Raw genomic sequence first — 114970 nt, 5'->3', positions numbered from 1 at the left:
CCGACGCCAGTCCGCATCTACCGCCGCCGAACGCATAGGCTGTCTGCTGTGCCAGGCAAGAAGCGTTCGAAACCATCGCAGCCGCCCGCAAAGCTGATGGCCGCGCTCGGCCGTCGGGGACCACACCGGGTCCTGCGCGGCGACCTCGGGATCGTCGGTACACGCGGTGAGGTGTTCACCCCCGCCGGCGGGGAGAGGCTGCCCGCCATCGCCTTCGGGCACGGCTGGCTGTCCCCGCCGAGTCGCTACCGCGACCTGTGCAAGCATCTGGCGTCCTGGGGCATCGTGGTCGCTGTCCCGGCCGACCAGCAGGGCGTTCTGGTCTCCGACGATGCGATGGCCGCGCAGCTGCGCTCGGCGCTGTCGATCGTGACCCGGGTCCGGCTGGGCTTCGGCGAGATCACCGTCGACCCGGCCAAGGTGGGTTTCGCCGGTCACGGATTCGGGGCGTCGGCCGCCGTCATCGCCGCGTCAGGGGGCGTCCTGCACGGTCAGCCGCAGCCCGAGGTCCGGGGAGTGGCCGCGCTGTTCCCGGCGCCGACCACCGCCGGACTCCTGCCCGCTGCGCGCAGCGTCCGTGCGCCCGGTCTGATCGTCTCCTCGATCGGCGAACTCGACACCATCGACGGCAACGCACTCCCGCTCGCGCAGGCGTACGGCGCCGACCACGCCTCCGACGATGAACATCGTGCGGTCCTCCGTACCCCGCCCGGCGCGACGTCGCGCGGCCTCCTCGAACACCGGACGATCGGGGCGCTGTGGGGGAGCAACGGCGCGGACAAGAAGACGCACACCGCCGTGCGCGCCCTGGCCACCGGTTTCCTGCTGCACACGCTTACGCAGGACGCCGAGTACCAGGCGTTCTCCGATCCCGACACCGTTCTCGGCAAGGTGCCGGCCGTCGACCTCGACGACCCGCCGGAGGTGCAGGACCGCATCGCCAAACTGCTCGGCACCAAGGAGCGCAAGCGTCGCCGGGCGGCGTCTCCGGTACCTGCCGCGGCACCGAACGTCGTGGTCCCCAAGACCCTGGAGTGACGCCCCGCACGGTGGCGCGTCGTTCTCCCCGCGCGGGCGCGTTGTTCTCACCGCACGCAGGTACGCTGACTAGCTATGTGTGGAATCGTCGGATACGTGGGGCGGCGCGATGCCCTGGACATCGTCGTCGAGGCTTTGCGACGGATGGAGTACCGCGGGTACGACTCGGCGGGCGTCGCCATCCTCGACGGCGCCGGTAACACCGCGATCCAGAAAAAGGCCCTCCGGATGGAGAACCTGGAGAAGCAGATCGCGACCGTCGGCCGTGAGTCGTTGTCGGGAACCACGGGCATCGGCCACACGCGGTGGGCCACCCACGGCAAGCCGACCGACCGCAATGCGCACCCGCATGCCAGCGACGACGGCAAGATCGCGGTCGTCCACAACGGCATCATCGAGAACTACGCCGAGCTGCGGGCCGAGCTCGAAGAGGACGGCGTCGAGTTCGGGTCGGAGACAGACACCGAGACCGCCGTCCACCTGGTCTCCAAGTACTACGCCTTCGGACCCACCGCCGGTGACTTCGTCTCCAGTGCATATGCGGCACTGCAGCGCCTCGAGGGCGCGTTCACCCTCGTGTTCACCCACGCCGATCACCCGGACACCATCGTCGCCGCCCGCCGGTCGACCCCGCTCGTGGTCGGCGTCGGCCAGGGCGAGATGTTCGTCGGTTCCGACGTGACCGCGTTCATCGAGCACACGCGCGAGGCCGTCGAGCTGGGGCAGGACGAGGTCGTCGTCATCACCGCCGACACCTACACGATCACCGACTTCGACCGGAACGAGCGCGCGGGCAAGCCCTTCCACATCGACTGGGATCTCGCCGCGGCCGAGAAGGGCGGCTACGACTTCTTCATGCTGAAGGAGATCGCCGAGCAGCCCCGTGCGATCGCCGACACCCTCCTCGGTCATCTGCAGAACGGGCGCATCGTGCTCGACGAGCAGCGGCTGACCGACGACGACCTGCGCGATGTCGACAAGGTCTTCGTCGTCGCCTGTGGCACGGCCTACCACGCCGGTCTGCTGGCGAAGTACGCAATCGAGCACTGGACGCGTCTGCCCGTCGAGATCGAGCTGGCCAGCGAGTTCCGGTACCGCGACCCGGTCCTCGACCGGTCGACGCTGGTCGTGGCGATCTCCCAGTCGGGTGAGACCGCCGACACCCTCGAGGCCGTCCGGCACGCCAAGGACCAGAAGGCCCGCGTGCTGGCGATCTGCAACACCAACGGTGCGCAGATCCCGCGCGAATCCGATGCCGTGCTCTACACCCACGCCGGTCCGGAGATCGGTGTCGCGTCCACCAAGTGCTTCCTCGCGCAGATCGTGGCGGCCTACCTGGTCGGACTGGCGCTGGCACAGGCGCGAGGCACCAAGTACGCCGACGAGGTGGCCCGCGAGTTCGCCGCGATCGAGGCCATGGCCGATTCGGTCGCCGAGGTCCTCGGGACCATGGAGCCGGTCCGCGACCTCGCCCGGTCGCTGTCCCACCACAACACTGTGCTGTTCATCGGTCGTCATGTCGGCTACCCGGTGGCGCTCGAAGGTGCGTTGAAGCTCAAGGAGCTCGCCTACATGCACGCCGAGGGCTTCGCCGCCGGTGAGCTCAAGCACGGCCCCATCGCCCTCATCGAGGACGGCCTGCCGGTCATCACCGTGATGCCGTCCCCGGACGGTCGCGCGGTGCTGCACTCGAAGATGGTCAGCAATATCCGGGAGATCCAGGCCCGCGGTGCGCGCACCATCGTCATCGCCGAAGCCGACGACGTCGCCGCCCGCGCCGTCGCCGACGAGTTCATCCCGATCCCGAAGACGCCGACGCTGCTGCAGCCGCTGGTCTCCACGGTGCCGCTGCAGGTGTTCGCCGCCAGCGTCGCCCAGGCCCGCGGTTACGACGTCGACAAGCCGCGCAACCTGGCCAAGTCGGTGACCGTCGAATAGACCGGCACCCATGCCGACCCGGTACCTGACCGCCGACGAGGTCCGCGACGCCGAGCGGGCGTCGGGAGACCTGCTCGCCGACGGGACGCTGATGCGCCGCGCCGCGCACGGCGTCGCGCAGGCCGTCGTCGGCGCGCTGAAGCGGACCGGCGGCTGCTACGGCCGGTCGGTGGGTGTCGTCGTCGGTGCCGGTGACAACGGTGGCGACGCGCTCTTCGCCGCCGCCGAACTCGCCCGCCGCGGAGTCGCCGCGCATGCAGTGTTACTCGCCCCCGACAAGGCGCACCCGGCCGGACTGCGGGCGTTCCGGACGGCCGGCGGCCGGGTCGACGACGCTCTGCCCGCCGGGCTCGACGCCGTCATCGACGGGGTCGTGGGCATCGGCGGCAGGGGACCGTTGCGCCCCGCGGCCGCGGCGGTCTTCGCCGGTCTCGATCCCGAAACCGTCGTCGTCGCAGTCGATCTGCCGTCGGGTGTCGACGCCGACACCGGCGAGGTGCACACCCCGTCGGTCCGGGCCGACGTCACCGTCACCTTCGGTTTCCCGCGTCGTGCGCATCTTCTGGCGGCGCCACGGTGCGGCCGGGTGATCGTCGTCGACATCGGCATCGGTGATCCCGTCGAACCCGATGCGCGGCAAGTCATCTCGTACTCGGATGCCGAGATCGACTGGCCCGTACCGGGTCCCGCGGACGACAAGTACACCCAGGGCGTGGTCGGGGTCATCGCCGGCTCACACCGCTACCCGGGTGCGGCCATCCTGGCCGCCGGGGCCGCGGTCACCGCGACCTCGGGTATGACGCGATACGTCGGTTCGGCGCACGCCGAGGTGGTGTCGCACTTCCCCGAGGTGGTCGCCGCGCCGGACCTCGCCGACGCCGGCCGGGTCCAGGCCTGGGTCGTGGGCCCCGGCATGGGCACCGACGCCGCTGCGACGGCGCTGCTGCGTACCGTCCTCGACTCCGATCTGCCGGTGCTCGTCGACGCCGACGCGCTCACCATCGTGTCGAACGAACCCGGGCTCGTCGCCGGTCGTGCGGCACCGACGCTCCTGACCCCGCACGCCGGTGAATTCGCGCGGTTGACCGGGTCCGAGGTGGGAGCCGATCGGGTGTCCGCGGTCGCCGACCTCGCCGCCCGATGGGGCGTCACAGTTCTCTTGAAGGGCCGGATCACGCTGGTCGCCGATTCGTCGGGGAGAGTCGTCGGCAATGACGCCGGATCGTCGTGGGCCGCGACCGCCGGCGCCGGTGACGTCCTGGCCGGCATCGCCGGCTCACTGCTCGCCGCCGGCCGGTCGCCGCAGGAGGCGGGGGCCTGGGCGGCCCGCGTCCACGCCCGCGCCGCACTGCTGGCGAGCCGGGGAGCCCCGATCGGTGCGTCCGCGCTGCTCGCGGCGCTACGCCCGGCGATCCGGGAATTCGCTACAGGAAGAACAGCAGCGGAGACGCACACCCCGCCGCGCTGATCAGCGTCACGACCGTGAGCATCACCAGATCCGCGATCGGTCCCGGCCGGCTCAGCTCGCCGGCGCCGAGACGTCTCACGAACGACGCGATCAGCCCGACCGCCGCGCCGACGGTCGCGACCACACCCACCACGTACACGACGATCGCCGCGACCACCCATCCGTCCGCGTCGTTCTCGCCCAGCGCCTCGAGGATCGCGACGAAGAACAGGACCCCGCACGCGAACAGGGAGACCCAGGCCAGGCCGTTCGACACCCATGCGATCACCGATTCGCGCAGGCCAGGGGTCCGCCCGGCGGGGACGGCACGGGCGGGGCCGTACACGACCGGGTCCACGGGGACGAAGTCGTCAGGGAACCGGGGATCGGGGAACCGGGGATCGGGGAAACCGGGGCTGGGATGACCGGACACGGGGTTCATGGTGGCGTACATGGTCGCTTTCTGGGGAGGTGAGCAGCACGTGTCACCCAGTCAACTGCGTCCCAGCCGCTGCCACATCGGTGTGATTACTCATAGACGGTCCGGTGAAACCGCTGGTCACGGTGCTCCGCAGATCGCCGCGCACAAATCGGTGGTGCCGATCTGGGAGAATGGTCGGCGATGACTTCCGCTGCCCTGACCGCGACCGTCGACCTCGGCGCCATCGCGCACAACCTCGACGTCTTGCGTACCGCCTCGAATGCTGCCGTGATGGCGGTCGTGAAGGCCGACGCGTACGGCCACGGCGCCGTACCTGTCGCCAAGGCCGTGCTGGCCGCGGGGGCCGCCGAGCTGGGCGTCGCGCACATCGCCGAGGCCCGCGCACTGCGCGCCGCCGGCCTCGACGCCCCGATCACCGCATGGCTGCACGCCCCGGGTGCGGACTTCGCGGGCGCGGTCGCCGACCACATCGACATCGCCCTGTCCTCGGCCAGGCAGCTCGACGCGGTGGTCGCCGCCGCCCGGGCCGCCGGAGTCACTGCGCGCGTCACGGCCAAGGTCGACACCGGCCTCAACCGCAGCGGGGTCGCCGCCGACGAATGGGACGACTTCGCCGAGAAGATCGCGAAGGCGCACGCCGAGGGCGCGGTCACCGTCCGCGCGGTGATGTGCCACCTCGCCCGCGGCGACGAACCCGAGCATCCGCTCAACAGCGAACAGGCCGCCCGGCTCGACGCCGCGGCCGCCGACCTCGCCCGCCTCGGCGCGGCGCCCGAGATCATGCACATGGCGAACTCGCCTGCGGCACTGACCCGTCCGGACCTGGCGCGCGACATGGTCCGGCCCGGGATCGCCCTCTACGGCCGCACGCCGGTCCCCGAACTCGGTGACTTCGGACTCATCCCGGCCATGACGCTGACGGCTCGGGTCGCGCTGGTGAAGAACGTCGCCGCCGGCACCGGCGTCTCCTACAGCCACACCTGGATCGCACCGCACGACACCGTCGTCGCGGTCGTCCCCGCCGGCTACGCCGACGGGGTGCCGCGACTGCTGTCGGGTCGAATCCGGGTTCGCATCGGCGACCGACTGTTCGACGGCATCGGCCGTATCTGCATGGACCAGTTCGTCATCGACCTCGGACCCGACGGGTCCGGGGTGCGGGAGGGCGACGAGGTCGAACTCTTCGGCACCGGTGCCCGTGGTGGCATCACGGCCAAGGACTGGGCCGACGCCATCGGCACCATCGACTACGAGATCGTCTCCCAGGTCGGCAGCCGTGCGGTTCGACGCTACGTGAACGCGGTCGGCGATGAGGCGGTGGCCGACGAGTGAGCGGGGTGAGTGTGGTGGACGATTCCGAACGCGTCGGGCTGCTGGCCGGGGTGGCCGGTGTCGCCGCACTGGGCGGAATGGCGGCGATCGGTGCGGCGCGCAACCTCGCGCGCAAGAGCGTGGTCGGCAAGACCGACCCGCACGCCGACATCGACCTCACCACGATGTACGACGAGAACGCGCGAACCGTGACCACCGACGACGGCCTCGATCTCGCGGTCCGGACCATCGACCTCGGTGACGTCCCGAACGGCACGCCGCCCGAGCTCACCATCGTCTTCGTGCACGGGTTCAGCCTGCGGCTCGCGAGCTGGCACTTCCAATGCGAACAGCTTGCCGAGGAGTGGGCGGACCGCAACTACCGCTTCGTGTTCTACGACCACCGCGGCCACGGCGAGAGCGATCCCGCGCCGGCGGAGACCTGCACGATCGCGCAGCTCGCCGACGACGCCGCGGCCGTCATCCGCTCGACGGTGACCAGCGGACCCGTTGTGGTGGTGGGACATTCGATGGGCGGCATGACGGTGATGGGTCTGGCGCGCCGACACCCGGCGCTGTTCTCGTCCACCGGACCGGTTGCCGGGGTCGGTCTCGTCGCGACCGCCTCTCGGGGGTTGACCGAAGCGGGCCTCGGTGAGGGCCTCGGCAATCCGGTGGTCGACGCCTTCCGGCTGAGTGTTCGTCGAGCACCGCGCCTGGTCCAGGCCGGCCGCGGATTGACCCGCCAGGCCCTCGAACCGGTGCTCGTCGCGGCCAGCTTCGGTCCGGCGTTCTTCAGTCCGGCGCTCGGTAGCGCCGTGGAGAAGATGATCCAGTCCACGCCGATCGAGACCATCGTGAACTTCCTGCACGCCTTGGAGATCCACGACGAGTCGACGGCTCTGCCGGTGCTGGCGCAAGTGCCCACGACCGTCGTCTGCGGCGACAAGGACCGGCTGACACCCCTGCCGAACTCGGTGCGCATGTTCGCCCAGCTCGGTCCGGACTCCCGTCTCGTGGTGGTCAAGGGCGCCGGACACATGGTCCAGATGGAGGAACCACGATTGGTCAGCGACGCGATCGTCGACCTGGTGGACCGCGCCCGGGTCGCCCTGCCGGCCCCTCGTCGACGCTGGTGGAAGAGGCGGGCGAAGGCATGAGCCCCGAGGGAACGCACCCAGACCGAACACGCACCGACGGAATGCACACCGACGACATGCACACAGGCGACACGCACCCGACGCCGGTCACCGACCGCACCGGGACCCGCGAGTTGCCGGAGGTCGCCGACACCGAGGCGTTCGGCGCCGAACTCGCGACCGTGCTGTCCCCGGGCGACCTGGTGATCCTCGACGGTCCGCTCGGTGCGGGCAAGACCGCTCTGGCGCGTGGGATCGGCGCAGGTCTGGGGATCGAGGGCCGCGTCACGTCGCCGACCTTCATCATCGCGCGCGAGCACCGGCCGGGCCGTCCCGGCGGTCCGGCGATGGTCCACGTCGACGCCTACCGGCTCGGGCTGGCCGGTGACGACGGGGAAGGCGGCCTGGCGCGCGGCGGTCTCGACGAACTCGACGCCCTGGATCTCGACACCGAGCTGACCGACGCGGTCGTCGTGGTCGAATGGGGTGAGGGTGTTGCCGAGCGGCTGGCCCAGCGCTATCTCGTGGTGCGGTTGCGGCGCGACGTCGACACCGATGTGCGACATGTGGAATGGGAGTGGGTGACCGAGGAATGAGTTCCGCGGAACGAGGTCTCGACGCGGCGCGGACGGTGCTCGCGATCGACACCGCGACCGACTCGGTGGTCACCGGGATCGTCGAACTGAACGGCGAGACGGGCTCCGACGTGCGGGTGCTCGCCGAGCGCGTGATCACCGATCACCGCCGGCATGCGGAACTACTCACCACCCTGATCGCCGAATGCCTTGCCGAGTCCGGGATCTCCCGCGATGCGCTGGCCGCGGTGGTCGTCGGATGCGGCCCCGGGCCGTTCACCGGACTCCGTGTGGGCATGGCCACCGGTGCGGCCTTCGCCGACGCACTCGGCATCCCGGCGCACGGCGTGTGTTCGCTGGATGCGCTCGCCCTCGACACGACCCCGCCGGACGGCCGCACCGACCTCCTCGTCGTCACCGACGCCCGGCGCCGAGAGGTGTACTGGGCGTTGTACCGCGACGGTGCGCGGGTGCGCGGACCCGAGGTCACCGCCCCGGCGACGGTCGCCGAGGAGTTGTCCCCGGTCTTCACCGCCGGCGAGGTCGGCGCGGCATCGGGTTCGGCGTCACATCTGGAACTGGTCGGCTGGACGGGAGCGCCACCGCAGGCCACCGTGCCGTCGGCTCGCGGACTCGTCGCGGCGGCCGCCCCCGCGATCATCGCCGGCGAGATCCCCGAACCCCTTGTGCCGCTGTATCTCCGACGCCCCGACGCGGTCGAGCAGAAGGCCCGGAAACTGGGAGCCCCGCGGTGACGGCACCGAATTTGATCATCGACGCACTGACCTACGGCGACATCCCGCAGTGCGCGGCGCTCGAGAAGCAGATGTTCGCCGAGGACTCGCCGTGGCCGGCATCGGCGTTCCGGGCCGAACTGAACGCGCCCTACAACACCTACTTCGCGGCGCGGGAACGTGCGGGCGGGGAGGTCATCGGCTACGCCGGGATCTCCACGCTCGGTCAGCCCGACGCCTCCGAGTGTGAGATCCACACGATCGCAGTCGATCCCGCCCATCGCGGGCGGGGGATCGGCAAGGCCCTGCTCGAGGCGATGCTGACGGTGGCCGACGCCGTCGACGCGCCGGTCTTCCTCGAGGTCCGCACCGACAACGACGTCGCGATCACCCTGTACTCCCGGCACGGCTTCAGCACCGCCGGAATCCGCCGGAACTACTATCAGCCGTCCGGCGCGGATGCCTACACGATGTTGCGGGTCCCGAGCTCGGGGCGGCCGCTCGATCCCGAGGAGGGCCCGGCGTGATCGTCATGGGCATCGAGAGTTCCTGCGACGAGACCGGGGTCGGGATCGTGCGCTGGACGCCGGCCGACGGTGACACCCCCGGTTATGTGACGCTGCTCGCCGACGAGGTCGCCTCTAGCGTCGACGAACACGCCCGCTTCGGCGGTGTCGTCCCCGAGATCGCCTCGCGCGCACACCTCGAGGCCATCGTGCCGACGATGCGTCGCGCCCGTGAGGCCGCCGGCATCGACCGGCCCGACGCCATCGCCGTCACCATCGGTCCCGGGCTCGCCGGTGCGCTGCTGGTCGGTGTCGCCGCGGCCAAGGCCTATGCGCTCGCCTGGGACGTGCCGCTGTACGCGATGAACCACCTCGGCGGCCACGTCGCGGTGGACACCCTCGAGCACGGCCCGATGCCCGAGTGCGTGGCCCTGCTCGTGTCGGGCGGACACACCCATCTGCTGCACGTCACCGATCTCGCCGAGCCGATCGTCGAACTCGGCACCACGGTCGACGACGCGGCGGGGGAGGCCTTCGACAAGGTCGCCCGACTCCTCGACCTCGGTTTCCCCGGTGGTCCGGCCCTCGACCGTGCCGCGCGCGAGGGGGACCCGAAGGCCATCGCGTTCCCCCGTGGGATGACCGGACCGCGCGACGCCCGCAACGACTTCTCGTTCAGCGGTCTCAAGACGGCGGTGGCGCGGTATGTGGAGAAGTGTGTGCGCGACGGGGTGACGGTCCCGGTGGCAGACGTCGCGGCGTCGTTCCAGGAGGCCGTCGCCGACGTGCTCACCATGAAGGCGGTCCGTGCGTGCGGCGATCTGGGGGTCGACACCCTGGTCCTCGGCGGCGGAGCCACCGCCAACTCGCGCATCCGGTCGCTCGCCGAGGAACGCTGCGCGGCCGCCGGGATCACGCTGCGCGTGCCCAAGCCGCGACTCTGCACCGACAACGGGGTCATGATCGCAACCCTGGGTGCACATGTGATCGCCGGAGGGGCGGCGCCGTCGCCGCTCACGGTGGCCTCCGACCCGGCGATGTCGGTGCGCGTGAGTCAGCTCTGAGCCGACTCCGGTGGTCCCCACGTCCCTGAGCTGTGATCGCGGCGAGCGAAACTCCGGCATTTTGCACCCTCCACCCTTGAGTGCTGGCACTCGCACGTATAGAGTGCTAGTCGGCGCTGAGTGAAGCCTCGGACACCCGCGACGACGAGGTTTTGTCCCAGGGCCATGAACGTGCAGATTCTTTCTCAGTACGAAAGTTGAGGACTCACATCGTGGCGAGCGTGAACATCAAGCCGCTTGAGGACAAGATCCTGGTGCAGGCCGTCGAGGCCGAGACGACCACCGCCTCGGGCCTGGTCATCCCGGACTCCGCCAAGGAGAAGCCGCAGGAAGGCACCGTCATCGCCGTCGGCGAGGGTCGGGTCACCGAGCAGGGCAACCGCGTCCCCGTGGACGTCAAGGAAGGTGACACCGTCATCTACAGCAAGTACGGCGGCACCGAGATCAAGTACGCCGGCGAGGAGTACCTGATCCTGTCGGCGCGCGACGTCCTCGCCGTCATCGGCAAGTAGGACTCGGGCCACACAGACCCCGCGAGTCGTCTCGTGACTCGACGCACCGCCCCGGCTCCCCGTGCAGGGGTACCGGGGCGGTGTGCGTTGTGCCGGACGACTCCCGCGAAGAAAGAGATTCATGGCCAAGCAGATTGAATTCAACGAAGTAGCGCGCAAGGCGCTCGAGCGAGGCATCGATCAACTCGCCGACACCGTGAAGGTCACCCTCGGCCCCCGCGGCCGGCACGTGGTGCTCGCCAAGGCCTTCGGCGGCCCGAGCGTCACCAACGACGGCGTCACCATCGCCCGGGACATCGACCTCGAGGATCCTTTCGAGGACCTCGGTGCCCAGCTGGTGAAGTCGGTCGCCACCAAGACCAACGACGTCGCAGGCGACGGCACCACCACCGCAACCGTGCTGGCGCAGGCGATGGTCAAGGCCGGTCTGCGCAACGTCGCCGCCGGTGCCAACCCGATCGCACTCGGTCAGGGCATCAGCAAGGCCGCCGACGCACTGAGCGAGGCCCTCCTGGCCGCGGCGACCCCGGTCGACGGCGAGCAGTCCATCGCCCAGATCGCCACCGTCTCCTCGCGTGACGAGGAGATCGGCCAGATGGTCGGCAAGGCGATGAGCGTGGTCGGTGCCGACGGCGTCGTCACCGTCGAAGAGGGCTCGGGCCTGCAGACCGAACTCGACATCACCGAGGGCGTGCAGTTCGACAAGGGCTTCCTCTCGCCGTACTTCGTCACCGACGTCGACAGCCAGGAAGCGGTCCTCGAGGACGCGCTCGTGCTGCTGTACCGCGACAAGATCAGCTCGCTGCCGGAGTTCCTGCCGCTGCTGGAGAAGGTCGTCGAGGCGGGCAAGTCGCTGCTGATCGTCGCCGAGGACGTCGAGGGCGAGCCACTGTCGACCCTCGTGGTCAACTCCATCCGCAAGACCATCCGCGCCGTCGCGGTGAAGTCGCCCTTCTTCGGTGACCGTCGCAAGGCGTTCATGGAGGATCTGGCGGTCGTCACCGGCGGCACCGTGGTCACCTCGGACGTGGGCCTCTCCCTGTCGACCGTGGGTCTGGAGGTCCTCGGCTCGGCGCGTCGTGTCGTCGTCACCAAGGACGCCACCACGATCGTCGAGGGTGCGGGCACCAAGGAGGCCATCGCCGGTCGCGCCGCGCAGCTGCGTCGCGAGATCGAGGAGTCGGACTCCGACTGGGACAAGGAGAAGCTCGCCGAGCGTCTGGCCAAGCTGGCCGGCGGCGTCGCCGTCATCCGCGTCGGTGCGGCCACCGAGACCTCGCTCAAGGAGCGCAAGCACCGCGTCGAGGACGCCGTCGCCGCGGCCAAGGCCGCGGTCGAGGAAGGCATCATCCCCGGCGGCGGTTCGGCCATCGTCCAGGCATCGAAGGTGCTCGACGAGCTCGCCGCCTCGCTCACCGACGACGAGGCGCTCGGCGTCCGCGTGGTCCGGGACGCCGCCAAGGCCCCGCTGTACTGGATCGCCTCCAACGCAGGTCTCGACGGTGCCGTGGTGGTCTCCAAGGTCGCCGACCTCGGCAAGAACGAGGGCTTCAACGCCGCGAGCCTCACCTACGGTGACCTCGTCGGCGAGGGCATCATCGACCCGGTGAAGGTGACCCGTTCCGCGGTCGTCAACGCCGCGTCGGTCGCCCGGATGGTGCTCACCACCGAGACCGCGATCGTCGATCAGCCCGCGGAGGAGCCGGCCGGCCACGCCGGACACGGTCACGCCCACTGATCTGAGCGCGTCGCTTCGGTAGACACAACACAGGAGCCGGGCATCCTCTGCGGATGCCCGGCTCCTGCGTCGTTCGCGGTGTGCCGAGGTGGCCCTATCGCCGGCGGCTACGGACGGCTCAGCTCGCCATGCGGCGGCCCACGCCGCGCTTCATCAGGATGCTGCGCTCGGACTCGGAGAGCCCGCCCCAGATACCGTAGGGCTCGGCCACGGCGAGTGCGTGCTCGCGGCACTGCGCGATGACGGGGCACTGGTGGCACATCTCCTTGGCCCGGCGCTCACGCTGGGCGCGCGCACGGCCGCGTTCACCGTCAGGATGGAAGAACATCGCAGAGTCGACGCCGCGGCAGAGGCCGGACATCTGCCAGTCCCAGATGTCTGCATTGGGGCCGGGAAGATGGTTGGGCTGAGGCATGGCAGCTGCTCCTTGTCTAGGGCCGCACCGAGGTGCGCGGTGGAGAAACGTCGATTTCCTGCAACGCTGTGGCTCACATTAAGCGGGCCTGAGAAATGGCGTCAATACCGCCGGAATCGGCCATCCGCCGGGTGAAAGTCTCGGAAATGTTAACGGCGCGTTAGATGAACCGAAGGTGCTAGCACAATGCCTGACAGCGGTCGCCATGCCCTCTGACCGGACGAAAGGAATGGTCGATGACCTGCAATGATCGATCGAATCGTCATTCGTTCGAAGGGCGCGTGCGCGCCGACCGGCAAACGACGACCATGTCAACGGTTAACACCGAGGAAATCTTCTTCTTATCCGCCGGTGATCTGGTCTCAGGATTAACGTTGGGAATCGTTCGTTAAATTCATGCAAACCAAAAGGGCTGTAGTGATCAAGACCACTTCACCGGGCCTCGACACGGCCTCTGAACTGCGCTGGAAGGCTGCAGTCGAGGCGGGAGGCCGTGGTGAGTACGCCGCGGCGCTCACCGATCTGGCGCGATTGGGCGTGGACGTGAGGTCCGCGCACGGGTCGATGCCGCGCGAACCGGAGGCTGCGGCACTGCTGTCACTGTGCCGCAGCACGACGGCCTCCCTGTTGCGGCAGGGCGGGCGCCACGATCTTGCGCAGGGGCTCGACGGTCTGGCATACGCGACGGTCGCGAAGGTGGGTCCGGCACGGAGCATCGATCCGGGCGTCGACCCGGTACGCGCGGCGCGGGCCGACGCCCTCATCGGACTCGCGGCGGACAACCTCGGTCTCTTCCGTTTCGGAGTATCGGGGCGGTTGCTCGAACGCGCGCGGGAGCTGCTGTCCTCGGAGGGCCGGGCCTCGTCAGGCCGTGTGGACTGGCTCACACACGGACGGTGCCGACTGCGCTGGGAGTGGGTCAGTGCCGAACTCGGCCTCTACTCCGGAGACGCCGCAGCGGGGCTGTCCCACGCGGAGGCCGGCACCGCGCTCGTCCGGCACCTGTCCGGCGACTCCGGTGTGCCGGCGCGACACCGCGTCAAGACCTCACTCATCCACGCGGCGGCGCTCGCCGGTGTGGGGGAGATCGAGGTGTCGACCGCCCGGGCCCGCGAGGTCGTCGTCGACGCAGGTGAACGCGGTCTGCTGCCCCTGGAGTGGGCGGGACTGAGCCTCCTGACCGGCATCGGTGCGGCGTCGGCCTCCGAGGAGAAGAGGTACCGGGACCTTCGCGCCACGCTGATCGGCAAGGGCATGGCACTGAAGCCCGAGGGCTGATGGCTAAGGTGTTTGAGGGTCTGCCTCGGCGTTGACGTGACGTCCAGGGGTGTCGGGGCCCGTAACAGGACCGGCTCACAAGCGGTCAACCGATCTGTAACACGGGGATTCCTACACGCGATGAAGTTGACAGGTGGTGAGTTGGACGACGCCGTCCGGGCCGCGGGCCAGGGCGATCGTTCAGCTCTCACATCAGTCCTCGAAAGCGTGCAGGAACCGATCCTGCGCTATTGCCGAGGACGAATCGGAATCGGAGAACGCCATCTGTTCTCCGCAGATGACATCGCGCAGGAGGCCTTGATGGCGGTGATGACCGCGCTGCCCCGTTATCGGGACCAGGGCAAGCCGTTCATGGCCTTCGTCTATGGCATCACCTCACACAAGGTCGCCGACGCCATGCGGGTCGCCGCCCGGGTCAAGTCCGATCCGGTGGAGGACGTGCCCGAGGTCGGACACGTCACCGGCGGGCCGGAACAGTTCGCCCTCGACGCCGACGGCAACAGGCGGATGCGCGCCCTACTCGACATACTTCCGGAGAAACAGCGCGAGGTGCTGGTACTCCGGCTCGTCGTCGGCATGTCAGCCGAGGAGACGGCCCAGATGATCGGAAGCACCGCAGGAGCGGTTCGCGTCGCCCAGCACCGGGCGTTGGCGAAGTTGAAGGACGAGTTGAAACGGACAGGAGGTCACGATGAGCGAAGGATCTGACTGGCGCCATCGTCGCTCCGTCCACGGGCGTGAGCAGCTCAGCCGTCCCGGTCAGCCGCCGGCCCACGGTCGAGGTTCCGGCCCGAGCGGCCCGTCCACCGGTGGCCCCGCGTCCGCCGGCGACGACCTCGAGCACGACCTGAGCGCGCCCGGCGGGGAATCGCTGGACCTCTCCGAGGTCGGCTTCGACGAGAACTTCCTCGAGGCGCTCGCCCACGACGCCCCCGTCCCCACGCGCGACGACACGGAATACGAACTCGCAGAACTTCTCTCGGGCTGGCGCAACGAGGTCGTGTCGACCCCGGTGCCGGAGCTCGTCTCCGTCGACGACGTCGAGCGGGCCATCGAGAGCACCGAACGCGCGAGTCGTGGCCGCCGTATGGTGCGGCACCTCCGCGTCGTGTCCGGCGCGGCCGCGATCGTCATCGTCGCGGCAGCCGGCCTCACCGTCATGTCCGAGGGCTCGCAGCCGGGTGACCCGCTGTGGGGCGTCAAGCAGGTCGTGTTCGCCGAGGCCGCTTCCGAGACCAAGGCAGCCCACGATGTGCGCGGCAACCTCGAGCGCGCCGAGGCCGCCATCGCCGCCGGCGACACCGCCGCGGCCGCGAGCTTCATCGCCAAGGCCCAGGACAGCATGGGGCCGATGCGTGACAAGGACACCCGCGAGGAGATGTCGGACTGGATGAACCGGCTCCGTGCCGGGGCCGGTCTGCCGTCCACCCGGGAGGCGACGTCGTCGGCTGATCGGTCGGAGCCCGCGGTGACCGAGTCGGGTGAGCCGACCACCAAGCCGGATGTACGTAAGCGGTCCGAGCGGCCGTCGCCCTCCGACATCTCCGTGACCACCACGCCCACGACCGAGGTGCCCGCCCCGGTCGAGGAGCCCGGTCAAAGCGAGCCGACTGTCCCGTCGAGCCCGCCCAGCGAGCCGACCGAGGAGGTGCCGTCGACGAGTTCGTCGATGACGCGGACCCCGGCCGACTTCCCCGCGTTCCCGTGGACACCGCCGCCCGGCGTCGACGCCTCCGAGGGGCATCCCCGCTAGCCCGCACCAACTCCACAGACGACTGCGCCCGTACCGAGATCGGTACGGGCGCAGTCGTATGAGTGGGAGAGGCGGTCCGGACCGCCCCGGGTCAGCGGCCTTCGTCGTAGTGGTTGCGGGCGTCGGCGTAGCCGCGGCAATAGTCCCAGGTGACGTAGGCGTCGGGGCGCGGGTCGACGGCCGGCTCGTGCGGCCGGACGGTGCCGTCGATGAGGAGTTGGATCAGGTTCGCGCGGAGCATGTCCCAGTCGTGGTAATGGTCCTCGTGGCAGTCGTCGCAGACGACGACGAGGCCCCGGACGCCGCGATGGGCGAGCAATGCCTCGTAGACGGCGAGGTCGGCCAGGTCCTCTTCGACCGCCAGCCGCTCGTTCTCGTCCAACGGGATGCCCGGCTCGACGCTGTCCAATGCGGAAGCGGGGTCGCTCGGGTCGTCGGCGAACGGATCCGGCGGGAGGCCGGGTGGGAGGTGGTCACGCACACCACCACCGTAGCGGATTCCCGGCCTGTCTCGCCGCAGGCCTTCGAAGGTATTCAGGCGATATACGGCGGGCGTGGAGGAGGCGGGAACACAGCCCCCGGATACGGTCGTCGGTACCGGAGTGCACGTGTGACGATCGCCGCATCGGGCGAGTCGATACGATGGACCGATGACGCATGTTCGCACCGGTGGAGACGATCCCGGCAAGGTCGCAATGCTCGGCCTGACCTTCGACGACGTCCTGTTGCTGCCCTCGGCCTCGGACGTGATCCCCAGTGAGGTCGACACCTCCTCGCGGGTCACCAAGAACGTGACCCTGCGCGTGCCGCTGGTGAGCTCGGCGATGGACACCGTCACCGAGTCTCGCATGGCCATCGCGATGGCGCGCGCCGGCGGTATGGGCGTGCTGCACCGCAACCTCTCCATCGAGGCACAGGCGGCCCAGGTCGAGACCGTCAAGCGGTCCGAGGCCGGTATGGTGACCGACCCGGTCACCTGTTCGCCGACCCACACCCTCGCCGAGGTCGACGCGATGTGTGCGCGGTACCGCATCTCCGGCCTGCCCGTCGTCGACGACAAGGGCGAGCTGATCGGCATCATCACCAACCGCGACATGCGCTTCGAGGTCGACCAGAACCGGCCGGTCGCCGAGGTCATGACCAAGGCCCCGCTCATCACCGCGCAGGAGGGTGTCTCCGCCGAGGCCGCCCTCGGGCTGCTGCGTCGCAACAAGATCGAGAAGCTGCCGATCGTCGACGGCAACGGTCGCCTCACCGGTCTGATCACCGTCAAGGACTTCGTCAAGACCGAACAGCACCCGAACGCCACCAAGGACTCCGACGGCCGTCTGCTCGTCGGTGCGGCCGTGGGTACCGGCGGACCCCAGTGGGACCGCGCGATGGCGCTGACCGATGCCGGCGTCGACGTGATCATCGTCGACACCGCCCACGCACACAACCGCCTCGTGCTCGACATGGTCGCCAAGCTCAAGGCCGAGGTCGGCGACCGCGTCGACGTGGTCGGCGGCAACGTCGCCACCCGTGAGGCCGCACAGGCCCTCATCGACGCCGGTGCCGATGCGGTGAAGGTCGGCGTCGGACCGGGCTCCATCTGCACCACCCGCGTCGTGGCCGGCGTCGGCGCACCGCAGATCACCGCGATCCTCGAGGCCGTCGCCGTCTGTCAGAAGGCCGACATCCCGGTCATCGCCGACGGCGGTCTGCAGTACTCGGGCGACATCGCCAAGGCCCTCGCGGCCGGCGCGTCGACCGCGATGCTCGGTTCGCTGCTCGCCGGCACCGCCGAGGCGCCCGGCGAGCTCGTGCTCGTCAACGGCAAGCAGTTCAAGAGCTACCGCGGCATGGGTTCGCTCGGCGCGATGCAGGGACGCGGCCAGGCCAAGTCGTACTCCAAGGACCGCTACTTCCAGGACGACGTCCTCAAGGAAGAGAAGCTGGTCCCCGAGGGTATCGAGGGTCGGGTGCCGTTCCGCGGGCCGCTGTCCCAGGTGATCCACCAGCTCGTGGGTGGCCTGCGCGCCGCGATGGGTTACACCGGGTCGTCGTCGATCACCGATCTCCAGACGGCGCGGTTCGTCCAGATCACCGCGGCCGGGCTCAAGGAGTCGCATCCGCACGACATCACCCTGACGACCGAGGCACCCAACTACTATTCCCGCTGACATCCCCCTGGTGTCCCCGGTCCGTTCGGGCCGGGGACACCGTAGGGTCGATGTGCAGCTGAACTCCCCAGAAAGGCGCACTGGTGCGTGACCTCGTCGAAATCGGCATGGGCCGGACGGCCCGACGGACCTACGAACTGGACGACATCAGCATCGTCCCGTCCCGTCGGACCCGTTCCTCCAAGGACGTCTCCACCGCGTGGCAGATCGATGCCTACCGGTTCGAGTCGCCGATCCTGAGCCACCCGACCGACGCGCTGGTGTCGCCGTCGGTGGCCATCGAGCTCGGCAAGCTCGGTGCGCTCGGCGTCATCAACGGCGAGGGACTGTGGGCACGCCATCGCGACGTCGACGCCAAACTCGAGGAGCTGGCCGCCATCGCCGCCGGCGATCCCGATCCCTATGCCGCCGTGCGACATCTGCAGAAACTGCACGCCGCACCCCTCGACAGCGGACTGCTCGCCGAGGCCGTGGCGCAGGTGCGCGACGCCGGCGTGACCACCGCGGTCCGCGTCAGCCCGCAGCACGCACCCGAGCTGACCCCGGCACTGCTCAAGGCCGGTGTCGAGCTGCTCGTCGTGCACGGCACGATCATCTCCGCCGAGCACGTCGCCCAGGTCGACGGCGAGGGTGCCCGCGAGCCGCTGAACCTCAAGACCTTCATCGCCGATCTCGACATCCCGGTGATCGCCGGCGGCGTGCACGACCACCGCACGGCGCTGCACCTGATGCGTACCGGTGCGGCCGGCGTGATCGTCGGTTACGGCTCGGCCGCGGGTGCGACCACCACCGGTGAGGTGCTGGGCATCGGCGTGCCGATGGCCACCGCCATCGCCGATGCGGCCGCCGCCCGCCGCGACTACCTCGACGAGACCGGCGGACGCTACGTCCACGTCATCGCCGACGGCGACATCCACAACTCCGGCGATCTGGTCAAGGCCATCGCCTGCGGTGCCGACGCGGCCGTGCTCGGCACGCCGCTCGCCGCCTCGGCATCGGCTCCCGGCGGTGGTTGGTACTGGCCGTCGGCCGCTGCCCACCCCGACACCCCGCGCGGTGCGCTCCTGCAGGTCGCCGGCAATGCCGACCGTCCCAGCCTCGAGCGTGTCCTCAACGGTCCGTCCGACGACCCGTTCGGCGAGCTGAACCTCGTCGGCGCCCTGCGTCGCGCGATGGCCAAGGCCGGGTACTGCGACCTCAAGGAGTTCCAGCGGGTGGGGCTGTCCGTCCGCGCGTAGTTAGGGTGACCTGGGTCATCCCATGTGACAACGACCATTAGCATGGTCTGCATGGGTGTGAAGAAGCGATCCGACAGCTCTACGGATTTCGACGTCCTCATCGTCGGCTCCGGTTTCGGCGGCAGCGTGAGCGCGCTGCGCCTCGTGGAGAAGGGCTACCGCGTCGGCGTCATCGAGGCGGGTCGCCGCTTCGACGACGACGAGTTCGCGAAGACCAGCTGGCGTCTCAACCGCTGGCTGTGGGCCCCGAAGCTGGGCCTGTACGGAATCCAGCGCATCCACGCTCTCAAGGACGTGATGATCCTGGCCGGTGCGGGTGTGGGCGGCGGTTCGCTGAACTACGCGAACACGCTGTACAAGCCGCCGACGCCGTTCTTCACCGACCCCCAGTGGAACCACATCACCGACTGGGAGGACGAGCTCACGCCGTACTACGACCAGGCACGGCGGATGCTCGGTGTGGTCAAGAACCCGACCATCACCTCCTCGGACCGGATCGTCGCCGAGGTGGCGGAGGAGATGGGCGTCGGCCACACCGTGACCGCCACGCCCGTCGGCGTGTTCTTCGGTGCGAAGACCGGATTCGCCGGCGCACCCGGCGAGACGGTGCCCGACCCGTACTTCGGCGGCGCGGGACCCGATCGCACCGCGTGCACCGAGTGCGGTGCCTGCATGACCGGCTGTCGCGTCGGCGCCAAGAACACGCTGCTGAAGAACTATCTCGGACTCGCAGAACGCAACGGCGCCACCATCATCGACCGGACGACGGTCGACTCGCTCGTCCAGCGCGCCGACGGCTCGTGGGAGGTCGGGACGCACCACTCGTCGTCGTGGGGGCCGCTGGGACAACGCAAGCGCACCTACACCGCCGGACAGGTGATCCTCGCCGCCGGAACATTCAACACCCAGCGTCTGCTGCACCACGCGAAGTATTCGACGCTGCCGCAGATCTCGGATGCGATGGGGCAACTGACGCGCACGAATTCGGAGTCGATCCTGGGCGCGATGGGGTCGCGGATCGATCCGGAGAACGACTACTCGCGCGGCGTCGCGATCACCTCGTCGTTCTATCCGGAGCCGAACACCCACATCGAGCCGGTGCGATACGGCAAGGGCTCCAACGCGATCGCGTATCTGCAGACGTTGCTCACCGACGGTGGCACGCGTCGCAACCGGTTCGGTCAGTTCCTCAAGCAGGTCGCGAAGAACCCGTTCCTCCTGGTTCGGCTGCTCGTCGTGAAGCAGTGGAGCGAGCGCACGGTGATCGCACTGGTCATGCAGAACAACAACAACTCGCTCACGACCTTCGTGCGCAAGCGGGGTCCGCTGCGCTATGTCACCAGCAAGCAGGGGCACGGCGAACCGAATCCGACGTGGATCCCCAAGGGCAACGAGGCGACCCGCCGGATCGCCGCCAAGATGAACAGCGGTATCGCCGGCGGCACCTGGGGCGACATCTTCAACATGCCGCTGACCGCCCACTACCTCGGCGGCTGTGCCATCTCCGACGACCCGTCGACCGGCGTCATCGACCCCTACCAGCGCGTGTGGAACTACCCGACGCTACACATCACCGACGGTGCATCGATCTCGGCGAACCTCGGTGTGAACCCGTCGCTGACGATCTGCGCCCAGGCCGAGCGTGCGATCGCGTTGTGGCCGAACAAGGGTGAGGACGACCGCCGACCGTCGCAAGGGGAGGGCTACCAGCGCATCGATCCCGTGGTGCCCGCCGCTCCGGTGGTCCCGGCGGACGCTCCCGGCGCGCTGCGCCTGCCGATCACGCCGGTCAACCGGCCTGCCTGACGGGATTTCGTAGAAGAAATGCGGACATAGCGCGCATTTCTTCTACGGATCGCGGGGGTCAGTCGAGGCCGCGGGCGGTGAGGGTGTCGGCGAATCCGTCGGCAGTGCGCAACGCGGCCAGCACCACCGGCGCGACGAGGATGCGGGGTCCGGGTCGGAGCCCGCGGGCCTTGCGCGCCTCGTCGACCTCGCGCACCACCTCGACCATCAGCGGGATCGCACGGATGGTCAGCGCCAACGCGATGGCGATGAGGTCGGTGCGGACGCCCACGTGGCGCAGGGGGCTCAGACCGCGGACGATCGCGTCGAGCATGTCGGTGGTGCGGGTCGTCAGCGTGACGACCGTGGCGAGCGCGACCGACAACGCCAGCAACCCGCAGATCACCACGGCGCGCCGCCAGTCGGTGAAGATCACCTGGAAAACGAAGATGAACAACAACATCCAGAGCAGGGGTCGCAGCTGCTTCCAGGCCTCACGGGGACCGATCCCGGCGAGCGCGAAGGTCGCCGCGACCGCGAGCGCCGCGATCCCCAGCGTGGGCAGCGTGCGGACGGTCAGCGACATCACGAGGATCGCCATGGCCATCGCGACGAACTTGACCCCCGGCGAGAGCCGGTGCAGCAGGGTGTTCCCGGGACGGTAGACGCCGAGGACGTTCACGACATCAGTGTGCGGTAGTAGGCGAGCGCCGGCGCGGGCTCGTCGTCGGCGACCACCCGGCCGTCGTCGATCACGATGACGCGGTCGAATCCGTCGAGGATGTCGAGATCGTGACTGACGACGATGAGTTGCTCGTCGAGCGTCGCGAAGACGTCGGTGAGCATGCGGGTGTTGCGGAGGTCGAGAAGCGTCGTCGGCTCGTCGGCGACGATGATCGCCGGGTCGGTCACGAAGATCGACGCCAGCGCGAGGAGTTGCTTCTGCCCGCCGGACAACCGTTGCGCGGGATGGTCGGCGTGCGCGCCCAGCCCGAACCGGTCGAGCACCTCGAGGGCCCGGGCCGCGCGCTGCTTCTTGTCGAGGTCGGTGCGCCGCAACGACAGTTCGATGTCCTCGATGACCGTCGGCATGATGATCTGCCGGTCGGGGTCGGAGAAGATGAACCCGACGCGGCGTCGGACCTCACGTTTGTTGCGGGAGACGTCGAGGCCGTCGACGGTCACCGTGCCCGACCCGGGCACGACGAGCGCATTGATCATCCGCGCCAGCGTCGACTTCCCGCTGCCGTTCGCCCCGACGATGCCGATCCGGTTCTCGGTCAGATCCAACGAGACATCGCGCAGCACGACCCGGTCGTCGTAGGCATGCGAGACGTTCGTGAACTCGATCATCGGAGCGGGGCGATCGCGGAGCGGCTCAGCTGCCGGCGGCGGTGCGCCGGGACAGTCGGAGCGGCTCGATGAGGCCGGGGCGACCGCGATGGATCTGTGCGGCGACCAGCGCGGCGACGACGACCTTGAGAACGTCGCCGATGATGAACGGTCCGTTCGACGTGATCGCCGCCCACACCGTCAGGTCGGTGCGCAGGACCAGTCCGAGCACACCGAAGAGGTAGAGGACGAACATCCCGCCCAGTGCGTTGATCCCGATGCCCCAGAGCACGCGGTAGCGCGGCTTGTCGCCGACGGACATCATCGCCGCGGTGAGCACGCCGATCACGATGACCGCGGGCAGGAAGCCGACGAAGTAACCGGCGGTCGGCGAGGCCAGCGCGGTCAGGCCGCTGCGTCCGCCCGACAGGATCGGTAGTCCGGCGATGGCCAGCACCATGAAGATGACGACCGCGAGGGTGCCCTTCTTGGGCCCCAGGACGGCTCCCGCCAGGATCACACCCAGGGTCTGGAACGTGATCGGCACGCCGCTGGTGCCGATGTTGATGGTCCCGGGCAGGCCGAGCGCGGCGATCAACGCGGCGAAAACGGCGGCCTGGGTGAGATCGCCGATGCTCAGCGACCATGCGGAGGTGCGGGGAGATGCAGTCATGTCGGTGTCGAAGTATTTCACGTCGTGGTCGACCACTAGACTCGACCGGGTGACAGACTCTTCTGCTGAGGATTTCCTCGAGGGCCCGCGGCCCGTACTCGTCCTCGACTTCGGAGCGCAGTACGCGCAGCTGATCGCACGAAGAGTGCGTGAGGCCCGGATCTACTCCGAGGTGATCTCCCACGACGCGCCGCTGGCGAAGATCCAGGAGAAGAACCCGGTCGCGATCATCCTCTCGGGCGGACCGGCGTCGGTGTACGCCGAGGACGCCCCCGAACTCGATCCCGCCGTGTTCGACCTGGACGTCCCGGTCTTCGGCATCTGCTACGGCTTCCAGGCGATGGCCGCGAAGCTGGGTGGCGAGGTCGCCAACACCGGTGGCCGCGAGTTCGGTCGCACCACCCTGACGGTGAACGGTGAGGGCATCCTCCACCAGGGCCTCTCCGACACCCAGCCGGTGTGGATGAGCCACAACGACGCGGTGCAGCAGGCCCCGGAGGGCTTCACCGTCACCGGTTCGACGCCGGGCGCCCCTGTCGCGTCGTTCGAGAACCTCAAGCGCCGCATGGCCGGCGTCCAGTACCACCCCGAGGTGCTGCACACCCCGCACGGCCAGCAGATCCTGACCCGCTTCCTCTACGAGGTCGCCGGTCTGGAGGCCACCTGGACCGCGGCGAACATCGCCGACGCCCTCATCGATGCGGTCGCCGATCAGATCGGCGACGGCCGGGCGATATGCGGTCTGTCCGGCGGCGTCGACTCCGCGGTGGCCGCCGCGCTGGTGCAGCGCGCCATCGGCGACCGCCTCACCTGTGTCTTCGTCGACCACGGACTGCTCCGCGCCGGTGAGCGCGAGCAGGTCCAGCACGACTTCGTCGGTGCGACCGGCGCCAAGCTCGTCACCGTCGACGCCGCCGACAAGTTCCTGAAGGAACTGTCCGGTGTGAGCGACCCGGAGACCAAGCGCAAGATCATCGGCCGCGAGTTCATCCGCTCCTTCGAGGGGGCGGTGAGCGAGGTCCTCGGCGAGGAGGCCGAGGCAGGGGAGAAGGTCGACTTCCTGGTCCAGGGCACCCTGTACCCCGACGTCGTGGAATCCGGTGGCGGCAGCGGCACCGCGAACATCAAGAGCCACCACAATGTCGGCGGCCTGCCCGACGACCTCGAGTTCAGCCTCGTCGAGCCGCTGCGCCTGCTGTTCAAGGACGAGGTCCGCGCCGTCGGCCGTGAGCTCGGCCTGCCCGAGGAGATCGTGGCACGCCAGCCGTTCCCGGGTCCGGGTCTCGCGATCCGCATCGTCGGCGAGGTGACCGCCGATCGTCTGGAGATGCTGCGCAAGGCCGATCTCATCGCCCGTGAGGAGCTGACCGCCGCCGGTCTCGACGCCCAGATCTGGCAGTGCCCGGTGGTGCTGCTCGCCGACGTCCGAAGCGTCGGCGTCCAGGGCGACGGCCGCACCTACGGACATCCGATCGTGCTGCGTCCCGTCTCGAGCGAGGACGCGATGACCGCCGACTGGACCCGCGTGCCCTACGAGGTCCTCGAGGTCATCTCGACGCGCATCACCAACGAGGTCCCCGACGTCAACCGCGTCGTCCTCGACGTGACTAGCAAGCCGCCGGGCACCATCGAGTGGGAATGACCGAACACGATCAGGCCGGCGTGGACTTCACGCCGGCCTGATCGCATTCACCCCTCGTCCCTCATCCCCGGTTTCGTGTTCCGGAGATGATGAGGATCAGGCCGATGAGCAGTCCGATGCCGACGGCCGCCCAGCCGAGGTTCGCCGCGTCGGGGAGTGCCGGTCCGCCGGCGAGCCCCCACCCCGCGACGGCCAGGGCCGCGATGCCCACGACCCCCAATCCCGGTGCGCGGTGGGTCGATTCGGTGTAGTCGTCGGCCACGTTCGGGCCGCTGTCGAGTTGCTCGTTCATCGGATGACCCGAACCTCTCCCATGCCGGTGTGTGCGTCGATCTCGAGGACTGGACCGTCCGTGCCGTCACGGCCACCGTCGAGTCCGTCGGGGCAATCGATGTCGCCGATGCCGGTGTCGCAGGTGACGCGGACGTTCATGTTCTCGGGCAGCGCGACCTCGATGACGCCCATCCCGTTGCGCAGTTCCACCCGTCGGTCGGCGGTGAGGTCGATCTCCCGCAGGTCGAGGGTCATCTCGCCCATCCCGAGGGTGTACTCGGGCTGGATGTCATTCTCGCTCAGCGGCTTCCAGTTCCGGTCGCCGGCCCCGCCGGTGGGCAGGGTGACACCGGAGACCGTGGTGGTCACGATGGTCGCGACACCCAGCAGGATGGCGACCGGCAACAGGCCGGTGCTGTGCTCACCGGTGCGTCGACGCAGCGTCGCGGCCAGCACGAGGCCGGCACCGACGACCGCCAGACACAGGGACAGGATGCGCGGCACGGTGAACCAGTCGACCCCCGCCTGATGCAGGGCGGTCCCGATCGCTCCGACGATGACCGCCAGCCCGAGGACGATCAGCGTCAACGGGGAGCGGCGACGCCGCTGCTCGACCGGCTTCGCCGGTGTGGCGGGTTCGGGTAGGTCCCAGGCGAACGGGGCCACACCCAGCGGATCCCAGGAAGGTGGGGAGGTGTCGACGTCGTCGGAGGCGGGCGCCGGGGTCGGCAGGGGCGACCAGCGCTGCGTCCCGTCCGATGCGGTGTCGACGTCGCTCTTGGTCATGGAGATCTCCTCTGTGCCAGCGGGGTTCGCCGTTGCCTCCGTGGTGGGGTTCTCGCTCGTCGCCGGAGCCGGTTGTGTTCCGGTGTCGGACGCGGGTTTCTGCAGGTCGACGTTCGGTGCACTCGTGGCGGTAGGCGTGTTCGCCGGGCCACCGGTGATCCCGGTGCCGGCCATGGCGCGCGGGACCCAGCGTTCGAACTGTCCCGCCGTCGGCGGGGGCACGACGACGTCGGTGACGGCGACGGTGTCGATGCTGGTACCGGGCGGGGGAGTCGGGGTGCGCAGGTGGAGCAGGTACCACCCGCCGAGCATGAGGATCGCGCCGACCAGGCCGCCCGACCCCCAGGTGCGGTTCGGGCCGACCGAGGTGACGATGACGATCGCGAGGACCGCCAGCACGATGAACTGCGGATTGCCCCACGGCGGTCCGTGGCGTCGGTGACCGCGGTGCCCGGTGGTCGCGGCGCGTACCGCCTCGGCGTGGGCTCGCTGCCGGCCCGGGAACGCGATCCACGCCGCGAGGTACAGGATGAGCCCGCTGCCGCCGAAGAAGGCGGACACCACGAAGGCGATCTTCACGAGCGTGGGATCGACGCGGTAGCGGGCGGCGATGCCGCTGCACACGCCGGCGATGGTCCGGTTCTCCGGACGGTAGGGGCGTGTCGACCACATCTCCCTGATCTGACTCTGGAACTCCTTGGTGTCCATGGCGATCATCGTGCTCTGCCGAGTGCCCGCCGCACATCGGGTGATCCCCTGATTTCCGCCCGGGGTTGATCGGGGATGCGACGCTCGACCCCGAGATCGCGGGCACAGAAACAGGGGTGAACCCCGATGTCCGGATTCGCCGCCCGTGGGAACATCGAGGTGTGAGTGGAACGGAGGTGGAGCCTGCCCCGCGGCTGGTCCGACGGGACGGCGGCCGGGTGGTCGCCGGGGTCGCCGGTGGCATAGCCGACCATCTGGGGGTCGACGTCTTTCGCGTCCGGATCGTGTTCGTGGTGCTCGCCGCGCTGGCCGGGGCCGGGGTCGCGGCCTACGGTCTGCTCTGGTTCTTCTGCCCGCCCGGCAAGGACACCGCACCGCCCGCACCGGGCGAACGCAGGCAGTCCCTCGGACTCGCGGTGATCGGGCTCGTGGCGATGTCGGTCGTCGGCTTCGCCGCATCGGGCACGCCCGCGGAGTATCTGGTTCCGTTCGTCTTCATCGCCATCGGCGCGAGCCTGGTGTGGCGCGAGTTCGACACCTCGCATCGTGCGCCGCGCGCTCCGCTGCTGACCTGGACACGGCTGATCGGCGGTGTGCTGCTGGTGGTCGGCGGGCTCGTGGTGATCGTCCTCGCGGGCGACCGCAGCTTCGGCGGACTCAATTCGACGATCCTCGCGGTGGTGGCGACCCTGATCGGCGTCGTACTCCTCACCGTTCCGCTGTGGATGCGGATGTGGCGGGCCCTCAACGAGGAACGTGCTGCACGCATCCGCAACGCCGAGCGCGAGGAGATCGCCTCGCACCTGCACGATTCGGTGCTGCAGACCCTCGCCCTCATCCAGAAGAAGGCGCATCGCCCGGAGGAGGTCGCGCGCCTCGCCCGAAGTCAGGAGCGTGAGCTGCGTGCGTGGCTGTTCGGCGACCCCGCCCAGGAACGCGGCTCGCTCGCCGCGGCGCTGCGCAGCGTCGGCGCGGAGGTCGAGGACGCGTACGGGGTCGACGTCGAGATCATCACCGTCGGCGATCTTCGCCCCAGCGACGCACGCGATGCCAAGCGCTGGTCGGCGCTGGCGGGTGCGACCCGTGAGGCGCTGGTCAACGCGGCGAAGCATTCCGGTGAGCGCACCGTCGACGTGTACAGCGAGGTGACCGAGGACCAGGTCGAGGTGTTCGTCCGCGACCGCGGCGTCGGCTTCGACCCGGACGTCATCGACGAGGATCGGCAGGGCATCAGCCGGTCGATCCGGGCACGGATGGAACGCATGGGTGGCCGCGTGTCGATCACCTCGAACCCCGGGCGCGGTACCAACGTCGCGCTGACGATGCCGCGCATCGACGGTGTGTCGGTGGTCGAGGAATCCGGCGGCACCGCGGCATCCCCGGTAGAACAGCAGGCAGAGAACGAACCGACGGACGACCGGAAGGTGAGATGACCCCCGAGCAGACCCCGAACCCGACGGACACGACGACCGACGCCCCGGCGTCGACCTACACCGTGTACCTCGTCGACGACCACGCCGTGTTCCGCTCCGGGGTGCGCGCGGAACTGGCCGACGAGTCGGGACTACGCGTGGTCGGGGAGGCGGGCACCGTGCCGGAGGCCATCGCCGGAATCGTGTCCACCGCACCGAATGTGGTGCTCCTCGACGTCCACATGCCCGCCGGCGGCGGGGTCGCGGTGTTGCGGGGCGTCCTCGACCGGCTCGGCGCCGATGCCGAGAACGCGCCGGTCTTCCTCGCCCTGAGCGTCTCCGACGCCGCCGAGGACGTGATCGCGACGATCCGGGCCGGCGCCCGGGGGTATGTCACCAAGACGATCGACGGCGCCGAACTCGCCGATGCGGTGCGCCGGGTCGCGGAGGGTGACGCGGTGTTCAGCCCTCGGCTGGCCGGGTTCGTGCTCGACTCGTTCACCGGGAAGTCGTCGGCCCCCGAACCTCCGCTGGATCCCGAACTCGACTCCCTCACCCGCCGTGAACTCGAGGTGTTGCGGCTGCTGGCCCGCGGTTACACCTACCGGGAGATCGCCGAGGAACTCTTCATCTCGATCAAGACCGTCGAGACGCATGCGTCGAACGTGCTGCGCAAGACCCAGCAGTCCAACCGGAACGCGTTGACCCGCTGGGCGGCCACGCGCCACATCGGCTGATCCCGCGGGAGCGTCTACCTCCCGCGGGCGCTATCCGGTACGCGGGAGGGAATCGGACACGCGGAAGCTGCGGCGGCTTCAACTTCAAGGCCCTAGCGCAGCAGCGCGATCGCCAGGACGACGAGCACAGCCAGCACCGCGAAGAACACGAACACCGACACGGCGAGCGCGGTGCTGGAGGTCGCCGAGTTCCGGGTCGGTTCCCCGAACCCGGGGTTCATCGGCTGACGGTGGGGCGACGACGACTGGGACGTCATCGCATACGGCGGCGGCGTCGACATCAGGGTCGGGGAGTGGTGCTCCTGCCGGGTGTGCGGGATGTCGCGTGAGGCGCGGTCGCCGGCCAGGGTCTGGGCGTAGGGCGGCAGCGTCGCGCCCGCGACCGGGCGGTGAGGTCCCGTGGTCGACGAGCGGTTGTTGCGCTGCGCCCACACCGGCGTACCGGCGCCGGGGCGGGTGATGAGTCCGGTGAGCACCTGGTCCTTGGTGCCGCGCGAACCCGCCGCGAACGCGGTGAGGGCGTCACGTGCCTCGGCCATGGTCGGCCGCTTCGTCGGGCTCGGTTCCAGCAGGCGCAGCAGGACCGGTTCGAGGTCGCCGGCCTTGGTCATCGGGTTGATCCGCGCGCGAGCGACCTTGTGCAGCAGGGCGATCGAGTTGTCGTCGACGCCGAACGGCGGCTGGCCCTCGACCATCGTGTAGATCGTGGCGCCCAGCGAGTAGACGTCGGAGGCCTCCATCGGCTCCGCGCCACGAGCCACCTCGGGGGCGAAATAGGCTGGGGTGCCGGTGATCACGCCGGTCTGGGTGAGGCTGACGTCGTCCTTGGCCCGCGAGATGCCGAAGTCGGTGATCTTGACGAGCCCCGCGTTGCGGCCGCCCTCGGCGATCAGGATGTTGCCCGGCTTGATGTCGCGGTGGACGATACCGGCCGCGTGGGCCTCGACCATCGCATCGGCCACCTGCGCGCCGATCTGGGCCGCCTCCCTCGGCTCGAGTGTCGTTACTGCATGCAGGATCTGGGCGACGCTGCGCGACGGCAGGTACTCCATCACCAGCCACGGCTCGCCGCGGTCGAGGGCTACGTCGTGCATCGCGATGGCATTGCGATGGGACAGCTTCGCCGCGATGCGACCCTCGCGCATCGCCCGCTTGCGGACGTTGTCCGCGGAATCCTCGGTGAGGCCCTCGGTGGAGACGACCTGCTTGACGGCCACGTCGCGATCGAGGAGCTGATCGCGGGCCAGCCACACCGTGCCCATGCCGCCGCCACCGATCCGCGACTTCAGGCGGTATCGGCCGGCCACCAGGTACTGGGGACCTGGGGCATGATGGGTTCCGACGGACGGTGGCATACGGCGATGATAGCCGCGAGGGCTCGTCGGCGGGCACTGCGCTTGACAGTGTGATCGCACATGTGTTCGACTCGCTCCATGCGATGGTCCGAGCAGGCGGTCGAGGTCGACGACGGGGCGCTCCCCGGGCTGAGCCGCTCCGGCCTGGTGCGGTCGGTGCGGACTCCCGACTTCGAGGGTGTCACCTTTCACGAGGTGCTCGCGAAGAGTGCTCTCAATCGTGTCCCGGAAGCGTCTCATCTCCCGTTCCAGTTCACCGTCAACACTTTTCGCGGGTGCACTCACGCGTGCCGCTATTGTTTCGCCCGGCCGACGCACGAATACCTCGACCTCGACGCAGGCAAGGACTTCGACTCCCAGGTGGTCGTGAAGCTGAACGTGGCCGCGGTGCTGCGCAAGGAGCTCAAGCGTCGCTCGTGGACGCGGGAGACCGTCGCACTGGGCACCAACACCGACCCGTATCAGCGCGCGGAAGGCCGGTACAAGCTCATGCCGGGCGTGATCTCTGCGCTCGCAGAGTCCCGGACACCGTTCTCGATCCTCACCAAGGGGACGCTGATCCGGCGCGATCTGCCTCTGCTGCGGCAGGCGGCGGGCCAGGTCCCGGTGAGCATCGGCATCTCGCTGGCCATCATCGACCCGGATCTGCAGAAGAAGATCGAACCCGGCACCCCGTCGCCGCAAGCCAGACTGTCGCTGATCCGCGACCTCGCCGACGCCGGCCTCGCGCCGCACGTGATGGTCGCACCGGTCATCCCGTATCTCACGGATGCGAAATCCCATCTCGACGAGCTGCTCGGGGCTCTCGCCGACGCGGGGGCGTCGGGCGTGACCGCGTTCCCCATGCACCTGCGATCCTCGACCAAGCCGTGGTTCCTGGAGTGGCTGGCCGAGGAACATCCCGCACTGATCCGCAGATACCGCGGACTCTACGGGCGCGGTGCCTACGTGACGCCGGAGTACTCCTCATGGCTGCGTGAGCGGATGCAGCCCCTGGTGCAGCAGCACGGGCTGGCGGGCTCCGGTGGGCTGCGACAGTCCGGCTCGGACGCGGGATCGCCCGGATCGGTGGCCGCACCCGAGCTGCAGCACGCGCTCACTCTGTTCTGACCCTCTGCTGCCTGAGGTGCGAGAGCGAAGCGAGCTGCCCCCGCTGCCTGAGGTGCGAGCGAAGCGAGCCACGAAGGCCTGGTGAGATGACGTCACCAGGCCTTCGTGGCTCGTCGCTTGCGCTCCTCTCACCTCAGGCAGCGGGGTTGGTGCTCGCACCTCGGGGTCTGTGGCGAAAGATACACCAGTGCAACGTGTTACGAGCGTGATACGGGTGCTGACGGGCCTCGGTTGACGCTTGTCGGTGGGTGGTTCTACTCTCTGGTTATCGAAACAATGTTCGAATGATCGGCGGACGAGATCACCCTCTCGGATCATTCCCACGGCGGTTCGAGGACCAGATGGCGCAGCACCTTCCCGGCTCGCTCGAGTACCACCACGCGACTGGAGAGTGTCATGGATGTGTCGTCCCGTACGGATGAATTGGCCGGACTCCGCCGACGCATGGCGGCGATGTCGGGACGCCCCGACCGGCCTGTGGTGGAGACCCGCGATCCGGCCGCCGGCGTGCTGCCGATTCCGGAGCCGTTGTCGGAGATATTGCCGCACAACGGGATTCCGCGCGGTACGGTCGCCCGGTTCGATGGCGCCAACTCGTTGCTGGTCGCGATGATCGCGTCGGTCACCCGTGCGGGCGGCCAGGTCGGGATCGTCGGGATGCCCCGGCTGAGCCTGCTGTCGGCGGTGGAGATGGGCGCGGACCTCTCGCGCATCGCCACCATCCCCGACCCCGGCATCGATCCGGTGGAGGTGGCCGCCGTCCTGCTCGACGGCATGGACCTGGTGGTGCTCGGCCGTGTGGGGCCGGGTACGGCGGATGCGGTGCCCCCGTCGCGGGCACGCGTGGTGATGGGACGCGTCCGTAAGCAGTCGTCGGTCCTGCTGGTCGCCGGGGGCACCTGGCCGGGTGCGCAGCTGAACATCGAGGCGCGGGTGCTCACCTACCGGCACAGTCCGTTGCTGTCCGGCGCCACCGACCTCGACTCCGCGCGCAGCGGTTATGGCCGCATCGGCGGGATGAGACTGCAGGTCACGGCATCGGGACGCGGCCGTCAGACGCAGAGCACCGAGGTCGATCTCCTGGCACGAGGCCAGGGGTCCGATCGATCGGTGGAGATGGTCTCGACGACGAGCACTCGTCCGGTCCTCGCGGTCGCGAACTGATGACACGGCAGGAACCCGCCAGGCGGACCCTTGCGCTCTGGTGCCCGGACTGGCCGGCGATGGCGGCGGCCGCCGAGGCCGATCTGCCGCCGTTGCATCCGGTGGCGGTGTTGTCGGCGAATCGGGTGGTGGCCTGTTCGTCCACCGCCCGGGCCGTCGGCGTCCGACGCGGCATGCGCAAACGTCAGGCGCAGGCACTCTGCCCGGAGATGACCGTCGTCGCGGCCGACGAGGTCCGCGACGGTCGGCTGTTCGATCCGGTGGTGGCCGCGGTGGCCGAGGTGCTCCCGACCCTCGAGGTGCTCCGGCCCGGTCTGCTGGTGATCCCCGGAGATCGGGCGGCGCGCTACTTCGGCGGCATGGAGGCACTTGCCGAAGAACTCGTCGACATCGTGTCGGCCTGCGGCATCGAGTCGCAGGTCGGCATCGCCGACGAGATCTTCACCGCGGTCCTCGCCGCGCGGCGCGGCCATCAGGTCGAGCCGGGCGGAGACCGGGCCTATCTCGCCGACCGGCCCATCGCCGACCTCGCCCTCGAACCGAGCATGAGCGATCCGTCGCGTGCCGAGCTGGTGGACCTGTTGCGGCGCCTGGGGATCGGCACCATCGGCGCATTCGCCGAGATGGACATCGCCGACGTGGCGACCCGTTTCGCCCGGGACGCGGTGCTCGCGCACCGTCTGGCCAACGCGTTGCCGGGTCGAGTGCCGTCGGGCCGACACCTGCCGGCCGAGCTGGACGTCGACCACACCTGCGATCCGCCCGTCGACCGCATCGACGCCGCGGCGTTCATCGGCCGCACCCTCGCCGAGAAGCTCCACCGGCGCCTGCGCGATGCCGCCGTGGCCTGCACCCGACTCACCATCGAGGCGACCACCGAACGCGGACAGCAGCATTCGCGGACGTGGAACTGTGCGCAGCCGCTGACCCCGGAGACCACCGCGGACCGCATCCGATGGCAGCTGGAGGGCTGGCTGACCGGTGGCCGGCGGGGTAACGGACGGGCGAGAGGCCAGGTCAAGGACACCCGCCCCGACTCGCCGATCGTGCGTCTGCGGCTGGAGCCGGTGGAGGTCGTCGAGGCCGGTGCCCTGCACTACCAGCTCTCGGACACCCTCACCGGTGGCTCGGCGGTCGACCCCGACGTCGAAGAACGCGCCCGACGCTCCCTGGTCCGCATCCAAGGTCTGCTGGGAGGCGATGCCGTGCGCATCCCGGTGCTCAGCGGCGGGCGCGGCCCGGCCGAACGGATCACGATGGTGTCCCTCGGTGACGAGCGGACACCGCGCCGCGACCCCTCCGCGCCGTGGCCGGGCCACCTGCCGCAACCCACGCCCACCGTGCTGGTGGAGACGGCGATCAGCGTGCTCGACGCACTCGGTCAGCCGGTGCGGGTGACCGAGCGGGGAGCGTTCACCGCCGAACCGGTGACCGTCCGGTTGTCGGGGTCGTCGGGTCGCGGGAAGGGTCGAAAGGCGAGCTGGGGACTGTGCTGGTGGGCCGGCCCGTGGCCGGTCGGCATGGAACGGGCATCCGCGGCTGGGGCCACGGAGCTGACCGCCCGGGCACAGGTCCTGCTCGACGACTCACGCGCGCTGCTGCTCTGCTATCGCGGCGGTGAGTGGATCGTCGAAGGGGTCTACGAGTGAAGGCCTCAGCTGTTGCGTCCCCGCGCGATCACCGGCCAGCGTGTGTCCGAGCCGTCGATCGCCACCAGTTCGTCGACGAGGTTGACCGCGTTGCACACGTGATTCGGCACCACGCGCACGAAACTCCCGATACCGGGGATGCGCTCGTCGGACGCCCCGGCCGGGAACTCCACCACCGCATGATGTTCCGACAGCATCACGATGCGGGCGTCATGATGATCGAGGAGCCGGCCGTACCCGGTGGCCCAGGGGGCGCGGTCGGCTCCGAGGATCTTGCTGCCCGCGTCGAGGACGATCCGGTGGTTGTCACGGCGTACCACCGTCGCGACCGCGGTCAACGAGACGTCGCCGAAACCGCACGAGCCGATCTCCACCTGCTGCGCGTCGTTGAACGGGTACACGCCGGGCCGGATCTCGGTCAGGACGTTCGCCTGCCCGGCGTCGAGCAGGCCGACCGTCGGGGTCGAGCCGCCGCTGCGTACGCGCGGTTCGATTCCGTTGGCGCGCAAGCCGTCGGCCGCCGTCGCCAGTGCGGCCAGCTCCTGGGCGGCGGCGTCGCGTCGGGTGTCCCCGAGGCCATAGGAGTGGCCCGGGAAGGTGAACACGCCGATCACGTCGAGTCCTTCTGCGACGCCCGCGGCGCCGACCGAACCGGCCAGTTCGGGGGTGACGCCGGTGCGGTGCTGACCGGAGTCGACCTCGACGAGCACCTGTATCGGCGCCGAACCCACCGCCGAGGCGAGATGCCGTGCGCCGGCGAGGGAATCGATCCCCAGTCGCAGGGTGACCCGTTCGGCGAGGGCGCGCAGCCGTGTTGCCTGACCGGCGGTCGGCCACAACGGATACGCGATGAAGATGTCGGTGCACCCGGTGATCTCCGCGGCGTCGGCGAAGGCCTCGGCCTCGCCGATGGTCGCCACGGTCAGTCCGACCGCGCCGTGCTCGATCTGCAGGCGGGCGATCTCGGCGCACTTGTGGGTCTTGGCGTGCGGTCGGACGTCGACCCCGAAGCTCCGGGCTGCTCCGGCGAGGGTGGCGAGGTTGCGGTCCAGGCGGTCGACGTCGACCTCGAGGTACGGGGTGTCGATCACGCGTCGCGCCCACCCGAACGGCGGGCACGCCCCATCGCTGCCGCCGACTCACCGAACAGCAGATACTCCTGATGCAGGATGCGGGTGGTCAGGCCGGGGGTGAAGCGGTGCCCGATCTCGGCGATCGTCCCGACGACCGAGCTGACCCGCTTGGGCCGGTCGACGATCGCGTGCAACACGCGAGCGGCGGCCTTGTCCACATCCCAGGTGCCGGGCTGGTTGTCGTAGGCCTCGGTGGGCGAGATCATCCGCGTCTTCACCAGCGGCAGACGCACATTGGAGAACGTGACGTGGTCGGAGACGGTCTCGGTGCCGGTGACGTCGCTGAACGCCTCCAGCGCCGCCTTCGACGCCGCGTACGCACCGAAGCGCGGCCCGCGGGACTGCACCGCGATCGAGGTCACGTTGACCACATGCCCCGACCTCCGGGCCACCATGTGCGGCAGGAGCCCGAGGATGAGGTTGACCGCGCCGAAGTAGTTGACCGCCATGACCCGGTGGTAGTCGTGCGAGCGCTGCACCGAGTTCACCGTGGCGCGCCGGATGGACCGGCCGGCGTTGTTGACCAGCACGTCCACGTGACCGTGCTCGGCGAGCACCGACTTGACCAGCGCGTTGACCGACTCCTCGTCGGTGATGTCGCACTGGTACGCCACCGCCCGGCCCGGCGGGATGCCCTTCTTGCTGGTCGTCGAGTTCAATTCGTCTGCGGCGGAATCGAGTTCCTCGGCCGACCGGGCCACGATCATCACATTGGCGCCGCGGGCGACGCACATCCGGGCGGTGGCCTTGCCGATACCGCTCGACCCGCCGGTGATCAGGATGTTCTTGCCCACCAGCGGACCCCGGGGATCGCGGCGCCGGTTGCGGGACCGGTCGAGGTGGGTAGACCAGTACTGCCACAGGCCCGGTGCGTACTCGGTGAAGTCCGGAACGCTGATCCCGTGCTCGTGGAGGACGGCGAGGGTGGCGTCGGAGGAGAAGTCCACCGGCAGCGACACCGCGTCGAGCACCGCCGACGGGATACCCTGTTGGGCGGCAAGGAGATTGCGGCCGATGCGAGCGGGTCCCATGGCCGACAGTGCCAGCGCGGGCTCGACCACCGAGTGCGGGATGACGTCGAAACCGCGAGGCGCGCCGAACGCCGGGGCGAGGGCGTTGTACATCTCGGTGGTGGTCAGCGAACGCCGGTCGCCGAGGTGGAACACCAGCCCGCTGCGTTCGGGGTCCACGGCGATGAGTGCGACCATCGCGGCGGCGACGAAGTCGACGGGCACCATGTTGAGTTTGCCGAGGTCGGGCATCGGCAACCGCAGCCTCGACGGCAGGTGGCCGAGCGCGGCGAGGTGGCCGAAGAAGTAGTAGGGACCGTCGATCTTGTCCATCTCGCCGGTTCGCGAGTCGCCGACCACGATCGAGGGCCGGTAGACCCGCCACCGCAGGCCCTCGCGTTCGCGGACGACCCGCTCCGCCTCGAACTTGGTCCGGTGGTACGCCGTCGGAAAGCCCTGGCCGACCTCGAAATCGGTTTCGGTGAACCGGCCGCGGTGATCGCCGGCGACGGCGACCGAGGACACGTGGTGGAACAGGGCGTCGTGGGCGATGGCGAAGTCGGCGACGCGAGAGGTGCCGATGACGTTGGCCGCGCGCTGTGACTCGGCGTCGGCGGCCATGTCGTAGATCGCGGCGAGGTGGACCACGTGGTCGAATTCCGGCAGGTCATGCGCGTCGAGGCCGAGGCCCGGGCTGGTCAGGTCCCCGACGACCGGGGTCACCCGGCCGGTGGCACCGAGCTCGTCGAGCAGGGCGTCGAACGCCGATCGGGAGGATTCGCGCACCAGGGCGTGGATGGTCGCGCCAGGGTCGACGGTCAGAAGTCGATCGATGACGCGTCGGCCGATGAATCCGCTGCCTCCGGTGATGAAGTAGCTGGTCATGTAGGGATCCCATCATGTGAGCGGGCGTGAGGCCCGCTTGATGTCCTCGTCCCCCCGGATGGGAGATGGAATCTGTCTGGTACTCAGAGTTGCACTTACCTGGCCTGAGCGCAATGACTTCCGGGTGTGGAATCGAGATGTTCATTCGAAAATATGTTCGATAGACTGTTCGGGTGGGCTGGGATCAGGGACCACCGACATGGTCGGAGATGGAGCGGGTGCTCTCCGGTCGCGCGCCCGACGGCGGGCGTCCGGGCACCGCCTTCGGTCCCGACGACAGCGACCACGCGATGTTCCCGGGCGACGGCGGCGACAGCCCGGCCTGGTCGCGCAAACGCGGCGCCTACCAGGCGGAGGACATCGCGCGTGGCTCGTCGTCGGTGGCCTATGCCGAGCTCCACGCCCACAGCTCGTACAGCTTCCTCGACGGCGCGTCGATGCCGGAGGAACTGGTAGAGGAGGCCGAACGCCTCGGACTCCAGGCGCTGGCCGTCACCGATCACGACGGCTTCTACGGCATCGTCCGGTTCGCGGAGGCCGCCCGCGAGTTCGCGATGCCGACGGTCTTCGGTGCCGAGCTGTCGCTGGAACCCGACATCGCCCGGACCGGTCTCAACGATCCGCCGGGAGAGCATCTGCTGGTCCTCGCCCGCGACGGAGAGGGTTACCGGCGGTTGTCGCGGACCATCGCCGAGGCGCACATGGTGGCGGGTGAGAAGGGGTTGCTGCGCTACGACCGCGACGCCCTGGCCGGTGCGGGCGACGGGCACTGGCTGGTCCTCACCGGTTGCCGGAAGGGCGCGGTCCGGCGTGCGCTGGACCGCGGCGGCGTCCCGGCCGCGGAGATCGCGCTGCGGGAGATGATCGAGACCTACGGCCACGGCAACGTCGTCCTCGAACTCACCGCCCAGGGCATGCCCGACGACGACGAACGCAATGGTGTGCTCGCCGGTCTCGCCGCCCGCGTCGGAGTGCCGACGGTTGCGACCACGGGTGCGCACTTCGCCGCACCCCGACGCCGCCGGCTGGCGATGGCGATGGCGGCGGTACGGGCACGCACCGACATCGAGACCATCGCCGGATGGATGCCGGGTGTCGCCGGCGCACACCTGCGCAGCGGTGACGAGATGGCCCGGCTGATGCCCGCGCACCTCGACGCGATCGACAACGCGGTCGGCATCGCCGCCGACTGCGCCTTCGAGCTCGGTCTGATCGCACCGGAGTTGCCGCCGTTCGACGTGCCGGAGGGTTACACCGAGGCCAGCTGGCTGCGCGAACTCACCATGACCCGCGCCCGGCGTCGATACGGCACACCCGTCGAACATCCGCAGGCCTACCGGCAGATCGAACACGAACTCGCCATCATCGAAACCCTCACGTTCCCCGGCTATTTCCTCGTCGTCGCCGACATCGTCGACTTCTGCAAGGCCAACGACATCCTGTGTCAGGGCCGGGGGAGTGCCGCCAACTCGGCGGTCTGTTACGCGTTGGGGATCACCAACGTCGACCCGGTCGCCAACAAGCTGCTGTTCGAGCGGTTCCTCGCCCCAGAGCGCGACGGGCCACCCGACATCGACATCGACATCGAGTCCGACCGTCGTGAGGAGGCCATCCAGTACGTCTACCGCCGGTATGGCCGGGATCGCAGCGCCCAGGTGGCCAACGTCATCACCTATCGCGGCCGCTCGGCGATCCGGGACATGGCGCGGGCGCTGGGGTATGCACCCGGGCAGCAGGACGCCTGGGCCAAGTCCCCGGACACCGCGCCTTCCGACGTGACCGATCTGGCCGGTGAGATCCTGGGCATGCCACGGCATCTGGGCATCCACTCCGGGGGCATGGTGATCTGTGACCGGCCCATCGCCGACGTCTGCCCCACGGAGTGGGCACGGATGGAGAACCGCAGCGTGCTGCAGTGGGACAAGGACGACTGCGCGGCCATCGGGCTGGTCAAGTTCGACATGCTCGGTCTCGGGATGCTCTCGGCGCTGCACTACGCGATCGATCTGGTCGCCGAGCACAAGGGCATCGAGGTCGATCTCGCCACCCTCGACCTCGCCGAACCGGCGGTCTACGAGATGCTGTGCCGCGCCGACTCGGTCGGCGTGTTCCAGGTGGAGTCCCGCGCCCAGATGGCGACCCTGCCGCGGCTGAAACCGCGTTGTTTCTACGACCTGGTCGTCGAGGTGGCGCTGATCCGTCCCGGTCCCATCCAGGGTGGTTCGGTGCATCCCTTCATCAAGCGACGCAACGGAGACGAGCCGGTCACCGTCGAACACCCGTCGATGCACAAGGCCCTCGAACGGACGCTGGGGGTGCCACTGTTCCAGGAACAGTTGATGCAGCTGGCCGTCGACGTCGCGGGCTTCGACGCCTCCGAGGCCGACCAGCTGCGTCGGGCGATGGGCTCCAAGCGGTCGCCGGAGAAGATGGAACGCCTGCGCAAACGCTTCTATGCCGGGATGGAAGAGCTCCACGGCATCACCGGGGACGCCGCCGACCGTATCTTCGAGAAGATGGCCGCCTTCGCCAACTTCGGCTTCCCGGAGAGCCATTCGCAGAGTTTCGCCTCGCTGGTCTTCTACTCGTCGTGGTTCAAGCTGCATCACCCGGCCGCGTTCTGCGCGGCGCTGCTACGGGCTCAGCCGATGGGTTTCTACTCGCCGCAGACGCTGGTCGCCGACGCCCGCCGGCACGGGGTGGCGGTCCATCGCCCCGACATCAACGCCTCCCTCGCGCACGCAACCCTGGAGAACGAGGGCCTCGACGTGCGTCTGGGGCTCGACGAGGTGCGCGGGGTCGGGGAGGAGGTGGCCCAGCGGATCGTCGACCGGCGCGCCGACGGACCGTACACCGACATCACCGACGTCTCCCGCCGGGCAGCGTTGAGCGCCAAGGAACTCGAGGGTCTCGCCGGGGCAGGGGCCTTCGACGGTTTCGGTCTCAGCAGGCGCCAGGCGCTCTGGGAGGCCGGGGCGGCCGCGACCGTTCGCGACGACCAGCTGGAACTCCGCTCGTCGGGTGCCACGCCGACGCTGCCCGGGCTGTCCGACATCGAACTGGCGGCCACCGACGCCTGGGCCACCGGCATCACCCCGAAGTCGTATCCGACGCAATTCCTGCGCCCTCGGCTCGACGCGATGGGGGTGGTGGCCGCGGACCGGTTGCTGTCGGTGCCCGACGGCGCGCGCGTACTGATCGGCGGGGCGGTGACACACCGCCAACGACCTGCGACGGCGTCAGGGGTGACCTTCATCAACCTCGAGGACGAGACCGGGATGGTCAACGTGGTGTGTTCCGTCGGCCTGTGGGCGCGGTACTGTGTACTGGCACAGACCGCACCGGCGTTGCTGGTGCGCGGTCGGGTACAGAATGCTGAAGGCGCCGTGACCGTTGTCGCAGATCGTTTGCAGCGCATGGATCTTCGGGTGGGAACCAGATCCAGGGACTGGCAGTGACCCGTCGGGGTCTGCCGGAGTGACAAACTACGAATCGGGGAAATCGATGTCGCAGCAGGTCGTGGTGACCGTCAAGCCGAAGAGCAGCAAGGGTCCGCTGGTGGAGGCCGGACCCGACGGAGCCCTCACCATCTACGTTCGCGAACCCGCCACCGAGGGTCGTGCCAACAAGGCGGTCGCCGAGCTGCTCGCCTCACATCTCGGCGTACCCAAGAGCAAGGTCGCGCTCATCGGCGGGGCCACCGCCCGCACCAAGCGGTACCGCGTCGACTAGACGGCGCCGACGAAGCCGTTCTGCCGCCACGCCTCGTAGACGACGATGCTCGCCGCGTTGGCGAGGTTGTGGGATCGACGGCCGGCGAGCATCGGGATGCGCACCCGGTCGGTGACCTCGGGTTCGGCGAGCACTTCGTCGGGCAGACCGGTGGGTTCCGGACCGAACAGCAGCACGTCGCCGGGCCGGTAGTCGACGTCGGTGTGGTAGCGCTCCGCGTGTGCGGTGAACGCGAACACCCGCTCGGGCTTCAGTGTGGTCCACGCCGTCACCAGGTTGGGATGCACGGTCACGGTGGCCATCTCGTGATAGTCCAACCCCGCCCGCTTGACCTGGGCGTCGGACATCGAGAACCCCAACGGTTCGATGAGGTGCAGTTCGCACCCGGTGTTGGCGGCCAGCCGGATCGCGTTTCCGGTGTTCGGCGGGATGCAGGGTTGATAGAACATGATCCGGAACATGATGTGCTCAGCGTAGTCGCCGGGCTCGGCGCCGATGACAGCGCGCGGAACTCCGCTACAGGTCGAAGCCGGTGTTCGCCCCGCACAGCACGATGCACAGCGTCGAATCCGGTTCCGGGCGAACCGCTCCGGTGGTCACCGCGGCGACGGCGGCGGCGGTGCCGTGTTCGACGAGGATGCGGTGAGAGTCCCACAGCATCCGCCGTGCGTCGATGAGCTGGGCGTCGGTCACCAGCACGCTGTCGACGTCGGGGCGCTGCGCGGCGGTCTCCCAGCAGATGTCGCCGACGCGGGTGGCGCCGAGGGAATCGGCGGCGACGCTCTCGAGTTCGACCGGGACCGGTGATCCCGCCGCCCGTGCCTGGTGGAGACAGGACGCCCCGAGGGGTTCGACACCCACGAGGCGGTCACCGGGACGCAGGGTCGCCGCGAGACCGGCCAGCAGGCCGCCACCGCCGACGCAGACCACGGTGGTAAGCGGATCGGGGACGTCCTCGGTCATCTCGAGACCGATCGTGCCCGCGCCCGCGACGATGTCGGGCAGATCGTATGCGTGCAGTGGGAGCGCACCGGTGGTTGCGGCGAGTTCGCCTGCGGCGTCGGCGGCGTCCTGATAGCGCAGTCCGACGAGATGGACCTGCGCGCCCAGGGTGCGCAACGTCTGGACCTTGACCTCGGGTGCGGTCTCGGGGATCACGACCGTGCACGGCACGCCGGCGATCCGTGCGGCCCACGCCGCGCCGATCGCCGCGTTGCCTCCGGATGCGACGAGAACGCCGGCGTCGGTCAGCGCTCCCCGGGCGCGTGCATGCAGCGTCGTCGACAGGCTGCCCCGCACCTTGAAACAGCCGCCGAGCTGGAGGTATTCGAGTTTGAACACGACGTCCCGGGGGCCGTCGACGGTCTCGATGACAGTGCGCAGTGTCGGTGTCCGTCGCAGGAGAGGGGAGATGGTTGCCGCAGCGAGGTCGACGTCGGCCCGTGTTGCTCTCACGGCTCTGACAGTAGTGGCTCACATCGCAGTCGTCGTGGATGGAAGAATGTCGGGCGTGACCGCGATACGACTGGACGGCAAGACCACGCGCGACGAGATCTTCGCAGATCTCACCGAACGGGTGAACACACTGCGCGAGGCGGGCATCACCCCCGGTCTGGGCACAGTGCTCGTCGGCGACGACCCGGGCTCGCATTCCTATGTGAAGGGCAAGCACTCGGACTGCGCCCGCATCGGGGTCGCCTCCATCCGCAAGGATCTGCCGGCCGACGCCACCACCGAGCAGCTCAACGCGGCGATCGACGAACTGAACGCCGACCCGGCCTGCACCGGGTACATCGTGCAGCTGCCACTGCCCAAGCACCTCGACGAGAACGCGGCGCTCGAGCGGATCGATCCGCTCAAGGACGCCGACGGACTGCACCCGATCAACCTCGGTCGCCTGGTCCTGGGCAAGGAGTCGACACTCCCGTGCACGCCGCGCGGCGTCATCCATCTCCTCCGTCGCTACGACATCCCGATCGCCGGTGCCCGCGTCACCGTCGTGGGGCGCGGCGTCACCATCGGCCGGCCGATCGGCCTGCTGCTGACACGGCGTAGCGAGAACGCCACCGTCACCCTCTGCCACACCGGCACCGCCGATCTCCGGTCCGAGGTCGAGCGCGCCGACATCGTCGTCGCGGCCGCCGGCGTGCCGCATCTGATCACCAAGGACATGGTGAAGCCGGGTGCCGCGGTCATCGACGTGGGCGTCAGCCGGACCGACGACGGCCTGGTCGGCGACGTCCATCCCGACGTGTGGGAGGTCGCCGGACACGTCTCGCCGAACCCCGGCGGGGTCGGACCCCTCACGCGCGCCTTCCTGCTCGTCAACGTCGTCGAACGGGCCGAGCAGCAACTCGCCGCCCAGCAGGCCGCCACCGAAGCCGTCGCCGGCGTTGAGGGCGGCGGCACGGCGTGAGTCCGGACGAGCCGCGGGTCGGTCCGGCCGGGGCGGATCTGCCCTCGTCGGATCCGAATCGGTTGCGTCCGCCGGCCCCTGGTGACGGACATCACGACACCGCACCCGGGCCCGAGCCGGTGCAGGGGGTGCGCGCGGTTCTCGTCCAGATCCCGTACCTGCTGGTCATGCTGGGTGTCCTGGCAGCAGCGCTGCTCGTGATGTTCGATCGCTGGCGCCGAGGATCCTTCGTGTTCGGCACGGCGCTTCTCGTCGGAGCACTGCTCCGTGCGTTCATCCCGGCGTCCCAGGCGGGATTACTGCAGGTCAGAGGGAAATTGTTTGACGTCTCCGTGATGGCGACGGTCGGCGGTGTGATGCTCTGGCTCGCCACGTCGATCGACTCTTTGGGCACGGATTGATTACAATAGATACCTGAGCGTGACCTTCAGACCGAGTGGTCGCGCCTGACCAGGCAACTCTCTCTGCCGAGCACTGAGTACGACGCTGGGGCAGACGCACCGACCGCTGGAGTACGTATCACTGCAACACCGACCGATGACCATGTGAATGAAGTGACGTCGATGGGCGTGTCGGCAGGTGCCGGCATGATCCACTACGTCCTGCTGACGCGTGACGATCTCGGCCGCAGCGTGGTGGATTCCCGCGTCATCGACGTCGACCCCACCGACGGTCTCGACGGCGCGGGTCGCGTCAACGCCGGCATCGACGTCATGCTCGGCGCCGCCCGCGAGGCCGACGCCCGGGTGGGCCCGATCGGCGTGGCCGCCCGTACCGCCGCCCAACGGCGCCATCTGCGATCGCGGGGGAGCGGCCCCCGACGCCAGATCCGTCTGGTCGCCGAGGACGAGGCCGTGGTCGCCTGCCTCGCCGACACCGGCGAGATCGATCGTTTCTCCACCGCCGTCGTTGTCGACTGCGGCGACACCGGTATGTCGATCTACACCGTTGATCCGAGCAGTCGCCGGATCACCGGGCTCGAACGCTCGACGGTCCTCAGCGGACGCCGCCTCGACCGGGCCATCGCCGCGAACCTCACCGCCGACAACCCATCGCTGGGAGAGGCCGCCCGCACGCGCGCCGGACGCAGCGAACTGCTCAGCGCCTGCCGGACCGCGAAAGAAGAGATCGCCTACGGACATTCGGGAGCTGGTTCAGACGGCCCCTCGGTGGCCCTCCCCGGCGGTGCGGGACGGGTCGCGCTGACCGAGTCCCATGTCGCCAACGCGGTGGCACCGATGGTCCGCGAGGCACGCGAGGTGTTCGACCGTTACGTCGCCGAGGCGTCCGCCCGTGGCGTCATCCCGGAGGCGGTGGTCTTCGTCGGCGGTCTGGCCAATCTGCCCGCGGTCCGCGACATGGCCCGCGGCCATGACCTCGACACGGTGTGCCCGTCGACCCCGGAACTGGTCGCGGCGACCGGAGCGGCACTTCTGGCCGGCGAAACCTATTCGGGCACAACCCGGCTCGCCTTCATCGGCGGGCAGCGGCAGCGCGAGTGGTTATCGGCCACGCCGCTTGCGGCCGCGGGCGCGATCATCGCCGCGGTCCTGATCACCTTCTACGCGGTCAGCTCGTCGTTCGCCGACCGCGAGGTCCCCGAGCCGTCGTCGACGGTCGGTAGCGTCCCCGCCGTCGCCACGTCGAGCGAGAAGAGTTCGACGCCGGTGCCGACGACCCAGGCCCCGGTGACGCAGGTTCCGGATCAGCCGGTCGAGCAGACCCATGAGCAGCCCGTCCAGCCGGTGCAGCCGGAGGAGCCGCCGGCGTGGAACGAACAGCCGGGCTGGGCCACCACCGAGTTGCCGCCGACCGAGCCGTCGACCGGGACGACCAGCACGCGCACGCTGTCGCCGTTCCCGTGGCCGACGCTGCCGTTCGTGCCGGGCTCGACGCCGCCCCCGATCCCGCCGACCCTGCTGCCCAAGGAGGTCCGGCCGCGGAACACCACGCCGGCTCCGCCGCCGCTCACCCAGCCGACGCCGAACAAGTCGGCACCCAGTCAGTCGTCGGGGGCATCGCCCAGCGAAGAGACACCGCAATCCGGAGCCGTTCGGACGGCACCGCCGGCGTCGTCGAGCACCCCGGTTCCCGCTCCGCGCTGAGCGCAGGCGGCCGGTTTCCGAACCCGGGAGGGCTGGGGGTCAGGCGTCGCGGCGTGCGAGCTCGACCGTGCGCTTGAGCAGGTCGCTGATGGCGTCGAACTCGGTGAGGAAGCCGTCGTGTCCGGTGTCGGATCGCACGACCTGCAGGCCGCCGACGCAGTTGCCCAGTTCTTCGGCGAGCTCGGCCTGTAACCGCAACGGGTACAGGCGATCCGAGTCGATTCCGCCGACGATGACCGGGACCTTGCACTCGTTGAGCGCCTTCTTGATGCCGCCGCGGTTGCGGCCGACGTCGTGATGGTTGAGGACCTCGGTGAGCACTACGTAGCTGCCCGGGTCGAAGCGCTGCATCAGCTTCGACGCCTGATGTTCGAGGTAGCTCTGCACGGCGTAACGACCGCCGAGTAGCGGCTGCTCGTCGCCCTGCGGTTTGTTCTCGAACCGCTCGTCGAGCTCGGGTTCGCTGCGGTAGGACAGGTGTGCGATCTGGCGGGCGATGCCCATGCCGGTCAGCGGTGTCTGTCCGGTTCCGTGGTAGTTGCCGCCGTGCCAGGCCGGGTCGGACTTGATGGCGGCGATCTGTGTGGTCTGGATGCCGATCTGGTCGGCAGTGGCGCGGGCGCCGACGGCCAGCACCAGTGCGCTGCGGACGCGATCGGGGTACTCGATGGCCCACTCGAGCGCGCGGGCACCACCCATCGATCCGCCGAGAACTGCTCCGACACTGCGGATTCCGAGGCGGTCGAGGAGTGCGACCTCGGCGCGGACCTGGTCGAGCACGGTGATCTGCGGGAAGCGTGAACCCCACGGTCGACCGTCGGAGGCGAGGGAGCCGGGACCGGTCGATCCCTTGCACCCACCGAGCACGTTGGCCGAGATGACGCACCACTCGTCGGTGTCGATCGCCTGGCCCGGGCCGATGAGGCCGTCCCACCAGCCGGGCGTCTCGTGCTCGGCGTCGGCGGGACCGGTGACGTGGGAGTCGCCGGTGAGGGCGTGCAGGGTGAGGATGACGTTGTCGCGGGACGGCGACAACGTCCCCCAGCGCTGGAACGCCAGGGTGACGTTGTCGATCCGTTCACCGCTGTCGAGAGGCAGCGAGCCGATGCTCATGCCGACGAGCTTCCCGTCCGGGACCGATTCCCAGTCGGGCTGATCAGACGCTTGCGCGTTCAGGTCGATACTCACCGACAAAACTGCCTCACCTGTCCTATTTGGCGGCTGCGAAGCCCTGTTCGAGGTCCGCCAGGATGTCGTCGATTCCCTCGATACCCACGGCCAGGCGCACCAGGCCCGGGGTGACACCTGCGGCGAGCTGCTCCTCCGGGGTCAGCTGGCTGTGGGTGGTCGAGGCCGGATGGATGACCAGCGAACGGACGTCGCCGATGTTGGCCACATGGCTGTGCAGGGTCAGGGCGTCGACGAACTTCTTGCCCGCGTCGACACCGCCGGTGATCTCGAAGGCGATGATCGCACCCTGGCCCTTGGGGGCGAGTTCCTGGCCGCGCTGGTACCACGGCGAGGACTCGAGGCCGGCGTAGGCGACGGACTCGACCTGGGCGTGACCCTCCAGGAACTTCGCGACCTTCTGCGCGTTCGAGACGTGGCGCTCGATGCGCAGGCTCAGGGTCTCGAGGCCCTGGGCGAGCAGGAAGGCGTTGAACGGGGCGATCGCCGCACCGGTGTCGCGCAGCCACTGGACGCGGGCCTTCAGTGCGTAGGCCGGAGCGCCGAGGTCGGCGAAGACCGCACCGTGGTAGCTGGGGTCCGGGGTGGTGAAGCCGGGGAACAGGTCCTTGCCGTCGCGCTGGACGCGCCAGTCGAAGGTGCCGCCGTCGACGATCACGCCGCCGATCGCGGTGCCGTGGCCGCCGATGTACTTGGTGGCCGAGTGGACGACGACGTCGGCGCCGTGGGCCAGCGGGTTGATCAGGTACGGGGTGGCGACGGTGTTGTCGATGATCAGCGGCAGGCCGTTGCGGTGTGCGACCTCCGAGATGCCCTTGATGTCGAGGATCTCGTTGTTGGGGTTGGAGATCGACTCGCCGTACAGCGCCCGGGTGTTGTCCTTGATGGCGGCCTGCCATGACGCGGGATCCTCGGGATCCTCGACGAAGCTCACCTCGACGCCCAGCTTCGGCAGGGTGTAGTGGAAGAGGTTGTAGGTGCCGCCGTACAGACGCGGGCTCGACACCACGTGACCGCCGGTCTCGACGATGTTCAGGATCGCGTAGGTCTCGGCGGCCTGACCGGATGCGACGAGCAGTGCCGCGACGCCACCCTCCAGGGCCGCGATCCGCTGCTCGACCGCATCCTGGGTCGGGTTCATGATGCGGGTGTAGATGTTGCCCGGCTCTGCGAGACCGAAGAGGTTCGCCGCATGCTGCGTGTCGTTGAAGACGTAAGAGGTGGTCTGGTAGATCGGCAGCGCCCGGGCGTTGGTGGCTGCATCGGCAGCCTGGCCCACATGGACCTGCTTGGTCTCGAAGCTCCAGTTGTCGGCTGGATTGGTGCCTTCGTTGGCATCAGACATGACTGTTGATCACTTTCTACGGTCGGCAGGGCCAAACTCGACCCTGTTGGGGTCCGACCTTCGGACCCGCGCTTGCCGGGGCTTCGCTTCCGCGATCCCACAACCCGGTCATCACCCGGAGCACCCCACCGCGGTTGGAGGGTTGCCGATCAGCTAGCCGGGGCTTGTCGCTGATACTCATGACCTGGCGACAAGGATATAACACGGATGTGAGTGCCAGAGAACCCTCCCGGTCACGCCGAATCGAAGTCCTCGTTAGCCATCCAAAACGTGTAGTGGGTGTGTCCTCCGAGCGGGTGAAATCTCCGGATGTGCAGCGTGAATCACCTGTTCGGGATCGTTAGCAACTCTCAGCGTCCTGTCAGGTTCGCTTTCTCCCCTTAGAGTTCCGCTCACCCGGTGAAGACGCCTCTTCATCCCTGAAGCGTGTCCGGGAGTGGTGAGGAGTGGGCCTCGTGAGGGCAATGGAGCATCTCAGGTCGCGTCGGACGTCGTTTCTGATCGCAACCGCGACCGGTGTGGCGGTGGCCGCGTCCTTCGGTTTGGTCGGCGGTGCCCCGGAGGCGAAGGCGGACTCGTGCGGTGCGGGCGCGGTCGTCATCGTGGGCGGGACCAACGATCCGGAGGGCCAGCACCTCGTCGGCGTGAAACAGCGCTACACCGGGCTCGGACCCGACAACAACCTCGATCCGAACTCCCCGTACGCCGGTGAGGGTGCCTACAAGGTCATCTACGCGGACTATCCGACGACTCTGTGGCCCCTGGGTGCGACGGGCTATGACTCGAGCGTCGCGCAGGGGACCGCAGCGACCAAGTCGGCGATCGCCGGCTACCAGTCGCAGTGTCAGGGCAAGCCCGTCGTCGTGGCCGGATACTCGCAGGGCGCCCGCGTCGCCGGCGACGTGCTGTCGCAGATCGGGAACGGCACGGCCGGCGAGGTCGCCGCGATCGACGAGACAGGCGAACCGATTCTCGACGACGAGGGCAACCCGGTCATGGTGACCATCGACCCGGATGTGATCAGCGGCGAGCTGTACTCCGATCCGCGGCGCGCCGGCGACAAGACCGGGCGAGGTATTGAGCTGTCGCTGATCGGTGTGATCCCCGGTCTGACGATGTCGGGCCCGCGCGGCGCCAACGGTGCGGACGCGGGATTCGGAACGGTGTCGGATCGGGTGGTGTCGGTGTGCATCGACGGCGACCCCATCTGCGACCTACCGGACCCGCTGTACGACCCCATCGGTGCGATCGACGGCATCCTCGGATATCAGACGAAGCACTTCCTCTACCCGTGGGCGATGTATCGCGACCCCGCGTCGCAGTGGGATACGCGGCCGGTCTCGTGCAGCGGCACGGGGACCGCGACCGGGACGGTCTGCATGGTCGGGGCGAAGTCGGCGTTCGCGGAGCTGGTCCAGGGCTGGGCGAACGACATCGGGTACACGGGCGAGATCGGCGATTTCCTGTCCGGCCGTCCGACGATCGGCCTGCCGCTCGGCATCACCCTGGCCAATCTGCAGCCCGTCGTCCGGCTGGTCCAGGGCTTCCTGCCCCCGCTGCCGCAACTCGGTTACGGCGCCTACCTGCCCGATCTCTTCGTCTTCGAGGACATCCTGCAGGGCATCGTCAGTCTGTCCCCGGCACGACTCATGCGTGGTGTGACTGCTCTGGCCGACAGCGTGCGAAGCATCGTGCTGTTGCCGGTGAATTTCGTGCGCTACTGGGCGGGCGCGATCGTCGGACCGACGATCACCTCGCAGCCGAACACCCTCGCAGTGCTCGCAGACGACGATGACTCCGCGTCGGTGGCGCTGGCCCGGTTCGTCGCCACCGTCGACGATGATCCCGAGACCACTGCTCCCGAGGTCGAAGCGCCGGACCGCGGTACCGGTTCGCCTGCGGTCACCGAGGTGGCCGGCGGCTCGTCGAACAGCGACTCCTCGACGGGCGGGGACACCTCGGCGCCGGCCGTCGACCACGACAACAGCCCGGCCGGCGGTGGGGACGACACTGACGCGTCGACCGGCGGGACCGATCCGGGCGTCACGCGGTCGGAGACCGACTCGTCGGCCGGGCCGTCGTCGGATGATGGCGCCTCGGGTGCGGGTGGTCCCGACGGCGACACCGGTGATGCCGGCAGCACCGACTCGGGGACCTCGGACTCGGGGACCTCGGACTCGGGTGGTTCGGACTCGAGCGGTTCCGGCAGTGGTTCCGGCTCGGGCTCCGGAGGTTCGGACTCGAACAGTTCCGGCGGCGACAGCGGGACCGGAGGCTCGAAGTCGGGTTCCGGTGGCAGCGGCTCGGATTCCAGTGGCTCCGGCGACACCGGTGGCGGTTCGGACAGCTCCTCCGGTGGTGACTCCGGCTCGGAATAGGCGCTGCGTAACGACTCGTCGTTCGCTGTGTGAACGAACTCACCGACCCCAGGGGAATGCAGGTGGCGGAGGGCCGGTTGGCATGAGGCGTGCCTGAAGCCCCCACGACGACCGCCGGTGCACCGGACGACCTCGCCATCGATGTGCTCGACAACTCGACGTCGGACGTCGAACAGCGCCCCTCCTCGAGGATCTCGAGCCGTGCCCGCAGGCTGACCATCCTGGCGCTCGCCCTCGGCGGTTTCGGGATCGGTACCACCGAGTTCGTCGCGATGGGTCTGCTGCCGAACATCGCCGGTTCACTCGGCGTCTCCGAACCCACCGCCGGTCACGTCATCTCCGCCTACGCCCTCGGTGTGGTGGTCGGCGCTCCGCTGATCGCCGCACTCACGGCACGGATGTCGCGGCGGGTGCTGCTGATCTCCTTGATGGTGGCGTTCACCGTCGGAAACCTCGCCACCGTCCTGGCGCCGTCGTACGGGCTGCTTCTCGTGGCGCGATTCGTCGCCGGTCTCCCGCACGGCGCGTACTTCGGCGTCGCGGCGCTCGTCGCCGCGCACATGGCCGGTCCGCGGAATCGGGCCAAGGCGGTCGGGCAGGTGATGCTCGGTCTGTCGGTCGCGAACGTCGTCGGCGTACCGGCTGCGGCCTGGCTGGGGGAGACGTTCGGTTGGCGCACCGCGTTCGCGATCGTCGTCGTCATCGGCGTCGCGACCGTCGTCTCGCTGATCCGCGTGCTGCCGAGCCTGTCCGGCATGACGATCACCGACCCGCTGACCGAACTCGGCGCGCTCCGGCGATCGCAGGTGTGGTTCACCCTGGTGATCGGTGTCGTCGGCTTCGGCGGGATGTTCGCCTTTTACACGTACCTGAACTCGGCCCTCACCTCGGTGACGGGACTGCCGGTCTCGGTCGTCCCGATCGCCTTGATGCTGTACGGGCTGGGCATGGTGACCGGCAACTTCGTCGGCGGCTGGGCGGCCGACCGCAACGTCTCGACCGCGATCCTCGCCGGGTTGTCCACCAGTGCGGTAACGCTCGCCGCCTTCGCCGTACTCGCCGAGAATGCCTGGGCAGCACTTATACTCACGTATCTCGTCGCGCTGACCGGTACGACCATGATCCCCGCGCTACAGACACGCCTCATGGACGTCGCGGCCGACGCCCAGACGTTGGCCGCCGCCCTCAATCACTCGGCGCTCAACATCGCCAACGCCGCAGGTGCGTTCCTCGGGGGCGTGGTGGTCGGCGCAGGGTGGGGATTCCTGTCACCGGCGGTGATCGGCGCCGTCCTGGCAGTCGCCGGCATCGCGGTCGCGGTCGTCGCGTTCGTGACCGCGCGAACGCGCCCGGTACTCGCTTGAGGGGGCGTCAGCCGTTGGTCGGCGGCGTCGCGATCGTCTTCGACAGGTAGAGCGGTTCGCCGAGCTTGTTGATCAGCTCGAGCTGCGTCTCGAGGTAGTCGATGTGCTCTTCTTCGTCCGCGAGGATCTTCTCGAGGAGGTTCGCGCTGGTGATGTCGCCCTTCTCGCGGCACATCGCGACGCCCGGGCGCAGGCGTTCGACGACCTCGACCTCGATCGCCATGTCCGACTCGAACTGTTCGCGGATGGACTGACCGATGCGCAGCGGCAGCAGGCGCTGGTAGTTGGGCAGCGCATCGAGGAAGAGGATGCGATCGGTGAGAATTTCCGCGTGAGTCATCTCCTCGATGGACTCGGCGCGGGTCTTGGCGGCGATCTCCGTGAGACCCCAGCTCTCCTGCATCTTCGCGTGGAGGAAGTACTGGTTGATCGCGGTCAGCTCACTCGTGAGCTGCTCGTTGAGAAGAGCAATGACCTCGTCGTCGCCACGCATATGACAGCCTCCCGTTAGCCGAACACTTGTAGTGATGAAGCTAACACGGCAAAACGCCCCGCGCGCGTACTCGCGCGAGGTTGTTGCTGGAGTTGTCGGATGTCAGATCATGCAGCGCTTGTCGCGGTGGCCAGCCTTTCACTCAGGATGCTGTCGAGCTTCTCCAGACAGGTTCCGCAGCCCTCGCCCGCGCCGCAGCGGTCGCTGATGTCGTCGACGGTGTAAGCACCGGCATCGCAGTGCTCATGAACCTCGTCGACGGTGACCGCGCGGCAAATACAAACGAACATCTCGGGACCTAACCTCGTGCTGGATTAGGTAATGCTTACATACCTCTTCCGGGGTGCGCAAGGGTTGCCTTACCTCTTTTTCGTCTCATTCCGAGACGTTGTGTAGCCGTCTTCGAAGCAGTGCAGCGGGCGTCGGCGTGTCGGACCGCATCCGTAGGATGTGGCCCCGTGCCACTCTCCATCTCCACGGTCAACGTCAACGGAATCCGCGCGGCGGTCAAGCATCGTTCCGAGACCAACCGCGGCTTTCTGCCCTGGTTGGAGGACTCGTCGCTGGACGTCGTACTGCTGCAGGAGGTGCGGGCGAGCGAGAGTCTCGCCCGCGACGCCCTGGCGCCTGCGCTCGACGCCGGCTGGCATCTCACGATGAGCGAGTCGTCGGTCAAGGGGCACGCCGGTGTCGGCGTGCTGACCCGCACCGAGCCGGCCGCGGTCCGGTTCGGCTTCGGGAGTGCGGAATTCGACGACCTCGGCCGCTACCTCGAGGTTGACCTCGACTCCGACCTCGGGCCGGTGACCGCGGCCAGTCTGTACCTGCCGAAGGGCGCGGCGCGCACCGACGCCGAGAAGGACATCGCCAAGTACGAGGAGAAGGTGCGGTTCCTCGACGAGTTCGGCGCCCACCTCGGCCGGCTCGTCCGCAGCGGAAGCCACGTCGTCGTCGGTGGCGACTGGAACATCGCCCACGCCGAGGCGGACATCAAGAACTGGAAGGGCAACCTGAAGAGCCCGGGCTTCCTGCCGCATGAGCGCGCGTGGGTGGGTGGCCTCTTGGAAGCCGGCTGGCACGACGTCACCCGCGAGCTGTATCCCGGCGAGAGCGGCCCGTACTCGTGGTGGTCGTGGCGCGGCAAGGCCTTCGACAACGACTCCGGCTGGCGGATCGACTACCAGCTCACCAACCGCTCCCTCGCCGAACGTGCGGTGAAGGCGACGGTCGATAGGGCGGCTGCATACGACCTGCGCTGGTCCGATCACGCGCCGGTAGCCGTCGTCTACGAGTGAGGCGGGCACCGGCGGAAAAGGGCTTTGCGGGTCTGCGAAAATGGACCAATGAGTTCTGACGTACCCGCATCCGGCGCCGCCCGCCCCCGCGTGCTGTCGGGAATCCAGCCCACCAGCGATTCCTTCCACCTCGGCAACTATCTGGGTGCGGTTCGACAGTGGGTGGCCCTGCAGGACGATTTCGAGGCGTTCTACTTCATCCCGGACATGCATGCCATCACGGCGTCGTTCGATCCGAAGACCCTCGCCGATCGCACGCGGCTGTCGGTCGCGCAGTTGTTGGCCGTCGGCGTCGATCCCGAGCGCTCCACGATCTATGTCCAGTCGCACATCCCGGAGATCGCCGAGCTGACCTGGGTGCTGTCGTGCATCACCGGTTTCGGTGAGGCGAGCCGGATGACGCAGTTCAAGGACAAGTCGGCCAAGCAGGGCGTAGACGCCGCCGGCGTCGGCCTGTTCACCTATCCGATCCTGATGGCCGCGGACATCCTCGCGTTCCAGGTGGATCAGGTGCCGGTGGGTGAGGACCAGCGTCAGCACCTCGAACTCACCCGCGATCTCGCGCAGCGGTTCAACTCGCGGTTCGGCAAGGTCCTCAAGGTTCCCCAGGCGTACATCGTCAAGGAGTTCGCCAAGATCTACGACCTGCAGAACCCGACCGCGAAGATGAGCAAGTCCGCCGAGACCGACAAGGGTCTCATCAATCTGCTCGACGAGCCGAAGAAGTCCGCCAAGAAGATCCGTTCGGCGGTGACCGACACCGAGACCGAGATCCGCTTCGACCCGGAGAACAAGCCCGGTGTCAGTAACCTGCTGACCATCCAGTCGGCGTTGAGCGGTACCCCGGTGGACGTCCTCGTCGACAAGTACCAGGGCAAGGGATACGGCGACCTGAAGGTCGAGACCGCCGACATCCTCGCCGAGTTCGTCACCCCGCTGCGCGGTCGCGTCACCGAGTACATGGACGATCCCGCGCAGCTCGACGTGATCCTCGCGCGGGGCGCGGAGCGCGCCCGGTCGGTGGCCTCGGCGACCCTCGAGTCGGTCTATGGCAAGGTGGGTTTCCTGTCACCGAGGCGCTGACACGGTCCTGAGTCCGGCGCCCTCGGCAACCCGACGAGGAGGCGTGCGGTGAGTTCGGTGGTCGATTCGGGGAAGTCGCTTGCAACGCGGGCGAAGTCGATCTACGAGGACCGGCGCGAACGCTGGCCGTGGCTTGACCATCTACTCCGAACCGTCGATCGCTACAACGACCGTCGCGGCAATCTGTATGCCGCGAGCATCAGCTTCAACGGCATCCTCGCGCTCGTCCCGATCATCATGGTCGCGTTCGCGGTCGCCGGCTTCGTGCTGGCCCGGCAGCCGGAGATGTTGCAGACCATCCAGGACGCAGTCGTGGAGAAGATGCCGGGGCAGCTGGGCGACCAGGTCTCCGACATCATCACCTCGGCCATCGATTCCCGCACCACGGTCGGTGTGGTCGGTCTTCTCGGTGCGGCGTTCACCGGCATCGGCTGGATCTCCGGCGTCCGCGCCGGCATGACCGAGATGTGGGGAGGCCGCGTTCAACGCAACGCGGTCATGTCGAAGGTGTGGGACCTCGTGACTTTCGCCGGCCTCGGCGTGGCCTTCGCCGTGACAATGGCGATCACCGCGCTGGGCAACTCGGGTCTCACGCAGACGGTCCTGGGGTGGGTGGCTCTCGATGACGCGTCGTGGGCGCCGATCCTCGTCCGCGCGGTGTCGATCGCCGTGTCGATCCTCGCCACCTGGGCGTTGTTCACCTTCATCATGGCCCGACTCCCGTTGGTGCAGTTGCCCTTCCGCAACACCCTCAAGGCCGGTCTGATCACCGCGGTCGCATTCGAGATCGTCAAGACGGTCGGCGGCCTCTACCTCCAGTCGGTGCTGAGCAGCCCGGCGGGCGTGGCGTTCGGTCCGATCCTCGGCGTCATGGTGTTCGCCTACCTCGCATCGCGCATCGTGCTCTACGCAGCCGCCTGGTGCGCAACCGACCCGGCGAACGCCGAGTTCCAGGTCGAGGAGGACCCGGACGCGGAACTGCATCGGCCCGTGGTCATCTCACCGACCGTCGAGGTCAGTCCGACGCCGCGGCCCGCGGCACTCGCAGCCGCCGCGGGCGTTGGTGCGGGGATCAGCGTGCTGATCGGATGGTTGTCGAGTCGAGCGCGCTGAGCGGTGCCCCGGCATCGTGAGTGCCGGCCAGGATTCGGGCAAGACTGCCGCCGGACGTGAGTCCACCCAGCGCCATCGCGAACAGATCGTCGGCAAGGCGACGGTTCGCCTCGTCGCTCTGGGGTGTGAACCAGTGCTGCATCCAATTGAGGATGCCGACCAGCGACAAGGCGGCGATTCGCGGGCTCACCGGGGGATTGAACTCACCACGCCTGACTCCGTCGTCGATCAGATCTTCCAGGATGCCCATATATCTCGCATCCATCTCGGTGAACTTCCCGAACTTGTCGGACAGGTCGGTGCGTCCGATGTTGCGTAGGTACACGAACGCCGCGGGGTAGTGGTCGCTGAACACGCGTACTTGAATCCGGAAGAGCGTGCGTAGCCGTATGGTTGCCGACTGCTGGTCGTCGTTGCGTAGCTGTTCGAGGTCTGCGAGCAGTACTTCCGCCGGACGTTCCACGACCGCGAGCAGCAACTCTTCTTTGTTTTGCACGTAGTTGTAGATGCTGCCCTTGAGGATTCCCACACGCGCGGCGATGCCCTCGAGGGTTGCGCTGTCGTATCCGCGGCTCCGGAACTCCTCGGCCGCCGCCTCGACGACGTCTGTCCAACGACTCGGACGAGCCATCGTTCCTCCTGTTCCGAATCGGGCGGGGCCGCTTCGTTGTTCGGCGACCGAGCGGCAACCGATGGTTAGTGGGTCGAATCCGATCGTAGGTCGTAGCGGACGGGGCACCGCGTCATCCCGCGTGTCAGGAGAGTCGGCGCCCACGAGACCGGGTCGTCGGGATCGAGCGCCAGGCCACTGAGCCGACTGATGGCGGCCGGTACCGCGATCGAGGTCTCCAGCCTGGCCAGAGGCGCGCCCAGACAATAGTGCAGCCCGGCGCTGAAGCCGAGTTGACGGCCGGCGCGCCGCGAGGCCTGGAAGATGTCCGGGTTCTCGAACGCAGACGGGTCGCGGTTGGCACTGGACAGGAAGAGGAAGACCCGCTCGCCGGCACGCATCTGTTTGCCGCCCCACACCATGTCCTCGGTCACGAGTCGGACCACGCTTTTGGCCGGCCCGTCATACCGGAGGAGCTCGTCGACGAGCCCGTTGACCTGAGCCAGATCGGAGGGATCGACGGCGCGATGCTCTTCCGGATGGTCCAAGAGGGCCAGAATTCCGTTCCCGATGAGGTTCGTGGTGGTCTCGTGGCCGGCAAACAACAGCAGGACACCGGTGGCGATCACCTCGTCGTGGCTGAGCGAGTCGTCGTTCTCCCTGGCAGAGATCAGCATCGAGATCAGATCGTCGGACGGCGACTTCTCGTGGTCGGCGACCAGTTCAGCGAGGTAGGTGGTGAGTTCCTTCATCCCGCGTGCACCGCGCCGGTGGCGCTCGTCGTCGCCGAGACTTCCGAATACGAGCCCACTGATCTGGTCCGACCAGTCTTTGAAACGGTCACGATCCTCGCGGGGAACGCCCAGCATTTCAGCGATCACCGAGGATGTGAGCGGATAGGCGTAGTCGCCGATGAGGTCGATTCGGCTGTCGCCGCGCTCAATCGCCCGGTCGAGCAATTCAGTGGCGATCGTTTCGATTGCCGGCCGCATCCTCGATACAGAGCGCGGAGTGAACGCGCGGCTGAGAAGTCGGCGTAGTCGTGTGTGGTCCGGCGGATCCTTGAACACCATCCAGTCGTCGAGGACACCGAAAGCTTCGCGCAACAACGGGTCGGTTCCAGGCCTACTCAGAACGTTCTCGCGGTAGGGAGTGATGCGGTTCGAGGTGAAACGCGGGTCCTTGAGCGCAGCGGTTACGTCGTCGAAGGAGGTGATGAACCAGGACTTGTACCGAGCGTTCCAGTGAACGGGGTCCTGCGCACGCAGCATCGCGAAGATCGGGTACGGGTCGGCCAGCGCGGTTGGATCGAGCAGGTCGACGTTCGCGACCTCGGTTCCCGACGTGGTCATGAAGCCTCCAGAATCGTCATGGCACAGGCATTTCCGTCCAGAACGGAGACACCTCCACCCATCGTTTCGACCAGGCCGAGTCGTGCCGACTCGACCTGTCTGCTGCCGGCCTGTCCGCGGAGCTGCCACGTGACCTCCGCGACCTGCGCCAATCCGGTTGCGCCCAGAGGGTGTCCGCGTGACAGCAGTCCGCCGGAGGGATTGACCGGCATGTCGCCGCCGAGTGCTGTCCTCCCGGTCGCAGCCGCCGCACCGCCCTCGCCAGGGGCGGCAATTCCCAGGGCCTCGGTCGTCACGATCTCGCCGATGGTGAACGCATCGTGAACTTCGAAGACATCGATGTCGTCAATGGAACCGATTGCGGCGGCATCGAGTACATCCACGGTGGCGTCCCGGACGATGTCGTGGCCCCACACATTGGGCGAGGTCTGGTCCCATACACGCCCGCTTCGCATCGTCGTCGCGCGCACGGTCACCTCTCCGGCGGCGCCCGTGGCCGGCGCCAGAATCGCGGCGGCGGCGCCGTCGCTGGTCGGGCAGCACTGCAGGAGCGTGAGCGGTTCGGCGATCATGCGTGACGCAAGCACCTCCTCGACGGTGAGGCGTTCGCGGAACGGCGCTCGCGGATTGCCTTGCGCGTGATTGCGGTTCTTGACCGAGACCGCAGCCAGTTGTTCCGGCGTCACAGCCCCGTCGTGGAGGTATCGAGCGGCACTCATCCCGTAGAGCGCGGGCAGGGCGAGCCCGCTGAGGCCTTCGGGATCGGTCGTCTCGGGCACGATGGGGCCGGAAAAGGCGGTACTCATCTGCTCGACACCGAGGGCGAGTACACGTCCGTATCGACCGGTGCGAATTGCCTCGTGGGCCTCGATGAAGGCCGTTGTTCCGCTCGCGCAGGCATTTTCGACGGTGATGATCGGGACCTCGGTGATGCCGAGGCTGCGTAGGACCCGCTGGGCGACGCCGGGCGCTCCGAACACCGTTCCGACCCACACCGCGTCGACGGCATCGGAGCCGGCCTCGTCGAATGCTCCGGCGATGGCCTCGTCGGCGAGGGCCGAGAGGTCACGTCCCGGTTGCCGTCCGAACCGGGACATGCCCACGCCGTGTACCGCGACCCGGTTCATCGGCGCACCTCCTCGACGTGCGGATCTCCGCTGGACGTGAGGCCGACCAGGCGGACCCGGGCGCCGACGTCGACGGTCTCTCCGCTCGCTTGGGCCAGTACTCGAGGCCCGTTGTCGAGGTCGACGTAGGCCACCGTGTACGGCGGAACGTGATCGCCCACCGCGATGTGGATGGTGGTCCGGCTCCACACCACGCCGATGCCGACGAAATCCTCTGGGTGCACCTCGCCCGCGCAACCAGGGCAGCGCGGCCACTGGTAGGCGATCGCTCTCGCGCAGCGCGTGCACCGCGAACCGGAAACAGTCCAGGTGCCGTCGTCGCCGTGCTTCACGACCGGCCGCGGATCCACGCCTACACGGGTTTGCTCGCTTGTGTTCACGGTCACAAGATAAACAGACTTGGGGTTGGTTATCAATCGCAAGGTCGGTCGGGGTGTCCTCGAAATCTGTTGCGAAAAGCCGATTTCTTAGACCACCCTTGACACGCTGCAGTGAGTCAGATCACTATTGGGTCGGCAATAAACCAATATGTGTCTGGTCAACGACCGGGCTCAGCCATACAGGGAGGTCACACATGAGGTTTGGTCTGTTCGCGATGCCGGAACACCCGCCGATCGAGAACTGGTCGTTGTCCTACGACCGGGACATCGAAGAGATCGTTCTGGCGGAGAAGCTGGGTTTCAGCGAGTTCTGGATCGGCGAACACCACACCGGTGGCTACGAGAACGTCCCGATGCCGGAACTGCTGCTCGCGAAGGCCTCGGCCCTCACGAGCAGGATCCGACTCGGCACCGGCGTGGTCAACCTCCCGTACCAGGACCCGTTCCAGGTTGCCGAGCGTTTGGCATTCCTCGACCACCTCACCCACGGCCGGTTGGAGTACGGTTTCGGCGGCGGAGGGCTGCCCACGGACCAGGCCCTGTTCCAGCTCGAACGGTCCGAGGCCGCTCCCCGTACCACCGAGGCGCTAGAGATCATCTGGGAGCTCCTCACCTCCGACGAGCCCGTCAATTATGAAGGCGTGTACTGGAAGTACGAGAACCGTCAGCTGCAGGTCGGCCCCTACCAGGAGGTTCCGCCCTTCGCGATCGCCGGCCTGACCGGAACGCACAACTACGCCCGGTGCGGCGCCAAGGGGTGGAAGGCGCTCAGCGTGTACTTCGCTCCGGGGGACAACAACGGGTATCCGAACGCCCCTGACCTGGCGGCACATGCTGCGGCGCTGACCTCGGCGGCAGAGGAGAACGGTCTCGACCCCGAGGTCGCGCGCCAGAACTGGCGGATCACCCGCGAGGTCTACGTGTCTGACAGTAAGGACCAGGCGATGAAGGAGATCCGGGCAGGCGTGCATCGGTCCTACGAGTACCTGTTGGGTCTCGGTCTCGGTGCGCTGATGAAGAAGGGGGAGGGCATGGACGACGCCGAACTCACCTTCGAGTGGATGGTCGAGGAGATCCCGTGGATCATCGGGAGCCCCGAGGACTGCACCCGTCAGATCCGCGAACTGGAAGAGGTCACCGGTGGATTCGGAACGTTCCTGATCAACAGCCGTGACTGGGTGACAACGGACAAGTGGAATCGCTCTCTCGAGCTCTTCGCGCGCTACGTCACGCCGCAATTTACCCCGCGCGAGAACATGGCTCGACGAAACAAGCTCGCGCGTGTCGCGTTGGGGGTTTGATCCGGCCACCGACCCCCTGAATCCATCTCCGTGAGCCAAGGACAGACATCGATGCCCCCTTCACAAGCGCTTGCCGCTACCGCCGCCGACGCTGACTCAGCCTCCCATTACGCGACTCGCCGATACTGGGACGAGGCCCGCGAAACACTCGACCCCGAGGACCGGGATCGTCGGATTCTCGAGCGGATCCAGCTCCAGCTGCGCTATGTGTACGACGAGCTGCCGTTCTATCGGCGCCATTACGACAAGCATGGGTTTCGGCCCGAAGACGTGACGTCGCTTGCGGACTTCACGGCAAAGGTTCCGATCATCACCAAGAAGATGCTTGTCGCAGATCAGCAGGAGCATCCACCGTTCGGCTCGTACACAAAGGATTTCGGCGCCGGTGGTATTGCGCGCGTCCATGGGTCATCGGGCACGTCGGGGACCCCGACGATGTATGCGGTGTCCCGCGGTGACTGGGACCGGGCCGCCGATGTACACGCCATGGCGCAGTGGTGTGCAGGTGTGCGCCCCGACGACATCGTCCAAATCGGTTTCCCGTTCGGACTGTTCTTCGGTGGCTGGGGTGTCCTACAGGGCGTGGAACGCATCGGCGCCACGGTCTTCCCCCTGGGGGTCACCGATTCCGAGAAACACATCGAGATGATCCGCACTCTCGGCTCGACGGTGTTCAGTGCGACCCCGTCGTACTGCATTCACCTGCTGTCCGTGGCGGAGCGGATGGGGATCGACCTGCGGGCCAGTTCGGTACGGCACGTGCTGGTCGGCGGCGAACCCGGTGGGAGCCTGCCCGGCACGCGACGGATCATTGAAGAGGGCTGGGGCGCAACGGTTGCCGATGCCGGTTCGACCTCGGAGATGTATCCGTTCCAGACCAGCGTCGGATGCGAGGCGGGTACCGGCACGCACCTGATCACCGATGAGGTCTACACCGAGGTCGTCGATCGGGACGACCACAATCTGGCGATCCCTGTCGGCGAACGTGGCGCCGTGATCTACACGCACCTATGGCGAGAATCCCAACCGATGATCCGATTCGCGCCCGGCGACGAGACGTACCTCGACGACACCCCGTGCGTGTGCGGCCGAACCTACCCGCGCATGCCCGAGGGTGTGCTCGGACGTCTCGACGACATGCTCGTCATCCGGGGTGCCAACATCTACCCGAGCGCCGTCGAGACCGCGTTGCGTGACATCCCTGAACTCGGACCCGAATTCCGGATTCATGTCCACACCGAAGGTGCACTCGACGAGATCGCAGTTCACGCCGAGGTCTCGGCCGGTACACACGAGGCCTGGCAGGCAATGGATGACGACCGACGTACCGAAGCCCAGGGCGGGCTCGTCGGCCGCGCCGAGGCTGTGTTGAAGCAACGGTTGGGAATCCGGATCCCGTTCGAGGTGCTGACGCCGGGCACTCTGGAACCGACCACCTTCAAGGCACGCCGCGTCATCGACGCCCGCGGCACGCGTCGATGACCGTGGACGGTTTCGGAGCCGGCCACGCCTCGAAAGTGCGGGTATGCCTTCGGATTCGGTCGGGTGACTTCGAATGACTCAATCTTCCGCAGTCAAAGACCCGGCCGCCGGCACGCCAGACGATGTCGAGTGGATCGACGTGAAGGTCCATAGCGTCTGCTTCGAGGGCGTCAACGTGGTGAGTCTGAGACTGGAAGCGGATGACGGAACTGCACTACCGCACTTCTCGCCGGGCGCCCACATCGACCTCGACCTCGGCAACGACCTGGTTCGGCAGTATTCGCTGTGCGGGTCACCCCTCGAGCCGACATGGCGTATCGCGGTTCTGCGGGAACGTCAAAGTCGCGGCGGCTCCGAACGTGCTCATCGACTCTCCTGCGGCGACCGCGTCCGCGTCCGCGGACCGCGCAACCACTTCCCGCTCGAGGACGCTGCCGAGTACCTGTTCATAGCGGGTGGGATCGGGGTGACGCCCATCCTGCCGATGCTCCGCGAGGCCGAGACGCGGGGTGTCCCGTGGTCGCTGCACTACGGCGGTCGTACCCGCGGTTCGATGGCCTTTGCCGATGAGATTGCCGGCTACGGCGACAAAGTGCACCTTTACCCGCAGGACGAGGTCGGCCTGTTGAACCTGACGTGGATCCTCGGTGAACCACGAGAAGGTGTCGGCGTGTACTGCTGCGGACCCGAGGGGCTGCTGACGGCCATCGAATCGGAGACGGAGTCGTGGCCGCACGGAGCCGTCCATACGGAACGCTTCAGCCCGGCCGAGCCGGTGGGGCCCCGCGTCGGTGATACGCCCTTTGAGGTCGAGTGCCAGATGTCCGGGGTAACAGTGACTGTCGCGGATGATGAAACGATCCTCGAAGCCGTCGAGAGAGTCGGCGGGGTTATCGTCTCCTCCTCCTGTCGCGAGGGGACTTGCGGCACGTGCGAGGCCACTGTGCTCGACGGCGTACCCGAGCACCGTGATTCCGTACTCACCGACGACGAACGGGAAGCCGGCGACGTGATCATGACCTGTGTGTCCCGGTCCTGCACGTCTCGACTGGTGCTCGATCTGTGAGAAGCACTACGAGAGAGAAGTCATGCGATGAGAGAACAGACCGATCTCGTCCCGAGCCGTCTCCGAGAAGCGTTCGGTGCCTTCCCGTCCGGCGTCGTGGCGTTGTGCGCCATGCGAGACGGGCGCCCGGTGGGAATGGCGGCGAGCACATTCACAGCAGTGTCGCTCGACCCGCCGTTGGTGTCGGTCTGCGTCCAACGATCGTCGCAGACGTGGCCGGACCTCCGTGCGGCAGCGCGACTCGGGGTCACGATTCTCGCCGAACAGCACGGTGAGGTCTGCCTGAGGCTATCGACGAAACACGGAGACCGCTTCGCCGGCGTCGATTGGGATTCGCTCGACGACGGGAGCATCGTCCTGCGGGACGCGAGCGGATGGCTGACGACGTCGGTGTACGCCGAGCTCGATGCGGGTGATCACCTCGTCATACTGCTGCGTGTACATACCCTCGACACCGATCCGGCCACTTCTCCATTGGTCTTCCACCGCAGTGGGTTCCACCGATTGGCACCCGCGTCGGATGGGGTCGTGTCGGAGTCGGCCGGCGGTTGAGCGTCACCTACGTCCGAAGAGCCTCAATCCCACCAGCAACAGGACCACGGCGGCGAGGGCTGCGACGAGTCCGATGAGGATGCGGACCGAGATGGGGGAGGCGGCGTCGGAACCGGTGCTCGCGAGGTGGGAGTCCGCCGACGACGCGGCTCGCGGTGCGGTGGTTTCGACTGCCTCGCCGGATGATTCGACAAGGCGTCCAACCGAGATGTTCGGGTCGGCTCGGAAACCGTACTCGAACATCTCCCGCGCCTGGTCCCAGTACATGTCGCCCTCGACCGACAGTCCGTACATCTGGACGACGAGTATGCGACGTCCGTCGCGCTCGGCTGCGCCGACGTAGGTCTTGCGGGCGTCGTCGGTGTATCCGGTCTTGCCGCCGAGCATGCCCGGATAACCGTCCACCAAAAGGCGGTTGCTGCTGTACATGTCGTACGCCGGATGGTCCTTGTCGCCGGGCACATCGGGTCGGCGGGGATACCCGGGGAACCGGAAGGTGGGCTTGGCGATCAACTCCCGGAAGGTCTCCTGCGCCATGGCTTCCCGGTAGATCAAGGCGAGATCGTACGACGAGGAGGACATCCCGGCGGCGTCGAGACCCGACGGACTGGCCGCGCGGGTGTCGGCGGCACCCAGCTCGCGGGCGCGTTCGTTCATCTTCTCCAGCGTGGTCTCCACACCGCCGAGTTCGCGCGCGAGAGCGTTGGCGCAGTCGTTGCCCGACACCATGAGAAGGCCGGTCAGCAGGTCGCGGACGGTGTAGCGACCGCCTGGCCCCATCCCGCAGGAGTCGCCCTCGGTGCCCCAGTCCTCTGTCGTCGGGACGACCGTCGCGTCGAGATCGAGTTCGTCGAGCACGATGAGCGCGAGCAGCACCTTGATCGTCGACGCCGGCCGGTACCGCCCGTGCGGATCCTTGGCCGCGATGACGTTGCCCGAGTCGAGGTCGGCGATCAGCCACCCGGCCGAGGTGAGCCGAGAGGGAACCGGACCCGCGGCAGGGTCGGCGACGACGCCGCAGTACCCGAGGTCCTCGCCCCCGATCGCCGGAGTGGGGACCGGCAGCGGGGTCGGGGTCGTCGAGCCGGGTGCGACGACCTCGGACTCGTCGACGGCCGGCGGGGTGCCGGTCTTGTGCGGACAGTGGTCGGTCACGGGCGTTGTGAAGGCCGGTGGTGCACCGGTCGGGACGGGAACGGCCCCGGCTCGTCCGACGCCCGCCGGACCTGCGGCGATCACGCACAGCAGAAGCCCGAGCAGGGCGGCGACGAGCGCCGATGAGGTCCGGCGAGTCCACCCCGAGGTCACCGACCGCACGTTACCAGCGGAACCGGGCAGGCTCAGGACTCGCGGAGCGGCCGTGTCCGACGTTCGGCCGCGCGGACTACAGCAGCGAGTACGCCTGGCCCAGTACCGACCGCAGGATCTGCTCGATCTCGTCGAACTCGGCCTGGCCCGCGATGAGCGGCGGGGCGAGCTGGACGACGGGGTCGCCGCGGTCGTCGGCGCGGCAGTAGAGCCCGGCGTCGAACAGTGCGGTGGAGAGGAATCCGCGCAGGATGCGTTCGGACTCCGCCGCCGTGAACGTCTCCTTGGTGGCCTTGTCCTTCACGAGCTCGATCCCGTAGAAGTACCCCTCGCCACGCACGTCGCCGACGATCGGCAGGTCGTGGAGCTTCTCGAGGGTCGCCCGGAACGCCGGTGCCTGGGTCTTGACGTGGTCGTTGAGGCCCTCGCGCTCGAAGATGTCGAGGTTGGCCAGCGCGACCGCCGCCGACACCGGGTGCCCGCCGAAGGTGTAACCGTGCGCGAACGTCGTGGTGCCGTCGCGGAACGGTTCGAAGAGACGGTCGCTGGCGATCATCGCGCCGATCGGGGAGTAGCCCGATGTCATGCCCTTGGCGCAGGTGATGATGTCGGGGACGTAACCGAAGTCGTCGCAGGCGAACATCGATCCGATGCGGCCGAACGCGCAGATCACCTCATCGGAGACGAGGAGGACGTCGTATTCGTCGCAGATCTCGCGGACCCGCTCGAAGTAGCCGGGCGGCGGCGGGAAGCAACCGCCGGCGTTCTGGACCGGCTCGAGGAAGACCGCCGCGACCGTGTCGGGGCCCTCGAACTCGATCGCCTCGGCGATGCGGTCGGCGGCCCAGCGACCGAACTTCTTCGGGTCGCCGGACAGGTCGTCGGCCGCCCGGTAGATGTTGGTGTTCGGCACGCGGAAAGCCCCGGGCGTCAACGGCTCGAAGGCCTCCTTGAGGGCCGGCACGCCGGTGATGGCGAGGGCACCCTGCGGGGTGCCGTGGTAGGCGACCGCACGCGAGATCACCTTGTACTTACCGGGTTTCCCGACGAGCTTGAAGTACTGCTTGGCCAGCTTCCAGGCACTCTCGACGGCTTCGCCGCCACCGGTGGTGAAGAAGACGCGGTTGAGGTCGCCGGGCGCATAGGCCGCGAGACGTTCGGCGAGTTCGATGGCCGGGGGAGTCGCGTACGACCACAACGGGAAGAAGGCGAGATCTTTCGCCTGCTTGGCGGCGGCCTCGGCCAGTTCCTCCCGACCGTGACCCACTTGCACGACGAAGAGTCCGGCGAGCGCATCGAGGTAGCTGCGTCCCTGATCGTCGAAGATGCGCATACCCTCGCCGCGGGTGATCACCGGCGGCGTGATGGCGTCGCCGTGCCGGGCGAAGTGTCCCCAGAGGTGCGCCGCACTGCGCTCGCCGAGCGACCGGGCGGAATCGGGTGGTGTCGAGGGTGCGGTCAGTGTCATCGTGACTTCCAGTCGGTCATCTGGTTCCCCAGTTGTATTGCTGTTTGACGAGTTTGAGGTAGACGAGGGTCTCGGTGCCGACGACCTCCGGGTGCACGCGCACCTTTTTGTTCAGGATCTCCAGGAGATGGTCGTCGTTCTCGCAGACGACCTCGATCAGGATGTCGAACGATCCCGCGGTCAGCAGGACGTAGTCGATCTCGGGGTGTTCGGCGAGGTGTTGCGCCAGAGCCTGGGTGTCACCCACACAGCGGATTCCGATCATCGCCTGGCGGGCGAACCCGAGCTTGAGGGGATCGGTGACCGCGACGATCTGCATGAGTCCGCTCTCGCTGAGCTTCTGGACCCGGTTGCGGACGGCGGCCTCGGACAGACCGACTTCCTTGCCGATGGAGGCATAGCTGCTCCGACCATCGGCCTGCAGGAGTTCGATGATCTTCTTCGCAGTTGCGTCCAGCTGTGTGGATGCAGGGTCAGCCACCCCATGATCGTGACGGATTCCGAAGCGGACCGCAACACAGACGACTGAATCCGCAACGAAACCGGATTTCGACACGTGAATCCGCAACGGCGGCGGTAGGATCTGGGGGTATGTCCTCTCCAACCAGCATTCCGTCCGGCTGGATCGACGGAAAGCCCCATCACTCGACCGGTGCCGATCACATCGTGATCAATCCTGCCACGGATGAGCCGGTCGCGACCGTGAAACTCGCAGGTCGCGGTGACGTCGATGCCGCGGTGGCCAGTGCTCGCGCTGCGCAGCCCGCCTGGGGTCGTGCGACGCCGGCCGAGCGCGCGGGAGTCCTGCTCGCGTTGGCCAGGGCGCTCGACGCCGAGTCCGGCCTGCTGATCGCCGAAGAGGTCGCCCACACCGGTAAACCGGTTCGGCTCGCGACCGAGTTCGACATCCCCGGATCGATCGACAACGTCGACTTCTTCGCCGGAGTCGCACGGAATCTTGAGGGCAAGGCGAGCGGGGAGTATTCGGGGGACCACACCTCGTCGATCCGCCGGGAACCCGTCGGGGTCGTCGGCACCATCACGCCGTGGAACTATCCGCTGCAGATGGCGGTGTGGAAGGTCATCCCGGCACTCGCCGCCGGCTGTGCGGTGGTGTTGAAACCCGCCGAGATCACGCCGCTGACCACGCTGACGATGGCCCGCATCGCCACCGAGGCAGGGCTGCCCGACGGTGTCCTCAACATCGTCGTCGGCACCGGCCCGGAAGCCGGCGCCCATCTCGCCGGGCATCCCGACGTCGACATGGTGACCTTCACCGGTTCGAGCGCGGTCGGCCGGCAGGTGATGGCGCAGGCCGCCACCAACGGGGCCCGCATCCAGCTCGAACTCGGCGGCAAGGCGCCGTTCGTCGTCTTCGACGACGCCGACCTGCAGGCCGCGATCCACGGTGCGGTCGCGGGCTCGATCATCAACGGCGGTCAGGACTGCACCGCGGCCACCCGTGCGATCGTCGCGCCCGCGCTCTACGACGACTTCGTCGACGGCGTCGCGGACCTCATGTCGCGGGTCGTCATCGGCGATCCGACCGACTCGGCAACGGATCTGGGCTCCCTCATCTCCCGGCGCCACCGCGACAAGGTGGCCGGGATGGTGGACCGTGCGCGGGCGGCCGGCGCGCGCGTGGTCACCGGCGGTGGCGTCCCCGACGGTCCGGGCGCCTTCTACCCGCCCACGCTCGTCGCCGACGTGGCCGAGGACTCGGAGATCTACCGCGACGAGGTGTTCGGGCCGGTGCTCGCGGTCAGTCGTTTCACCGATGACGACGACGCGATCCGTCGCGCCAACGACACCCCGTACGGCCTCGCGGCGTCGGCATGGACGCGCGATGTGTATCGCGCGCAACGTGCTTCGCGTGAGATTCACGCCGGGTGCGTCTGGATCAACGACCACATCCCGATCATCAGCGAGATGCCGCACGGCGGATTCGGTGCCTCCGGCTTCGGCAAGGACATGTCGACCTACTCGCTCGACGAGTACCTGCTGATCAAGCACGTCATGAGCGACATCCACGGCGTCGCCGAAAAGGAATGGCACCGAACGATCTTCACCCTGGGCGGTCCGACGGCGTGACCGACCGGAGGTGGGCCTCGCGGCCGACCCAGCGGGGGGCCGAGGTGGTCGCGCGGGCCGCGGCCCGCCCCTTCTGGCTCGACCGCGACCTGCGTCCCGAACCCCGGCCCCGACTCGTCGGCGAGACCACCGCCGATCTGCTGGTGGTCGGCGGTGGCTTCACCGGCCTGTGGGCGGCCGTGCAAGCCGCCGAACGCGATCCCTCCCGATCGATCGTGCTCGTCGAACGCGACCGGCTCGCCGAACACGCCTCCGGACGCAACGGAGGCTTCTGCGCGGCCAGTCTCACACATGGACTCGGCAACGGACTGCAGCGGTTCCCCGACGAGATGCCGACGCTGCTGCGCATGGGTCGCGAGACCCTCGACGCCATCGTCGACACCCTGACCCGCCTGGGCATCGACGCCGACGTCGAGCGCACCGGTGAACTCGATCTCGCGACCACCGACTGGCAGTTCGACGACCTCGCCGAGACCGCGGCCGCCGGGCAGGCACTCGGCGAGGATCTCGTCCTGCTCGACGCGTCCGCGGCCCGGGAACGCGTCAACTCCCCGATGGTCCGTGGTGCCCTGTACGACCCGCATGTCTCGATCCTCGACCCCGCCAAACTTGCGTTCGGCCTCGCCGAGGCAGCCGAACGGCTCGGCGTACGGATCTTCGAGAGCACCGAGGTTCTGGGTCTGGCCACGGGTGCATCGGGTGACGAGGTCTGCGCCCGAACGGATTTCGGGCAGGTGCGCGCCGGTCGGGTCGTCGTCGCGACGTCGGCGAGCCGTTCCTTGGTCCGTAGACTACGGCTCTACACGGTTCCGGTGTGGGACTACGCGCTGATGACCGAACCGTTGTCGGACGATCAGCTCGCCTCCCTGGGCTGGGCGGGGCGCGAGGGACTCGCCGACAGTGGTCCACGCTTCCACTACTTTCGGCTCACCGCCGACAACCGGATGCTGTTCGGCGGTTGGGATGCCCCGTATCACTTCGGGTCCGACGACGACCCCCGCCGCGCCCATCAGCCCGGTGAATGGGCGCTGCTCGGTGAGCATCTCCTGCAGATGTTTCCGCAGCTCGAGGGGATCACCGCGACGCACACCTGGGGCGGGGTGATCGACACCTGCTCGCGGTTCTGCGCCTTCTGGGACACCTCCCACGGTGGGCGCGTGGTGACGGCGGTCGGTTTCACCGGACTCGGCGTCGGCGCTTCGCATTTCGCGGCTGCCACCGCACTCGACCTCGTCGACGGTCTACGGACCGAACGCACCGCCCTGGAGATGGTGCGCCGCAAGCCTTTACCGTTCCCGCCGGAACCGATCCGCTGGGCGGGAATCACTCTCACCCGACATCAGATGGCGCGCAGCGAACGTCGCAACGGTCGCCGCGGCGCATGGCTCACGCTGCTGGACCGGATCGGACTGGGATTCGACAGCTGATGCCGTCAGCCGCGGACCACTCCGGTCAGCCACCGGGTCAGCACGGTGCGCGCGAGCGGGATGGTGACGGGTTCGGTGGCTGCGGCGTCGCCGGGGAAACGATCGGTGGCCTCGGCGCCGATGGTCTCGGTGATCAGCGATCGTGACTCGGTGGAGTCGAGCCATTCGCCGACGAGCTCACCGCCGGCCTCGAGGTGGAACTGCACGCCGTACGACTTCCCGTGGCGGTACAACTGATTGACACATGTCGACGACGACGCCAGCAGCGTGGCCCCCGGCGGGAGTGTGAATGTGTCGAAATGCCATTGCACGACGTCGAATTCCGGCGGCACCGTTCCGGACGTGTCGTCGCGCGCGGTGCCCCAGACCGGATCGGCGGCGCCCGCATCGTTCAATGTGACGGTGTGGATGCCGACCTCCGGTGAGGAGGCCGTGTACACGTCGGCGTCCAGCGCGGCGGCCAGCATCTGGGCGCCGAGACATACGCCCCAGATCGGGATGTCCAGGTCGAGCGCCCGGCGCAGGAGCGAGATCTCGTCGGCTATCCACGGGATGCGTTGGGCATCACCGAGTCCCATGGCGCCGCCGAGGGTCACTACGGCGTCGAACCCGGTCAGGTCAGTGGGCACCGGCTCGCGCCAGATCCGCAAGGTGGTGACGTCCGCGAGGTCGGTCAGCGGTGGGCCGTAGAAACCCGGAGGCTCGGAGTCGGCATGGCGGATCTCGAGCACTCGCGCACGTTGGTCGGTCAAGTCGGTGTCGGTCTCCGTGGTCGGTGCGGGTTCGGTCAGCCGCTCTTGGGGACCACGATAACCGGTGCTGTGGTCCACCGGAGGATACGAGAGGCGGTGCTGCCGAGGAAGACCCGGTTGGGTGATCCGAGGTGACCGGAGCCGATGGCGACGATGTCGTTGGCGTCCCAGGGGAGATTGGCCAGCGCCTCGTCGAGCGTCGTGCCGTCGGCGACGAGGACGTCGACCTCGAGTTCGGGATTCATCTCGGAGCGGGTCTTCTCGAGGAGTTCACGCGCGACGGCGATCTGGGCGGCGCGCACGTCTCTCGACGAGTCGTCGTCGAAGGGCGATTCGAGGGAGACCAGGGAGAGCAGTCGGAGGTCGAGCTTGGCGCGTTCGGCGAGTTTCTCGGCGAACGGGAGCGGATTGTCTTCGCCGGGTCTGACCGGGACGGCGACGGTCACCATGTCGAGGACCGCGTCCACCCGATCCGCATATCCGCGCGGTGCCAATGCGACCGGAACAGGTGAGGAGTGGACGAGTTCGTTGCTGACGGTGCCGAGCGTGTGGCGACTCAGCAACCCGTCGCCCGTGCCGCCGACGACGATCATCTTGGCCGCGGTGTCGACCGCGTGGGAGGCGAGCCCGTCGGCAAAGGACTCGTTGACCGTGACGACGGTGCGATAGGAGAAGCCGGGGGGGATCAGCTCGGCGCCCTCGCGGAGCCAGTCGGCGGCCTGCGCCTCGATGCGCTGTTGATACTGGGCGAGTCCGGGCTGGCCGTCGTAGGGCGTCGGGCGAACCACGCACACCAGGTCGATGGCCGCGCCGGTGACCCGGGCGAGCGCCACGGCGAGGACGACCCCGTCGGCGCCCGAGGGGGTCGCGAGGTATCCGACGGTGAGCCGGGGAGTGCCCGGGTCGTCGGTCGGGGCGATGGGCGTCTCTGCGTCAGGGCGGGTTGCGGCGGTCTCAGTAGACATCGGGAACCTTCACCTCGGTGGTCGCGGTCAGTGTCTTGCCCCGGAAGAAGTCGCTGTTGTGGGCGAAACAGGCGAGCATCAGGGGGATTCCGAGAACCAGCATGCCCACTCCGAGGACGAAGACGCCACCGATCCCGCCGACCGAGGTGGCGCCGTAGTCCGGCGAGATCATGTCGATCGCCGAGCGGATGAATGCCGCCGCCATGGCGATGCCGCCGAGGAACGGGAAGAGGCCGCGCAGGAAGAAGTTCCGTGCGGAGGCGAACAGGGTCGAACGGAAGTACCAGACGCAGGCGAAGGCGGTGATCCCGTAGTAGAAGGCGACCGCCAGTCCGAGGGAGGAGATGGAGTCGGCGAGGGTGTCCTGGCTGAGCAGGGACAGGACCAGGTAGAAGGTGAGGGCCGCGGCACCCATGACGCCGGTGCCGAAGGCGGGGGTCATGTAGCGCGGGTGGATCGAGGCGAACTTCTCGGGCAGTGCCTTGTAGACGGCCATCGACAGGCTGCCGCGTGCGGTGGGCAGGATCGTGGACTGGGTCGAGGACAGCGCGGAGACGCAGACCGTCAGCAGCAGTGCCGACGACATGATCGCGCCGGCCACCGGCTCGCCCAGGATCGTCAGGACGTCCTCGTCGTTCGCGTCGTTCCCCAGTCCGATCCCGGTGTCGCCGAACCCGGCGAACGACTGGATCGCGTAGGCGACCAACACGTAGGTGGCGACCAGGATCACGCACGTGAGGAGGGCGGCTCGGCCCGGGGTCTTGTCGGGGTCCTTGGTCTCCTCGCTGATCGCCAGGCACGCATCCCAGCCCCAGTAGATGAAGATGCACAGGATGACCGCCGCAGCGATCTGAGACTGGTCGAGACCACTGGGCCACAACCAGGACCACTCCGGTGTGATCGCCTGGTCGCCGGCCCGGCCGGTGCCGACCTTCACCAGCGCGATCACGCTCGCGATGATGAGCACGGCGAACTGGATGAACATCAGGATCGCCTGCATGCGTTCGCTGATGACGATTCCGCGGATGCTGATCCAGGTCATGGCGATGATGAAGAAACTGCCGAGCAGGATCTTCGCCAGCAGACTGTCGGCCAGGCCGTGGAGGCCGAGGAACTTGAACAGGTACAGCGCGGCGATCTCGGAAACGTTGGCGAGCACGATGATCGCGGACACGGTCAGGCCCCACCCGCCAATCCAGCCGATCCACGGTCCGAAAGCCTTTGTGCCCCAAGTGAATGTCGTGCCGCAGTCCGGGGTGTCGCGGGACAGTTCGCGATAGGCGAAGGCCACGAGCAACATCGGAATGAAGGCGAGGACGAACATCGCCGGGGCCTTTGCGCCGACGCTGTCGACCACGAAACCGAGAGTGGCAGCGAGGCTGTAAGCCGGTGCGACGGCGGACAAGCCGATGATGACGTTGCCCATCAGCCCGATCGAACCGAGACGCAGGCCCTTGTTGCCGGGATCATCAACGACGCGGGCCTTGCCGCTGTCTCCGACCGCTCCGGTCTCGATGCGCTCCGCCATGGTGGTTCTCCGCTCACATGATCACGACGAGAGACAGAGTACGATTCTGCTTCCGATTCCTCCCTGTAAGTTCGAAACCTGGCTCAATTGCGTGCTCGGCACCTGCTCGTCGGTTCGTGTCCACGAGCGGTGTCCTCGGCGACGAGTTTGGACTCGACCCAGATCTGACATCTGGAAAAGCCTCCGCCGGACTGGAATAGCGCGTCGAGTGGTTTGTCCGGCGAATGTCTTGTGTACACCAGCGATGCCGACCACAGCTTCGTGTGGCCGTCCTGATGGGTGAGCGGGACGTCGGTCTGGGTGCGGAGTCGGCCGGCGGCGTCGAACCACACGGCGGCGCCGTTGTGTTGCCGGTCGGAGGTGAGGGTGATCGTGACCGGTTGGGCCTCGTGGTCAGGGTCGACGCCGGGCGCCGGTGCCGCAGTGGCGGGGGAGAACACCGCCAGACACAGGGCGGTGCTGGTCAGGAGGGTGAGCAGTAGGCGGACGTACAGGACTCGGACCACGAAGACTCCGTTCGGCGGGCTTGGCTGGGTCCTTCTTGGACGCAAACGGGCGCCGTGCGGTTCCCGATCACCGGACGAGCGTCAGCTCCCGGGTCGTGGTCTGGCGGAAATCCGTTGTGGCATCGAGCAACCGGGTGATCGCCAGACGACCCTGCAGGCGGGCCAGGCCGGCTCCCACGCAGAGATGTAGGCCCTTGCCGAACGCCAGGTGTGAGCCGTGCCCGGACCGGGCAGCGGCGCGGTCGAGGTCGACGGTCGGCGCGGCGTCGAAGTGCTCGGGGTCGCGGTTGGCCACGCGCCACATGAGAAAGATGTGGGAGCCGGCGGGGAGGTGGGAGTCGCCGAGTGTGGTGTCGGCGACGACGTGCCGGAAGTGGCCGCGGAACGGTGATTCCAGGCGCAGGGCCTCCTCGACGAATGCTGGGATGAGGTCGGGGTCGCGACGTAACCGTGCGGCGACCTCGGGGTGTTGCGCCAGAAGCCGGACCGCATCGGTCAGCAGGCTGACGGTGGAGTCGGACCCCGCCGCGACGAGTTGCAGGAGAATCATCACCGCCGCCGGGTGGTCCAGGTCGTTGCGGGCCACGGCCGACGCGATGTCGTCGAGCACCCCTCGTTCTGGCGTGCCGGCCCTGTCGTTGCGTAGTGCCGAGTCCAGTCGGTCGCCGAGGTAGGCGGTGAGTTGGGCGACCGCCGTGATCGCGGTGGTGAGTTGGCCGGGGGTGATGACGCCGTCGATCAGCACGTTGGTCGCACCGGCCCAGCGGGCGAGATCGTCGATGTCCCCGTGTGGCAGGCCGAGCAGCTCGGTGACCACGGTGATCGGGACACGTTGTGCCACAGCTGTTGTCCAGTCGATTGCGTCGCCGTCGAGTCCCTCGGACCAGGCGGCGTCCACGACCTCGGCGACGAAGGGCTCCAGGGCCCGGATGCGAGCAGGTGTCAGCGACGGCATGACCAGCGACCGGTGGAGGCGGTGGCGCGGGCCGTCGGCGGTGGCCAGGACGTGCATCGCATCGCCGAGTCCGGCGACCGGGAACTCCGACACCGACCCGTCGTCGTGGCAGACCATCGTGGCGGTCAGGTTCGACGAGAAGTCCCCGGGTCGTCGCACCACCTCGGCGATGAGCTCCCAGGAACCAACGGCGAAGAACGGGGAGTCGCCGACCTGCTGCACCGGGGACCCGGTGTGGAAACGCGAGAGGAAGGCGGGGTCGTCGAGTGCGAGCATGCACCCAGCGTCTCCGACGGGCGCGGCGGGGACAACGGTTCTCGCCGAAGTCGACACGGGGAGATCGTGGCGCCGGGATTCGATGTCTCACGAACCCTTCTTGACCTGCCTGAAAACGCACCCAGCCAGCTGTTCCTTGTCTCATGATGAGATTCGACGACGGAGGGGCGTGCATGGCTGACTGGCTCGTGGGTGGCGATCGCGGCGACGCGGCGCGAAGGAGGCTCGTGTCGCAGGCCGCGACACTGATCGCCTCGCGTGGACTCGATGCGTTCAGCATCGACGAACTGGCCGCTCGAGCCCACTGCTCCCGGGCGACGATCTACCGTCACGCCGGTGGCCGTGCCCAGTTGATCGAGGCGGTGTTGTCGACGACCGCCGCCCCGGTCCTCGAATCGATCCGCGCGGAAGCGGCCGGCACGGCGGGGGAGGAGCGCGCCCGGATCGCGATCACCGCGGCGGTCGGCGCCCTGCGCGCAGACCGGGTGATACGACAGTTCCTCCGGCCGGCAAGCCTCATCGCGACGACGCCGACCGTGCTCGCCTCGCCGACCGTGCTCGATGTGGCCGCAGAACTCATCGGCATCGACCCCGACGACACCGTCGCCGCCCGGTTCGCGATCCGGTCGGTGCTGACCATGCTGCTCTGGCCGGCGACCCCCGAGGAAGAGGCGGCGCTCGTGGACTCGATCATCGCGGGGATCTTCCGGGGCGAGGCATCGGACGTCCGCCAGACGTAGCGGTTCGTGTCGACCGGCAGCACGATCCGCTACATGTGCGAATGAGCAACGGCCCGCACCGAAGTCGGTGCGGGCCGTTGCCGGGCTGCAGAGAAAGCTGAAACGTCTAGCGCGAGAACATGAGTGCGCGCTTGACCTCCGAGATCGCCTGCGTCACCTGGATGCCGCGGGGGCATGCGTCGGTGCAGTTGAAGGTCGTGCGGCAGCGCCACACACCGTCGACGTCGTTGAGGATGTCGAGACGCTCGACGGCGCCCTCGTCACGGCTGTCGAAGATGAAGCGGTGCGCGTTGACGATCGCGGCCGGGCCGAAGTACGAACCCTCGGTCCAGAACACCGGGCAGCTCGTGGTGCAGCAGGCACAGAGGATGCACTTGGTGGTGTCGTCGAAGCGGGCGCGGTCGCTCTGGCTCTGGATGCGCTCACGGGTCGGCTCGTTGCCCGAGGTGATCAGGAACGGCTTGATCGCGCGGTACGCGTCGAAGAACGGCTCCATGTTCACGACGAGATCCTTCTCCACCGGCAGGCCGCGGATCGGCTCGACGGTGATGGTGATCTCCTTGGACTTGTCCTTGGGGAGCATGTCCTTCATGAGGAGCTTGCAGGCCAGGCGGTTGACGCCGTTGATGCGCATGGCGTCGGAACCGCACACGCCGTGGGCGCAACTGCGGCGGAACGTCAGGGTGCCGTCGAGGTAGCCCTTCACGTACAGCAGCAGGTTGAGCAGACGGTCGGTCGGCAGCGCCGGGACGCGGAAGCTCTCGAAGCCCTGGGCGTCGGGATTCTCCGGGTTGAACCGGAAGATCTTCAACGTGACCATGGTGGCCTCGTCGGGCACCGGGGGCAGCGGCGGCTCGTCGGAGGAGGGTGCGGGCTTGTCCAGAACAGATGTCATCAGTACTTACGCTCCATCGGCTCGTAACGGGTCTGCACCACGGGCTTGTAGTCCAGCTCGATGTCCGAGAGAAGGTCGGTGCCCTTCTTGTAGGCCATGGTGTGACGCATGTAGTTCACGTCGTCGCGATCGGGGTAGTCCTCGCGGGCATGGCCGCCACGCGATTCCTTGCGGTTGAGTGCACCGACCACGGTGACCTCGGCCATCTCGAGCAGGAAGCCCAGCTCGATGGCCTCGAGGAGGTCGCTGTTGAAACGCTTGCCCTTGTCGTGGACCTTGATGTGGGCGTAGCGCTCCTTGAGTGCATGGATGTCGGTGAGGGCCTGCTTGAGGGTCTCCTCGGTCCGGAACACCGATGCGTTGGCGTCCATCGACGCCTGGAGCTCGGTGCGGATGTCGGCGACGCGCTCGTGACCGTGCTCCGACAGGAGCAGCTCCAGCCAGCCGTCGACCATCTCGGTCGGCTGCTCGGGCAGTTCGGCGAAGTCGGCGTTGTTCGCGTACTCGGCGGCGGCGATGCCGGCGCGGCGTCCGAAGACGTTGATGTCGAGCAGCGAGTTGGTGCCGAGGCGATTGGCGCCGTGAACGGACACACAGGCACACTCACCGGCTGCGTACAGACCGTGGACGACCTCGTCGTTGTTGCGCAGCACCTGACCGTTGATGTTGGTCGGGATGCCACCCATGACGTAGTGGCACGTCGGGAACACCGGCACGTACTCGGTGACCGGGTCGACGCCGAGGTAGGTGCGGGCGAACTCGGTGATGTCCGGCAGCTTCTCGTTGAGGACGTCCTCGCCGAGGTGGGTCACGTCGATGTAGACGTAGTCCTTGTTCGGTCCGGCGCCGCGGCCCTCGAGCACCTCGAGAACCATGGAGCGGGCGACGATGTCGCGGGGCGCAAGGTCCTTGATGGTGGGGGCGTAGCGCTCCATGAAGCGCTCGCCGTCGGCGTTGCGCAGGATGCCGCCCTCACCGCGGACGGCCTCCGAGATGAGGATGCCGAGACCCGCGAGGCCCGTCGGATGGAACTGGTGGAACTCCATGTCCTCGAGCGGCAGGCCCTTGCGGAAGACGATGCCCATGCCGTCACCGGTGAGGGTGTGGGCGTTGGACGTCGTCTTGTACATACGGCCCGAGCCGCCGGTCGCGAAGACGATCGACTTGGCGTGGAAGACGTGGATCTCGCCGGTCGCGAGCTCGTAGGCGACGACGCCGGTGGCGACCTGCTCGCCGTCCTCGTTCTCGGTGAGGCAGATGTCGAGTGCGTAGAACTCGTTGAAGAACTCGACGTCGTGCTTGACGCAGTTCTGGTACAGGGTCTGCAGGATCATGTGACCGGTGCGGTCGGCGGCGTAGCAGGCGCGGCGCACGGGCGACTTGCCGTGGTCGCGGGTGTGCCCGCCGAAACGGCGCTGGTCGATCTTGCCCTCGGGCGTCCGGTTGAACGGGAGACCCATCTTCTCCAGATCGAGCACCGCGTCGATGGCCTCCTTGGCCATGATCTCGACGGCGTCCTGATCGGCGAGGTAGTCACCACCCTTGACGGTGTCGAAGGTGTGCCACTCCCAGTTGTCCTCTTCGACGTTGGCCAGTGCGGCGCACATGCCGCCCTGGGCCGCGCCGGTGTGGCTACGGGTGGGGTAGAGCTTGGTCAGAACCGCGGTGCGGGCACGCGGTGCGGCTTCGATCGCCGCGCGCATCCCGGCGCCGCCGGCGCCCACGATGACGACGTCATAGCGGTGTTCCTGCATGTTGATGGTCTCCTTTAGCCGACGCTGTTGACGTCGAAGGTGAGGATCGCGTAGGTGCCCAGCACCAGGGTCAGGATCATCGACACGGCCAGCAGCACGTTCAGCCAGAAGCGGGTCGAGTCCTTGCGCGAGTAGTCGGCGATGACGGTGCGCACGCCGTTGCCGCCGTGCAGCTGGGCGAGCCACAGCATGGTCAGGTCCCAGATCTGCCAGCCGGGCGAGCTCCAGCGCGCGGCGACGAACGAGGCGTCGATCCGATGCACGCCGCCGTCCCAGGCGAGCATGATGAACATGTGGCCGATCGTCAGGAAGACGAGGATCAGGCCGGAGAAGCGCATGAACATCCATGCGTTCTTCTCGAAGTTGCCGCCCTTGGGCTTACGCGGGGAGCGGGGGTTGTCCAGGCTGGCCGGACGGTCGTGTTCCTTGCCGAGGGTCTTCGCGACACCGGTGGCTTCCGAGGTGGTCATCTCTGGTGTCTCCTACAGGTGGCTGAACATGATCTGCAGCAGGCGGATGGCGCCGGCGGCGAACACGACGACGAACAGGGTCATCGCGACCCACAGCATCTGACGCTGGTACTTGGGGCCCTTGGACCAGAAGTCCACCAGGATCAGGCGCACGCCGTTGAAGGCGTGGAACAGGACGCAGGCGACCAGGGCGATCTCCATGAGACCGATGATCGGGGTCTTGTAGGTTTCGATGATCTCGTCGTACTGGTTGGGATCGACGCGGATGACCGCGGTGTCCAACACGTGCACGAACAAGAAGAAGAAAATGGTGACGCCTGTGATGCGGTGCAGAACCCAGGACCACATGCCCGGGTCGCCGCGGTACAGAGAACGTCGACGCACCGGGTCAGGTGCGACTTCGGTCGAGGTGCTCATCGGAAAAGTGGCCTCCAACATCGTCGATGGACGCGTCGAATCGGCATGCTCCGACTCGACCATGGACCCATGACAAGAGACTCTAAACCCATGCCCATTCCGGTGATAAATTGCCCGAACCGATTTGAGGCACAAGACATTACGACTTAGGTTTGCCTTACCCAAGCTTTTGCGCCGATGAACGGCGCATGTCCGGTTGGTTACACCCTTTGCCTGGAGGTGGGCGTGAGTACCGAAATCGAATGGGATGTTCTGCGACACAAAGCAACTGAGATGTTGTCCCATGCCTACGCCCCGTACTCGCGCTACCCGGTGGGGGCTGCGGGAATCACCTCTGACGGCCGTGTCGTGGCAGGTTGCAATGTGGAAAATGTCTCATACGGTTTGGGCATCTGTGCCGAGGTGTCACTCACCGCTCAATTGATCTCACAAGGCGGGAAGTCCCTGCGTGCGGTGACCGTCACCGACGCCTCCGGCAAGGTCCTGATGCCGTGCGGACGGTGTCGACAGGTGCTCCTCGAGCACGGCGGCCGCGACCTCCTCGTCGACCACCCGTCCGGTCCACGCGTCCTCTCCGACCTCCTGCCCGACGCCTTCGGTCCCGACGACATCGCCGAGGTCGTCTCGTGACCTCCTCGGTCGAGCCCGCCGCCGACGAGGTGATCCACGCCGTCTCGGTCATCGCCACCAAGCGTGGGGGCGGTGAACTCAGCGACGCCGAGATCGCGTGGATCGTCGACGGGTACACCCGCGGCGAGGTCGCCCCGGAACAGATGTCGTCGTTGCTGATGGCCATCTATCTCCGTGGGATGAACCGCCGGGAGATCGCGACGTGGACCCGGGCCATGATCGACAGCGGACGGCGGATGGACCTGACGGGCCTGCGCCGCGACGGCCGTCGGCTCATCACGGTCGACAAACACTCCACGGGTGGCGTCGGCGACAAGATCACGTTGCCCCTGACGCCGCTGGTCGCCTCGTACGGCGTGGCGGTGCCGCAGCTGTCCGGTCGGGGTCTCGGCCACACCGGTGGCACCCTGGACAAACTGGAATCGATCCCCGGCTGGCGGGCCGAGGTGAGCACCGAGGAGATGATCGGCCAGCTCGAACGCGTCGGCGCGGTCATCTGCGCCGCGGGCGCGGATCTGGCCCCCGCCGACCGCAAGCTCTACGCGCTGCGCGACGTCACCGGGACGGTCGAGTCCATCCCGCTGCTCGCCACCTCGATCATGAGCAAGAAGATCGCCGAGGGCACCGGCGCGCTCGTCCTCGACGTGAAGACCGGTTCGGGCGCCTTCCTGCCGGACGAGTCCGACGCGCGCGAGCTGGCGTCGACGATGGTCGAACTCGGGCACGACGCGGGGGTCGACACCCGGGCGCTCATCACCGACATGAGCGTTCCGCTGGGCCGGGCGGTCGGGAATGCCGTCGAGGTCGCCGAATCGGTCGAGGTCCTCGCCGGGGGTGGGCCGGCCGACGTCGTCGAGCTGACCCTCGCGCTCGCCCGGGAGATGCTCGACGCGGCGGGTCTGTCCGACGCAGACCCCGCCGAACACCTGGCCAACGGCCGGGCGATGGATTCCTGGCGGTCCATGATCTCCGCCCAGGGCGGCGACCCGGACGCCCCGCTGCCGGTCGCCCGGCATCAGGACGTGGTCTTCGCAGACCGCGATGGCGTCATGACCGACATGGACGCGCGTGCGGTCGGAGATGCGGCGTGGCGGCTGGGCGGAGGACGATCCAAGCCCGGCGAAGCGGTGTCGGCGGAGGCGGGAGTCGTCATCCACGCCAAACCCGGTGACCGTGTCTGCGCCGGCCAACCGCTGTTCACCTTGCACACGCAGGATGAGAACCGGATCGCGGGTGCGCGCTCGAGTCTCGACGGTGCGGTGCGGATCGAGGCCGGAAACGTCGACACGAGCGGCGCCGGCGACCGGCCACTGATCATCGATTCCGTTAGGTTCACAAGATGACGACGCTGGATCCGGCGCACCTCACCCTCGCGCCCAAGGTTCTCCTCCACGACCACCTCGACGGCGGGCTGCGGCCGGCGACCGTCCTGGAACTCGCGCACGAGGTCGGCTACGACGGTCTGCCCGTCGACGACGCGGCCGGACTCGGGCGGTGGTTCCGCGAGGCCGCCGACAGCGGCTCCCTCGAGCGATATCTGGAGACCTTCACCCACACCGTCGCCGTCATGCAGACCGTCGACGCTCTCGAGCGGGTGGCACGCGAGTGCGTGGAGGACCTCGCCGACGACAACGTCGTCTATGCCGAGGTCCGGTACGCCCCGGAACAGCATCTCGAGGCCGGACTCACCCTCGACGAGGTGGTGGAGGCGGTGCTGCGCGGATTCGCAGACGGCGAGCGGATCGCCGCCGAGCGTGGGAAGACGATCATCGTCCGCTGTCTGGTCACCGCGATGCGGCACGCGGCGCGCTCACGGGAGATCGCCGAACTCGCGGTGCGCTACCGGGATCGCGGCGTCGTCGGCTTCGACATCGCCGGTGCCGAGGCCGGTCACCCGCCGACCCGTCATCTCGACGCCTTCGAGTACATGCGCGCCAACTGTGCGCCGTTCACCATCCATGCGGGCGAGGCGTTCGGCCTGCCGTCGATCCATGAGGCCATCGGCTTCTGCGGCACCGACCGTCTCGGCCACGGGGTTCGGGTCTTCGACGACATCGAACTACCCGAGGGCGTCGACCTCGCCGCTCACTCCTTCGCCGGCGCGAAGCTCGGTCTGGTCGCGAACATCGTGCGTGACAAGCGGATTCCGCTCGAGCTGTGCCCGAGTTCGAATGTGCAGACCGGGGCGGTTGCCTCGCTCGCCGAGCACCCGTTCAACGTGTTGGCCCGGCTCCGGTTCCGGGTCACGGTCAACACCGACAACCGGCTCATGGGCGACACCACGATGAGCAAGGAGTTCGGTCTGCTCGCCGACCAATTCGGTTACGGCTGGGCCGATTTCGAACGTTTCACGGTCAACGCCATGAAGTCGGCGTTCATCCACTTCGACGAACGGCTCGCGGTCATCGACGACGTGATCAAGCCGGGTTACGCGGTGCTGCTCGGGTCGGGCTGACCTCGATACCGATCAGAACTCCTTTCGATACGCCCCTCCGCACGCTCCGGGGCTACTCAAGGAGCGGGGACGGATCAGCCCTTTCGGACGAGCCGGGGCCACTCAAGGAGCGGGGACGGATCAGCCCTTCTTCACGAGCCGGGTCTCGAAGTCGTGCTCGAGCGCCCGCCAGGCCTCGGCCTCGTTGTCGAACGGTCCGCTCGGGGCCATCCGCTTCGGGTCGGGATTGACGGTGTAGTCGACGAACCAACCGAGGGGAGTTGACGTACCCAGGGCCTCGTTGACGGTGTCGTCGCCGGCGTAGTCGGCTGCGTCGGTGAACAGTTCGACGGCGAGGTCGAGCTGGTCGCGGTCCATGCGGCGCGGGCCGTCGGCGATGTCCTCGGCGAGGCCGGGCAGCACGTACACGTTGTCGTCGATCACGTCGAACTCGAGTGAGCCGTTGGTGGCCTCGGTGCGGACGTCCTCGAACGTCGACAGTTCGGCCAGATCGTGGGTGTTGTCGTCGGCGAGGAAACGCGAGAGCGAGCGCGCCGAGGTGAACACGAAGATCTTGCCCTTGGTGCCGAGAAACACCGGGTCGTCGCCGAGGTAGCAGCGCAGCGTCAGGTACTCGTTGCCGCTCGTGACGATCTTGATCGGGTCGATGCCGACCGACGCCCAGAAATCGTCGTCGTCGTACTCGTCGTCCTCATCATCGTCTTCGTCGTCCTCGGCCTCGTCGACGACGACGCCCGCGGTCTCGACGATCTCGATGTCGTCGTCGTCCGGCTCGTCCTCGTCTTCGGCGGAGGCGGCGGCCTCGAGTTCGGCCTCGGCGGTCTCGACGGCCTTCGCGTCGACCTTCGGCGTGGTGATGACCTCGTCGATCGCGTCGAGCACGTCGTCCCAGTGCTTGGCGATCAGACGGCCGATGCGGACCCAGAGGTCGAGGCCTTCGCGGCCCTCGAAGTTGCGGGTGCCGGTGGTGACCGCACCCAGGATCGGGTTGCCGTTGAAGAACTTCGTGATCGCGGTCAGTTCGCAGACCTCGCCCAGGATGCGCACGATCTCGAGCGCGTCCTCGAGTTCGGCGATGACCTCGGGGGTCGGATCCTCGGCGGCGAGCTCGGGCACGCCCACCAGGTCGTAGGTGTGGCGCTCGTCGGGGATCAGCTCCTCGGCCTGCACGCCCACGATGGTCGGCCACGCCGGGTGCTCGACGAGGTCGTTGTCGTCGTTGGTGCGGACGAAGGCCGCGAGCTCGGCGACGCCGGGCAGGACGTAGAGATCCTCGTCGAGACCGAGGAACGCCTCCCACTCGTCGTCACCCTCCCGCCAGCGGGGTGCCCACAGGGTGAAGCTGTTTCCGTCGGTGAGTCCGAGCTCAATCGGGACGATGTCTCCGGCCATGGGGACACAGCCTAGCGATTGATCGCCGTGGATCCAGTAGTGCCCCCACAGAGGCCGAACGGTATTCGTGCCACCTCGTCATCGGGGCCGGAAGAATCCTTCGAAGGTCTGGTCGAGATTGGTCGTCCGAACCGGTGAGACGCCGACCGGGTCGCCGGCCTCGATCATCTGATCGTTGCCGATGTACATGGCCACGTGCCCGGACCACACGGCGAGATCGCCGGGCTGTAACTGTGCCTGTGACACGCGGATTCCGGCGGTGTCTTGATCCTGGGCCAGGCGGGGGAGTTCGAGACCGGCCTGCCGATAGGCCCATCTGGTGAAACCGCTGCAATCGAAACCGGCGGGCGTCGTCCCGCCCCAGAGATAAGGAACACCCCGCTGGCTCAGTGCGGCGCGCACCGCCTTCGCCGCCCGCTCGTTCGGCGCGTGGGCCACCGAACCGTCGGGGAGCGTGATCGGCACGCCTCCGGACACCGGCGGCACCGACAGGTGCTCACCGGACGTCCGGTCGCCGATGGTCGTGACCGGTGCGGGTGCGATCCGCCGCCCGAGGGCCGCCATCGCGTCGGAGTCGGAACGGAGGTCGGCGCGTGTGCGAGCGACGATCGCGAGACCGCGGCCGAGATGCTCGGCCGCCATCGGCAGCATCGTCAGCAGGCCGGCCGGGGTGAACAACTCGCTCCCGAAGGCGCGGGCCCGACGTTCGAGTGAATCCACCAGGCCGAGGAGTTGGTTCGACGCCGTCTGCACCTTCCCGCCGGCGCTCTCGACGAGGCGGGCGAAGTCATCGGCGTCGTCGGCCAGCGTGCCCATGCTCTGCTGCAGTCTTCCTGCGGCATCGACGGCCGCGGTCGCGCCGGAACCCTCCCAGTGCGTGCGCACCGCTTCGGTGGCGGCAGACGATCCACGGCGTGCGGCGTCGACCGCACTCGCGGCGGCACGGATCGTCTCCGCCGGATTGCCGGGGGCGAGGATGCCGGTGCCCAGTGCTGCAACGAGTTGACGTAGTGGTCCGACGAACATGGCGGCGTCGAGCATCAGAGAGTGAACCCCCGGTCCGCGGCCGCGCAGTCGCACGCGAGGTAGGTGTCGTCGGCGCGGCGGGTGGCCGAGGCGACGTCGTCCTGCCGCGACGCCGTCGTCTCGAGGTTGCTCCGGTGGATGCGGAGGAACTCGACGACCGCGGCGAGAAACTCCGCCCCGATGATCCCGAACGTGATCGCGAGATCGACCAGAGCTGCCTCGTCACTGCGGGCCTGATCGCCGACCAGCACGCTCGCGGTGCAGTGCGCCGACGAGAACTCTTGCAGCGCTGCTGATTCCGTCATCAGTTCGGTTGGCCGGGCGGACCCGGGAGGGGAGAGGACGGCGGATGGGGCGGTGGATCGCGGGCTCATGGGTTTCTGACGCGGTGGGCGCCGGTTCGGTTCCATCGAATGCGGGCGAACCCCGACCGGTGGCGATGCGCGGTACCTCGATGCACACGCCCGTGGGGTTCAGGAAATAGTGTGGTCGCCATGGAACGCCTCATCGTCGACCATCCTCTCGCCGCCGCCCGTCTGACGACGATGCGGGACGAGACCACCGACAACGCCGGATTCCGTGCGGCACTCTCGGATCTCACCCAGATGCTGATCTACGAGGCGCTCGCCGCTGCGCCCAAAACGGACGTGCAGATCAACACGCCGCTCGTCCCGCACACCGGATCGCGGCTGGCCACGCCGCCGCTGCTGGTCCCGGTCCTGCGCGCCGGCCTCGGGATGGTCGAGCAGGCGCATGCGATGGTGCCCGAGGCCCGGGTCGGATTCGTGGGCATCGCCCGCGACGAGGAGACGGCCCAGCCGGTGCCGTATCTCGAGTCCCTACCCGAGGACCTCTCCGGACTGCCCGTCTTCGTCCTCGACCCGATGCTCGCGACCGGCGGCTCGATGCTGCACACGATCGAACTGCTCGTCGCGCGCAACGCCACCGACATCACCGCGATCTGTGTTGTCGCGGCACCCCAGGGCGTCGAGTTGCTCGAGAAAGCGGGCCATCCGTGCCGTCTGGTCGTGGCCGCGATCGACGAGGGCCTCGACGACGCGAACTACATCGTCCCGGGACTCGGCGACGCCGGCGACCGTCAGTTCGGCCCGCGCTGACGGAGACCCCGCGCCGTTCGATTGCTGTGGTTCAGCCCAGCGACGACCAGTAGGCGAGCATCGGCTCGTTCACCAGTACCGAACCGCCCTCCACGATGGTGAGACTCGACGGGGACACCAGGTAGCGGACGGCGCCGTTGCTCGCCTCGAAGGTGTTGCCGACGCGGGTCGGGAACTGCAGTTCGATGCCGCCTTCGGGTGCCTGTCCCTTGTAGTACCAACGACCCGTCTGGTTGCCGACCTGGCAGATGACCACGCGCGACCGCGAGGTCTGACCGATCGCGACCGCCGGGTCATCGGCGGCGTTGCAGCGCGGTCCGGTGACGAACCCCTGCCAGTCCGCGCCCGACACGGTCGGGGCCGGACGGTTCGGAGGCGGCGACGGCGTCGTCGTGATGGTGGTCGGGGTCGGCGGCGGGGCCTGCGTGACCGTGCTCGTGATCGTGGGCGGCTCCGAGGTCGTGGTCGTGGAGCTCGCGGCCGCCGTGTCGGTGGACTCCTCGTCGGCGGGGATCAGCAGGAACGCGGCCAGCACGCCCGCGACCACCAGCAGGACGCCGGCGCCGATGGCCACCAGGACCGCGGGCGACGTCCACGGGGAGCGTGGCGGTGGCGGCGGCGGACCTTGCGGATGGCCACCCGGCCCGTAGGCGCCCGGGTACCCGCCGGGCGGATAACCGCCGGAGCCGTCGGGTGGGTAGGTCATGGTGCACCTCGAGTTCTGTCGGGACTCGTCGGGGGAGGAATCGCCGCCGGGATCGGTTCTACAGTTCGCCGATGATCTGGGCGAGCAATTCGCCCATACGCGTCGCCGATGCGCGCCCGACCTCGAGCACCTCGGCGTGACTGAGGTGTTCGCCGGTCATTCCGGCGGCCAGGTTGGTGACCAGCGAGACCCCGAGGACCTCCAGTCCGGCGGCGCGTGCGGCGATGGTCTCGTGCACCGTCGACATGCCGACCAGGTCGGCGCCCATCGTGCGGAGCATCCGGATCTCCGCGGGGGTCTCGTAGTGGGGTCCCGGCAGGCCGGCGTACACACCCTCGGCGAGGGAGGGGTCGACGCGCCGGGCGATCCCGCGCAGGCGGGGGGAGTAGGCGTCGACGAGGTCGACGAACTGTGCGCCGACCAGCGGGGAACGCGCGGTCAGGTTGAGGTGATCGGAGATCAGGATCGGCTGGCCCACCGACATGTCCTCGCGCAGACCGCCGGCCGCGTTGGTGAGCACGACGGTGTGGACGCCGGCCGCCGCCGCGGTCCGCACCGGATGTACGACCCGCGCCAGATCGTGGCCCTCGTAGGCGTGAATCCGGCCGAGCATCAAAAGGACTCGACGGTCTCCGACCCGAACGGAATGGATCACGCCGCCGTGGCCGGCGGCCTGGGGCGGGGTGAAGCCGGGGATCGACGACATCGGCAGCGAACGGATCGGTGCACCGAACGCGTCGGCCGCCGGGGCCCAACCGGAACCGAGGATCACGGCCACATCGTGTGCGGCGGCGTCGGTCTCGGCGGCAATGGTGGCGGCCGCGACGAGGGCCGCGGCGTCGGCGTCGGCAGTGGGATCCATGCGCCAACCCTAAACGGTGACCCCGACGCCGGTGCGGCACTGCGGCGCTGTGCGAGCGCCGTGCCGGGAGAGGACGCGCCGCGGAGCGATAAGGTCTTTTCATGCCATATCTCAACGAGGTCGGGGAGGTCGTCGAACTCCATCTCGGGGCCAAGGGCGCCGAGCTCGACGAGTCGAACCCCGAGAACCGCTTCCGTCTGGAATGGCTCGACGAGGTGGAACGGCTGCTCGCTGAGGTGAGCGCCGACCCGAAACGCCCGCTGGTGCTGACCGCGACCGGCAAGTTCTTCACCAACGGGCTCGACACCGACCACATCTTCGCCGCGCCGGATCAGCTGCCCGCGTACCTCGACCGTGTGCACGCGCTGTACGCCACGTTCCTCACCCTCCCGGTGCCGACGGTCGCGGCGGTCAACGGTCACGCCTTCGGTGCCGGCGCCATGCTCGCCCTCTGCGCCGACCACCTGGTCATGCGCACCGAGCGCGGCTTCTGGTCGTTACCCGAGGCGGCCCTGAACATGCCGTTCACCCGTGGAATGTCGACGCTTCTGCGCACACGACTCACCGACCGGACCGCGACCGAGGCGATGTACACCAGCCGGCGGTACGGCGCCGCCGACGCGGTGGCAGCCGGCATCGTCGACGAGGCGGTCGAGGCGGATCGACTGACCGCCCGCGCCGCCGAGGTCGCCGCCGCCCGCGCGGCGACCGTGGGGCCCAACCTCGCGCTGATCAAGCGGGGACTCCGCGGACCACTGCTCGCCGATCTCGCCGTTCCGACACCCGCCGGAGTCCTGTCGTGACCGGCGTGATGGCCGAGAGTCAGCCGGACGCGTCGAGGATCATCGATGCGTGGCTCGCCGACCACGCCCCCGATCTCGTCGCCTGGCGCCGTGACATCCACGCCCATCCCGAACTGTCCCGGCAGGAGGTGCGCACCACCGAACTGGTGATGGCCGAACTGTCGGCCGCGGGCCTCGACCCGCGTCGGCTCCCGCTGGGCACCGGCGTCGTCTGTGACCTCGGGCCGGCCGGCGAACCGCGGATCGGTCTGCGCGCCGACATGGACGCGTTGCCGGTCACCGAACACACGGGCCTCCCGTTCACCTCGACGGTCGAGGGGGCGTCGCACTCCTGCGGACACGACGCCCACACGGCGATCCTGATCGGCGTGGCCAAGCTCCTGGCCTCGGCGGGACCGCTCCCGGTGGGGGTCCGACTGATCTTCCAGGCGGCCGAGGAGGTCATGCCCGGCGGTGCGCTCGACGCCATCGAGGCCGGCGTGACCAGCGGCCTCGGGCGCATCTTCGCCCTGCACTGCGATCCGCGTCTGCCCGTCGGCACCGTCGGCCTGCGGTCGGGTCCGTTGACCTCGGCAGCCGACCACATCGACCTGCAGCTCCACTCCGCAGGCGGGCACACGTCCCGACCGCACCTGACCGGCGACCTGATCTACGCGATGGGCACCGTGATCACCGGACTGCCCGGGGTGCTCTCGCGGCGCGTCGACCCGCGGTCGGGAACGGTCATGGTGTGGGGTGCGGCCAATGCCGGCAGCGCCGCCAACGCGATTCCGCAGGAAGGCCGGATGCGCGGCACGGTGCGCACCGGCGACCACGGCACCTGGGCGACCCTGGAGCCGCTGGTCCGCAGCGTCGTCGGTGAGCTCCTCGCGCCGCTCGGCGTGCGCTACGACCTCTCCTACTTCCGGGGTGTGCCGCCGGTGGTCAACGACGAGGTCGCCGTGGGGATGCTCGAACGCGCGGTCGCCGCGATCGGACCCGACGCCGTCGCCGCCACGCCGCAGTCACCCGGTGGCGAGGACTTCTCCTGGTACCTCGAACAGATCCCGGGTGCGATGGCGCGCCTCGGGGTGTGGGACGGTTTCGGCCCGCAGGTCGATCTGCACTCGCCGAACTTCGACCTCGACGAACGCGCGCTGGCGATCGGGGTCCGCACCCTCGCGGGCGTCGTCCTCAACGCACGCAGCGCCACCGGCGAACCGCCGGAGCTCACGCCGCCGTTCGCGCCCTAGGCGTCGGGCTCAGGATTCGACGGGCCCCGGTCCGGGGCCGACGTTGCGCGACTCACGCAACCGCAGGTCCTGCACGTAGTCGGCAGGGGCACCGGCGATCTCCGCGGCCTCCGCCATGACGCCGAGATAGCGGGCCGAGGGGAGTCCGCCCTCATAGGCATCGAGTACGTAGAGCCAGGCCAGTACCGGGCCGTCGGCGGTGTCGACGCGGGCGCGGATCTTGCGGTGGATGCCGAGTTCGGAACCCTCCCAGCGGTCGAGGAGTTCCTCGTCTTCGGTGGTCACGTCGTACAGGACGACGAAGACGCGGGCGTCGGGATCGTCGCGGTCCTCGGTGACCGTCGCCAGCGAACCCTCCCAGCCGATGTCGCCGCCACCGAAGGTCAGGCGCCATCCGCGTAGCCATCCGGTACCCGCCATCGGCGAGTGCGGCGCGCGTTCCGCCATCTGCTCGGGATGCATGTTCGATCCGTACGCGGCGTATATAGGCACGGATGGAGCCTAGTGGGTCGGCGGCGACTCTGAAAGGCGACAGGCAGGGCCGGAGGAGTGGCGTACGACGCACGCAGGGCCACCACATGGAGTGTTGCGGAACGATCGGGACTAGGTTGGTACATGGCGCGACACCTGTGACGGTCCGCCGCACCAGAGCTACGCACCACCCCGCGGGGCTCGACCCAGTCGGATCTGCCGTCGGACACCACTGAAGTCGGACGCCCGTCGGTCCGGCGCCAGCCAGTTCGCCCATTCGACAACACCACATCGGGCGCGCGGTGCCCCACGAGGGCAGCCGCGGCGAGACCGGTGAAGGACAGGAGTGCACAGTGACCAGGATCGTCATCATCGGCGGTGGCCCAGCGGGTTATGAGGCGGCGCTCGCCGCGGCCGCGTACGGAGCCGACATCACGGTGATCGATTCGGATGGCATCGGTGGCGCCTGCGTGCTGTGGGACTGCGTGCCCTCGAAGACCTTCATCGCCTCCACCGGCATCCGCACCGAGGTCCGCCGCGCCATCGACCTCGGCATCAACATCAAGGCCGACGACACCCTGATCACGCTCCCGCAGATCCATCAGCGTGTGCGCGACCTCGCCTTCGCCCAGTCCGCCGACATCAAGTCGCGACTCGTCAGCGAGGGCGTCAATCTGGTCACCGGCACCGCCGTGCTCGACGAGACACAGGTCGGTGTCTCGACGCACAGCGTCCTGGCGACCCTTGCCGACGGCAGCACCCAGCGCTTCGACGGCGACGTCGTCCTGATCGCCACCGGTGCGTCGCCGCGCATCCTGCCCGACGCCCAGCCCGACGGCGAGCGCATCCTCACCTGGCGTCAGCTCTACGACCTCGAGGAGCTGCCCGAGCATCTCGTCGTCATCGGTTCGGGTGTCACCGGCGCCGAGTTCGTCCACGCCTACACCGAACTCGGTGTGAAGGTGACGCTGGTATCGAGCCGCGACCGCGTGCTCCCGCACGAGGACGAGGACGCCGCCCTGGTGCTCGAGGACGCCCTCGCCGAACGCGGAGTCGAACTCGTCAAGCACGCCCGCGCCGACAAGGTCGTCCGCGACGGTGACACCGTCACCGCCCATCTCGCCGACGGGTCCACCGTCACCGGCAGCCATGTGCTGATGACCGTCGGCTCGATCCCCAACACCGCGAACCTCGAACTCGACCGGGCCGGTGTCGAGGTCGACAAGAGCGGCTACATCCAGGTGGACCGGGTGTCGCGAACCTCGGTACCCGGCATCTACGCCGCCGGCGACTGCACCGGCCTGCTGCCGCTGGCTTCGGTGGCCGCCATGCAGGGCCGCATCGCGGTGTACCACGCACTGGGCGAGGGCGTCAGCCCCATCAAGCTGAAAACCGTTGCGTCGGCGATTTTCACGCGTCCCGAGATCGCCACCGTCGGGGTGTCGCAGAAGGCCATCGACGCCGGCGAGTACCCTGCACGCACCGTGATGCTGCCGCTGGCGACCAACCCGCGCGCCAAGATGAGCGGTCTGCGACGCGGTTTCGTGAAGATCTTCTGCCGCCCCGCCACCGGTGTGGTGATCGGTGGCGTAGCGGTGGCCCCGAACGCCTCCGAGCTCATCCTCCCGCTGGCCCTCGCGGTGCAGAACAAACTGACGGTCGGCGATCTCGCACAGACGTTCTCGGTGTACCCGTCGCTGTCCGGGTCCATCACCGAGGCGGCGCGTCAGCTCGTCCGTCACGACGATCTGGACTGACAACCGGCGAGTCCCCTCGATCGCGGTAGGGTCGTCGAGAATCCGCCCGGGACCGGGCGCACGGCGACGTGGGGGGAGATGTCGTGACAGGGCTGTTGTCGTGACAGGGCCGTTCGCCCAGAACAACCGGGGCGTCTCGAACGCGCCGTCCTTCGGCGGTGGAAAAACCGACTGGGCCGGCATGGGCATCGACGAGATCGTCGACACCCTCCGCACGATGGAACCCGGCCAGGCGGCCGGTGACGTCGAGACGATCCTGAAGGCGATCGACGCGGTGCGCCGCGCGTCGCAGCGGATGGCGGCGATGTTCGACGACGACCTGCGCGGCCGTGCCTCCGACACCGCTCTCGAGGCGGGGAAGTCGTTGTCCGACGCCATGCAGCGGAGCCTGGAGACGGCGACCGTCGTCGGCGAGGCACTGAGCAGCGCGGTCGGGATCGTCGGTGCGACACGGGGTCAGGAAGGACGGCTGCGCGAACTGCAGCAGCACCTCCGCGACAATCCCGAGGACGCACCGATGGTGCGGTTCGAGGCGGACCGCACCATGTCGAGTACGTACTCGTCGCCGATGCAACGGGTCCAGCACTCGCTCCCCGAGCCCACCGGCCCGGATGATCTGGTTCGCGGCTCCGGCGGCGTGTCCGCCGCCGGAGGTGGGTCGGGTTCGGGTTCCGAGGCACCCCGGGGTCAGGCCGCGAACACCGTCGACGCCGGGGACTTCGGCCGATCCGGTGGTGGCGCGGTCCCGGTTGCGACCAACGGTGCGGCTCCGGGCCCGGCGGGCGGCGGACCCGCCCCGGCCACCCCGGTACCGTTGTCGGCTTCCTCGTCGGGCTCGTCCGGCCGTGGCGGCGCCGACGACGACCCCGACGGTCTTCTCCGCGGCGGCCTGGGGAGCCCGGGCAGCGCCCCGCACGGTCTCGCCGGCTCCGGCCGAGCCGGTTCCGGGAGCGAAACCCGTTCCGAGGGAGCGGGTTCCGGCCCGGGAATCGGCGGAGGGGCGATCCCGGTCGTCGGGCCGCTCCCACTGTCGCCGTCGTCGCCGGGGGTTGCGACGCCCGCGGCATCGACGCCGCCCGCCGCGAGCACCGCGTCACCGCGTGCCGGGATCACCCCACCGGTGGGCCCGGCCGGCGCGCCGCCGATGGGCCGCCGGCCCGGGGCCGAGAACGACGACCAGCACAAGGCTGCGCCCTATCTGCACAACCGGGAGCACGGCGCGGAGATCGTCGGCGATCTGCCGCTCGTCGGGCCGCCGGTCATCGGCGACTGGATTCCCAGAGGGGCTTCGGCCCCGTCCGAGACCCCTGCCTTCCGGCCCGCGCCGGGGGAGGCGCTCACCCTGCCGGATCGTTCGCCGGACACCTTCGACGCGGGTACCGGCGGCGGCGACACATCGTTGCCGGACACGCGGGGTCGAACATGTTGAGCCGGGTCGACCGGCTGCCCGGGGGTGTCGCCCGGCTCGCCTCTGCCGTACCGGACGAGGACATCACCCGGTGTCTGCACCTCCTCGTCGCGACGGTGATGGACGTGACGGGTGCGTCGACGCCCGAGGTCCGCGACGTGATCCGGCAGTGGCGCCAGCAGGGCAGCGCCGACCCGGCGGGCGTGGGTGCGTTGAGAGTCGTTGCCGCGCAACATGACTTCGACTCGTTCGCGCATCAGCGCCGCGGCGACGTCGGCGCCCAGCTCGACTGCTTCCGGCGTGCCCGGGCCCTCGACTGCGTCCTCGCGGCCATGTCGGTGACGACGACGGCCGAGGCACCGCGAACGGCCCTACGAGAGGCGGCCTACGAGGCTGCCGCGGCCCTCGGCGGCAGCGCGGGCGTCGTCGGTGTCCTCGCCGACTTCGTCGCCTGAGTCACGCCGAAAGCATGGGTCACGCCAGGCCGAAGCTGTGGTCGACGGCGCGGTTCCACTCGGCGTACAGGCGGTCCCGTTCCTCTTCGGCCATCGTGGGCTTCCACCGCTTGTCCTCGGCCCAGTTGGCGCGGATCTCGTCCTCGCTCTCCCAGTACCCCACGGCCAGGCCGGCGGCGTAGGCCGCACCCAGCGCGGTGGTCTCGTTGACCACGGGACGCACCACGGGGACGTCGAGGATGTCGGCCTGGAACTGCATCAGCAGCTCGTTGACCACCATCCCGCCGTCGACCTTGAGTGTGGACAGTTCCATGCCGGCGTCGGCCTGCATCGCCTCGATTACCTCGCGGGTCTGGAAGGCGCTGGCCTCCAATGCCGCCCGGGCCAGGTGGCCCTTGTTGACGAAACGGGTCAGGCCGACGATCACGCCGCGGGCATCCGAGCGCCAGCGCGGTGCGAACAGACCGGAGAACGCCGGGACGAAGTACGCGCCGCCGTTGTCGTCGACCTCCGCGGCGAGCTTCTCGACATCCGACGCCACCGGGAAGAGGCCGAGATTGTCGCGCAGCCACTGGATGAGCGACCCGGTCACGGCGATCGATCCCTCGAGCGCGTACCGCGTCTGCTGGTCACCGATGCGATAGCAGACCGTCGTCAGCAGGCCGTGCTCGCTGAACACCGGCTCGGTGCCGGTGTTGAGCAACAGGAAGTTCCCGGTCCCGTAGGTGTTCTTGGCCTCGCCGGGGTTCAGGCAGGCCTGACCGAAGGTGGCGGCCTGCTGATCGCCGAGGATGCCGGTCAGCGGGACGTCGGGCAGTGGGCCGTTCCCGCGCAGCGATCCGAATTCGCCGGACGAGCTGCGGATCTCGGGCAGCATGGACATCGGGATGCCCATCGCCTCGCAGATCTCCTCATCCCAGCTCAACGTCCGCAGATCCATGAGCATGGTGCGTGAGGCGTTGGTGACGTCGGTGACGTGCTGCCCGCCGTCGACACCACCGGTCATGTTCCATGCGATCCAGGAATCCATTGTGCCGAAGCACAATTCACCGGCCTCGGCGCGTTCGCGCAGACCGTCGACGTGGTCGAGCAGCCAGCGGACCTTCGGGCCGGCGAAGTAGGTGGACAACGGCAGACCGGTGCGTTCGCGGAAGCGGTCGACGCCGACGTCACCGGCGAGTTCTTCGCACACGTCGCTGGTGCGGGTGTCCTGCCAGACGATCGCGTTGTGGACCGGCTTCCCGGACTCGCGGTCCCAGATCACCGTCGTCTCGCGCTGATTGGTGATGCCGCAGGCGACGATGTCCTTGGCGGTCAGCTCGGCCGAGGCCAGCGCGGCGGCACCCACGCGGCGGGTGTTGCGCCAGATCTCGGCGGCGTCGTGTTCGACCCAGCCTGCCCGCGGGAAGATCTGTTCGTGTTCGAGTTGTTCGACGCCGACGACGCGCCCCTTGTGGTCGAAGATCATCGCCCGGGTGGAGGTGGTGCCCTGGTCGATCGCCGCCACGTATTTGCCTGAACTGCCCACGCCGTCAGTGTCGCACGCTGTGGTGCGGCCCGAGATCAATTAGGCTCGGCGAACATGAACACCGAGTTCAACCCGGACCGGCCGGCGGACATGGGCCCGCTCTACCGAGCCGAAGCGTGGCGACGTCTCGGTGAGGAACAGTTCGACGTCGTCGTGATCGGCGGCGGGGTGGTCGGCGTGGGTGCCGCACTCGACGCCGCCACGCGCGGTCTGCGGGTGGCGCTGGTCGAGGCCCGCGACATCGCCTCGGGGACGTCGAGCCGGTCGTCGAAGATGTTCCACGGCGGCCTGCGCTACCTGGAGCAACTCGAATTCGGGCTGGTGCGTGAGGCACTCAAGGAGCGCGAGCTCTCGCTGCGACTGCTGGCCCCGCACCTGGTGAAACCCCTGCCGTTTCTCTATCCGCTGACGCAGCGGGTCTGGGAGCGCCCGTACGTCGCGGCGGGAATCTTCCTCTACGACCGCATGGGCGGCGCGAAATCGGTGCCCGGGCAGAAGCATGTGACCCGCTCGGGTGCCCTGCGCGTGGCCCCCGCGCTCAAACGCAGCTCGCTCATCGGCGGAATCCGGTACTACGACACGGTTGTCGACGACGCGCGGCACAGCCTCACGGTGGCCCGCACCGCGGCCAACTACGGCGCGGTCATCCGCACCTCGACGCAGGTGACCGGTTTCCTCCGCGAATCCGACCGTGTCCTCGGGGTCCGCGTGCGCGACACCGAGAACGGCGACGTCACCGAGGTGCGCGCCCACTGCGTCATCAACGCCGCCGGAGTGTGGACCGACGAGGTGCAGGCATTGTCCAAGCAGCGCGGACACTTCAAGGTGCGCGCGTCGAAGGGCGTGCACATCGTGGTCCCGCGCGACCGGATCGTCAGCGAGACCGCGATCATCCTGCGCACGGCCAACTCGGTGCTGTTCGTCATCCCGTGGGAGACGCACTGGATCATCGGCACCACCGACACCGACTGGAACCTCGACCTCGCGCATCCGGCCGCCACCCGGGCCGACATCGACTACATCCTCGAACGCGTCAACGAGGTGCTGGTCACCAAACTGAACCACGACGACATCGAAGGCGTCTACGCCGGCCTGCGACCGCTGCTGGCGGGTGAGGACGACGAGACGTCGAAGCTCTCGCGCGAGCACGCCGTGGCCACCGTGGCGCCGGGTCTGGTGTCGATCGCGGGCGGCAAGTACACCACCTACCGGGTCATGGCCGCCGACGCCGTCGACGCGTGCAACGACTTCATCCCCACCCGGGTGGCGCCGTCGATCACCGAGCGGGTGCCGCTGCTCGGTGCGGACGGCTACTTCGCGCTGATCAACCAGTGCGAGCATCTCGGGCAGCGATACGGCTTGCACCCGTATCGGATTCGGCGACTCCTCAACCGCTACGGCTCGCTCATCGACGACGTGCTCTACTACGCCCAGGAAGACAGGTCGCTGCTCGCGCCGCTGGCTGCTGCGCCGCAGTACCTGCGCGTCGAAGTGGTCTACGCCGCGATCGACGAGGCCGCACTGCATCTCGAAGACGTCCTGGCCCGGCGGACCCGCATCGCGATCGAGTACTCACACCGCGGCGTCGACTGCGCCGACGAGGTTGCGGACCTGCTCGCACCGATCCTGGACTGGACCACCGAACAACGCGACTTCGAGGTCGCGACCTACATCGCCCGGGTCGAGGCCGAGGTTGCCTCGCAGCAACAGCCCGACGACGACTCCGCCGACGCACTGCGCGCCGCCGCCCCCGAGGCGCGGTCGGAGATCCTGGAACCGGTGCCCGTCCCCGAGTGAGATCGTCGGACCCACCGGTTCGGTGACATTGTGTCCCGGACAGGTGGGTCGTTGGTCTCTGTTCGATCCCACTGTCCCGCGGCAGGATCGAGAGTGGGGGAGAGAAGGGACTGGTCATGACAGAGACTCCGGTTCAGGTCCTCGGCCCGCACGAGGCGTGGGAACTGCTCGGCTCCGCCGAGTTGGGTCGTATCGCGTTGAGCGTCAACGGTTCACCCGATATCTTCCCCGTCAACTATCATGCCGCGGACGGCAAGATCACCCTGCGCACCGGCGAGGGGACGAAGCTCTCCGAACTCGTCGTGAACGACCGGGCGGCGTTCGAGACCGACGCCCACACCGACACCGGTGGCTGGAGCGTCGTCGCCAAGGGAACGGCCCGCATCCTGACGTCGTTCGGCGACATCGAGGCGGCCGACAAGCTGCCCCTGCGTCCGTGGATCGCGACGGTGAAATACAACTACGTGGAGATCGCCGTCGACGAGATCACCGCGCGCCGCTTCGAGTTCGGTCCCGAACCCGAGCGCTATCCCGTCTGACGCCGCTTCGCAAACCCACCCTTTTTCGGCAAACCCAGCACCCGGGCAGGTGCTGGGTTTGCCGAGGAAGGGTGGGTTTGCGTGTCAGGTCTGGCAGCGCGGGCACCAGTAGATGGATCGATCTCCGCCGGTCGACGGGATCTCGCCGCGTCTGATGATCGTCGCGCACCGGCGGCACAGTTGTCCCTTGCGGCCGTACACCCACATTCGTCCGTTGGGTGACGTCTGGCCGGTGGTCGTCCGGGCCGAGCGCATCCGGTTGGCCCACAACAGGCGTCGGCTGAGGTCGACCATCGGACCGAGATCCACCTCGCCGACCGGGCGTGTAGGGAGAACGCCACGGAGATAACAGATCTCGCTGCGGAAGACGTTGCCGACGCCGGCCATCAGCCGTTGGTCGAGGAGTGCCGCGCCGATGGTCTGCTCCGGGTCGGCGGCGAGGCGTCGGATCGCCTCCTCGCGGTCGAAGTCGTCGGCCAGCAGGTCCGGGCCCATGTAGGCGAGGGCAGCGTCCGGGTCGGCGAGCAGTTCGAGCGTGCCGAGGTCGAAGCCGACCGCCTCGGTGTCGTCGGTGCGGAGGACGGCGCGCGCCTGATAGGCGGGGCGGCGCCACTTCTGGCCCCGGCGATGGACGTGCCAGACACCTTCCATCTTGAGATGCGAATGGATGCTGAGCGCGTCGCCCGCACCGGGCTCACTCTCGCCGACGTCGATGAGCAGATGCTTGCCCCGCGACCGGACGGAGACGACGGTCCGTCCCGACAGGTCCGACGTCGCCAGCGACGGTATACGGAACTGCGTCGAGGTGAGGGTGTGTCCCGCCAACCCTTGACGCAGCCGGGCGGCCGCGGCGAAGACGGTGTCGCCCTCAGGCATGGGTCCCGTACCGGAGTCGGATGCCGCGCGGCGTCGTGGCGAAACCGGCCTCGACGAGAACCTTGCCGAAATCGGTGGCGCGCACCGGCTCCGAGTCGATCTGGTCGATCGTCAGCCGGGAGATCCGGCCGGCGCGTACCAGGGCCACCAGCGCACCGGCGGCGGATTCCAGCGACGGGATCGAGTCGGTGAATGTCAGCAGCGTCTTGCCGCCCCGCTCGACGAAGCACACGAGGTCGCCGTCGACGAGCACCACCAGGGCACCCGGCTTACGGCCCGGGCGGTGTCCGGCGTCGGCGTCGCGGGATCGTGGCCACTCCAACGCCGCACCGTACGGGTTGGCCGGGTCGGTGGCGGCGAGGATGGTCGCCTCGCGCGGTGGCTTGCGGTCGGGGAGAGCGTGACGCCGCAACTCGTCGACGGTGGCCGGGGAGGCGAACTGTGCGCCGCCGAGACCGTCGACGTAGTAGCCGCGGCGGACCTGGCCGTTGTCCTCGAAGACGGTGAGTGCCTTGTAGACCCGGGCGAAACCGCCGGTCACCTCCTCGGCGACGACGCTGCCCCGCGTGATCACGCCGTACCGCGTGAGCAGTTGGTCGCACAGGGCCTGCGTGGCGATGGTCGAGTCGATCTCGGACCGGTCCAGCGCGAACCAGCGTCCGCTCGCGGTCGGCGACACCGGCGGTCCGGATGCGTGCTCGGTCAGGTATCGCGCGGAGAGGCGGCCGGCGCGGAGCCGGGGTGCCCGACCCCGGGCGCGGTGCGCGGGCGCCGACCGTGGCGTCGTCGGGTTGCGCCGCGGATGCAGCAGTGCACGGACGGGCGCGAACGTGTCGTTGCTGACCTGTCCCGCCCAGACCAGGTCCCAGAGCGCCGACTCGATGTCCGCGGCCGGCGTCGTGGTGCCGGTGCTGATGTCCCCGGCGATCTGCGGGAACCTCAGTGCGCCACCGGGTTGCAGCGCGGTGGTGATCGCGTCGTGCACGGTCGTGGTGTCGATCGTGTCGGCCTCGGCGATGGTGAAGGCGGCCACGTCGGCCGGGTGCAGGGCCACCCAGCCGTCGGCGTTGCCGATGCGGCCGTGCCCCGACCACACGACCTCGCCACTGCTCAGCAGTTCGTCGAGCATGGACGGGGCGTAATCGGAGACACGCGCGGGCAGGATCAACGACTCCCAGGCCGACGCCGGCAGCGGGTACCCGGCCAACTGGTCGATGACGGTCGCGACGCCGTCGATCCCGCGCAGCTGGGTGCCGGGCGAACCGTGCTGCCATTCCACGAGGAAGCGGGTGAGCACCTCGGTGCCGACCGGCGCGACCTCGGCCCGGCTCGCCGCGAGCGACCCGCGCCGGATCTGACCGAGGACGTCGGTGTGACACCACTGGGTGGTCGGTGACGCGCCCTGAGCCGGATCGGCGGTGCCGGTCTCGGGCAGGAAATCGCCTTCGACGACGCGCCGTTCCGTGGCCAGGCGGGCCAGGGTGTCGCGGACGACCGCGGTGGCGATCCCAAGGGACGCCGCCGCGTCGGTGACGGTGAACGGCCCGTGGGTGCGGGCGTAGCGCCCGATGAGATCGCCCACCGGGTCAGGTACCGGCTCGAGGTAGGCGGCCGGGATGCCCATCGGCGCCGGGACCCCGAGGGCGTCGCGCAGCCGTGCGGTGTCGTCGATAGATGCCCACAGCGCGCGCCGGTTGTGGTTGATCGAGATGATCTGTCCGCTGCGGTGCAGGTCGGCCAGCACATCGGCCACTGCTGCTTCTCCCCGGTATCGTTCCCCCACCTCTTCGGTGGTCAGGGGTCCGAGCCAGCGGAGCAGGTCGACCACGTCCTCGGCGTCACGCGCCTGCCGCTCGGGGGACAGACGTTGCAGGCGGGCGATGACCTCGGCGATGACCCCGGGGTCGAGCAGTTCGCGGAGATCCACCCGGCCGAGCAGTTGTGCGAGGAGGCTGGTGTCGAGGGACAGTGCAGCCGCCCGGCGTTCGGCGAGTGGAGCGTCGTCGGCGTACATGAAGGCGCCGACGTAGCCGAACAGCAGCGACGCCGCGAACGGCGACGGACTCGGGGTCTCGGTCTCCACGACGCGAATGCGGCGTGACCGGATGCGGCCGAGCAGATCGAGCAGTGCCGGGAGGTCGTACACGTCCTGCAGGCACTCGCGAACCGCCTCGAGCACGATCGGGAAGTCCGGGAACTTCGATGCGACGGAGAGCAATTGGGCGCTGCGCTGGCGCTGCTGCCAGAGCGGCGCGCGCCGGCCGGGATCGCGCCGCGGCAGAAGCAGTGCGCGAGCGGCACATTCGCGGAACCGTGACGCGAACATCGACGAGTCGGCGAGGCCGTCGGTGACGAGCTGCTCGACCTCGTCGGGATCGAGGAGGAATACGTCGGCACCCGGGGGAGCGTCGTCGGTGTCGGGGAGACGCAGGATGATCCCGTCGTCGGACGCGGTGGTGGCGCCCTCGATGCCCAGCGTCGCGAGGAGTCGCTGGGAGATGGCGCTCGCCCACGGCGCGTGGACGCGCAGGCCGTAAGGCGAGTGCAGGATGACGCGCCAGTCGCCGAGTTCGTCGCGGAACCGTTCGACGACGAGCGTCCGGTCGGTGGGGAGGTGACCGGTCGCCTCGCGCTGCTCGGCGATGAGGGTGGCGAGGTTGGTGCGGGCGTTCTCGGTGAGTCCCAACCGTTCGGCATGGGTGTCGAGCTTGCCGGGATCGGCGATGGCCCCGGTGAACGCACCGATCGCCGCACCCAGTTCGGCGGGCCGCCCGATGGCGTCGCCGATCCAGAACGGCAGCCGGCCGGGTTGCCCGAAAGCCGGCGACACCAGGACGCGGTCGTGGGTGATGTCCTCGATGCGCCAGCTGGTCGCGCCGAGGGCGAACACGTCGCCGACCCGCGACTCGTAGACCATCTCCTCGTCGAGTTCGCCTACGCGCGTTGACTTCTCGCCGACCATGAAGACGCCGAAGAGCCCGCGGTCGGGGATCGAGCCGCCGGAGGTCACGGCGAGTCGTTGGGCGCCTCGGCGTCCCGTGATCACGCCCGCGTCGCGGTCCCAGTTGACCCGCGGCCGCAGTTCGGCGAACTCGTCGGAGGGGAAGCGCCCGGCGATGAGGTCGAGGGTCGCGTCGAAGACCCCGCGCCCGAGATCGCGGTAGGGCGCCGCGCGGCGCACGACCTCGTACCAGTGGTCGACCTCGAGATCGTCGACGGCGGCGGCTGCGATGGTCTGCTGCGCGAGGATGTCGAGGGGGTTCTGGGGAACCTTGATCTCCTCGATCGCGCCGTCGAGCATGCGGCCGACGGTGACCGTGCAGTGCAGCAGGTCGGTGCGGTGTTTGGGGTAGAGGATGCCCTGGCTGATCTCGCCGACCTGGTGGCCGGCGCGACCGATGCGCTGCAGGCCGCTGGCCACCGACGGCGGGGCCTCGACCTGGATCACCAGATCGACTGCTCCCATGTCGATGCCGAGTTCGAGCGAGCTGGTCGCCACGACGCAGGACAGGCGACCGGCCTTGAGGTCGTCCTCGATCTGCGCGCGCTGCTCCTTGCTCACCGAGCCGTGGTGCGCCCGCGCGAGGACGGCCTCGGCACCGGAACTCGCGCCGCTGCCCATCACGAAGGCGGGAGCCCCACCCGCGACCGTCGGGTTGGCGGTGGCCTCGGTCGTGACGCCCTGCCGCTCCGCGTGGATCTCGTTGAGCCGAGCGGTCAGTTTCTCGGCGAGGCGCCGGGAGTTCGCGAACACGATGGTCGCCCGGTTGGCCTCGATCTGGTCGACGATCGACGCCTCCACGTACGGCCACAGCGACCCGGCCGTGGGGGAGAAGGCGTCGTCGAGCTCGGCGGAGTCCGCACCCTCGGGGCCGGGTGCCGGCGGGATGTTCGCCATGTCCTCGACCGGCACGTCGACGCGGAGATCGAAGGTCTTGTCGGCCTTGGGCTTGACCACCTGGCAGGGCGCCGACCCGGAGAGGAACCCGGCGACCACCTCGGGCGGCCGGACGGTCGCCGACAGTCCGATCCGCTGCGCGGGCTTGTCGAGCAGCTCGTCGAGGCGTTCGAGGGTGAGTGCGAGGTGTGTGCCGCGTTTGGTCGCGGCGACCGCGTGGACCTCGTCGACGATGATCGCCTCCACGTCGGTGAGGCTCTCCCGTGCCGCGGAGGTCAGCATGAGGTACAGCGACTCCGGCGTGGTGATCAGGATGTCGGGCGGGGTCTTCACCAGCGCGCGGCGGTCGGCGGCCGAGGTGTCGCCGGAGCGGACGCCGACCGTGATGTTCGGTTCGGGGAGGTTGAGTTCCTGCGCCGCGCGCGTGATCCCGGTGAGCGGTGCGCGCAGGTTGCGCTCGACGTCGACGGCGAGGGCCTTGAGCGGCGAGATGTAGACGACCTTGGTGCCCGGACGGCGCTCACCGGGGTCGGCGGCGAGTCGGTCGAGCGCCCACAGGAATGCCGCGAGGGTCTTGCCGGAGCCGGTCGGGGCGATGACGAGGGTGTTCGCTCCGTCGGCGATCGAGGTCCAGGCGCCCTTCTGGGCTGCGGTCGGCTTGGTGAACGCTCCCGTGAACCATCGCCGGGTGGGGGCGGTGAATCGATCGAGAACAGAGGGGCGGGGCATCTATCCACTATGTCTCACATGTGTGACAGGTCGGGGTATACAGTCGACACACGCCTGTACGGGGAATCCGGTGAGAATCCGGAACGGTCGCGCCACTGTGAACGCCGACTCGGGGACGCGGTCGAGGGATTCGACGGTGCCCCAGAGAAGACGTGAGTCAGGATGCCGTGCCGGCGGTATCTGATCCACAACTCTCCGACGCGAGATCGGCGAAAGGACAATCCCATGACGGGTCCCCGTACGTCCGAAGCAGTCAAACCCTCTCCGCGCGCCCTGGCGGTACCGAATCTCTCGGTCGCGAGCGCAGCGCTCTGGCTGAGCCTCACGGTCCTCCTGGCCGGGCTCGCCTACTACTTCCTCGGCTACGACCAGGGGGTCGTGTCGGTGTTCGGCGAGAACACCTATGTGCACGAGTTCGTGCACGACTCCCGCCACTTCCTCGGCTTTCCCTGCCACTGAGTCGGCCTGACCGAAGAGGTAGGGACAAGTTCACATGGAGAAGAAATTCATCGGCGCAGGTCTGCTCTCGGGCCTGATCGCCGGAATCATCTCGTTCGTCTTCGCGCGGTTCTATCTCGAACCCGTGGTGTCGAAGGCCGTCGACTACGAGGGCGAGCGCTCGGAAGCCGAAGAGGCGCTGGCTCACGCAGCCGGCGGTCATTCACACGGCGAGGGTGGTGAGGTCTTCACCCGCGCGATGCAGGAGAACCTCGGCGCCGGAGTCGGCAACCTGGTGTTCGCCCTGTGCATGGGGGCGTTCTTCGCAGTTGCCTTCACCGTGCTGTGGAGCCACCTGGGCAATCGGTATCCGGCCGTCGACGCCCGGGCGGTCGCCGGGGCCCTCGGGGCGATCGGTTTCGTCGCCGTCTTCGGTGTGCCGTTCTTCGCCTACCCGGCCAACCCGCCCGCGGTCGGGGACGACGACACGATCGGGGAACGGACGGGTGCATTCCTGACCGTCACCATCGTGTCGGTCGTGCTGATGATCGTGGCCGTCGTTCTCGCGCTGTGGCTGCGGCCGCGGATCGGCGGACTGGTGTCGGCCGTGGTGGGCGGCGCCGCGTACGTGATCGCGGTCGGCATCACCATCGCGCTGTTGCCGACGTTCAGCGAGGTGCCGGAGCCGGTGCGCAACGACGCCGGCCAGATCGTGTTCCCCGGCTTCCCCGCGGACGTCGTCGCCGACTTCCGCGTGTACACGATCACCAACCAGGTCATCCTCTGGACGGTGCTGACGGTGACCTTCGCGCTGGTCCTCGGCGCGATGGCGCGGTCGGAGAGCCCGGCCACCTCCCGGACGGTCGACGCCGCCCAGAGCTGAGCGCCTTGATTCATGCAGATCATCACCGCCGGGCGCACCGGTCCCAACCGATCGGTGCGCTTCGGCGGTGAAGCGCCCCTCGACGACCGCGGTCGCCGCGACATCGAAGCGTTGGCGGCGTCGGTCGTCGGGGCCCTGACCTTCTGTGGGCCGGAACCCGCGACACTCGAGAGCGTCCGGCTCCTGGGCGGTCGCCCCGAGATCGACGAGGAACTCCGCACGCTCGACGTCGGAACCTGGGCGGGATCGGCGCCCGAGGAGATCGATCCTCGCGAGCTGGCGGTCTTCTTCACCGACCCGGCGGCCCGGCCCCACGGCGGCGAGAGCGTCGAGGAGTTCGTGATGCGGGTGCACGACCGGCGCAACACCCTGAACGCCGACGTGGCGACGGTCGTCGTGGCGATGCCTGTTGCACAGGCACTTCTGTGTGACGACGCCGCGGGGTACTTCCGGGTCGAGGTCCGGCCGGCGACCTCCTACTTCTGGCCGGCCCCTGAGAATTCGCCCTGAAGAAACAGATCCGCGGGGACGTACCTAGACATCGCGAGTGACTCCTGACACAGTTGAGTCGGCAAAACTGAAACGTGTTCGCCCCCGGCGGGCACTGTCTGGGGAGAGTGACGATGTTCGAGTGGTCCGAAGAAGATCTGATGGTGCGGGACGCGTTGCGCGCGTTCATCGACAAGGAGATCCGACCACATCTCGACGAGCTCGAGTCCGGCGTGCTGCCTCCGTACGACATCACCCGCAAGCTGCTCTCGACCTTCGGGGTCGACGCGATGGCCAAGGACGCGCTCGAGAAGGAACTCGAGGCAGAGGCCAACGGGGAGAAGAAGAAATCGTCCGGCGACGGCGGCGGTATGAGCGGCTCGATGTTCATGATGGTCAACATCGAACTGGCAGGTGTGTGTCTGGGACTCGTCGCCTCGCTCGGTGTGAGCATGGGCCTGACCGCCTCGACGATCCGCGGCAAGGGCACGCTCGCACAGAAGAAGCGCTGGCTGCCCGAGCTGGTCACCATGGAGAAGGTCGGCGCCTGGGCGATCACCGAACCCGACTCGGGGTCCGACGCCCTCGGCGGCATGAAGACCACCGTTCGCCGCGACGGTGACGACTACATCCTCAACGGCCAGAAGACGTTCATCACCAACGGTCCGTACGCCGACACCATCGTCGTGTTCGCGAAGCTCGACGACGGCAGCGGCACCCCCATGCGTGACCGCAAGGTGCTGTCTTTCGTCCTCGACAAGGGCATGCCGGGCCTCACACAGGGCAAGCCGTTCAAGAAGATGGGCATGATGAGCTCGCCCACCGGTGAGCTGTTCTTCGACAACGTCCGGGTCGGCAAGGACCGTCTGCTCGGCGAGACCGAGGACACCGGTCAGGATTCGCGCGGTTCCGAAGGTGCCAAGGCCGGTTTCACCGCCGAACGCGTCGGAATCGCCGCGCTCTCGCTCGGCATCATCAACGAGGCCCAGCGCCTGTCGATCGACTACGCCAAGACGCGCAAGCTGTGGGGCCAGGAGATCGCCCAGTTCCAGCTCATCCAGCTCAAGCTCGCCGAGATGGAGATCGCCCGCATCAATGTGCAGAACATGCTCTTCAGTGCGATCGAGCGGGGCAAGGCGGGCAAGCCGCTGAGCCTCTCGGAGGCGTCGGCGATGAAGCTCTACTCGTCGAAGGCCGCCACCGACGTCGCGATGGAAGCCGTCCAGCTGTTCGGCGGCAACGGTTACATGGCCGAGTACCGGGTCGAGCAGCTCGCCCGAGATGCCAAGTCGCTCATGATCTATGCCGGCAGCAACGAGATCCAGGTGACCCACGTCGCCAAGGGACTCCTGCGCGGCTGACCTACGCGTTTCATCGCTCGAAACCGCGCTCAGAGCGGTTTCGAGCGATGAACTGGTTAGCGCCGGTCGGCGTCAGTACTCCGCTCTGGGATTCCAGGTCGAGACGGCCCAGATGACGACCACGTCGAGTGCGATGACCAGAATCGACCACCACGGGTAATAGGGCAGCCACAGGAAGTTCGCGATGATGGACAGGCCGGCGATCACGATGGCGGTGAACCGGGCCCAACCCGCCCCGCCGACGAGGCCGGCACCGACGATGATGGCGATGGCTCCGAGCACGATGTGAATCCAGCCCCACGTCGTGAAATCGAACTTGTAGACGTATTCGACGCCGCGGATGAACACCTCGTCTTCGGCGACCGCGGCGATCCCCTGGGCGAGCTGGACGACTCCGACGACGATCAGGATGATCGCGGCGCCGATGGACGTCCCCGCGGCGACTCCCTGCTTGGTAGACAGGGTTCCGCGCTCTTCTCCGGGTGCAATGTGTGTCATGACGCCCTCCTCTGGACTGTGGACAGTGAGGAGTGTGCGACTCGGCGAGAGGAATTCGCAGGGTTTCCGGAGAACTGTTCGATATCTGGTCCCGAAAAGAACTCTCAAATGAAATGAGTTGGGCGCCAACTCGTGAGGGAACGAGACTCGGGTTTACCAATCATTTTTAGGGTGTTTGTCACACCATTACGTCGGTTCTTTCTCGACGGCTTCGGGATGCGTGAGACGCCAGATCCGGTCTCTCGACATGGGCGTCTCGTACGGGCGGACATCGAGGGCCCGACGGATGGCGTTGGCCAGTGCGGGCGCCACCGGGTTGAAGGGTGACTCCGACATCGACTTCGCGCCGAAAGGTCCAAGTTGGTCGGCGGTTTCGGCGAAGTACACCTCGGTGAACGGGATGTCCGCCATCTGGGGGACACGATAGGTGCGGAACACCTTGGTCACAGGTGATCCGTTCTCGAGCATGATCTCCTCGAAGAGGGCGGCGCCGATACCCTGTGCGACACCGCCTTCGACCTGGCCGCGACACTGCTCGGGGTTCATCACGGTGCCGGCGTCGGAGGCGTGGACCGACTGCAGGATCGCGACGGTACCGGTCTCGGTGTCGACCGCCACCCGGAAAGCCTGCACATCGAATGCGATGGAACGCATCTCGCCCCGTTCCTCACCGATGGCGACGGCGCGCGGACCGTCCGGGTACCGCACGCGGTGGCGCTCGTCGACCACGTCGATCAGCTCGCGGAATCCGATCAGCCGATCGCCGGCCACCGCACCGTCCGGACGCAGTTCGACGCGTTCGGCATCGACGCCGGTGAGTCGGCGCGCGGCGTCGACGAGCGTGTCGCGCAGCGCGAGGGAGGCGCCGTACACAGCTTTTCCGGCGACGGTGGTACCCGCAGAGGCGAACGCCCCGGTGTCGTGTGGGACGGCGTCGGTGTCCCCGTGCCACAACGAGACCCGGCCCGGATCGGTCGACAGCGCCGAGGCGACGATCTGCGTGTGCACCGTCGTCGTACCGTTGCCGAACTCGCAGGTACCGACGCCGACGTGGTAGATGCCCGCGGAGTCGACGGCGACCGTGACATCGGCGAAGTGACCGCGCGGGGCCATCGTGGCGATCGCGGAGATCGCCATCCCCTCACCGACCCGCCATCGCGGGGCGGGCGGGACGACGGCGCCGTTGCCGCGGCGCAGAGCGGATTCGGCGAGGTCGAGGCACTGGTCGAGACCGTAACTGCCGTTTACCAGGTCGACCTCGGGGTCGGGACGCGCGATGAGGAGCGGATCGCCGTCGGAGACGGCATTGCGTCGTCGGAGTTCGAAGGGGTCGATGCCGAGTCGGACCGCGAGTTCGTCCATCGCCGATTCGACCGCGAAGATCACCTGGCCCAGGCCGTACCCGCGGAAGGCGCCCGACGGCGGGTTGTTGGTGTAGACGGCCTCGGCGTCGATCCGCTTGACCGGGCAGTTGTACACCGAGACCGATTCGGCGCACGCATGGAACATGACGCCGATCGCGTGGTTGCCGTATGCGCCCGTGTCGGAGAGCATGTCCACGCGAAGGGCGGTGAGCCGGCCGTCGTCGTCGGCGCCGAGATCCACGGTCACGCGCATGGGGTGGCGGTAGGTCGTCCGCGTCATCTCGTCGGTGCGGGTCATCTCGTACACGCAGGGTCGGCCGGTACGCAGGGTGGCGACCGCGGCGAGATCCTCGGTCAGCATCTCCTGTTTGCCGCCGAATCCGCCGCCGACGCGGCCGCTGAACACCCGGACCTTCTCGGGCGGGAGGTCGAGGAGTCGCGCGAGTTCGTCGCGCACCAGGAACGGGACCTGTGTGCTCGTGCGGACCACCAGACGACCGGTGGCATCGGTCCAGGCGATCGAACCGTGGGTCTCCAACTGGGCGTGGCTGACCCGCCCGGTGCGCCAGGTTCCGTGCACGGTCGTCGACGACGCGGCGAGCGCTTCCTCGACGTCGCCGCCGAACCCTTCGTGGAAGGTGGCGACGATGTTCTGATCGGCCGCCACGACACGGTCTTCCGGGGTGCGGTCGGGATGGAGAACCGGGGCCCCGGGGGAGCGTGCCTCCTCGGGGTCGAAGACCGCGGGAAGCTCCTCGTAGTCGACGCGGATCAGCGCCGCGGCCTGTTCGGCGATCCCGGGGGTCGCCGCGACGACGGCTGCGACGCGTTGCCCGACGAAACGCACGATGGGATCGAAGACCAGTGTGTCGTCCGGATCTTCGAGGCGGTTCTGGTGGCGCCCCGTGGAAAACCTTGGCGTCGAGACATTTTCGTGGGTCAGGATCGCCTCGACGCCGGGGAGGGCGGACGCGTCGCTGGTGTCGATGGAGAGAATGCGTGCATGCGCGTGCGGCGAACCGAGTACGTGGATGTGCAGTGCACCCTCGACGGGGACGTCGAAGGTGTATGCCTCGGTGCCGGTCACGACGCGCCGGGCCGCCGGCGGGCACACCGAGGTGCCGACCCCTGCGCTGCTCTCGCCGTTCGTGCTCCCGCCCGGGTGCGGCCCATCGGACGCCACGGCGTTTCCGATCGCGTCCCTGATAGAGCGATACCCGGTGCAGCGGCAGATGTTTCCCTTCATCCGACGCGGCAGGTCGGGGAGGTCGTCCGGGGTGAGGGTCGAGGCGGTGACGATCATGCCTGCGGTGCAGAACCCGCACTGGAAGCCGAAGTTGTCCACGAAGGACTGCTGTACCGGGTGCAGGTCGTCGGGGGTGCCGAGGCCGGCGACCGTGGTCACCGACTTCCCCGCGATGCGCTGTGCGGGGAAGATGCATGAGTGCACGGGCTGTCCGTCGACGAGGACCGAACACGCACCGCAATCGCCTGCGTCGCAACCCTTCTTCACCTCGAAGTGGGCATGCTGGCGCAGGAGCATCCGAAGGCATTGCCCCGCAGACGGTTCGGCCTCGATCTTCTCGCCGTTGACCTCGAACTCCATCGTCCTACCCCGTCCCGTCGAGCTCGACGCGGATCTCCTCGGCGAGAACCGCCGACACCCCGCGGCGCCAGTCTGCCGATCCCAGCGGATCGGTGTAGTAACCGGGGGCGGTGACGATGTCGTGACGCAACCGGTCCGCGGTCGGCGGGCTCGGATACCGCAGCACCGTGGGCCACTCCGTGGCAGCCGTGATCCCGTACACCGTGGTGCCGTCGGGATCGATGCGGCCGGTCACGACCGCACCCGAGCGGCCGAGGTCGGCCAGCGCGATCTTGCGGAACCCGGTGACGGCGGCGAGCGCGTGCGCGGGGAAGTCGACCGCGCGCAGGACCTCACCCGGGCCGAGGACGTTGATGCCGTTGCCGATCACGAGATCGGCGACCGGGATGTCGCGATCGGCGCCCTCGGGATGCCAGATGTGTGCCGTCGCGTCGAGCGCGACGCCGAGGGAGACCATCGACGCCGCCGCGAAGGACCGACAGATGTTGCCGCCGACCGTGGCCATGTTCCAGACCTTGAACGACGCGAGAAGGGCGTTCGCGCACTGGGCGAACAGTGGATGGGCGCGGAAACCCGGGCGCGGTGGCAGTGCGACCAGTTCGGCGATGGTGCAGGTGGCGCCGATGCGGAGGCCGCCGTCGGGCAGGTCTTCGACCGATTGCCAACCCATTTCGCTGAGGTCGACGAGACCGGTGGTGGCCGGCTGGGGTTCGGAGAAGACCCATGTGCCGCCGGCGACCAGTTGTTCGCCGGGTGCCGGGAACACCTCGTCGCGAGAACGCGCGAATCGGTACTGGGTGACGGCGGTGAGATCCATCAGCGTGCCTTGTCGAGCAGGCGGCGGTGCTGCGTCGCTACGGCGGTGGTCATCTGTTCGGTGTCGATGGTGAGCACGTCACCGTCGGCGACCACCTGTCGGCCCTGTACCCACGACGCCTTGATCGGTGGGATCGCTCCCAGGACCAGCGCGGCCACCGGATCGTCGATGTCGCAGTGAGCGACGGTGGACAGATCCCACAGTACGAGGTCGGCGAGCTTCCCGGGTTCGATCGATCCGATCTCGTCCTCCCGGCCCAGCACCCGCGCACCCCCGCGGGTCGCGAGTTCGAGAGCGGTGCGCGTGGTCAGCGCAGTCGGGCCGCCGCGCGCGCGGGCCATGAGGACGGCCTGATGCGCCTCCTCGAGCAGTCGTGCGGACTCGTTCGACGCCGCCCCGTCGACCCCCAGTCCGACCGGCACCCCGGCGTCGACGAGATCCCGGGTGCGACAGATCCCGTTGCCCAGACGGGCATTCGAGGTGGGGCAGTGGGCGACGCCGGTCGAGGTGGCGGCCAGGCGAGCGATCGCCGCGTCGTCGAACTCCACCCCGTGCGCGAACCACACGTCCGGGCCGACCCACCCGACCGACTCCATGTACTCCAGCGGCGTCGAACCGAAATGTTCCGCGCAGTAGGTGTTCTCGTCGACGGACTCGGCGAGGTGCGTGTGCATGCGGACGCCGAGTTCGCGGGCGAGGATCGCTGATTCGCGAAGTAGGTCGGTGGTGACGGAGAAAGGCGAACACGGCGCGAGCGCGATCCGCAGCATCGAGTCGCGGGACGGATCGTGCCACCGCGCAACGGCATCGGCACTGGCGGCGAGGATCTCGTCGATCGTCTGGACCACGGTGTCCGGTGGCAGTCCGCCGTCCTTCTCCGACAGGTCCATCGATCCGCGGGTGGGATGGAAACGCAGCCCGATCTCGCCGGCGGCGGCGATCTCGGCCCCGAGTAGATCGCCACCCTCGCGCGGGAACACATAGTGGTGGTCGGTGGTCGTCGTACATCCCGACAGCGCGAGTTGGGTCAGCCCGCCCAGGGCGGCGGCATGCAGGGCCTCTTCGTCGATCCCGGCCCAGATCGGGTAGAGCGTGGTGAGCCACTGGAACAGCGTGTGATCGGCCGCCAGGCCCCGCGTGATCCACTGGTAGAGGTGATGATGCGTGTTCACCAATCCCGGCGTGAGGACGCATCCGCAGCCGTCGACACGGACGGCATCGCCGGCGTCGATCGGCTCGGTGGACACCGCGACGATCGTCGAACCCTCGATGAGCACCGACGCGCGGGGCAGCTCCCGACGCTGCGCGTCGACGGTGAGGACGGAGGCGTTCTCGATGAGCGTCGCTGAGGGCACGGCGTCACGCTACGTGGATCGGACGGTCCGCGCATCTCGATGTGCCGGTCGTTGCAGACGGGTGGCCGCGATCGGCGAGGTCCGGTGTCACACCTGGGTTTCGGTGAGTCCGCGCCGCGCCGGGATGGCCAGTGCGACCACCGTGGCGACCACACAGGTGGCCAGCGCGATACCGGCGGCCCACAGGTAGCCGTCGCTCGCCGGAACCGCGATCGTCGAACCACCGGGGCCGGCGACGGCGATCATCGACCACGTCAGGAGCATGCCGACGACCGCGGATGCGGTGGAGGTGCCGATGATCCGCATCAGGGCGTTGACACCGTTCGACTCGCCGGTCTGCTCGACGCTCACCGACTGCATGATGAGTGCGGGCATCGCGGAGTAGGCGATGCCCAGGCCGGCGCCGATGCAGCAGGCGATGACCAGCATGTGGATCCAGGTGAGCGACCAGGGGCCGGTCAGACCCACGATGAAGACGATGTACCCGACGCCGATGATGACGCCACCGAGCGCGAGGGAGATCCGCGCGCCGAAGATGGCGTTGATCCGTCCGCTGATGTGCGAGAACACGAACATCACCAGACCGCTCGGCGCGAGGATCAGGCTCGCATGGACCATGTCGTAGCCGAAACCGTTGGGACTGTTGGTCGGCGCCATGAGCAACTGGATCGGGATGAGCTGCATCGCGTAGAAGGCGAAGCCGGTGGCGATCGAGGCCAGGTTGGTGAGGAGCAGAGGGCGCTCTCCGAGGATTCGGAGATCGATCAGCGGGTTGTCTCGACGGAGTTCGACGAATCCCCAGACGGCGAGCAGCACCACGAACCCGGCGAAGCAACCGAGGGTGAGCGGGTTGCCCCAGCCCCACACCGCGCCCTTCGACAGCGGCAGCAGGAGGCAGATCAGCACGCCGGTCAGCCCGATCGCGCCGAGGAAGTCGAAGCGCCCGCCCGATGAGGGCGTGGTCGACGGGACGGTGAGAGCGACGCCCACCGCCGCAAGGGTCGACGCCGCCGCACAGGACCAGAACAGGGCGTGCCAGCTGACGTGCTGCGCGATCGCCGCGGCGAACGGCAGACCGAGGGCGCCGCCGATGCCGAGGGAGGCGCTCATCGTGCCGACGGCCGAGCCGAGGTAGCGCGCCGGGACGATGTCGCGCATGACACTGATCCCCAGGGCCACGATGCCGAACCCGAGGCCCTGGAGTCCGCGCCCGAGGATGAAGACCGGGAGCGAGGTCGCGAGCGCACAGGCGACGGAGCCGAGTGCGACGAAGCCGAGGCTGCCCAGGATGGCGAGCCGTTTGCCGTACATGTCGCCGATCCGGCCGCCGATCGGGGTGGCGACGGCGCCCACCAGCAGGGTGATGGTGATGGCCCAGGTGGTGTTGGACGCGTCGGCCTTCAGCAGGGTCGGCAGCTGCGGGATGAGCGGGACGATGATCGTCTGCATCAGGGCGACGACGATGCCGGCCAGGCAGAGCACCGCGACCGCCGCACGGGGATGCGTGTGCTCGTCGCCCGCCGCCGCGGAGGTGTCGGGGTGCGGCTTCTCCTCGCCCTGCGATCCGTTCGTCTCGGTCCTGCTCGTCACTCGTTCATCCGGCCCGTCGTACTCATGTGTGGTTCACACCTCCGAACGGCCAGAGTATCCCGGCGTCCTCGGGAGAGAACGTTTGCGTCCCTTCCCGGGACCTTCGGGCGGAGCGGTTTCAGCGGGCGAGCAGATCCGCGCCGGACACCAATTCGGGCCAGCGGGGCGTCACGCCGTCACCGGAGGAGATGCCGCGCACCCGCCGCATGATCCACGGCCCGAGGAAGGTGCGCGCCCACTCGGCGTTCTGTCGACGCTGTTCGCGACGGGTCAGCTCGGCGGCGGCCTCGAGTTCGACGGGGGTGATGTCGTGCTCCACACTGAGCAGATCGAGGACCTCGGCGGCCATGCGGGTGTGGCCCAGCGGAGACATGTGCAGGCGGTCGGTGTCCCACATGCGGTAATCGTCGTAACCCTTGAGTCGCCAGTAATCGAAGACGACGACGCCGTGCCGTTCGGCGACCTCGCGGAGCAGTTCGTTGTAGATGGCGATGCGGCCGCGCAGCTTGCGGAACACGGGTGCCCAGCCGGTGTCGTAGGCGGTGAAGACCACGACCGTGGCGCCCGTGGCGACCAGCTTGCCCAAGGCCTCGTCGTAGCGGGCGAGCAGCGCGTCGAGATCGATCGACGGGCGCATGATGTCGTTGCCGCCGGCGTAGAGGCTGACGAGGTCGGGGTTCATCGCGATCGCCTTGTCGAGTTGCTCGTCGATCACGGCGTCGAGCAGGCGGCCGCGGATCGCGAGGTTCGCGTAGGAGAAGTCCTCGTTCCGTGCGGCGAGCTGTTCGGCGACCCGATCGGCCCAGCCACGCAGACCGTTGGGCCGGGTCGGGTCCGTGTCACCGACGCCTTCGGTGAACGAATCCCCGAGCGCGACGAAGCGTGTGAAGCCCACGGCGTTGACCTCCCGGTCTGTCATGACTGATCCGGGGTCGACGCTAGTTGTGGGCGACCCGCCGGGCCAAAGCCTGCGGCGTGGGTCACTGCCGCGCGGGACGGGCAGGCCGACCCGTATTGCGGAAATCGGACCGATTAATTCGCAATCCGGATTCCGGTACGAGCGAATTTCGACAGAGCGATCGGTCGGTATTCGACCGTATTTCGCGCTGGTGATCTCTCACCTTGCCCACCTGCGGTGAGAGCGTTACACAACGCCCGCGCAATCTGTTCCGGTTACCTTGTCCGGCAGTCTGTTTCGGTGCGAGTCGGGGAGGTCGTGGGGGGTGCTCGGGGTGGGTTGCGGCGTGAGTAGGATCACGTGATGTACTTCATTGGTCCGTCAAGTGAACGGGCCGGCGACAATTCGACGAAAATGCCGCTGCGGGAGAAAAGGGAACACCCGATGTTCGACAAGGTTCTGGTTGCCAACCGAGGTGAGATCGCGATCCGTGCGTTCCGCGCCGCCTACGAGTTGGGGGCGCGCACGGTCGCGGTGTACCCGTACGAGGATCGCAACTCGGTGCATCGCCTGAAGGCCGACGAGTCGTATCAGATCGGTCTGCCGGGCCACCCCGTGCGCGCATACCTGTCGGTCGAGGAAGTGGTGTCTGCAGCGGTGCGTTGCGGCGCCGACGCGATCTACCCCGGCTACGGCTTCCTGTCGGAGAACCAGGGCCTCGCCGCCGCCTGTGCCGAGGCCGGGATCACCTTCGTCGGGCCGAGCGCGGACATCCTGGAGATGACCGGCAACAAGGCCACCGCGGTGGCCGCGGCCAAGGCCGCGGGAATTCCCGTGCTGGCGAGTTCGGAGCCGTCGTCGGATCTCGACGAACTGCTCGCCGCGGCCGAGGACATGCACTTCCCGGTATTCGTCAAGGCCGTCGCCGGCGGTGGCGGACGCGGTATGCGTCGCGTCGACGACCGTGCCGACCTGGCCGAGTCGATCGCCGCCGCATCGCGTGAGGCGGAGTCGGCGTTCGGCGACGCGACGGTGTTCCTCGAGCAGGCCGTGGTCAACCCGCGCCACATCGAGGTACAGATCCTCGCCGACACCCACGGCAACGTCATCC

105 protein-coding genes and 2 riboswitches (1 of these 107 cut by a window edge) are annotated in these 114970 nt (G+C 68.4%); of the genes, 57 read left to right on the top strand and 48 right to left on the bottom strand.

Annotated features, from left to right (window positions below; genetic code table 11):
• The 4 genes from OK17_RS06630 to OK17_RS06615 all read left to right on the top strand — a co-directional run.
• Window positions 1-38: the 3' portion of a hypothetical protein gene (locus OK17_RS06630; RefSeq protein ID WP_232715592.1), read on the top strand. The gene continues 223 nt to the left of window position 1, outside the view; the window shows 38 of its 261 coding nt (coding positions 224-261); its start codon lies off the left edge, out of view; it ends in the stop codon at window positions 36-38.
• Between the two features lie 10 nt (window positions 39-48).
• Entirely contained in the window at window positions 49-1038 is a 990-nt protein-coding gene (locus OK17_RS06625) for a dienelactone hydrolase family protein (protein ID WP_232715593.1), read from the top strand.
• A 75-nt stretch (window positions 1039-1113) separates the two neighbouring features.
• Window positions 1114-2976, top strand: coding sequence for a glutamine--fructose-6-phosphate transaminase (isomerizing) (gene glmS / locus OK17_RS06620; RefSeq protein WP_232715594.1), 1863 nt, complete (start codon window positions 1114-1116; stop codon window positions 2974-2976).
• 10 nt (window positions 2977-2986) lie between these two features.
• Window positions 2987-4444 (top strand): NAD(P)H-hydrate dehydratase, encoded by a 1458-nt coding sequence (locus OK17_RS06615; RefSeq protein ID WP_461416988.1) that lies wholly within the window; start codon window positions 2987-2989, stop codon window positions 4442-4444.
• Here the strand turns inward: OK17_RS06615 and OK17_RS06610 are convergent.
• Window positions 4401-4877 (bottom strand): hypothetical protein, encoded by a 477-nt coding sequence (locus OK17_RS06610; RefSeq protein ID WP_461416987.1) that lies wholly within the window; start codon window positions 4875-4877, stop codon window positions 4401-4403. The two genes, OK17_RS06615 and OK17_RS06610, sit on opposite strands and share 44 nt — an antisense overlap.
• A gap of 168 nt (window positions 4878-5045) precedes the next feature.
• On the opposite strand from OK17_RS06610, the gene alr reads away from it, so the two are divergent.
• The 8 genes from alr (at window position 5046) to groL (ending at window position 12444) form a co-directional block, all read left to right on the top strand.
• Window positions 5046-6197 (top strand): alanine racemase, encoded by a 1152-nt coding sequence (alr, locus tag OK17_RS06605; protein WP_461416986.1) that lies wholly within the window; start codon window positions 5046-5048, stop codon window positions 6195-6197.
• The gene (locus OK17_RS06600) at window positions 6194-7336 is read left to right on the top strand and encodes an alpha/beta fold hydrolase (protein ID WP_232718043.1); all 1143 of its coding nucleotides are present in this window, start codon (window positions 6194-6196) and stop codon (window positions 7334-7336) included. Before alr ends, OK17_RS06600 begins: the two co-directional genes overlap by 4 nt.
• 56 nt (window positions 7337-7392) lie before the next feature.
• Entirely contained in the window at window positions 7393-7911 is a 519-nt protein-coding gene (gene tsaE, locus OK17_RS06595) for a tRNA (adenosine(37)-N6)-threonylcarbamoyltransferase complex ATPase subunit type 1 TsaE (RefSeq protein WP_232718044.1), read from the top strand.
• On the top strand, window positions 7908-8645 hold the full coding sequence (tsaB, locus tag OK17_RS06590; protein WP_461416985.1) for a tRNA (adenosine(37)-N6)-threonylcarbamoyltransferase complex dimerization subunit type 1 TsaB: 738 nt from the start codon (window positions 7908-7910) through the stop codon (window positions 8643-8645). The genes tsaE and tsaB overlap by 4 nt, the downstream gene beginning before the upstream one ends.
• Window positions 8642-9151, top strand: a complete 510-nt coding sequence (gene rimI, locus OK17_RS06585) for a ribosomal protein S18-alanine N-acetyltransferase (protein ID WP_461416984.1) — start codon at window positions 8642-8644, stop codon at window positions 9149-9151. The genes tsaB and rimI overlap by 4 nt, the downstream gene beginning before the upstream one ends.
• On the top strand, window positions 9148-10194 hold the full coding sequence (gene tsaD, locus OK17_RS06580) for a tRNA (adenosine(37)-N6)-threonylcarbamoyltransferase complex transferase subunit TsaD (RefSeq protein ID WP_232718047.1): 1047 nt from the start codon (window positions 9148-9150) through the stop codon (window positions 10192-10194). The genes rimI and tsaD overlap by 4 nt, the downstream gene beginning before the upstream one ends.
• Before the next feature lie 212 nt (window positions 10195-10406).
• A complete protein-coding gene (gene groES / locus OK17_RS06575) occupies window positions 10407-10706 on the top strand; it encodes a co-chaperone GroES (RefSeq protein WP_004019185.1) in 300 nt (99 codons plus the stop codon).
• 121 nt (window positions 10707-10827) lie between these two features.
• Complete coding sequence (gene groL, locus OK17_RS06570) at window positions 10828-12444, top strand: chaperonin GroEL (protein WP_232718048.1); 1617 nt, start codon at window positions 10828-10830, stop codon at window positions 12442-12444.
• Window positions 12445-12562: 118 nt separating this feature from the next.
• On the opposite strand, the gene OK17_RS06565 is transcribed toward groL, so the two are convergent.
• Window positions 12563-12859 (bottom strand): WhiB family transcriptional regulator, encoded by a 297-nt coding sequence (locus OK17_RS06565; RefSeq protein WP_004019187.1) that lies wholly within the window; start codon window positions 12857-12859, stop codon window positions 12563-12565.
• A gap of 417 nt (window positions 12860-13276) precedes the next feature.
• On the opposite strand from OK17_RS06565, the gene OK17_RS06560 reads away from it, so the two are divergent.
• From OK17_RS06560 to OK17_RS06550, 3 genes are all read left to right on the top strand, one after another.
• Window positions 13277-14137 (top strand): hypothetical protein, encoded by an 861-nt coding sequence (locus OK17_RS06560; RefSeq protein WP_232718049.1) that lies wholly within the window; start codon window positions 13277-13279, stop codon window positions 14135-14137.
• A gap of 120 nt (window positions 14138-14257) precedes the next feature.
• Window positions 14258-14845: a sigma-70 family RNA polymerase sigma factor gene (locus OK17_RS06555; RefSeq protein ID WP_232718050.1), complete on the top strand. Its 588-nt coding sequence runs from the start codon at window positions 14258-14260 to the stop codon at window positions 14843-14845.
• Complete coding sequence (locus tag OK17_RS06550) at window positions 14829-15890, top strand: anti-sigma-D factor RsdA (protein WP_461416983.1); 1062 nt, start codon at window positions 14829-14831, stop codon at window positions 15888-15890. The genes OK17_RS06555 and OK17_RS06550 overlap by 17 nt, the downstream gene beginning before the upstream one ends.
• Window positions 15891-15981: 91 nt before the next feature.
• Here OK17_RS06550 and OK17_RS06545 read toward each other — a convergent pair whose 3' ends face one another.
• Window positions 15982-16371, bottom strand: coding sequence for a DUF5319 domain-containing protein (locus OK17_RS06545; RefSeq protein WP_005195870.1), 390 nt, complete (start codon window positions 16369-16371; stop codon window positions 15982-15984).
• Between the two features lie 169 nt (window positions 16372-16540).
• Between OK17_RS06545 and guaB the strand changes: the two genes are divergently transcribed.
• From guaB to OK17_RS06530, 3 genes are all read left to right on the top strand, one after another.
• Complete coding sequence (gene guaB / locus OK17_RS06540) at window positions 16541-18052, top strand: IMP dehydrogenase (protein ID WP_232718053.1); 1512 nt, start codon at window positions 16541-16543, stop codon at window positions 18050-18052.
• An 83-nt stretch (window positions 18053-18135) separates the two neighbouring features.
• Complete coding sequence (locus tag OK17_RS06535) at window positions 18136-19290, top strand: GuaB3 family IMP dehydrogenase-related protein (RefSeq protein WP_461416982.1); 1155 nt, start codon at window positions 18136-18138, stop codon at window positions 19288-19290.
• 51 nt (window positions 19291-19341) lie between these two features.
• The gene (locus OK17_RS06530) at window positions 19342-21096 is read left to right on the top strand and encodes a GMC family oxidoreductase N-terminal domain-containing protein (RefSeq protein WP_232718055.1); all 1755 of its coding nucleotides are present in this window, start codon (window positions 19342-19344) and stop codon (window positions 21094-21096) included.
• A 58-nt stretch (window positions 21097-21154) separates the two neighbouring features.
• On the opposite strand, the gene OK17_RS06525 is transcribed toward OK17_RS06530, so the two are convergent.
• The 3 genes from OK17_RS06525 to OK17_RS06515 are packed head-to-tail and all read right to left on the bottom strand — an operon-like array spanning window position 21155 to window position 23080.
• A complete protein-coding gene (locus tag OK17_RS06525; protein ID WP_461416981.1) occupies window positions 21155-21757 on the bottom strand; it encodes an energy-coupling factor transporter transmembrane component T family protein in 603 nt (200 codons plus the stop codon).
• Entirely contained in the window at window positions 21754-22428 is a 675-nt protein-coding gene (locus OK17_RS06520) for an energy-coupling factor ABC transporter ATP-binding protein (RefSeq protein ID WP_461416980.1), read from the bottom strand. The genes OK17_RS06525 and OK17_RS06520 overlap by 4 nt, the downstream gene beginning before the upstream one ends.
• Before the next feature lie 25 nt (window positions 22429-22453).
• Complete coding sequence (locus OK17_RS06515; protein WP_154882784.1) at window positions 22454-23080, bottom strand: biotin transporter BioY; 627 nt, start codon at window positions 23078-23080, stop codon at window positions 22454-22456.
• 49 nt (window positions 23081-23129) lie between these two features.
• Here OK17_RS06515 and guaA point away from each other — a divergent pair, with 49 nt between their 5' ends.
• A complete protein-coding gene (guaA, locus tag OK17_RS06510) occupies window positions 23130-24722 on the top strand; it encodes a glutamine-hydrolyzing GMP synthase (RefSeq protein ID WP_232718058.1) in 1593 nt (530 codons plus the stop codon).
• A 61-nt stretch (window positions 24723-24783) separates the two neighbouring features.
• On the opposite strand, the gene OK17_RS06505 is transcribed toward guaA, so the two are convergent.
• Window positions 24784-25014 (bottom strand): hypothetical protein, encoded by a 231-nt coding sequence (locus OK17_RS06505; protein WP_232718059.1) that lies wholly within the window; start codon window positions 25012-25014, stop codon window positions 24784-24786.
• Entirely contained in the window at window positions 25011-26498 is a 1488-nt protein-coding gene (locus OK17_RS06500; RefSeq protein WP_232718060.1) for a PspC domain-containing protein, read from the bottom strand. The genes OK17_RS06505 and OK17_RS06500 overlap by 4 nt, the downstream gene beginning before the upstream one ends.
• 152 nt (window positions 26499-26650) lie before the next feature.
• Here OK17_RS06500 and OK17_RS06495 point away from each other — a divergent pair, with 152 nt between their 5' ends.
• Together OK17_RS06495 and OK17_RS06490 are read left to right on the top strand one after the other, a co-directional pair.
• Window positions 26651-27922, top strand: coding sequence for an ATP-binding protein (locus tag OK17_RS06495; protein WP_232718061.1), 1272 nt, complete (start codon window positions 26651-26653; stop codon window positions 27920-27922).
• Window positions 27919-28638 (top strand): LuxR C-terminal-related transcriptional regulator, encoded by a 720-nt coding sequence (locus tag OK17_RS06490; protein WP_232718062.1) that lies wholly within the window; start codon window positions 27919-27921, stop codon window positions 28636-28638. Before OK17_RS06495 ends, OK17_RS06490 begins: the two co-directional genes overlap by 4 nt.
• Before the next feature lie 92 nt (window positions 28639-28730).
• Here the strand turns inward: OK17_RS06490 and OK17_RS06485 are convergent, their stop codons facing one another.
• Complete coding sequence (locus OK17_RS06485; RefSeq protein WP_232718063.1) at window positions 28731-29993, bottom strand: serine/threonine-protein kinase; 1263 nt, start codon at window positions 29991-29993, stop codon at window positions 28731-28733.
• A gap of 78 nt (window positions 29994-30071) precedes the next feature.
• Here OK17_RS06485 and OK17_RS06480 point away from each other — a divergent pair, with 78 nt between their 5' ends.
• From OK17_RS06480 to OK17_RS06470, 3 genes are all read left to right on the top strand, one after another.
• Window positions 30072-31103: an Rv2578c family radical SAM protein gene (locus OK17_RS06480; RefSeq protein ID WP_232718064.1), complete on the top strand. Its 1032-nt coding sequence runs from the start codon at window positions 30072-30074 to the stop codon at window positions 31101-31103.
• Between the two features lie 396 nt (window positions 31104-31499).
• Entirely contained in the window at window positions 31500-32267 is a 768-nt protein-coding gene (locus tag OK17_RS06475) for a hypothetical protein (protein ID WP_232718065.1), read from the top strand.
• Window positions 32267-33916 carry a DNA polymerase Y family protein gene (locus OK17_RS06470; RefSeq protein WP_461416979.1) on the top strand — a complete coding sequence of 550 codons (1650 nt, stop codon included), beginning with the start codon at window positions 32267-32269 and terminating at the stop codon, window positions 33914-33916. Before OK17_RS06475 ends, OK17_RS06470 begins: the two co-directional genes overlap by 1 nt.
• A 5-nt stretch (window positions 33917-33921) precedes the next feature.
• Here the strand turns inward: OK17_RS06470 and OK17_RS06465 are convergent, their stop codons facing one another.
• The gene (locus OK17_RS06465; RefSeq protein ID WP_232718067.1) at window positions 33922-35007 is read right to left on the bottom strand and encodes an alanine racemase; all 1086 of its coding nucleotides are present in this window, start codon (window positions 35005-35007) and stop codon (window positions 33922-33924) included.
• Window positions 35004-36944, bottom strand: coding sequence for an SDR family oxidoreductase (locus OK17_RS06460; protein WP_232718068.1), 1941 nt, complete (start codon window positions 36942-36944; stop codon window positions 35004-35006). The genes OK17_RS06465 and OK17_RS06460 overlap by 4 nt, the downstream gene beginning before the upstream one ends.
• A 173-nt stretch (window positions 36945-37117) precedes the next feature.
• Here OK17_RS06460 and OK17_RS06455 point away from each other — a divergent pair, with 173 nt between their 5' ends.
• Entirely contained in the window at window positions 37118-40402 is a 3285-nt protein-coding gene (locus OK17_RS06455) for an error-prone DNA polymerase (RefSeq protein ID WP_461416978.1), read from the top strand.
• A 46-nt stretch (window positions 40403-40448) separates the two neighbouring features.
• Window positions 40449-40676, top strand: a complete 228-nt coding sequence (locus OK17_RS06450) for a DUF167 domain-containing protein (RefSeq protein ID WP_005195902.1) — start codon at window positions 40449-40451, stop codon at window positions 40674-40676.
• Here the strand turns inward: OK17_RS06450 and OK17_RS06445 are convergent.
• Together OK17_RS06445 and OK17_RS06440 are read right to left on the bottom strand one after the other, a co-directional pair.
• The gene (locus OK17_RS06445) at window positions 40673-41137 is read right to left on the bottom strand and encodes a tRNA (cytidine(34)-2'-O)-methyltransferase (RefSeq protein ID WP_232718070.1); all 465 of its coding nucleotides are present in this window, start codon (window positions 41135-41137) and stop codon (window positions 40673-40675) included. The genes OK17_RS06450 and OK17_RS06445 overlap by 4 nt on opposite strands.
• Window positions 41138-41192: 55 nt before the next feature.
• The gene (locus OK17_RS06440; RefSeq protein ID WP_461416977.1) at window positions 41193-42131 is read right to left on the bottom strand and encodes a serine/threonine dehydratase; all 939 of its coding nucleotides are present in this window, start codon (window positions 42129-42131) and stop codon (window positions 41193-41195) included.
• A gap of 55 nt (window positions 42132-42186) precedes the next feature.
• Here OK17_RS06440 and OK17_RS06435 point away from each other — a divergent pair, with 55 nt between their 5' ends.
• The 3 genes from OK17_RS06435 (at window position 42187) to OK17_RS06425 (ending at window position 45197) form a co-directional block, all read left to right on the top strand.
• Window positions 42187-43092 carry a bifunctional methylenetetrahydrofolate dehydrogenase/methenyltetrahydrofolate cyclohydrolase gene (locus OK17_RS06435; protein ID WP_461416976.1) on the top strand — a complete coding sequence of 302 codons (906 nt, stop codon included), beginning with the start codon at window positions 42187-42189 and terminating at the stop codon, window positions 43090-43092.
• A gap of 167 nt (window positions 43093-43259) precedes the next feature.
• Complete coding sequence (locus OK17_RS06430; RefSeq protein ID WP_461417007.1) at window positions 43260-43493, top strand: DUF3017 domain-containing protein; 234 nt, start codon at window positions 43260-43262, stop codon at window positions 43491-43493.
• A 162-nt stretch (window positions 43494-43655) separates the two neighbouring features.
• Entirely contained in the window at window positions 43656-45197 is a 1542-nt protein-coding gene (locus tag OK17_RS06425; protein WP_232718105.1) for an Hsp70 family protein, read from the top strand.
• Between the two features lie 39 nt (window positions 45198-45236).
• On the opposite strand, the gene metX is transcribed toward OK17_RS06425, so the two are convergent.
• Window positions 45237-46391 (bottom strand): homoserine O-acetyltransferase MetX, encoded by a 1155-nt coding sequence (gene metX, locus OK17_RS06420; protein WP_461416975.1) that lies wholly within the window; start codon window positions 46389-46391, stop codon window positions 45237-45239.
• Window positions 46392-46407: 16 nt separating this feature from the next.
• Complete coding sequence (locus OK17_RS06415) at window positions 46408-47730, bottom strand: bifunctional o-acetylhomoserine/o-acetylserine sulfhydrylase (RefSeq protein WP_232718074.1); 1323 nt, start codon at window positions 47728-47730, stop codon at window positions 46408-46410.
• Window positions 47731-47793: 63 nt separating this feature from the next.
• A riboswitch (SAM riboswitch) is annotated at window positions 47794-47915 on the bottom strand.
• Between the two features lie 270 nt (window positions 47916-48185).
• On the opposite strand from OK17_RS06415, the gene OK17_RS06410 reads away from it, so the two are divergent.
• Together OK17_RS06410 and OK17_RS06405 are read left to right on the top strand one after the other, a co-directional pair.
• Complete coding sequence (locus tag OK17_RS06410; RefSeq protein ID WP_461416974.1) at window positions 48186-50108, top strand: cutinase family protein; 1923 nt, start codon at window positions 48186-48188, stop codon at window positions 50106-50108.
• 89 nt (window positions 50109-50197) lie between these two features.
• Window positions 50198-51472 (top strand): MFS transporter, encoded by a 1275-nt coding sequence (locus OK17_RS06405; protein WP_461416973.1) that lies wholly within the window; start codon window positions 50198-50200, stop codon window positions 51470-51472.
• A gap of 7 nt (window positions 51473-51479) precedes the next feature.
• Here the strand turns inward: OK17_RS06405 and bfr are convergent, their stop codons facing one another.
• Together bfr and OK17_RS06395 are read right to left on the bottom strand one after the other, a co-directional pair.
• Window positions 51480-51965: a bacterioferritin gene (bfr, locus tag OK17_RS06400; RefSeq protein WP_005195922.1), complete on the bottom strand. Its 486-nt coding sequence runs from the start codon at window positions 51963-51965 to the stop codon at window positions 51480-51482.
• Window positions 51966-52072: 107 nt separating this feature from the next.
• Window positions 52073-52255, bottom strand: a complete 183-nt coding sequence (locus OK17_RS06395) for a (2Fe-2S)-binding protein (RefSeq protein WP_232718078.1) — start codon at window positions 52253-52255, stop codon at window positions 52073-52075.
• 168 nt (window positions 52256-52423) lie between these two features.
• On the opposite strand from OK17_RS06395, the gene OK17_RS06390 reads away from it, so the two are divergent.
• From OK17_RS06390 to yhjD, 3 genes are read left to right on the top strand one after another with little or no spacing between them, the layout of a single operon-like run.
• Window positions 52424-53260: an exodeoxyribonuclease III gene (locus tag OK17_RS06390; protein WP_461416972.1), complete on the top strand. Its 837-nt coding sequence runs from the start codon at window positions 52424-52426 to the stop codon at window positions 53258-53260.
• Window positions 53261-53308: 48 nt separating this feature from the next.
• Window positions 53309-54343 (top strand): tryptophan--tRNA ligase, encoded by a 1035-nt coding sequence (trpS, locus tag OK17_RS06385; protein WP_461416971.1) that lies wholly within the window; start codon window positions 53309-53311, stop codon window positions 54341-54343.
• Between the two features lie 48 nt (window positions 54344-54391).
• Entirely contained in the window at window positions 54392-55456 is a 1065-nt protein-coding gene (gene yhjD, locus OK17_RS06380) for an inner membrane protein YhjD (RefSeq protein ID WP_461416970.1), read from the top strand.
• Here the strand turns inward: yhjD and OK17_RS06375 are convergent.
• From OK17_RS06375 to OK17_RS06360, 4 genes are all read right to left on the bottom strand, one after another.
• The gene (locus tag OK17_RS06375; protein WP_461416969.1) at window positions 55416-56087 is read right to left on the bottom strand and encodes a TetR/AcrR family transcriptional regulator; all 672 of its coding nucleotides are present in this window, start codon (window positions 56085-56087) and stop codon (window positions 55416-55418) included. The two genes, yhjD and OK17_RS06375, sit on opposite strands and share 41 nt — an antisense overlap.
• A 65-nt stretch (window positions 56088-56152) precedes the next feature.
• Window positions 56153-57418 carry a cytochrome P450 gene (locus tag OK17_RS06370; RefSeq protein WP_006865956.1) on the bottom strand — a complete coding sequence of 422 codons (1266 nt, stop codon included), beginning with the start codon at window positions 57416-57418 and terminating at the stop codon, window positions 56153-56155.
• Complete coding sequence (locus OK17_RS06365; protein WP_461416968.1) at window positions 57415-58545, bottom strand: thiolase family protein; 1131 nt, start codon at window positions 58543-58545, stop codon at window positions 57415-57417. Before OK17_RS06365 ends, OK17_RS06370 begins: the two co-directional genes overlap by 4 nt.
• Window positions 58542-58769, bottom strand: coding sequence for a Zn-ribbon domain-containing OB-fold protein (locus OK17_RS06360; protein ID WP_245548583.1), 228 nt, complete (start codon window positions 58767-58769; stop codon window positions 58542-58544). Before OK17_RS06360 ends, OK17_RS06365 begins: the two co-directional genes overlap by 4 nt.
• 350 nt (window positions 58770-59119) lie before the next feature.
• On the opposite strand from OK17_RS06360, the gene OK17_RS06355 reads away from it, so the two are divergent.
• The 4 genes from OK17_RS06355 to OK17_RS06340 all read left to right on the top strand — a co-directional run bounded on the left by OK17_RS06355 (window position 59120) and on the right by OK17_RS06340 (window position 63326).
• Window positions 59120-60226 (top strand): LLM class flavin-dependent oxidoreductase, encoded by a 1107-nt coding sequence (locus OK17_RS06355; RefSeq protein ID WP_006865953.1) that lies wholly within the window; start codon window positions 59120-59122, stop codon window positions 60224-60226.
• 51 nt (window positions 60227-60277) lie between these two features.
• Complete coding sequence (locus OK17_RS06350) at window positions 60278-61708, top strand: phenylacetate--CoA ligase family protein (RefSeq protein ID WP_461416967.1); 1431 nt, start codon at window positions 60278-60280, stop codon at window positions 61706-61708.
• A 73-nt stretch (window positions 61709-61781) separates the two neighbouring features.
• Window positions 61782-62774, top strand: a complete 993-nt coding sequence (locus OK17_RS06345; RefSeq protein ID WP_461416966.1) for a PDR/VanB family oxidoreductase — start codon at window positions 61782-61784, stop codon at window positions 62772-62774.
• Between the two features lie 27 nt (window positions 62775-62801).
• Window positions 62802-63326 (top strand): flavin reductase family protein, encoded by a 525-nt coding sequence (locus tag OK17_RS06340; protein ID WP_461416965.1) that lies wholly within the window; start codon window positions 62802-62804, stop codon window positions 63324-63326.
• A 3-nt stretch (window positions 63327-63329) separates the two neighbouring features.
• On the opposite strand, the gene OK17_RS06335 is transcribed toward OK17_RS06340, so the two are convergent.
• From OK17_RS06335 to OK17_RS06325, 3 genes are all read right to left on the bottom strand, one after another.
• Entirely contained in the window at window positions 63330-64634 is a 1305-nt protein-coding gene (locus OK17_RS06335; RefSeq protein WP_461416964.1) for a D-alanyl-D-alanine carboxypeptidase family protein, read from the bottom strand.
• A 76-nt stretch (window positions 64635-64710) separates the two neighbouring features.
• The gene (locus tag OK17_RS06330; protein WP_461416963.1) at window positions 64711-66102 is read right to left on the bottom strand and encodes an aspartate aminotransferase family protein; all 1392 of its coding nucleotides are present in this window, start codon (window positions 66100-66102) and stop codon (window positions 64711-64713) included.
• A gap of 16 nt (window positions 66103-66118) precedes the next feature.
• Window positions 66119-66583: an Lrp/AsnC family transcriptional regulator gene (locus OK17_RS06325; protein ID WP_006865946.1), complete on the bottom strand. Its 465-nt coding sequence runs from the start codon at window positions 66581-66583 to the stop codon at window positions 66119-66121.
• Window positions 66584-66693: 110 nt separating this feature from the next.
• On the opposite strand from OK17_RS06325, the gene OK17_RS06320 reads away from it, so the two are divergent.
• Window positions 66694-68193 carry a gamma-aminobutyraldehyde dehydrogenase gene (locus OK17_RS06320; protein WP_461416962.1) on the top strand — a complete coding sequence of 500 codons (1500 nt, stop codon included), beginning with the start codon at window positions 66694-66696 and terminating at the stop codon, window positions 68191-68193.
• The gene (locus OK17_RS06315; RefSeq protein ID WP_461416961.1) at window positions 68190-69620 is read left to right on the top strand and encodes an NAD(P)/FAD-dependent oxidoreductase; all 1431 of its coding nucleotides are present in this window, start codon (window positions 68190-68192) and stop codon (window positions 69618-69620) included. The genes OK17_RS06320 and OK17_RS06315 overlap by 4 nt, the downstream gene beginning before the upstream one ends.
• A gap of 5 nt (window positions 69621-69625) precedes the next feature.
• Here OK17_RS06315 and OK17_RS06310 read toward each other — a convergent pair whose 3' ends face one another.
• From OK17_RS06310 to OK17_RS06290, 5 genes are all read right to left on the bottom strand, one after another.
• A complete protein-coding gene (locus OK17_RS06310) occupies window positions 69626-70372 on the bottom strand; it encodes a type 1 glutamine amidotransferase (RefSeq protein WP_232718087.1) in 747 nt (248 codons plus the stop codon).
• Between the two features lie 35 nt (window positions 70373-70407).
• Window positions 70408-71337, bottom strand: coding sequence for a universal stress protein (locus OK17_RS06305; RefSeq protein ID WP_461416960.1), 930 nt, complete (start codon window positions 71335-71337; stop codon window positions 70408-70410).
• Entirely contained in the window at window positions 71327-72865 is a 1539-nt protein-coding gene (locus OK17_RS06300) for an APC family permease (protein ID WP_232718089.1), read from the bottom strand. The genes OK17_RS06305 and OK17_RS06300 overlap by 11 nt, the downstream gene beginning before the upstream one ends.
• Before the next feature lie 83 nt (window positions 72866-72948).
• Complete coding sequence (locus OK17_RS06295; protein WP_232718090.1) at window positions 72949-73371, bottom strand: hypothetical protein; 423 nt, start codon at window positions 73369-73371, stop codon at window positions 72949-72951.
• 67 nt (window positions 73372-73438) lie between these two features.
• A complete protein-coding gene (locus OK17_RS06290) occupies window positions 73439-74602 on the bottom strand; it encodes a cytochrome P450 (protein WP_232718091.1) in 1164 nt (387 codons plus the stop codon).
• A 173-nt stretch (window positions 74603-74775) separates the two neighbouring features.
• Here OK17_RS06290 and OK17_RS06285 point away from each other — a divergent pair, with 173 nt between their 5' ends.
• Window positions 74776-75342 (top strand): TetR/AcrR family transcriptional regulator, encoded by a 567-nt coding sequence (locus OK17_RS06285; protein ID WP_232718092.1) that lies wholly within the window; start codon window positions 74776-74778, stop codon window positions 75340-75342.
• 106 nt (window positions 75343-75448) lie between these two features.
• On the opposite strand, the gene OK17_RS06280 is transcribed toward OK17_RS06285, so the two are convergent.
• The 4 genes from OK17_RS06280 to sdhC are packed head-to-tail and all read right to left on the bottom strand — an operon-like array spanning window position 75449 to window position 78878.
• On the bottom strand, window positions 75449-76237 hold the full coding sequence (locus tag OK17_RS06280; protein ID WP_006865934.1) for a succinate dehydrogenase iron-sulfur subunit: 789 nt from the start codon (window positions 76235-76237) through the stop codon (window positions 75449-75451).
• Window positions 76237-77991 carry a succinate dehydrogenase flavoprotein subunit gene (gene sdhA, locus OK17_RS06275; RefSeq protein WP_040535570.1) on the bottom strand — a complete coding sequence of 585 codons (1755 nt, stop codon included), beginning with the start codon at window positions 77989-77991 and terminating at the stop codon, window positions 76237-76239. Before sdhA ends, OK17_RS06280 begins: the two co-directional genes overlap by 1 nt.
• A gap of 14 nt (window positions 77992-78005) precedes the next feature.
• Entirely contained in the window at window positions 78006-78461 is a 456-nt protein-coding gene (locus tag OK17_RS06270; protein WP_005195959.1) for a succinate dehydrogenase hydrophobic membrane anchor subunit, read from the bottom strand.
• 12 nt (window positions 78462-78473) lie between these two features.
• The gene (gene sdhC, locus OK17_RS06265) at window positions 78474-78878 is read right to left on the bottom strand and encodes a succinate dehydrogenase, cytochrome b556 subunit (RefSeq protein WP_006865932.1); all 405 of its coding nucleotides are present in this window, start codon (window positions 78876-78878) and stop codon (window positions 78474-78476) included.
• Between the two features lie 225 nt (window positions 78879-79103).
• On the opposite strand from sdhC, the gene OK17_RS06260 reads away from it, so the two are divergent.
• Genes OK17_RS06260 through OK17_RS06250 form a run of 3 tightly spaced genes read left to right on the top strand, consistent with a single transcriptional unit; the run spans window position 79104 to window position 81963 of the window.
• Entirely contained in the window at window positions 79104-79508 is a 405-nt protein-coding gene (locus OK17_RS06260) for a cytidine deaminase (protein ID WP_040535622.1), read from the top strand.
• On the top strand, window positions 79505-80851 hold the full coding sequence (locus OK17_RS06255) for a thymidine phosphorylase (RefSeq protein ID WP_232718093.1): 1347 nt from the start codon (window positions 79505-79507) through the stop codon (window positions 80849-80851). Before OK17_RS06260 ends, OK17_RS06255 begins: the two co-directional genes overlap by 4 nt.
• The gene (locus OK17_RS06250) at window positions 80848-81963 is read left to right on the top strand and encodes an adenosine deaminase (protein ID WP_232718094.1); all 1116 of its coding nucleotides are present in this window, start codon (window positions 80848-80850) and stop codon (window positions 81961-81963) included. Before OK17_RS06255 ends, OK17_RS06250 begins: the two co-directional genes overlap by 4 nt.
• 120 nt (window positions 81964-82083) lie before the next feature.
• On the opposite strand, the gene OK17_RS06245 is transcribed toward OK17_RS06250, so the two are convergent.
• From OK17_RS06245 to OK17_RS06235, 3 genes are all read right to left on the bottom strand, one after another.
• Window positions 82084-83355: a primosomal protein gene (locus tag OK17_RS06245; protein ID WP_232718095.1), complete on the bottom strand. Its 1272-nt coding sequence runs from the start codon at window positions 83353-83355 to the stop codon at window positions 82084-82086.
• Between the two features lie 78 nt (window positions 83356-83433).
• Window positions 83434-84396 (bottom strand): C40 family peptidase, encoded by a 963-nt coding sequence (locus OK17_RS06240; protein WP_232718096.1) that lies wholly within the window; start codon window positions 84394-84396, stop codon window positions 83434-83436.
• On the bottom strand, window positions 84396-84686 hold the full coding sequence (locus OK17_RS06235) for a type VII secretion target (RefSeq protein ID WP_461416959.1): 291 nt from the start codon (window positions 84684-84686) through the stop codon (window positions 84396-84398). Before OK17_RS06235 ends, OK17_RS06240 begins: the two co-directional genes overlap by 1 nt.
• A gap of 189 nt (window positions 84687-84875) precedes the next feature.
• Here OK17_RS06235 and upp point away from each other — a divergent pair, with 189 nt between their 5' ends.
• Window positions 84876-85499 carry a uracil phosphoribosyltransferase gene (upp, locus tag OK17_RS06230; RefSeq protein ID WP_232718098.1) on the top strand — a complete coding sequence of 208 codons (624 nt, stop codon included), beginning with the start codon at window positions 84876-84878 and terminating at the stop codon, window positions 85497-85499.
• Between the two features lie 31 nt (window positions 85500-85530).
• Here the strand turns inward: upp and OK17_RS06225 are convergent, their stop codons facing one another.
• Both OK17_RS06225 and OK17_RS06220 read right to left on the bottom strand, forming a co-directional pair.
• Complete coding sequence (locus tag OK17_RS06225; RefSeq protein WP_461416958.1) at window positions 85531-86205, bottom strand: hypothetical protein; 675 nt, start codon at window positions 86203-86205, stop codon at window positions 85531-85533.
• Window positions 86206-86263: 58 nt separating this feature from the next.
• A complete protein-coding gene (locus OK17_RS06220; RefSeq protein WP_232718100.1) occupies window positions 86264-87067 on the bottom strand; it encodes a purine-nucleoside phosphorylase in 804 nt (267 codons plus the stop codon).
• A gap of 101 nt (window positions 87068-87168) precedes the next feature.
• Here OK17_RS06220 and OK17_RS06215 point away from each other — a divergent pair, with 101 nt between their 5' ends.
• Entirely contained in the window at window positions 87169-87870 is a 702-nt protein-coding gene (locus OK17_RS06215) for an enoyl-CoA hydratase/isomerase family protein (RefSeq protein WP_232718101.1), read from the top strand.
• A gap of 8 nt (window positions 87871-87878) precedes the next feature.
• The gene (locus OK17_RS06210; RefSeq protein ID WP_461417006.1) at window positions 87879-89102 is read left to right on the top strand and encodes an amidohydrolase; all 1224 of its coding nucleotides are present in this window, start codon (window positions 87879-87881) and stop codon (window positions 89100-89102) included.
• A gap of 9 nt (window positions 89103-89111) precedes the next feature.
• Here OK17_RS06210 and OK17_RS06205 read toward each other — a convergent pair whose 3' ends face one another.
• The gene (locus OK17_RS06205; protein ID WP_232718102.1) at window positions 89112-89594 is read right to left on the bottom strand and encodes a gamma-glutamylcyclotransferase; all 483 of its coding nucleotides are present in this window, start codon (window positions 89592-89594) and stop codon (window positions 89112-89114) included.
• Between the two features lie 332 nt (window positions 89595-89926).
• On the opposite strand from OK17_RS06205, the gene OK17_RS06200 reads away from it, so the two are divergent.
• The 3 genes from OK17_RS06200 to OK17_RS06190 all read left to right on the top strand — a co-directional run bounded on the left by OK17_RS06200 (window position 89927) and on the right by OK17_RS06190 (window position 93193).
• The gene (locus OK17_RS06200) at window positions 89927-91330 is read left to right on the top strand and encodes an NAD(P)H-quinone dehydrogenase (RefSeq protein ID WP_232718103.1); all 1404 of its coding nucleotides are present in this window, start codon (window positions 89927-89929) and stop codon (window positions 91328-91330) included.
• A 100-nt stretch (window positions 91331-91430) separates the two neighbouring features.
• Window positions 91431-92759, top strand: a complete 1329-nt coding sequence (locus OK17_RS06195; protein WP_461416957.1) for a hypothetical protein — start codon at window positions 91431-91433, stop codon at window positions 92757-92759.
• Window positions 92753-93193: a hypothetical protein gene (locus OK17_RS06190; protein ID WP_232718764.1), complete on the top strand. Its 441-nt coding sequence runs from the start codon at window positions 92753-92755 to the stop codon at window positions 93191-93193. Before OK17_RS06195 ends, OK17_RS06190 begins: the two co-directional genes overlap by 7 nt.
• A 19-nt stretch (window positions 93194-93212) precedes the next feature.
• Here the strand turns inward: OK17_RS06190 and glpK are convergent, their stop codons facing one another.
• Complete coding sequence (gene glpK / locus OK17_RS06185; protein WP_461417005.1) at window positions 93213-94700, bottom strand: glycerol kinase GlpK; 1488 nt, start codon at window positions 94698-94700, stop codon at window positions 93213-93215.
• Between the two features lie 75 nt (window positions 94701-94775).
• On the opposite strand from glpK, the gene glpD reads away from it, so the two are divergent.
• Window positions 94776-96518 (top strand): glycerol-3-phosphate dehydrogenase, encoded by a 1743-nt coding sequence (gene glpD / locus OK17_RS06180; protein WP_232718763.1) that lies wholly within the window; start codon window positions 94776-94778, stop codon window positions 96516-96518.
• A 116-nt stretch (window positions 96519-96634) separates the two neighbouring features.
• On the top strand, window positions 96635-97057 hold the full coding sequence (locus OK17_RS06175; protein WP_232718762.1) for a pyridoxamine 5'-phosphate oxidase family protein: 423 nt from the start codon (window positions 96635-96637) through the stop codon (window positions 97055-97057).
• 84 nt (window positions 97058-97141) lie between these two features.
• On the opposite strand, the gene OK17_RS06170 is transcribed toward OK17_RS06175, so the two are convergent.
• Window positions 97142-97933: a DNA-formamidopyrimidine glycosylase family protein gene (locus OK17_RS06170; protein WP_461416956.1), complete on the bottom strand. Its 792-nt coding sequence runs from the start codon at window positions 97931-97933 to the stop codon at window positions 97142-97144.
• Window positions 97926-102560 carry an ATP-dependent helicase gene (locus OK17_RS06165; protein ID WP_461416955.1) on the bottom strand — a complete coding sequence of 1545 codons (4635 nt, stop codon included), beginning with the start codon at window positions 102558-102560 and terminating at the stop codon, window positions 97926-97928. Before OK17_RS06165 ends, OK17_RS06170 begins: the two co-directional genes overlap by 8 nt.
• Before the next feature lie 10 nt (window positions 102561-102570).
• Window positions 102571-102749: riboswitch (cobalamin riboswitch) on the top strand.
• 36 nt (window positions 102750-102785) lie between these two features.
• On the opposite strand from OK17_RS06165, the gene OK17_RS06160 reads away from it, so the two are divergent.
• From OK17_RS06160 to OK17_RS06145, 4 genes are all read left to right on the top strand, one after another.
• The gene (locus tag OK17_RS06160; protein ID WP_232718756.1) at window positions 102786-103019 is read left to right on the top strand and encodes a CbtB domain-containing protein; all 234 of its coding nucleotides are present in this window, start codon (window positions 102786-102788) and stop codon (window positions 103017-103019) included.
• A gap of 34 nt (window positions 103020-103053) precedes the next feature.
• Window positions 103054-103881, top strand: a complete 828-nt coding sequence (locus tag OK17_RS06155) for a CbtA family protein (protein ID WP_232718754.1) — start codon at window positions 103054-103056, stop codon at window positions 103879-103881.
• Window positions 103882-103893: 12 nt separating this feature from the next.
• Entirely contained in the window at window positions 103894-104391 is a 498-nt protein-coding gene (locus OK17_RS06150; protein WP_232718752.1) for a histidine phosphatase family protein, read from the top strand.
• Window positions 104392-104504: 113 nt separating this feature from the next.
• The gene (locus tag OK17_RS06145) at window positions 104505-105731 is read left to right on the top strand and encodes an acyl-CoA dehydrogenase family protein (RefSeq protein WP_039880074.1); all 1227 of its coding nucleotides are present in this window, start codon (window positions 104505-104507) and stop codon (window positions 105729-105731) included.
• A 72-nt stretch (window positions 105732-105803) separates the two neighbouring features.
• On the opposite strand, the gene OK17_RS06140 is transcribed toward OK17_RS06145, so the two are convergent.
• The 6 genes from OK17_RS06140 to OK17_RS06115 form a co-directional block, all read right to left on the bottom strand.
• On the bottom strand, window positions 105804-106229 hold the full coding sequence (locus tag OK17_RS06140) for a DUF7144 family membrane protein (protein ID WP_461416954.1): 426 nt from the start codon (window positions 106227-106229) through the stop codon (window positions 105804-105806).
• Window positions 106230-106415: 186 nt separating this feature from the next.
• Window positions 106416-109199, bottom strand: a complete 2784-nt coding sequence (locus OK17_RS06135) for a molybdopterin-dependent oxidoreductase (protein ID WP_461416953.1) — start codon at window positions 109197-109199, stop codon at window positions 106416-106418.
• Window positions 109200-109203: 4 nt separating this feature from the next.
• The gene (locus OK17_RS06130) at window positions 109204-110016 is read right to left on the bottom strand and encodes an FAD binding domain-containing protein (RefSeq protein WP_461416952.1); all 813 of its coding nucleotides are present in this window, start codon (window positions 110014-110016) and stop codon (window positions 109204-109206) included.
• A complete protein-coding gene (locus tag OK17_RS06125; protein WP_461416951.1) occupies window positions 110016-111371 on the bottom strand; it encodes an 8-oxoguanine deaminase in 1356 nt (451 codons plus the stop codon). The genes OK17_RS06130 and OK17_RS06125 overlap by 1 nt, the downstream gene beginning before the upstream one ends.
• Window positions 111372-111458: 87 nt before the next feature.
• On the bottom strand, window positions 111459-112961 hold the full coding sequence (locus OK17_RS06120) for an MFS transporter (RefSeq protein WP_006865901.1): 1503 nt from the start codon (window positions 112959-112961) through the stop codon (window positions 111459-111461).
• Window positions 112962-113079: 118 nt separating this feature from the next.
• Window positions 113080-113880, bottom strand: coding sequence for an SGNH/GDSL hydrolase family protein (locus OK17_RS06115; RefSeq protein ID WP_461416950.1), 801 nt, complete (start codon window positions 113878-113880; stop codon window positions 113080-113082).
• Between the two features lie 423 nt (window positions 113881-114303).
• On the opposite strand from OK17_RS06115, the gene OK17_RS06110 reads away from it, so the two are divergent.
• Window positions 114304-114970, top strand: a 667-nt coding sequence (locus OK17_RS06110; RefSeq protein WP_461416949.1) for a biotin carboxylase N-terminal domain-containing protein, incomplete at its 3' end; no start/stop codon positions are given.

The organism is Gordonia sp. GN26, from assembly GCF_054823965.1.
This window is presented reverse-complemented; position numbering and strand designations above follow the sequence as displayed.

What these genes read in the sequence shown, in the direction of transcription:
- glmS (WP_232715594.1), top strand. Translation starts at nt 1,114, where the DNA reads ATGTGTGGAATCGTCGGATACGTGGGGCGGCGCGATGCCCTGGACATC.
- OK17_RS06615 (WP_461416988.1), top strand. Translation starts at nt 2,987, where the DNA reads ATGCCGACCCGGTACCTGACCGCCGACGAGGTCCGCGACGCCGAGCGG.
- OK17_RS06610 (WP_461416987.1), bottom strand. Translation starts at nt 4,877, where the DNA reads ATGTACGCCACCATGAACCCCGTGTCCGGTCATCCCAGCCCCGGTTTC.
- alr (WP_461416986.1), top strand. Translation starts at nt 5,046, where the DNA reads ATGACTTCCGCTGCCCTGACCGCGACCGTCGACCTCGGCGCCATCGCG.
- tsaE (WP_232718044.1), top strand. Translation starts at nt 7,393, where the DNA reads ATGCACACAGGCGACACGCACCCGACGCCGGTCACCGACCGCACCGGG.
- tsaB (WP_461416985.1), top strand. Translation starts at nt 7,908, where the DNA reads ATGAGTTCCGCGGAACGAGGTCTCGACGCGGCGCGGACGGTGCTCGCG.
- groL (WP_232718048.1), top strand. Translation starts at nt 10,828, where the DNA reads ATGGCCAAGCAGATTGAATTCAACGAAGTAGCGCGCAAGGCGCTCGAG.
- OK17_RS06565 (WP_004019187.1), bottom strand. Translation starts at nt 12,859, where the DNA reads ATGCCTCAGCCCAACCATCTTCCCGGCCCCAATGCAGACATCTGGGAC.
- OK17_RS06555 (WP_232718050.1), top strand. Translation starts at nt 14,258, where the DNA reads ATGAAGTTGACAGGTGGTGAGTTGGACGACGCCGTCCGGGCCGCGGGC.
- OK17_RS06550 (WP_461416983.1), top strand. Translation starts at nt 14,829, where the DNA reads ATGAGCGAAGGATCTGACTGGCGCCATCGTCGCTCCGTCCACGGGCGT.
- guaB (WP_232718053.1), top strand. Translation starts at nt 16,541, where the DNA reads ATGACGCATGTTCGCACCGGTGGAGACGATCCCGGCAAGGTCGCAATG.
- OK17_RS06530 (WP_232718055.1), top strand. Translation starts at nt 19,342, where the DNA reads ATGGGTGTGAAGAAGCGATCCGACAGCTCTACGGATTTCGACGTCCTC.
- OK17_RS06520 (WP_461416980.1), bottom strand. Translation starts at nt 22,428, where the DNA reads ATGATCGAGTTCACGAACGTCTCGCATGCCTACGACGACCGGGTCGTG.
- OK17_RS06515 (WP_154882784.1), bottom strand. Translation starts at nt 23,080, where the DNA reads ATGACTGCATCTCCCCGCACCTCCGCATGGTCGCTGAGCATCGGCGAT.
- OK17_RS06505 (WP_232718059.1), bottom strand. Translation starts at nt 25,014, where the DNA reads ATGAACGAGCAACTCGACAGCGGCCCGAACGTGGCCGACGACTACACC.
- OK17_RS06500 (WP_232718060.1), bottom strand. Translation starts at nt 26,498, where the DNA reads ATGATCGCCATGGACACCAAGGAGTTCCAGAGTCAGATCAGGGAGATG.
- OK17_RS06490 (WP_232718062.1), top strand. Translation starts at nt 27,919, where the DNA reads ATGACCCCCGAGCAGACCCCGAACCCGACGGACACGACGACCGACGCC.
- OK17_RS06485 (WP_232718063.1), bottom strand. Translation starts at nt 29,993, where the DNA reads ATGCCACCGTCCGTCGGAACCCATCATGCCCCAGGTCCCCAGTACCTG.
- OK17_RS06480 (WP_232718064.1), top strand. Translation starts at nt 30,072, where the DNA reads ATGCGATGGTCCGAGCAGGCGGTCGAGGTCGACGACGGGGCGCTCCCC.
- OK17_RS06475 (WP_232718065.1), top strand. Translation starts at nt 31,500, where the DNA reads ATGGATGTGTCGTCCCGTACGGATGAATTGGCCGGACTCCGCCGACGC.
- OK17_RS06470 (WP_461416979.1), top strand. Translation starts at nt 32,267, where the DNA reads ATGACACGGCAGGAACCCGCCAGGCGGACCCTTGCGCTCTGGTGCCCG.
- OK17_RS06460 (WP_232718068.1), bottom strand. Translation starts at nt 36,944, where the DNA reads ATGACCAGCTACTTCATCACCGGAGGCAGCGGATTCATCGGCCGACGC.
- OK17_RS06450 (WP_005195902.1), top strand. Translation starts at nt 40,449, where the DNA reads ATGTCGCAGCAGGTCGTGGTGACCGTCAAGCCGAAGAGCAGCAAGGGT.
- OK17_RS06445 (WP_232718070.1), bottom strand. Translation starts at nt 41,137, where the DNA reads ATGTTCCGGATCATGTTCTATCAACCCTGCATCCCGCCGAACACCGGA.
- OK17_RS06430 (WP_461417007.1), top strand. Translation starts at nt 43,260, where the DNA reads ATGCTGGGTGTCCTGGCAGCAGCGCTGCTCGTGATGTTCGATCGCTGG.
- OK17_RS06425 (WP_232718105.1), top strand. Translation starts at nt 43,656, where the DNA reads ATGGGCGTGTCGGCAGGTGCCGGCATGATCCACTACGTCCTGCTGACG.
- OK17_RS06415 (WP_232718074.1), bottom strand. Translation starts at nt 47,730, where the DNA reads ATGTCTGATGCCAACGAAGGCACCAATCCAGCCGACAACTGGAGCTTC.
- bfr (WP_005195922.1), bottom strand. Translation starts at nt 51,965, where the DNA reads ATGCGTGGCGACGACGAGGTCATTGCTCTTCTCAACGAGCAGCTCACG.
- OK17_RS06395 (WP_232718078.1), bottom strand. Translation starts at nt 52,255, where the DNA reads ATGTTCGTTTGTATTTGCCGCGCGGTCACCGTCGACGAGGTTCATGAG.
- trpS (WP_461416971.1), top strand. Translation starts at nt 53,309, where the DNA reads ATGAGTTCTGACGTACCCGCATCCGGCGCCGCCCGCCCCCGCGTGCTG.
- OK17_RS06375 (WP_461416969.1), bottom strand. Translation starts at nt 56,087, where the DNA reads ATGGCTCGTCCGAGTCGTTGGACAGACGTCGTCGAGGCGGCGGCCGAG.
- OK17_RS06370 (WP_006865956.1), bottom strand. Translation starts at nt 57,418, where the DNA reads ATGACCACGTCGGGAACCGAGGTCGCGAACGTCGACCTGCTCGATCCA.
- OK17_RS06365 (WP_461416968.1), bottom strand. Translation starts at nt 58,545, where the DNA reads ATGAACCGGGTCGCGGTACACGGCGTGGGCATGTCCCGGTTCGGACGG.
- OK17_RS06355 (WP_006865953.1), top strand. Translation starts at nt 59,120, where the DNA reads ATGAGGTTTGGTCTGTTCGCGATGCCGGAACACCCGCCGATCGAGAAC.
- OK17_RS06350 (WP_461416967.1), top strand. Translation starts at nt 60,278, where the DNA reads ATGCCCCCTTCACAAGCGCTTGCCGCTACCGCCGCCGACGCTGACTCA.
- OK17_RS06345 (WP_461416966.1), top strand. Translation starts at nt 61,782, where the DNA reads ATGACTCAATCTTCCGCAGTCAAAGACCCGGCCGCCGGCACGCCAGAC.
- OK17_RS06340 (WP_461416965.1), top strand. Translation starts at nt 62,802, where the DNA reads ATGAGAGAACAGACCGATCTCGTCCCGAGCCGTCTCCGAGAAGCGTTC.
- OK17_RS06330 (WP_461416963.1), bottom strand. Translation starts at nt 66,102, where the DNA reads ATGACACTGACCGCACCCTCGACACCACCCGATTCCGCCCGGTCGCTC.
- OK17_RS06320 (WP_461416962.1), top strand. Translation starts at nt 66,694, where the DNA reads ATGTCCTCTCCAACCAGCATTCCGTCCGGCTGGATCGACGGAAAGCCC.
- OK17_RS06305 (WP_461416960.1), bottom strand. Translation starts at nt 71,337, where the DNA reads ATGTCTACTGAGACCGCCGCAACCCGCCCTGACGCAGAGACGCCCATC.
- OK17_RS06300 (WP_232718089.1), bottom strand. Translation starts at nt 72,865, where the DNA reads ATGGCGGAGCGCATCGAGACCGGAGCGGTCGGAGACAGCGGCAAGGCC.
- OK17_RS06290 (WP_232718091.1), bottom strand. Translation starts at nt 74,602, where the DNA reads ATGCTCGCACTCGACGACCCCGCCTTCCTCTCGCGTTTCCACACCGGG.
- OK17_RS06285 (WP_232718092.1), top strand. Translation starts at nt 74,776, where the DNA reads ATGGCTGACTGGCTCGTGGGTGGCGATCGCGGCGACGCGGCGCGAAGG.
- OK17_RS06280 (WP_006865934.1), bottom strand. Translation starts at nt 76,237, where the DNA reads ATGACATCTGTTCTGGACAAGCCCGCACCCTCCTCCGACGAGCCGCCG.
- sdhA (WP_040535570.1), bottom strand. Translation starts at nt 77,991, where the DNA reads ATGCAGGAACACCGCTATGACGTCGTCATCGTGGGCGCCGGCGGCGCC.
- OK17_RS06270 (WP_005195959.1), bottom strand. Translation starts at nt 78,461, where the DNA reads ATGACCACCTCGGAAGCCACCGGTGTCGCGAAGACCCTCGGCAAGGAA.
- sdhC (WP_006865932.1), bottom strand. Translation starts at nt 78,878, where the DNA reads ATGAGCACCTCGACCGAAGTCGCACCTGACCCGGTGCGTCGACGTTCT.
- OK17_RS06250 (WP_232718094.1), top strand. Translation starts at nt 80,848, where the DNA reads ATGACGACGCTGGATCCGGCGCACCTCACCCTCGCGCCCAAGGTTCTC.
- OK17_RS06245 (WP_232718095.1), bottom strand. Translation starts at nt 83,355, where the DNA reads ATGGCCGGAGACATCGTCCCGATTGAGCTCGGACTCACCGACGGAAAC.
- OK17_RS06240 (WP_232718096.1), bottom strand. Translation starts at nt 84,396, where the DNA reads ATGCTCGACGCCGCCATGTTCGTCGGACCACTACGTCAACTCGTTGCA.
- OK17_RS06235 (WP_461416959.1), bottom strand. Translation starts at nt 84,686, where the DNA reads ATGACGGAATCAGCAGCGCTGCAAGAGTTCTCGTCGGCGCACTGCACC.
- upp (WP_232718098.1), top strand. Translation starts at nt 84,876, where the DNA reads ATGGAACGCCTCATCGTCGACCATCCTCTCGCCGCCGCCCGTCTGACG.
- OK17_RS06225 (WP_461416958.1), bottom strand. Translation starts at nt 86,205, where the DNA reads ATGACCTACCCACCCGACGGCTCCGGCGGTTATCCGCCCGGCGGGTAC.
- OK17_RS06220 (WP_232718100.1), bottom strand. Translation starts at nt 87,067, where the DNA reads ATGGATCCCACTGCCGACGCCGACGCCGCGGCCCTCGTCGCGGCCGCC.
- OK17_RS06215 (WP_232718101.1), top strand. Translation starts at nt 87,169, where the DNA reads ATGCCATATCTCAACGAGGTCGGGGAGGTCGTCGAACTCCATCTCGGG.
- OK17_RS06210 (WP_461417006.1), top strand. Translation starts at nt 87,879, where the DNA reads ATGGCCGAGAGTCAGCCGGACGCGTCGAGGATCATCGATGCGTGGCTC.
- OK17_RS06190 (WP_232718764.1), top strand. Translation starts at nt 92,753, where the DNA reads ATGTTGAGCCGGGTCGACCGGCTGCCCGGGGGTGTCGCCCGGCTCGCC.
- glpD (WP_232718763.1), top strand. Translation starts at nt 94,776, where the DNA reads ATGAACACCGAGTTCAACCCGGACCGGCCGGCGGACATGGGCCCGCTC.
- OK17_RS06175 (WP_232718762.1), top strand. Translation starts at nt 96,635, where the DNA reads ATGACAGAGACTCCGGTTCAGGTCCTCGGCCCGCACGAGGCGTGGGAA.
- OK17_RS06170 (WP_461416956.1), bottom strand. Translation starts at nt 97,933, where the DNA reads ATGCCTGAGGGCGACACCGTCTTCGCCGCGGCCGCCCGGCTGCGTCAA.
- OK17_RS06165 (WP_461416955.1), bottom strand. Translation starts at nt 102,560, where the DNA reads ATGCCCCGCCCCTCTGTTCTCGATCGATTCACCGCCCCCACCCGGCGA.
- OK17_RS06160 (WP_232718756.1), top strand. Translation starts at nt 102,786, where the DNA reads ATGACGGGTCCCCGTACGTCCGAAGCAGTCAAACCCTCTCCGCGCGCC.
- OK17_RS06155 (WP_232718754.1), top strand. Translation starts at nt 103,054, where the DNA reads ATGGAGAAGAAATTCATCGGCGCAGGTCTGCTCTCGGGCCTGATCGCC.
- OK17_RS06150 (WP_232718752.1), top strand. Translation starts at nt 103,894, where the DNA reads ATGCAGATCATCACCGCCGGGCGCACCGGTCCCAACCGATCGGTGCGC.
- OK17_RS06145 (WP_039880074.1), top strand. Translation starts at nt 104,505, where the DNA reads ATGTTCGAGTGGTCCGAAGAAGATCTGATGGTGCGGGACGCGTTGCGC.
- OK17_RS06140 (WP_461416954.1), bottom strand. Translation starts at nt 106,229, where the DNA reads ATGACACACATTGCACCCGGAGAAGAGCGCGGAACCCTGTCTACCAAG.
- OK17_RS06135 (WP_461416953.1), bottom strand. Translation starts at nt 109,199, where the DNA reads ATGGAGTTCGAGGTCAACGGCGAGAAGATCGAGGCCGAACCGTCTGCG.
- OK17_RS06130 (WP_461416952.1), bottom strand. Translation starts at nt 110,016, where the DNA reads ATGGATCTCACCGCCGTCACCCAGTACCGATTCGCGCGTTCTCGCGAC.
- OK17_RS06115 (WP_461416950.1), bottom strand. Translation starts at nt 113,880, where the DNA reads ATGACAGACCGGGAGGTCAACGCCGTGGGCTTCACACGCTTCGTCGCG.